Here is a 113,814-nt window from a genome sequence, read left to right as displayed (position 1 = left end):
CCCCACCGTCGCGGCCGACGACACCGGATCCGTGTCCGACGCCGTCGCCCGAGCCATCCGCGTCGTGCGCGACTCCGGTCTGCCGCACCGCACCGACGCGATGTTCACGACGATCGAAGGGGAGTGGGACGAGTGCATGGCTGTCGTCAAGCAGTGCTGCGACGTGCTGGCGGAGACCTCGCCGCGTGTCGGGCTCGTGCTCAAGGCCGACATCCGTCCCGGCTGGACGGGCGAGCTCGACGGCAAGCTCGAGCGGCTCGAGGATGCGCTCGGCCGTCAGCAGGATGAGTGAGGGCGACTGGGCCCTGCGCCCGCTCGCACCCGAGGACTGCGACGAGCTGGGCCGGGTGCACATGGCCATCTGGCGCGACGCGTACGCCGACCTCATGCCGGCCGACTACCTGGCCGGGCTGAGTGACGAGCGCTGCGCGGACCGCTGGCGTGAGCGGGTCGCCCTGCCGCCGGACGCGCCCCAGCGCACCCTCGTGGTCGTCGATTCTGACGGCCGGCTCGCGGGTTTCGGCAGCGCCGGCCCCAGTCGCGACGAGGACGCACCCTCCGAGTGGGAGCTGTATGCCGTCAACCTCGCCCCGCACGCCCGTGGCACGGGCGTCGCCGGCCGCCTCGTCGACGAGCTCCTCGGCGACCGTGACGCGACCTTGTGGGTCATCGAGGGCAACGCGAGGGCCAGGGCCTTCTACACGCGGCGCGGGTTCGTCGACGAGGGCCGGCGCGAGCTGCACCCGCCGACCGGCACCCCGGAAATGCGGATGGTCCGCCGTCTCGCCTGACACGCGCAGGACAATCTGCGCATAACGGGCATAGGTCGCCGGCGGGCGAGCGTGACCTGTCTGACATGGGCGCGTGTCGCTGCACGAACTGCGTCAGGAGTGTCCGGAAATGTCCTCGGCGAGCCGTTACCGCGGATTGGGGATGCAGCACGGTCCGTGCGTATCGTGGGTCGCGGCCGAACGCGCTCGGCCCGTCCCCCTGCGTCACCGAAAGGCTTTTCCATGCCCCGCACCGCGACTCGTCGACGTGCTCTTGCCGCCGCGCTCGCCTGCGCTGCCATGCTCTCTGCCTGCACCGGCAACTCCGACGACGGCACCGCCGGGACCGGCGGCTCGGCGACCCCCGTGGTCGCGGCCGATGCCGCCGACACGACCGCCGCTTCCGCCGTCGGTGCCGCAGCGACGTCCTCGCTCGACGCCTCGGCCGCCGGTACGGCTGCTCGCAGCAAGGCCTTCGTCGGTGCCGCGCTGCAGTCGGCGAACGCGTACGCCAAGACGCTGCCCGGGCGCACCGCCGCGGAGAAGGCCGACGCCGAGCTCGCCACGACCGGCGTCAAGGTGCTCGCGCTGTCCCGGGCTGGAGACGCCCCGGCGCAGATCCTCGCCCAGACGACGCTGAAGAAGACCGGTGCGGCCGTCCTCGTGCTGCTCGTCGGTGGCCAGTCCGGTGCGCCGTTCAAGGCGGCCGCGGTCACCCCGATGCTCCCGGACGCCAAGCTCGACGCCCTCGACCCGACGTCCGACGGCTCTGCCGCCGTCGCCGACGGCACGGGCCTGAGCGCCAAGCCCGACGACGTCGTCTCGGCTTTCGCCGCATCGGTGAAGTACCCCGACCCGACGGCGACCAAGGTGCTGGCCGACGACCCGCTCTCGGAGCAGCTGCGCCAGTCGGCCCGCGCGCAGTCGCAGGCCCTTAACAACCAGGGTGCCTTCACCCAGGAGCACGAGCCCAAGGGCGTCATCGGCGGCCTGCGCCTCAAGGACGGCAACGGCGCCATCGTCTTCGCCCACCTCGTGCGCAATGACGCCATCGCCATGCGCACCCCCGTCAAGCTCACCCCGGCCAAGGACCTGACGCTCCTGACCGGCATCAAGCAGATCACGACCGAGGCCAACCTCACCTCCAACGAGATCGTCGCCATCGTCATCCCTGCGTCCGGACAGGCGCGCATCGTCGCCGCTTCGGACCAGCTCGTCGCCGGCTCGGGTCGGTGAGGCAGGATTGATCTATGAGTCACCAGCCATTCACCGCAGCAGCACTTCGCGGTGCCGTCGACCTGTCATCGCTCAAGCGTCCGGCCCAGCCGGCTGGCCCCGCATCCGGCGCGGCCTCCACCTCCGCGGACGGTGCTGGCCTCGTCATCGAGGGCACTGACGCCTCGATCCGTGACGTCATCGCGGCGTCCGACCGGCACCCCGTCGTCATGGTGCTGTGGTCGCCGCGGCTCCAGGAGTCGGCCGACTTCGTCACGACCTTCGGTGCGGTGGCCCGCCGCTACGCGGGCCGCTTCCAGCTCGTCACCGTCGACGTCGACGCGAACCCCACGATCCTGCAGGCCTTCCAGGTCCAGGCCGTGCCGGTGAGCTTCGCCTTCGTGCAGAGCCAACCCGTGCCGCTGTTCGAGGGCGCGCAGCCTGAGGCCCAGGTCACGGCCGTCATCGACCAGGTGCTCCAGCTCGCGGCGCAGCACGGGGTCACCGGCACCGTCACGGTCGGGGACGAGGCCGAGGCACCGGCCGACGAGGCCGAGCAGGAGCAGCCGCTGCCGCCACTGCACCAGAAGGCCTTCGACGCCATCGAGGCGGGCGACCTCGACGGGGCCGCCTCGGCCTACCGCGAGGCCCTCGCGCAGAGCCCTGCCGACACGGACGCCAAGCTGGGCCTCGCCCAGGTCGGGCTCATGCAGCGCACCCAGGGGGCCGACCTCCAGGCCGCCCGTGCCGCTGCGGCCGCCGCACCGACCGACGTCGACGCGCAGATCCTCGTCGCCGACCTCGACCTGCTCGGTGGTCACGTCGAGGACGCCTTCATGCGGCTCATCGACACGGTGCGCGTCACGGCCGACGCCGACCGCAACAAGGCGCGGGAGCACCTCGTCGAGCTCTTCGAGGTCATCGGCGTGACCGACGAGCGCGTCGCGAAGGCACGCAAGTCCCTGATGAGCGCCCTCTTCTGAGGGTCCGGACACGAAGCGGGTCATCCTCCACGTCGGAGGGTGGCCCGCGGTGCTGTGTGGGTGCCGTCGCGTGCCCGGCGGTGTCAGGTGGCCGACGTGGCGACGAGCGCGTCGGCCAGCCGGGTGACGACGTCGTCGGCCGTGGCATCGACCGGGTCAGTGCCGTCGACCCACAGGCCCCAGTGCGGCGTGGTGGGGTCGGCGCCGTCACGGACGACGACCACGTGGACCGGCTCGGGCTCCACGAGGTCGAGGAAGTCCTCGAGCCGGTCACCGAGCGCGTCCTCGGCGACGACCGCGTCGAGGCCCTCGAGCTGGTAGGTCTCGGCCACGGCCAGGGCCGCTGACCAGCGCAGCAGCCGACTCCGCAGCTGTTCCGACGTCGGCGGCTCGTCCCACCCGGGGACGGCGCCGCCCGTGACGGCCGCCTCGAGTGCCGCACCGTCGACGACGACGGCCCGTTGGAGACGAGCAGCCACGGCCGACGCCAGGGCGGCCCGAGCGTCGGCGCGGACCGCCGTCACGAGCACCAGCCGGCCCCGCGGACCAGACTCGTCGAGCTCGCTCATCCGCCGAGGGCCGCCGACACGACGTCCTTCGCCTCGGCCTGCACGCGGGCGAGGTGCTCGGCGCCCTGGAAGGACTCGGCGTAGATCTTGTAGACGTCCTCGGTGCCCGACGGGCGTGCGGCGAACCACGCGCTCTCGGTCGTCACCTTGAGACCGCCGATCTTGGCGCCGTTGCCCGGGGCCTCGGTCAGCTTGCCTGTGATCGGCTCTCCCGCAAGGGTCTCCGCCGTCACGTCGCTGGGGGAGAGGGCCCCGAGCTTGGCCTTCTCCTCACGCGACGCCGCCGCGTCGATGCGGGCGTATGCCGGGTCGCCGTGTCGCGCTGTCAGCTCGGCGTAGTGCTGGCTGGGCGTCCTGCCGGTCGCGGCGAGGATCTCGGACGCCAGGAGGGCGAGCAGGATGCCGTCCTTGTCGGTGGACCAGACCGTGCCGTCCTGGCGCAGGAAGCTCGCTCCGGCGGACTCCTCCCCGCCGAACCCGACCGAGCCGTCGAGCAGCCCGGGCACGAACCACTTGAAGCCCACGGGGACCTCCAGGAGCGTACGACCGAGGTCGGAGGCGACGCGGTCGATCATCGAGGAGGACACGAGGGTCTTGCCGATGGCGGTCGTCGCGGGCCAACCCGGTCGGGCCCCGCCGTAGAGGTACTGGATGGCCACGGCGAGGTAGTGGTTGGGGTTCATCAGGCCGGCGTCGGGCGTGACGATGCCGTGCCGGTCGGCGTCGGCGTCGTTGCCCGTCGAGATGTCGTAGGCGTCCTTGGCGTGGATGAGCGAAGCCATCGCGGACGGCGAGCTGCAGTCCATCCGGATCTTGCCGTCCCAGTCGAGGGTCATGAAGGCCCACTGCGGGTCGACGCGCGGGTTGACGACGGTGAGGTCGAGCCCGTGACGCTCGCCGATCTCGCCCCAGTAGGCGACGGACGCGCCACCCAGGGGGTCGGCTCCGATGCGCACGCCGGCCTCGCGGACCCGGGCGAGGTCGACGACGTTCGGCAGGTCGTCGACGTAGGTGCCCATGAAGTCGTAGGAACCGGCCTCGCCGCGGGCCTGCTCGAAGGCCACGCGGCGGACCTCGCGCAGCCCACCGCGGATGAGGTCGTTGGCGCGCTCGGCGATGACCGACGTCGCGTCGGTGTCGGCCGGGCCGCCGTGCGGCGGGTTGTACTTGAAGCCGCCGTCGGCCGGCGGGTTGTGCGACGGCGTGACGACGATGCCGTCGGCCAGTCCGGTGGCGCCCGAGGCCTTGCCGCGGTTGGCGCGGAGGATGGCGTGCGAGACGGCCGGGGTCGGGGTGAACCCGTCGCGGTCGTCGACGAGCACCTGCACACCGTTGGCCACGAGTACCTCGAGCGCCGAGCGCCAGGCGGGCTCGGACAGCGCGTGCGTGTCGCGGCCGATGAAGAGGGGCCCGTCGAAACCCTGCGAGACGCGGTAGTCGACGATGGCCTGCGTCGTGGCGAGGATGTGGTCCTCGTTGAAGGCCGTGCGCAGGCTCGACCCGCGGTGTCCCGACGTGCCGAACGCGACCTGCTGGTCGGGGTCGTCGACGTCGGGGTGACGGTCATAGTAGGCCCCGACGAGGGCGTCGACGTCGACGAGGTCCTCGGCCTGTGCGGGCTGACCGGCGCGCGGGTGGGTCATGAGGGGTCTCCGTTCGGGGTCGGGTCGGCGTCGCTGCTCGCGAGGGTCCCGGAGACGACGGCCGGGACGGAGGGCTCGTCGACGGGGACGAGCCAGACGGTTGACAGGCGCGGGACGGTGAGGTCGGCGGCATACGGCTGCTGGTGCCAGGCCTCCTCGCGCGCCTCGACGACGGTGCCGGTGCTGCTCGGGGCGTCGGGGTGGTAGCCGGCCGTGTCGAGGACGACCGTCCACCGCCCGCCGCGCGGCAGCCCGATGCGGTAGGACTGCTGCGTCTCGCCGCTGAAGTTCATGACGCACGCCACGACCGGGGCGTCGGTCGCTCGGTCGCCCGTGCCGAAGCGCAGCCACGAGAACGTGTTGTGGGCTGCGTCGTCGGCCTCGAGCCACTCGAAGCCCGAGCGGTCGGAGTCGAGCTCCCACAGCGCCCGGTTGCCGCGGTAGATGCCGTTGAGGTCCTTGACGAGGTTGTGCACGCGGTAGTGCAGCGGCTGCTCGAGCAACCACCAGTCGAGGCTGCGGCCCTCGGACCACTCGGACTCCTGGCCGAACTCGCAGCCCATGAAGAGCAGCTGCTTGCCGGGGTGGCACCAGAGGTAGGCGAGGAAGGCGCGAAGGGTCGCGACCTGCTCCTCGCGCGGGCCCCGCGACTTGCGCAGCAGCGAGCCCTTGCCGTGGACGACCTCGTCGTGGCTGATCGGCAGCACGAAGTTCTCGTCGAAGGCGTACATCAGGGAGAACGTGAGCTTGCCGTGGTGGTAGCTGCGGTAGATCGGCTCCTCGCCGAGGTACTTCAGCGAGTCGTTCATCCAGCCCATGTTCCACTTGAAGCCGAAGCCGAGACCGCCCTCGTTGGTCGGCTTCGTGACCCCGGGCCACGTCGTCGACTCCTCGGCGATCGTGACGATCCCGCCGACCCGCTTGTAGGCGGTGCCGTTCGTCTCCTTGAGCAGCTCGACGGCCTCGAGGTTCTCGCGCCCGCCGTCCTTGTTGGGCACCCAGGCCCCGGCGTCGCGGGCGTAGTCGAGGTAGAGCATCGACGCCACGCCGTCGACGCGGAGGCCGTCGAGGTGGAACTCCTCGAGCCAGTAGATGGCGTTGGCGACGAGGAAGTTGCGCACCTCGGGCCGGCCGTAGTCGAAGATGTTGGAGCCCCACTCGGGGTGCCAGCCCTTGCGGGGGTCCGGGTGCTCGTAGAGCGGCAGGCCGTCGAAGCGGGCGAGGGCCCACTCGTCGGTGGCGAAGTGCCCGGGCACCCAGTCGAGCAGGACCCCGATGCCGGCCCGGTGCAGCTCGTCGACGAGGAAGCGGAAGTCGTCGGGGCGGCCCCAGCGCGAGCTCGGGGCGTAGTAGCCGGTCACGTGGTAGCCCCACGACGGGACGTACGGGTGCTCCATGACGGGCAGGAACTCGACGTGAGTGAAGCCGAGGTCGCGCACGTAGTTGACGAGGTGCTCGGCGAGACCGCGGTAGCCGAGCTCCTGGCGCCACGAGCCGAGGTGGACCTCGTAGATGCTCATCGGCCCCTGGTGGGCGTTGCTCGTGCGGCGGCGCTCCATCCAGTCGTCGTCGCGCCAGTCGTAGTGGGTCTCGGTGACGATGGCCGCCTGCTTGGGCGCGACCTCCGTCATCCGCGCCATCGGGTCGCTCTTGAGCCGGACGAGCTCGTCGGGCCCGCGCACCGCGAACTGGTAGTTCATCCCCTCCTGGGCGCCGGGCAGGAAGAGCTCCCAGATGCCGCTCTCGCCGAGCGCCCGCATCGGGTGCGAGCGGCGGTCCCAGTCGTTGAAGTCGCCGATGACGTGGACGGCCTTGGCACGCGGCGCCCACACCGCGAACGACACGCCCCAGACGTCGCCGAGCGGGCCGGGGTAGTGGCGCACGTGCGCGCCGAGGACGGTCCACAGCTGCTCGTGGCGGCCCTCGTTGATGAGGTGGCGGTCGATCTCGCCGAGGGTCGGGGCGAAGCGGTAGGGGTCGTCCTGCTCGTGCTCCACGCCGTCGCCGTACTCGACGAGGAGGCGGTAGTCGTGGGTCGTGCCGAAGTCGGGCGAGGTCATCGACCAGATGCCGTCGCGGACGTGCTGCAGCTCGACCCGCTCGCCCGAGTCGAGACGGGCGCCGACCCGGGTCGCGAACGGGCGGTAGGCGGTGATCGTCAGGCCGCCGGGCCCGACGTGGTGTCCGAGCAGGTCGTGCGGCTGGCCGTTGCGGCCCTGGAGGAAGGCCGTGATGGCGGCGTCGTCGAGGGAGGGACCGTGGGCGGTCTCGGTGGTCATGGCGTGCCTTCCTCGGTGGTGAGTCGCTCGACGGCGCCGAGCGGGATCGGCAGCCACGAGGGCCGGTTGCGGGCCTCGTAGACGACCTCGTAGAGCGCCTTGTCGAGCTCGAGCGCGCGGGTCAGTGCCTGCGCGTCGGCGTCGAGTGCCCCTGCGACGGCGGCGTACCCGTCGAGGAAGGCGGCTCGGCAGGCTGCCGCCCAGGCGGTCGCGTCGACCGGTGACTCGGCCAGCGCCACCGAGCCCGCGGCGTAGTCGAAGGAGCGGAGCATGCCTGCGACGTCACGCGCCGTGAGGTCGGGGAGTACGCGTTCGGCGAGCGGGCGCAGCGGCTCACCCTCGAAGTCGAGGGCCACCCACCCGCGCTCGGGCACGTCGAGGACCTGGCCGAGGTGGTAGTCGCCGTGGATCCGCTGCAGCGACGGCCAGTGCACGTCGCGCACGGACGCGACGACGCGCTCGACGGCGCCCGAGCGGGAGGCGAGGTCGGGCACGAGGGCCACGGCGGCGGCATACCGCTGGCGCATCGACGCGACGACGGCCGCGCGCGCCTCGGGCGTCACCTCGTGCGTGCCGAGAGCGTGGGCGAGCGCCATGTGGATCTGGGCGGTGACGACGCCGAGGTCTCGGGCCCGGTCGGTGAAGTCCGTGCCCGACGCGGCGGCGACGAGTGCGACCCGCCACGCGTCCTCGACCCCGGGGATGAACTCCTGCGCGAAGGCGAGGTGCCCGTGCATCGTCGGGCCACCGGCCGGGGCGTCCCAGGCACCCGACAGGTGGCCGATGGCCATCGGGACACGGTCGGAGCCCTCCTCCGTCAGGGCGGACTGCACGACGACGTCGGGGTTGTCGCCGTCCTGGAGGGTGCGGAAGACCTTGACGATGACCGGCTCGGCCGGGCCGCCGTCAGGAGCGGTCATGCGGCAGATGACCGACGTGTTGGACTGCTCGCCGCTGAGCACCGTCGACGACGACACCGAGCCGTCGGCGTGGCCGGTCGAGGAGCCGGTGGCGAGCGCGTTGCTGCCGACCGAGGCCTGCGCCTCGTCGGAGGCGCCGCCGCCGAGGATCGTCGCCATGAGCTGGCCGACGTAGACCGGGTCGTGGGGTCCGTCGTAGACCCACCGTGTGCCGAGGACGCTGTGCTCCATCGTGCCGAGCAGCGCGTGCTCGGCGCCCTCCAGCGGGGCCGAACGGTAGGTGAGGGGCACCTGGTAGACCACGGCCGGGGCCACGGCCTCGTCGGCGAGGAGCAGCGTCTCGCAGCCCACCTCGCCCTCGGGGTCCTCGAAGCGGAACCCGCCGACGCGGCGCAGCTGCGGGACGTGGCCCTTGCCGTGGTACCACCGCTGGTGCGGCATCCACTCGGTGACCATCTCGGTCTTGGTCGGCACGATCGACGCGCCCTTGTGCACGATGGCCATCAGCCGCGGTCCTCCCCGCCCCGCACGCGGAGCCAGAAGAAGTCGCGCGAGCCGAGCGTCAGGGTGACCCGTCCGTCGCTCGCCACCCACGGGAAGCCGCTGCCGCCGAAGAGGTCGATGAGCTCGCGGCCGGCGAGCTCCTCCGGCAGCTGGATCGTCGCGGCCTGGGGGCGGCTCGAGAGGTTGTTGACGCAGAGCACGGCCTCGCCGGGCTCGTTGCCGTCGGCCTCCAGGGTGCGCGTGAACGCGAGGATGGACTCGTTGTCGGCCTCGACGACGGTGAAGTCGCCGAGCCCGAAGACCGGATGCCGTCCGCGGATCTGGAGCATCCCGCGCACCCAGTGCAGGAGCGAGGCCGAAGAGGCCATCTGCGCCTCGACGTTGATGTTGTTGTAGTGGTAGACGAGGCTGCTGATGACGGGCAGGTAGAGCTTGCCCGGGTCGACGCTCGAGAAGCCGGCGTTGCGGTCGGGGGTCCACTGCATCGGCGTGCGCACCGCGTCGCGGTCGGTGAGCCAGATGTTGTCGCCCATGCCGATCTCGTCGCCGTAGTAGAGGCACGGCGACCCCGGCAGCGAGAGGATCAGCGCGTGGATGAGCTCGATCTCGGGCCGTGAGTTGTCGAGCAGGGGAGCGAGCCGCCGGCGGATGCCGACGTTCGCACGCATCCGGGGGTCGGGGGCGTACCAGCCGTACATCGCGGCGCGCTCCTCGGGCGTCACCATCTCGAGCGTCAGCTCGTCGTGGTTGCGCAGGAACGTGCCCCACTGCGTGCCTGAGGGGATGGCCGGCGTGTCTGCGAGCACGTCGATGATCGGGGCGGCGGTCTCCTCGCGCAGCGAGTAGTAGAGCCGGGGCATGACCGGGAAGTGGAAGCACATCTGGCACTCCGGCGCCTCCTCGGTGCCGAAGTAGTCGACGACCTCGGCGGGCGGTTGGTTGGCCTCCGCGAGCAGGATCCGGCCGGGGTACTCGGCGTCGACCATGGCGCGCAGCTTGGCGAGGAACTCGTGCGTCCTCGGGAGGTTCTCGCAGTTCGTGCCCTCCTCCTCGAAGAGGTAGGGGACCGCGTCGAGACGGAAGCCGTCGATCCCGAGGTCCATCCAGAAGCGCACGATGTCGAACATCGCCTCCTGCACGGCCTCGTTCTCGAAGTTGAGGTCGGGCTGGTGGCTGAAGAAGCGGTGCCAGAAGAACTGTCGCCGCACCGGGTCGAAGGTCCAGTTCGACACCTCGGTGTCGACGAAGATGATGCGGGCGTCGTCGTAGCCGTCGTCGGTGTCGGACCAGACGTAGAAGTCGCCGTAGGGCCCGTCGGGCTCGGCACGGCTCGCCTGGAACCACGGGTGCTGGTCGCTCGTGTGGTTCATGACGAAGTCGGTGACGATGCGGATGCCGCGGGCGTGGGCCTGCGAGACGAGCTCGGTGAACTCCGGCAGCGTGCCGAACTCGGGCAGGACCGCCTTGTAGTCGGCGATGTCGTAGCCGCCGTCGCGCAGCGGAGACGCGTAGAAGGGCGGCAGCCAGAGGCAGTCGACCCCGAGCCACTGGAGGTAGTCGAGCCGGTTGATGAGACCGGTGAAGTCACCGGCGCCGGAGCCCTTCGAGTCGGCGAAGGCCCGGACGAGCACCTCGTAGAAGACTGCCTTCTTGAACCACTGCGGGTCGTGCTTGAGGCCGGGCTGGGACAGGTTGAGGCCCTGCATGCGTCAGTGGCTCCTCACGTGGATGATGTGGACGGGTTCGGAGTCGGGACCGAGCCGCACGAAGTTGTCCTGCCGCCACTCCCACGTCTGGTTCGTGATGTGGTCGTGCGCGTCGAACGTCGACCACGTGGCCATACCCAGTGCCTCCATGTCGAGGTGCACCCACGTCTCACGCGTGGCGTGCGGGTCGAGGTTGGCGATCACGAGGACGGTGTCGCGCTCGCCCGTGGCCCGGTCGACGACACGGGACTTGCTGAAGACCAGGACGTTCTCGTCGTCAGCCGCGTGGAAGCGCAGGTTGCGCAGCCAGTGCAGCGCGGGGTGCCAGCCGCGGATGTCGTTGAGCCGCTTGAGGTACCAGGCGAGCGAGCGGCTCTCGAGGGGGCCGCCCGGCTCGTAGAGGTACCACTGGCGGTCCTTGTACTCGTACTTCTCGTTGTCGAGCTGCTCCTCCGCCCCGGGACGCGCCACGTGCTCCATGAGCTCGTAGCCGGCGTAGATGCCGTAGGTCGGGGCCATCGTCGCGGCGACCGCGGCGCGCAGCTTCCACGCGGTCGGGCCGCCGTACTGCATGTAGGGGGTGAGGATGTCGTGCGTCGTCGGCCAGAAGGCCGGGCGCATGTACGCCGACCCGGTGTCCTCTCCCGCGAGCTCGGTGCCGTACTCCTCGAGCTCCCACTTCGCGTTGCGCCACGCGTAGTAGGTGTAGCTCTGTTGGAAGCCGGCCTTGGCGAGGTGGTGCATCATCGCCGGCTTGGTGAAGGCCTCGGACAGCCAGATGGTGTCGGGGTGGTCCTGCGCGACATCGGCGATCAGCCACTGCCAGAAGGCGACCGGCTTGGTGTGGGGGTTGTCGACGCGGAAGATGCGGACGCCGTGGTCGAGCCACACCTGGATGACCCGGCGCACCTCGGCGTAGGACCCGGCCGGGTCGTTGTCGAAGTTGAGCGGGTAGATGTCCTGGTACTTCTTCGGCGGGTTCTCGGCGTAGGCGATGGTGCCGTCGGCCCGCGTCGTGAAGAGGTCGGGGTGCGTCTGGACCCACGGGTGGTCGGGGGAGGCCTGCAACGCGATGTCGAGGGCCACCTCCATGCCGAGCCGTCGCGTCTCGGCGACGAAGTGGTCGAAGTCCTCGAACGTGCCGAGGTCGGGGTGGATCGCGTCGTGCCCGCCGTCGGGCGAGCCGATGGCATAAGGGGATCCGGGGTCGCCGGGCTGGGCCGTGAGGGTGTTGTTGCGGCCCTTGCGGGCCGTCGTCCCGATCGGGTGGATCGGCGTCAGGTAGACGACGTCGAAGCCCATGTCGGCGATGGCGGGCAGCCGCTCGGCCGCGGACCGGAACGTGCCCGACACCCACTCGCCGGTCTTCTCGTCGCGGTGGGCGCCCTCGGACCGGGGGAAGATCTCGTACCAGGCGCCGTAGAGCGCGCGCTCGCGCTCGACGAGCAGGGAGTATGCCGGTGACGCCGACACGAACTCCCGCAGCGGCACGAGGGCGGCGAGGCCGGCGATCTCCGGCGAGGTCGCCGCGCCGAAGCGGTGCGCGGCTGGGGCCCGGTTGTCGCCCAGGGCGACGACCCCCTTGTCGATCTCGGCGGCGTCGACGCCGAGGCCGCGGACGGCCGCGGCGAAGCGCTCGAGGACGCGGACGCCCTCGGCGCACATGAGGTCCTCGTCGACGCCGGCGGCGATCTTGATGCCGGCGTCGTGCACCCAGGTCGCGTAGGGGTCGGACCAGCCCTCGACGCGGTAGGTCCACCAGCCCTCGCGGTCGGCGACGACGGTGGCGGCCCACTCGGAGAGGCCGGGGTTGACGCTGTGCATGGCGAAGTAGTGGTCGGTGCCGTCGGGGTCGGTGAGCACGGCCGTCGCGTTGACGGCGTCGTGGCCCTCGCGGAAGACCTTGGCCCGGACGGTGAACTCCTCGCCGACGACCGACTTGGCCGGGCGGGTCCCGCCGTCGACGAGCGGACGCACGTCGCTCACGGGGATGCGTCCCATCGGGAGCGCGTCACCCGGCATGCCCTCGACGGTCGGCGGGGCGCTCACGGGGTGGTCGGGGGCGAGGTGGACGGCTCCTGCCTCGGTGTCGTCGACGAACGCGGTGTCTGCGGTCGGGGTGGCATCGTCGCGTCGTGGTGCTTGGGGGGCGGCGCTGCGCACACGGTTCGGCTTGCTGGAACGGGGCTTCTTCGCTGAGCCAGTCACGTGATCGACCGTATCGAAGTTGCAGCGTTTGGCCCATGACGCGCCGAGGCCCCGTCCGATGGGTGAAACCCCGCTGCAAGGGTTGCAAGAAGCCGTCATCGCGACCCCTATGCTGTCCCCTTGTGAAGGCCATCCGTCGCTTCAGCGTCCGTACCGTCCTGCCGAGCCGCATCGAGGGACTCGGCGTCCTCGCGAGCAACCTGCGCTGGTCCTGGCACCCGCCGACCCGCGACCTGTTCGAGAGCATCAGCGCCCGCAAGTGGGCCCAGGCCGGTGAGGACCCCGTCAAGCTCCTCTCCCGCCTGTCCTCCGACGAGCTGGCCGCGCTGGCCGCCGACGACGAGTTCGTCGGCAGCGTCGTGGCCGCCAACGAGGACCTGCACCACTACCTCTCCGACGAGCGTTGGTACCAGTCGTGGAGCCGCGAGCAGGAGGCCGCCGGCAAGGCCGCCCCGGCCGCGATCGCGTACTTCAGCCCGGAGTTCGGCATCACGTCCGTGCTGCCGCAGTACTCCGGCGGCCTCGGCATCCTCGCCGGCGACCACCTCAAGACCGCGTCGGACCTCGGCGTGCCGATCGTCGGCGTCGGGCTCTTCTACAAGACCGGCTACTTCAAGCAGTCGCTCAACCGCGACGGGTGGCAGGTCGAGACCTACCCGGTCCTCGACCCCGACGGCCTCCCGCTGTCGCTGCTGCGCGAGGAGGACGGCACGCCCGCCGTCGTCACGGTGAGCCTGCCCGCGGGCCGTCAGCTGCACGCCCACGTCTGGAAGGCGCAGGTCGGCCGCGTGCCCCTGCTGCTGCTCGACTCCGACGTGCCCGGCAACGACGAGCAGACCCGCAAGGTCACCGAGTCGCTCTACGGCGGCGGCGGCGACACCCGCCTCGAGCAGGAGCTGCTCCTCGGCATCGGTGGCGTTCGCGCCCTGCGTCTGTGGTCCCGCCTGTCCGGCGACCCGACGCCGGAGGTCTACCACACCAACGAGGGTCACGCCGGCTTCCTCGGCGTCGAGCGCATCACCGAGCTGGTCCGCGACCACGGCCTGACCTTCGACGAGGCCCTCGAAGCCGTGCGCGCGGCGACGGTCTTCACGACCCACACGCCCGTGCCCGCCGGCATCGACCGCTTCGACGCCGCGAAGATCAACCTCTTCTTCGGCGGCGCCAACGCCATCCCCGGCGTGCCGGTCGAGCGCCTGCTCGCCCTCGGCGCAGAGGACTACGAGGGCGGCCAGTCGGGCATCTTCAACATGGCTGTCATGGGCCTGCGTCTGGCGCAGCGCGCCAACGGTGTTTCCCAGCTGCACGGCGTCGTGAGCCGCGAGATGTTCGACGGCCTGTGGCCGGGCTTCGACGACGTCGAGGTCCCGATCTCCAGCATCACCAACGGTGTCCACGCCCCGACGTGGGTCGACCGGGCCGTCTACGACGTGGCCCGCAAGCACCTCGGCACGACCGACATCTCCGGCGAGAACGCCTGGGAGCGCATCGACGAGGTGCCCGCCGACGCCGTGTGGTCGACCAAGCGCGTCATGCGCGAGAAGCTCGTCGCCGACGCCCGACGACGCGTCAAGGCCTCGTGGCAGAAGCGTGGCGCGAGCGACGCCGAGCTCGGCTGGGTCGAGGACATCCTCGACCCCGACGTGCTGACGATCGGCTTCGCCCGGCGCGTGCCGACCTACAAGCGTCTGACCCTGATGCTGCGCGACCCCGAGCGCCTCAAGCGCCTCCTGCTCCACCCGGAGCGGCCGGTGCAGCTCGTCATCGCCGGCAAGTCGCACCCGGCCGACGAGACCGGCAAGCGCCTCATCCAGGAGATGGTCCGCTTTGCCGACGACCCCGAGGTGCGCCACCGCATCGTCTTCCTGCCCAACTACGACATCGCGATGGCCCAGCACCTCTACCCGGGCTGCGACGTCTGGCTCAACAACCCGTTGCGACCGTTCGAGGCGTGCGGCACGTCGGGCATGAAGGCGGCCCTCAACGGCGGCCTCAACCTCTCGATCCTCGACGGCTGGTGGGACGAGTGGTTCGACGGTCGCAACGGCTGGGCGATCCCGACCGCCGACGGCGTCGAGGACGCCGACCGGCGTGACGACATCGAGGCCTCGGCGCTCTACGACCTCATCGAGAACGACGTCGCCGCGAAGTTCTACGACCGGGACGCCGCGGGCCTGCCGCAGGGCTGGATCGACATGATGACCCACACCCTCAAGACGCTGGGCCCGAAGGTCCTCGCCAGCCGCATGGTGCAGGACTACACGGAGCAGCTCTACAGCCCCGCGGCCGGAGCCGGTCGCTCCGTGTCCGGGTCGGAGTTCGCCGGTGCCATTGACCTTGCTGCCTACAAGACGAAGATCCGCAGCGCCTGGCCCAAGGTCAAGGTCGAGCACGTCGAGCCCTCGGGCCTCTCGGACTCGCCGCAGATCGGCGACGTCCTCGACCTGCGCGCCTACGTCGCCCTCGACGGGCTCACCCCCGACGACGTCGAGGTGCAGCTCGTGCACGGACACGTCAACGACGTCGACGAGCTGTGGGGCATGGAGGTCGCCCCGCTCGCCCTCGTCGAGTCCTACGCCGACGGCCGGCACCAGTTCGCCGGCTCGCAGCCGCTGCGCCGCACCGGGTCGTTCGGCTACAGCGTCCGCGTCGTCCCGAAGCACCCCGGGCTCGCCGGCCCGGCCGAGCTCGGACTCGCGCGCAACGCCTGACGCTCGTCGACCGAGAGCCCGGACCCCGCTGGGGCCCGGGCTCTCGTCGTCCGAGGACGCATGCCGTGTGCCGGGGTCCCGACCTCAGCCGGCGGTCGAGCGCCAGACGCGCATCGACGCGGCCTCCATCGCGACCGCGGTGCCCGCGTCGGCTGCTCCGGCCGGGGTGGCGGGCCGATCCTGCGCGCTGTCCCAGAGCAGCTCGTAGGCCGTGGCACCCGGCGCCTTCGGCAGCGTGACCTCGGCCTTCTGGGCCGACCCGTTGACGACGATGAGCACCGACTGCTGCTCGAGTCGCGCACCGTCGTAGAGGGCCTGGAGGACGTGGGTGGAGGGGCCGTCCCAGCGGTCTCCCATGGGGTGCCCGTCGGACGCGAACCATGCGAGGTCGGTCGAGCCGTCCGCATGGATTTGCCGGCCGGAGAAGAATGCCCGCTGCCGGAGCACGGGGTGCTCGTGCCGAAGGCGGACGAGGTGCCGCGTCGTCTCGAGGAGGTCGTCCTGCCACGGCTCGAGGTCCCACGACATCCAGCTGATCTCGTTGTCCTGGGAGTAGGGGTTGTTGTTGCCGCGCTGGCTGCGACCCACCTCGTCGCCGGCGTTGAGCATCGGCACGCCGGTCGACAGCAGGAGCGTGCCGAGCAGGTTGCGGATCGACCGGCGTCGCGCTGCGGTGATGTCGGGGTCGTCGGTGCGACCCTCCACGCCGTGGTTCCACGACCGGTTGTCGTTGGACCCGTCGGCGCCGCTGTGGCCGTTGGCGCCGTTGTGCTTGGTGTCGTAGGTCGTGAGGTCGGCGAGCGTGAAGCCGTCGTGGGCCGTGACGAAGTTGACCGAGGCGATGGCGCCGCGGTCGTGGCGGTCGAAGAGGTCCTGTGACCCCGCCAGGCGGGTCGCCAGCTCGCGGACGCCGTGGCCGACCCCTCCCGACGCGGAGGCGGCGAGGTCGCGCAGCCAGAAGGTCCGGGTCGCGTCGCGGTAGCGGTCGTTCCACTCCGAGAACGGGGGCGGGAACTGGCCCGTGCGCCAGCCGTGGATGCCGAGGTCCCACGGCTCGGCGACGAGCTTGGCGCGGGACAGGACGGGGTCGGTGCGCAGGGCGACGAGGAAGGGGTGGTCGCGGTCGTAGCCGTCGTCCCTGCCGCGGCCCAGCGCGACGGCGAGGTCGAAGCGGAAGCCGTCGACGTGGCACTCCTGCACCCAGTACCGCAGCGAGTCGAGCACCATCTTGGCCACGACCGGGTGCGTGAGGTCGAGCGTGTTGCCGCACCCGGTGACGTCGATGTCGCGGCCGCGACCGTCGACGCGGTAGTACGCCCGCTGGTCGAGACCGCGCCACGACAGCGTCATCCCCTCGCGGGCGTTCTCGGCCGTGTGGTTGTAGACGACGTCGAGGAGCACCTCGATGCCGGCGGCGTGGAGGTCCTTGACCATCGTCTTGAACTCGTCGAGGGCGCCCTGCGGGTCGGCCGTCGACGCGTACGCAGCGTGCGGCGCGAAGAACCCGAGCGTGTTGTAGCCCCAATGGTTCGTCAGGCCGCGCAGCACGAGGTCGGGCTCGTGGGTGAACGTGTGGACCGGAAGGAGCTCGACCGCGGTGACCCCCAGTCCGAGCAGGTGGTCGACGAACGCGGGGTGGGCGAGGCCGGCATACGTCCCCCGGAGCTCCTCGGGGACGCCCGGGTGCAGCTGGGTGGCGTTCTTGACGTGGACCTCGTAGATCAGCGACTCGGTGAGTGAGCGCCTCGGGAAATCGTCTGCACCCCAGTCGAACTCGTCCTCGACGATGACGCAGCGAGGCAGGTGCGGGGCCGAGTCGCGGTCGTCGCGCACCCAGAGGTCACCGCGCAGGTCCGGGCCGACGTGATGGGCGTAGACGGCGGGGTCGAGGAGCACCCCGCCCTCGATGGCCCGGGCGTAGGGGTCGAGGAGCAGCTTGGCGGGGTTGTGCAGCAGGGACCGGTCCGGGTCCCAGTCGCCGTCGACGCGGAAGCCGTAGCGCTGCCCGGCCCCGACCCCGGGCACGGTGTCGAACCACGTGCCGTGCGCGCGATGCCGGAGCGGCACCCGGCGCTCGGTCTCGGTGCCGTCGGCGGCGGTGTCGAAGAGGCAGACCTCGACGGCCCTGGCGTGGCCGGCGTAGACGGAGAACTGGGCTCCTTCGGCGGTGAGCCGGACCCCGTGCTCGGGAGGCAGGTCTGGCGTCGCGGCAGGGGGCGGGCACATGTGTCTGAGCGTAGGGGGTGGCCGGTCGCACCCCCGGGCCGGATCGACCTCGTCGCGCAGGCTCGTTACGGTTGGCGCATGACCGATCCGACTTCGCTGCCCAACTTCATGCCGAGCGCGCCCGACGCCGGCCCCAACGGAGCCCCTGTCAGTGACGCGCCCGTGCGTGACCGCATCCTCGACGTGCTCAAGGGCCTCGGCATCGAGGCGAGCATCGACGGAGACGGCGACCTCGAGTTCGCCATCGTCGACGACCAGGGCACCAGCACGACCCTCTTCGCCCGCATCGCCGAGGGCGACCTCGCCCTCGTCCGCTTCTTCGGCCAGTGGCAGCTCGCCGAGCCCGTCTCGTCCGACCGCAACGAGCGCCTCGCCCGCTGCAACGACCTGACGATGCAGCTCAACATCGTCAAGCTCTCCCTCGTCCAGGAGAGCCTCGTTGTCTCGGCCGAGCACGTCGTGACCCCGAACGCCGACCTCGACATCCTCGTGCCGCTGTCGGTCAACCACATCCTCCAGAGCGTCGGCTTCTTCTTCCAGTCCTGGCTGCCGATGGACGACGCGCCCGCTCCCGGCGACGCCTGATGGGTGAGTTCGTCCGGCTCGAGGTCGAGGACGGCGTCGGCACGATCCGTCTCGACCGGCCGAAGATGAACGCCCTCAACGTCCAGGTCCAGGAGGAGATCCGCGAGGCCGCCGCCGAGGCGACCGCGCGCACTGACGTCAAGGCGGTCATCGTCTACGGCGGTGAGCGGGTCTTCGCCGCCGGGGCGGACATCAAGGAGATGCAGACGATGTCGTACACCGACATGGTCGAGCGCTCTGGTCCGCTCATGAGCTCGATCAGCGCCGTGGCGCGCATCCCCAAGCCGGTCATCGCCGCGATCACCGGGTATGCGCTCGGTGGAGGCTGCGAGCTGGCGCTCGCGTGCGATTTCCGGGTCGTCGCCGACGACGCGAAGCTCGGCCAGCCCGAGATCCTCCTCGGCATCATCCCGGGCGCCGGCGGCACGCAGCGCCTCTCGCGTCTCGTCGGAGCCTCGCGCGCCAAGGAGATCATCTTCAGCGGCCGCTTCGTCGACGCCCAGGAGGCGCTCGCCATCGGCCTCGCCGACAAGGTCGTGCCGGCCGCCGACGTCTACACCGCCTCGCGTGAGTGGGCCTCGACCTTCGTCGGCGCCGCGTCGTATGCCGTCCGCGCCGCCAAGGAGGCCATCGACCGTGGTCTCGAGGTCGACCTCGAGACCGGGCTGGAGATCGAGCGCCTGCTCTTCGCCTCCCTCTTCGCGACGAAGGACCGGGAGATCGGCATGTCCTCGTTCGTCGAGCACGGCCCGGGCAAGGCGCAGTTCGAGGGTCGATGACCCTCACCCGTACGCCGCTCGAGGCGGACCCGCGGCGCCCGTGCCGGTGGGTCCGCCTCGGGCATCTCCGGGAGCTCGGGAGGAACTTGCCGTGACCGCTGTGCCGGGCCGCGGTCCGCTCGACGTCCTCGTCGTCTACGTCCCCGTCGGCGACACCGATGCAGTGCTCCGGGCGCTCTTCGCCGCCGGGGCCGGGGCGGTCGGCGACTATCGCGAGTGCGCCTTCGTCGCCCGCGGCACGGGACAGTTCCGGCCGGTCGAGGGCGCGACCCCGACGATCGGAGTCGTCGGGGATCTCGAGAAGGTCGCCGAGAACCGCGTCGAGCTCGTCCTCGAGCGGCGGCTGCGGGCCGACGTCGTCGCCGCGCTCCGGGCCGCGCATCCCTACGAGGAGCCGGCCTTCCACGTCCTCGAGACCGCCGACGTCGACCCGGCCTGACCAGCGCCGGCCCCCGTCGCGGTGCTGCCCCCGACGGTTTGGGGGCCGTGGCGCGGTTCTGGTCGCGGCCGGGCCGGATCGGGGTCGGAACTGCGCCGTGGCGCGATCGCCTCAGGAGGTCTTGAAGCCGCCGTTGCTGAGGAGCAGCTGGCCGTTGATCCAGCCGCCCTGCTCCGAGAGCAGGAAGCGCACGAGGTCGGCCGTGTCGCGCGGCGTGCCGAGCCGGCCGGCCGGGGTGTCGGCGGTGCCGAGCGCCCGGATCCGGTCGTCCATCCAGCCCGTGTCGATCGGACCGGGGTTGATGACGTTGGCCCGCACCCCGCGGTCCGCCAGCTCGAGGGCCGCCGCGATGACGATGCGGTCGAGGGCACCCTTGCTCGAGCCGTAGGGCAGGTTGTGGGCCGTGTGGTCGCTCGTCAGGGCCACGACGTGAGCGGCCGCGGGTCCACCCGCCGCCTGCTCGGGGAGCCGCTCGGCGAACGCCCGGATGAGGAGCCACGTGGCGCGGGCGTTGACGGCGTAGTGCCGCTCCCAGCTCTCGAGCGAGGTCGTGAGGATCCCGCTGTCGACCGACTCGCAGTGCGACATGACGAGGCCGGTCACCGGTCCGAGTCGCTCCGTCGCCGTGGCGACGAGGGCCTCGGGGACGGCCGGGTCCGAGAGGTCGCCGGGCAGGAGCTCGACGCGGCTACCCAGGGCTCGGCACTCGTCGGCGACGGCCGCCGGGTCGTCGGTGCCGCGCTCGTAGCCCAGCCGCTCGTCGTAGGGCTGCCAGTGCCCGAGGGCGAGGTCCCAGCCGTCCGCGGCGAGTCCGAGGGCGAGCTCGGAGCCGATCGAGCGACGCCTGCCGACCCCGGTGACGAGGGCGACCCGGGGGCGCGTGGACGGGACGGGGGAGGCGGACGACATGGCGCCCATCCTCCGCAGTTCGGACAACCCTCGACAACCGGTTTTGCCTCGTCCCAGCCCTGCCGGCAGGCCCGCCGCGTGCGCGCGGACGACAGGGGACGGCATACCCCAGGGGTCTGGTGGTGAGCGTCACGCCAGAGCCGTGCGGACTGAGCGGGCGCTCAGTGAGAGGATGGACGGCAGTGCCGGAGCGACCTCCGGCAGTTCCATGAGCACCACCACCAGCAACGGAAGAGGACGTTCACCCATGAACATCGTCGTCTGTGTCAAGTACGTGCCGGACGCCCAGGCCGAGCGCACGTTCAACGCATCTGACAACACGACCGACCGCGAGAACGTCGACGGCCTGCTGTCGGAGCTCGACGAGTACGCGGTCGAGGAGGCCCTCAAGATCGTCGAGGCCGGCGAGGGTGAGGTCACCGTCCTGACGGTGGGCCCCGACGCCGCCGCCGACGCCATCAAGAAGGCTCTGCAGATGGGCGCCGACAAGGGTGTGCACGTCAACGACGACGCCATCCACGGCTCCGACGCCATCGCGACCTCGCTCGTCCTCGCCGAGGCCATCAAGAAGATCGGGGACGTCGACCTCGTCGTCACCGGCATGGCCTCGACCGACGGCACCATGGGTGTCGTGCCCGCGATGCTCGCCGAGCGGCTCGGCCTGCCGGCCGTGACGTTCGCGTCCGAGCTGACCGTCGAGGGCACCACGGCGACGATCCGCCGCGACGGCGACGCCTCCACCCAGACGATCACGGCCACGCTGCCGGCCCTCGTGTCGGTCACCGACCAGATCAACGAGCCGCGCTACCCCTCGTTCAAGGGGATCATGGCCGCGAAGAAGAAGCCCGTCGAGCAGTGGAGCCTCGCCGACCTCGGCGTGGACGCCGCGCAGGTCGGCCTCGACGCCGCGTGGACGAAGGTCGAGTCCTTCGCCGCCCGCCCGCCGCGCTCCCAGGGCGAGATCGTCGCCGACGAGGGCGACGGCGGCAGCAAGCTCGCCGCGTTCCTCACCGAGCGCAAGTTCGTCTGACCTGCCCCTGACCTTCCCAGCCAGCAAAGGAGATCCGCACCATGGCTGAAGTACTCGTGCTCGTCGACCACGTCGAGGGCAAGGTCCGCAAGACCACGTCCGAGCTGCTGACGATCGCCCGCCGCCTCGGCGAGCCGTCCGCCGTCTTCGTCGGCCCCGGTTTCGATGCCGCCAAGGAGACCCTCGCCCGCTTCGGCGCCGAGAAGATCTACCGCGTCGAGTCGCCCGAGGTGCTCGAGCACCTCGTCGTCCCCCAGGCCGAGCTGCTCGCCCAGCTCGTCTCCTCGACGTCCCCGGCCGCGGTCCTCGTGCCGTCCTCGCCGGAGGGCAAGGAGATCGCCGCCCGCCTCGCCGTCAAGACCGAGTCGGGCCTCATCACCGACGCCGTCGACGTCCAGGCCACTGCTGACGGCAGCGGTGGCGTCGCGACGACGCAGTCGGTCTTCGCCGGCTCCTACACCGTGTCGGCCACCGTGACGAAGGGCACGCCCATCGTCGCCGTGAAGCCCAACTCGGCCACCCCCGAGGAGGTCGCGGGTGCGGCCGCCGACGAGGTCGTCAGCTTCAGCCCGTCCGACGCCGCCAAGGGCGCGAAGATCACCGAGTCCAAGCCGAAGCAGGCCACCGGCCGCCCCGAGCTGACCGAGGCCGCCATCGTCGTCTCCGGTGGACGTGGCACCGGCGGCGACTTCTCCAAGGTCGAGGACTTCGCCGACTCGCTCGGTGCCGCCGTCGGTGCCTCGCGTGCCGCGGTCGACGCCGGGTGGTACCCCCACACGTCGCAGGTCGGCCAGACCGGCAAGCAGGTGAGCCCGCAGCTCTACGTCGCGTGCGGCATCTCCGGTGCCATCCAGCACCGCGCCGGCATGCAGACGTCCAAGACGATCGTGGCCGTCAACAAGGACAACGAGGCCCCGATCTTCGAGCTCGTCGACTTCGGCGTGGTGGGCGACCTCTTCAACGTCCTCCCGCAGGCGACCGAGGCGATCACGGCCGCCAAGGACTGACCGCCCCGTCGGGCCGAGTGCCCGACGCCGCTCGGCGGCGGCCCCCGACCGCGAAGGTCGGGGGCCGCCGTCGTGCGAGCACGAGGCCGACCCTCAGGCCGCCTCGGAGTCGAGGTCGACCCGAGACGACAGCCGGATCCAGCTCTCGAGCCGCTGCCGGTTGAAGGCGTATGCCGAACGCCCCGTCCCGAGGGTCCACCACCCACCGCGCAGCGCCTCCGACGGCAGGCGCACCGGTCGGCCCGCCCCGTGACGCCACTCGAGCCGTCCGCTCGACGACACGCGCCGTACGTCGCGCCGGTCGATCGTCGTCGTCATGAGGGTGTTGTGCACGCGCAGGCGCTTCGTCCCGAGGTCGATGCGGGCCGACCACGCCCGCCAGGCGAGGGCGAGCGCGAGGGCCAGGCACACGGCATACGTCATCGTCGCGGGCAGCGACGGGACGAGGCGCACGAGCAGGCGCGCCACGAAGTAGCCGATGGCAGGAGAGGCCAGGGCCGCGACGGCCCGGTGGCCGGTGGGCGCGCGCAGCCGGCTGCCGCCGGTGCCCTCGTGCCTGCCACCCATGGGGCCGATCATAGGCAGACCGGCCCCACGGGTGGGGTGGACGGGTGATGCGTGTGGTGCTGGGTGCCCCCGGCGTCAGGGACGGATCGCGGTGGCCGCCGCCACGACGTCGACGAGGCCGTGACCCTTGTCGAACGACGTCGTGCCGTTGCCGGCCGGATCGCTGACGTAGGCGGCTCCGTCGGCGTACTTCGAGGCCGTCGACTTGATGGCGGCCTCGACCTGGGCCGGCGTCGCGCTCGGGTTGGCCTGGAAGAGCTGGGCGACGATGCCCGAGATGTGCGGCGTCGCCATCGAGGTGCCGCTGATCGTGTTGTAGTCGCCGTTGTTGCGCGGGTCGCCGCCCGTCGTGCAGATCGGCAGGTAGATGCGGCACGACGACGTGATGCCCTCACCCGGCGCCGAGATGTCGGGGTAGGTGGCGAACTGGCCCGAGCGGCCGCGCGAGCTGAAGTCGCTGACCGTGCCGCCCCGGGTGCCGGTGTCCTGGTCGTTGTACGACGCGACGGAGATGATGCCGCCCGTCGGGTCCTGGCCGGGAGGGTTGGAGAGGTTGGCGGACCCGTCGCCGCCGTCGTTGCCGTTGGCCCAGACCGAGACGACGCCCTCGCCGACGAGCGCGCGCTGGAGCTTGACCGTCGCCGAGTTCGGGTCGAACTCGCCGCCGCCCGTCGGTCCGTAGGAGTTGCTCGTGACCTTGATCGGCGGGCAGGTGCTGGCCGGGACGCCCGCGCCGCAGGGCGCGGCGTGATGCTCGAGGACCCAGTTGAGCGCCGAGTCGGCGCCGACGATGAGCAGCACGGCGCCGGTGCTCAGGCTGACGATGCTCGCGCCGGGGGCGGCCCCGTGCATCTTCGTGCCGTCGGACAGGGTGACGTCGCGCCCGGCGACGATGCCGGAGACGTGCATGCCGTGACCGCCTGCGGCGAGCAGGTCGGTGTTGAGGCTGGCGGCGTCGACGGGCTGGCAGGGGAGCAGCTCGAGCGGATCGCACACCATCTTGAGGTTCTTGACGACGGCAGAGGTGCCGTCGGCGTTCTGGAGGAACGGGTGCGTCGGGTCGACGCCGGAGTCGATGACGGCCACGCTGACACCGGAGCCGTCGAGGGCCGTGCCGTTCGCCCCCGTGAGGGTCGCCCGGGCCTCGGAGCCGCGGGTGGCGGTGTTGGACGTCGACAGGAACATGTCGATGGGCTGGTTGCCCTCGACGTACGTGACGCCGGGGACGGAGCGCACGGCGTCGATCTGCACGGGGAGCCCGGCCGCGACGACGACACCGATCTTGTCGTAGGTGTCGCGGACCGTGAGCCCGGACGCGGCGGCGGCCCGGCGTGCGGCCCCGATGTCCGTCGCGTGGACGAGCACCGTCGTCGGCGTGACGGCGGACAGGGTCGACCAGTGCTGCGCGAGCCACGTCGACAGCGGTGCGCGGGCCTGGCCGGTGCCCAGCAGGCCGGCAGCGACGCCGGACGGCGCGGACTGCGGACCGGACGAGGCCGGCGCCGCGGCGGCGGCGGTGGTCGAGGTCAGGGCGGTGGCTGCTGCCAGGGTGACCGCTCCGAGACGGAGGCGGCGTGAGGCGGTCAATCGCATGAGATCCCTCTCTGCTGGGCCACCCCACGTCAGTGGAGGGTGGCGACGTGACTGGCCAACGAGGGGGCGCGGTGTGAGGTTACGCACGGGTAGCCGGCGGGACGGCATACGCCATCGCCCACGGGAGTGGGTGGACGCCTCGTCCTGCGGCCGTCCGGCCGGGGTGTCCGGGCGTCCTAGAATCGGTGGGTGACTGCCTATCTCGACCATGCGGCGACCACGCCGATGCTCCCCGCCGCCCTCGCGGCGATGACGGAGCAGCTGGCGGTCGTGGGCAACGCCTCGTCCCTGCACCGCACGGGTCGCGCCGCGCGCCGGGCCGTCGAGGAGTCGCGCGAGAGGATCGCCCGCTGCCTCGGTGCGCGGCCCTCCGAGATCGTCTTCACCTCCGGTGGCACGGAGTCGGACAACCTCGCCGTCAAGGGCACGTACTGGTCCCGCCGGGATCGCGACCCGGCGCGGGTGCGCCTCCTCGTCGGCGCGACCGAGCACCACGCCGTGCTCGACTGCGTCGACTTCCTCGTCGCGCACGAGGGTGCCAAGGTGACGTGGCTCGACTGCACGCCCGAGGGTGTCGTCGAGCCCGCGACCGTGCGCGCCGCCATCGAGTCCGACCCCGACTCTGTCGCCCTCGTCTCGGTGATGTGGGCCAACAACGAGGTCGGGGCCGTCCAGGACGTCCGTGCCATCGCCGACGTCGCGCACGAGTTCGGGGTGCCGTTCCACACCGACGCCGTGCAGGCGGCCGGGCACCTGGCCGTCGACTTCGAGGCGAGCGGGGCCGACCTCATGTCGGTGACCGCACACAAGCTCGGCGGTCCCATCGGCGTCGGCGCCCTCGTGCTGCGCCGTGACGCGAAGCTCGTCCCGCTGACGCACGGCGGCGGGCAGGAGCGGCAGGTGCGGTCCGGCACCCTCGACACCCCCGCCATCGTCGGCTTCGCCACCGCGCTCACCGAGGCCACGGCCTCGATCGAGGCCGAGTCGGCGCGCCTCGTCGCGCTGCGCGACGAGCTCATCGAGCGCGCCATGGCGATCGCCCCGGACATCCGGCCGTCCGGGGTCTGGCGCCGCGGCGACGGCGTGAGCCGGCTCCCCGGCAACGTGCACCTGCTCGTGCCCGGGTGCGACGGTGACTCCCTGCTCTACCTGCTCGACGCTGCAGGGGTCTCCTGCTCGACGGGTTCGGCGTGCCAGGCCGGCGTGCCCCAGCCCAGCCACGTGCTGCTCGCGATGGGGGTCGCCGAGAGCGACGCCCGGGGCGCCCTGCGCCTGACGCTCGGGCACACCTCGACCCAGGCTGACGTCGACACGTTCGTCGACGCAATGCCCGCTGCCATCGAGCGCGCTCGCCGCGCGCGGGAGGCGACCGCGTCGTGAGGGTCGTGGCGGCGATGAGCGGCGGCGTCGACTCGGCGGTCGCCGCCGCCCGCATGCTCGACGCCGGTCACGAGGTCGTCGGCGTCCACCTCGCCCTGAGCCAGAGCGCGGCGACGCTGCGCGAGTCGGCGCGCGGCTGCTGCACCATCGAGGACGCCGGCGACGCCCGTCGAGTGGCCGACGTGCTCGGGATCCCCTTCTACGTCTGGGACATGGCGGCCCGCTTCAAGCGCGACGTCGTCGACGACTTCCGCGCCGAGTACGCTGCCGGGCGCACGCCCAACCCGTGCCTGCGCTGCAACGAGAAGATCAAGTTCGCCGCCCTGCTCGACAAGGCGCTGGCCCTCGGCTTCGATGCCGTGGCCACGGGTCACTACGCCCAGGTCGTCGAGACCGACGACGGGCACGGGGGAGTGCGGCGCGAGCTGCACCGCGCCGTCGACATGGCCAAGGACCAGAGCTACGTCCTCGGCGTGCTCGACGCCGACCAGCTGGCCCGGTCGTTCTTCCCGCTCGGTGACACGACCAAGCCGCGGATCCGCGAGGAGGCGGCCGAGCGGGGCTTCTTCATCGCCAGGAAGCCCGACAGCCACGACATCTGCTTCATCGCCGACGGCGACACCAAGGGGTGGCTGACGCGCGAGCTCGGCGAGGCCCCCGGAGACATCGTCGACACGTCCGGTGAGGTCGTGGGCCAGCACGCCGGGGCCTTCGCCTACACGGTCGGACAGCGCCGCGGGCTCGCCCTCTCGCGGCCCGCCGCCGACGGCGAGCCGCGCTACGTCGTCGAGGTCCGCACCGAGACCAACCAGGTGGTCGTCGGCGCCGCCGACCTGCTCGGCGTCAACGCGATCACCGGCGACCATGCCCGCTGGTGCGGCCCGGCGCCGCAGGGCGTCGTGCACGTCGGCGCGCAGGTGCGTGCGCACGGCGAGGAGTATGCCGCGACGGCCTGGGCCGATGGCGACCGCGTCGAGGTGCGGCTCGAGGGCCGCGTGCGTGGCGTCGCGCCGGGACAGTCCGTCGTGCTCTACGAGGGCACGCGGGTCGTCGGCTCGGCCACGATCTCCGCCTCTCGGCTGGAGCGAACCCCCGTCGGGTAGCCGGGAGGCGACCTCAGTCCAGCGAGCGGCGCCACGTGACGGTGCGGGCGCGCGGTCGGAAGCCCAGGGCGCGGTAGAGCCGCTGGGGACCCGGGTAGTCGTCGTCGCCGCGCGGGCTCACCTGTGCGACAGAGGCGCCCACCTCGGCGAGCCGGTGCAGGGCGGCGAGCGTCACGGCTCCTGCGAGTCCGCGACCGCGGTGCTCGGGCACGCACCCCACCGGCTCGACGAGACCCGCGCCGTGGGCCGGGTCGAGCCACACGAGGGCCGAGGCCACCATGGTGTCGTCGGCGTCGACGGCGACCCAGTCGAGGTCGTGGCGGTAGGGCCACGCGCCCATGAGCTGCTCGTAGGCCCGCTCGTCGACCTTCGACGGGCCCACGTCGGACCACGAGGCGGCGTGGACGGCAGCGCGGGCGCGGGCCTCGTGCGGCTCGATGTGACGGAAGGTGTAGCCCGGGACGTCCGGCACCGGCGGTAGGTCGGCGAGGTCGAGCTCGTGGTGCGTGAAGAAGGGCTCGTCCGCGTGCGGCTCGAATCCTGCTGCGGTGAGGGCCTGCTCGGCGACATCTCCCTCCATGACGAGGGCCGACTGCGTCTCTGCGTCGCTCACCTCCTCGAACCAGTCGACGACCTCCGCGGCGACGTCGGGCCGCGCGGGGTCGACCTGGAGCTCGAACCAGTCCGGTGCCTCGGCCCAGCCGAAGCCGACGACCTCGCCGCCGTCGGTCCAGAGAGCGATGGCCTCGTCGTCGTCGAGACCCATCGGGTCGACCGGCCGGTAGTAGCGGCTCCACGCGAGCTGACCGGGGTGGAAGCGGGAGGTGGGTGTCCAGAGCCGCGAGGCGAGGCCCTGCATCGCCCGCAGGTCTGCGGGTCCCGAGAAGTCATGGCGGCGCACCGGCATCACGCTACTGCCGTCGGACTCCGGTGGGGCGTCGACCACACCTCGCGGTGCGGGGCCCGTTCCGGGTGCGCCTAGGCTGGCGCGGTGACTCTCGCTTCCGGCATCGGCTCCTGGCCCGGCACCTCGGTGCGCGACGCGGTGCGGCAGGTGCGCGAGATCCTGGACGGCCACGCGCCCTACCTCCCCGAGCTGCCCGCACGGGGGCCGGGAGCCGACATGGTCGGGCGCACGGCAGGCCTGCTCGTCGAGCTGCCCGTCGACCTCCAGCCCGTCGGGTGGCGGCTCGTCGACCGCCCCGGACGCGACGCGTCACGCACGGCGGCGATGCTCCGCGAGGACCTCGACGAGCTCGCCGAGGCCTACGACGGGCACACCGGCCCACTCAAGCTCCAGGTCGTCGGACCGTGGACCCTCGCCGCCAACGTGTGGCTCTCGCGCGGCGAGCGCGTCATCGTCGACGACGGCGCCAGCCGTGATCTCGTCGAGTCCCTCGCCGAGGGCGTACGCGTCCACGTCGCCGCCGTGCGCAGCCTCGTCCCCGGGGCGCGGATCGTGCTCCAGGTGGACGAGCCCAGCCTCCCGACCGTGCTCGCCGGCCGGCTGCCGACCTCGTCGGGGTTCGGTCGCCTGCCGAGCCTCGACCCCCAGGTCGCCGCGGCCGGCCTGACGACGGTGCTCCGGGCACACGACGGCGAGACGGTCGTGCACTGCTGTGCGGCCAGCCCACCCCTGCCACTCCTGCGGGCCACCGTGCCGACCGCGTTGTCGCTCGACACCTCCCTGCTGCGCCCCCGCGAGTGGGAGGGCGTGGCCGTCGGGGTCGAGGACGGCATACGCCTCCATGCCGGCGTCGTGCCCACCGACGGGAGCCGGACGCGACCGCAGGACCTGGCCGCCGACCTCGTCGGGGCGTGGACGCGGACCGGCCTCCCGCTCCGGTCGCTCGCGGACGTCGTCGTGACGCCAGCGTGCGGCCTGGCCACTGCCTCACCGGAGGTCGCGAGGGCCGTGCAGCGGGCAGCCGTGGAGACCGCCCGCGAGCTCGAGGAGCGCAGCGCCGGCTGACCGTCCCCGGCGGCTCCCCGTCCTGAACGGCAGAGGCCGGCCACCCCGAAGGGTGGCCGGCCTCTGCTCGGTGAGCTCGGTGGTCAGCTCAGAGCGCGGAGCCCGCGGTCCACTTGGCCCAGCTGAGGTTCCAGTCCGAGTAGCCGTTGCCCATCGTCATCGGACGGCTGGTGCCGGTCGTCTCGACGACGTCGCCGATCTGCATCTGGCCGAAGAGCCACTGGCCGTTGGCGTCGCTCATGCCCGTGCAGCCGTGGCTGACGTTGCGCTTGCCCTGGTCGGCGACCGACCACGGGGCCGTGTGGAGGAACTCGCCCGAGTTCGTGACGCGCATGGCGTACTTCACCGGGGTGTCGGCGTAGTAGTTGGGGTCGTCCTTCTTCAGGCCGATGGTCTCTGCACGCATCGTGATGTTGGTCTGCTTGTCCATGATGACCTTGACCCCCGAGCGGGTGACGAAGCCGGGACGACCACCCGTGACGGGGATGCGCTTGGTCCACTTGCCGTTGATGAAGAGGTCCAGCTTGTCCGTCTTGAGGTTGACCTTGGCCACGACGGCACGCCCGATGGTGAAGTCGGAGGTCCGGCTCATCTGTCCGTAGCGGTTGCCGCCGGCGGGGACGCCGTTGAGGTTGGCCTCGACGTGCACCTTGGTGCCGGCCTTCCAGTACGTCTTGGGACGCCAGTGCGCCTCGCGCGAGCTGAGCCAGTACCAGGAGCCGGCCTGGGCGGGGGTCGAGGTCACCTTCATGTGCTTCTCGAAGCTCGCCTTGTCGACGACCGGGAGGTCGAAGCGGGCGACGACCGGCATGCCGATGCCGACGGTGCCCCCGTCACGCGGGGAGACGGCGACGTAGACCTGGTCGTCGAGCGTGAGGTTCGCGGTGCGGAACGTCTGCGTCGACTCGGTGGTCTTGCCGTCGGAGTCCTCGGCCGTGAGGTCGAGGGTGTACTTGACGCCGGGCTCGAGCAGGTCGGACGCGGTCCACGTGCCGCCGTCGAGGGTGCCGTCGACGGGGATGCGGTTGCCCTTCTTGCTCTTGTACGAGAGCGAGGCCTTCTTGAGCGTGCCCTTCTCGGCCGAGGCGGTGACCCGCGTGTCGACGGACACGTCCTCGGACTCGTCGCCCGGGGTCGTCTTGAAGACCACCGGGTCGGTGGTCGGCGTGGGTGCCGCCGACGTCGTGCCACCAGCGGTCGCCGAGGAGGTGCCCGCGGGCTTGCCGTTCTCGGCCGTGGCAGTTGCATTGCAGGCCGTGACGCCGAGCATGGCCAGGACGGCCATCCCCGAGACTGCGGCGGAACGGATGCTCAACTTCACGCGTGAATACCCTTCGCAGACGTGACGCCGGGCGTCCCAGGGCGGGACGGGGTGCGGCACGTCGATAGTGACCCTGCTCCAGTGTCACCGATCCGGCGCAATACGCCAAAACGTACGGCGAGTCCAAACTCCTGCGTGTCGCAGGGTCGGGCGGCGCGTCAGGATGTGGTCCGCGGACGCACCTCGCGACGCAGGATCTTGCCGGTGGGACCCTTCGGCAGCTCGTCGAGCGACCAGATGCGGCGGGGATACTTGTAGGCCGCCAGGCGCTCCTTGACGAACGTCTGGACGTCCTCGAGCGTCGCCGTCGAGCCGGGCCGCAGCACCACGGCGGCACCGACCTCCTCGCCCATGAGGTCGTCGGGGACACCCACGACCGCGGCCTCGAGCACGTCGGGGTGCGTGTAGAGGACCTCCTCGACCTCCCGCGGGTAGACGTTCAAGCCGCCGCGGATGATCATGTCCTTCTTGCGGTCCACGATCGTGTAGTAGCCCTCGTCGTCGACGGTGGCGAGGTCGCCCGAGCGGAACCACCCGTCGGGGATGGCCTCCTTCGTGGCCTCGGGCCGGTTCCAGTAGCCCTTCATGATGTTCTCGCCGCGGATCGCGATCTCGCCGATCTCGCCCGCCGGGGTGTCGTTGCCCTCGAGGTCGACGAGCTTCATCTCGCAGCCCGGGATGGCCCGGCCGATGGTGCCCGGCTTCGTCGGCTTGTCGGGCATGTTGAACGAGGCGACCGGGGAGGTCTCGGACAGGCCGTAGCCCTCGAGGATCTGGCAGTGGAACTTCTCCTCGAACGCCTTCATCACGGCCTCGGGCATCGCCGAGCCGCCCGAGGCGCACGTGCGCAGGCTGCTCGTGTCGGCCTCGTCTGCGTTCGGGTGGTTGAGGATCGCGGCATACATCGTCGGGACGCCCTGGAAGATCGTCACGTGGTCTCGGCCGAGGACCTCGATGGCCTTGGCCGGGTCGAACCGGGGGATGAGCGTCAGGGTGGCGCCGCGCTGGACCGACGTGTTGAGCCCGCACGTGAGGCCGAAGACGTGGAAGAGGGGCAGGCAGCCCATGATGACGTCGTCCTCGGTGATCTCCATGATGTCGGTGGCCGAGCGCTCCGCGTTGCGGTGGAGGTTGAAGTGCGTCAGCTCGGCTCCCTTGGGCTTGCCGGTGGTGCCGCTCGTGTAGAGGATCACGGCGGTGTCGTCGTCGGCGCGCTCGACCGGCTCGAGCACCGGGGCGCCCGCCGTCTCGGACGCGTCGAACTGGCCGTCGGCCGGCCCCATCGGACCGCACACGACCAGCCGGGTCCCGGTCTCGGCCGCAGCCTTCCCGGCCTCGTCGGCGAAGTCCGGCCACACGAAGCTGAAGCGGGCTCCGCTGTCCTCGTAGAAGTACTGGATCTCGCCCGACTTGAGCAGCGGGTTCATCGGCACGACGACGCCGCCCGCGAGCAGGGTGCCGTAGAAGGCGACGGGGTATGCCGGCACGTTGGGGAGGATGAGTGACACCCGGTCGCCGGGCTCGAGTCCAGCCGCACGCAGCTGGCCGGCCACGGCCGCCGCCGCGCGGTGCAGCGCCGACCACGACAGCTCGACCTGGTCGAGCTTGATGCCCACCTTGTCGGGGACGCGTGCCGCGGTGGCGGTGAGGTTGGCGGCGAGGTTGGTCATCTCTGCTCCTTCGCAGGGGGCGGGCTCGGGCCCATTGTCACTGCTGGGTCGCCCGGTGAACAGACCCGCCGCCACGTGAGGAGTGTCATCGGGCGGGTGACCGTCGGAACCGGCTGGCAGGATGAGCGCGTGAGCGAGAGCAGCGGCCCCACGCCCGTCACCGACGACGTCCCGACCGAGGTCCACCAGGAGTGGGCCGAGCTCGCCGAGCAGGCCGCGGCGGCCCAGTTCGCCTACCACGTCAAGGATGCGCCGACCATCAGCGACGGTGAGTACGACGCGCTGATCCGCCGGCTCAACGCCATCGAGGACGAGCACCCCTCGCTGCGCACGCCCGAGAGCCCGACCCAGAACGTCGGGGGTGCGTCGTTCGCGACCGGCTTCGAGACGGTCGACCACGTCGAGCGGATGCTGAGCCTCGACAACGCCTTCTCCTTCGAGGAGCTGCAGACGTGGGCCGAGCGCGTCGAGCGCGAGGTCGGCGACGGCGCCCACTTCCTGACCGAGCTGAAGATCGACGGCCTCGCCATCAACCTGCTCTACGAGAAGGGCCGCCTCGTGCGCGCCCTGACCCGCGGCGACGGCCGCACCGGCGAGGACGTCACCCACAACGTCCGCACCATCGAGGGCATCCCCGAGCGGCTCGCGGGCGACGACGTGCCCGACCTCGTCGAGATCCGCGGGGAGGTGTTCTTCCCGACGGCGGCGTTCGCCGACCTCAACGCGGGCCTCGTCGAGGCGGGCAAGGCCCCCTTCGCCAACCCGCGCAACGCCGCTGCCGGCTCGCTGCGCCAGAAGGACCCCAAGGTCACCGCCACCCGGCCGCTGCGCATGCTCGTCCACGGCATCGGAGCGCGCCGCGGCTTCGACATCGAGCGCCAGAGCGAGGGGTATGCCGCCCTCCGCGCCTGGGGTCTGCCCACCTCCGACGAGGTGCGCGTCCTGCCCGACATCGCGGCCGTGCAGGAGTTCGTGATCTTCCACGGCGAGCACCGCCACGACCGGGCCCACGACATCGACGGCATCGTCGTCAAGGTCGACGAGGTGGCCCTCCAGCGCCAGCTGGGCGCCACGTCGAGGGCGCCGCGGTGGGCCATCGCCTTCAAGTACCCGCCCGAGGAGGTCAACACCAGGCTCCTCGACATCCGGGTCAACGTCGGGCGCACGGGCCGGGTGACCCCGTACGGCGTCATGGAGCCTGTCGTCGTCGCCGGCTCAACGGTCGAGCAGGCGACGCTGCACAACGCGTACGAGGTCGAGCGCAAGGGTGTGCTCATCGGCGACACGGTCGTGCTGCGCAAGGCGGGCGACGTCATCCCCGAGATCGTCGGCCCCGTCGTCGACCTGCGCGACGGCAGCGAGCACGCCTTCGTCATGCCGACCGACTGCCCCGCCTGCGGCACGCCGCTCGCCCCCGAGAAGGAGGGCGACAAGGACATCCGCTGCCCCAACACACGTTCGTGCCCGAGCCAGCTGCGCGAGCGGGTCTTCGCTCTCGCCGCACGCGGCGGTCTCGACATCGAGGCCCTCGGCTGGGAGGGCTCGATCGCTCTGCTCGAGTCGGGCGTCATCACCGACGAGGGCGACCTCTTCGCGCCGGCCCCCGACAGCCCCCACGCGGGGGAGTACGGCCTCACCCGCGAGAAGCTCGCGCAGGTCCCGCTCTACACGAGGGCCGCCAAGAAGACCGACCCGGACGAGGCCGTCCTCGACGGGCGCGTGCTCTCTGCGGGTGGCGACAAGCTGCTCGCCGAGCTCGAGAAGGCCAAGACCCAGCCGCTGTGGCGCGTCGTCGTGGCCCTCTCCATCCGGCACGTGGGACCCACGGCGGCCCGGGCGCTGGCCACCCACTTCGGCTCGATGGAGGCGATCCGGTCGGCGTCGACCGAGGAGCTCGCCCAGGCCGAGGGTGTCGGCGGGGTCATCGCCGAGGCCGTCACCGCGTGGTTCGAGGTCGACTGGCACCAGGAGATCGTGCGCAAGTGGGGCGACGCCGGCGTCCGGATGGCCGACGAGGTCGACGAGTCCATCGAGCGGACGCTCGAGGGCAAGACCGTCGTCGTCACCGGCTCGCTCGAGGGCTTCTCCCGTGACGAGACGAAGGAAGCCATCATCAGCCGAGGCGGCAAGGCCTCCGGCTCGGTGTCGAAGAAGACCGACTTCGTCGTCATCGGCGCCAACGCGGGCTCCAAGGCGGCCAAGGCCGAGGAGCTGGGGCTGACGATCCTCGACGAGGACGGCTTCCGCCGCCTGCTCGAGACGGGCGCGGCCGACTGACCCGTCCGACCCCGTCGGACCTGATCGCACCCGTCGAGCCCAGGTGACCGCACCAGCGACCGCCCGGTCGGAGGCTGGCTCGCATGTGTCGCGAGCCCACAGAACCGCGTCAGGTGTGTGGGTCCCCACCGTCCTTTCGGCGTGCAGCCCTCCTAGGCTTTGCCGAAGTTTCCCGGATTTCCGGAGTCGTCGCCCGCCCGTCACACCGACCGGCGCGGCCCGACACCACGCTCACCCGAGCGCGACGCACGAGGAGGTGCAGGTCTTGACGGGTACCCCGTTGCTCGAGACCAGGGCCCTGACCAAGGAGTTCCGTGGCTTCCGGGCCGTCTCGGAGGTCGACCTGACGGTCGCCCGCGGCACCGTCCACGCGCTCGTCGGACCCAACGGTGCGGGCAAGACCACGCTCTTCAACCTGCTCACCGGCTTCCTGACCCCTACGTCCGGCGCCGTGCTCTTCGACGGTGAGGACATCACCGGCAAGGCCCCGGAGCAGATCGCACCGCTCGGCATCGCGCGCTCCTTCCAGATCACGAGCCTCTTCGAGGCGATGACCCTGCGCGAGCACCTCGAGCTGGCCCTCGCCAGCCCGACCGGCATGGGCAAGCAGTGGTGGCGCTCGGTCACCCGCATGGCCACGTTCAAGGACCGCGCCATGGAGCTGCTCGAGCAGGTCGGCCTCGCCGACCGGGCCGGGGCACCCGCCTCGTCGCTGGCCTACGGCCAGAAGCGCGCGCTCGAGCTCGCGATCGCCATGGCACTTGACCCCAAGCTGCTGCTCCTCGACGAGCCGACCGCGGGCATGGGCATCGAGGACGTCGACCGCACCATCGCCCTCGTCAAGCAGCTCGCCGAAGGCCGGACCGTCGTCTTCGTCGACCACAACATGCACGTCGTCGGATCGCTCGCCGACCGCGTCACCGTGCTCCAGTCGGGGCAGGTGCTCGCGGAGGGACCGTACGAGCAGGTGCGCGCCGACGAGCGGGTCATCACGGCATACCTCGGAGCAGCCCATGAGTGACGACACGACGGCCACGACGACGACGGAGCAGCCGGCGCCCGACCGCGCCGGTGCGCCGGAGGCCAGGAACCCCGGGCGTGACGCCGCACGGATGCTCGAGGTGTCCGGGCTCTCCGCCTGGTACGGCGAGGCCCGCGTCCTCACCGAGGTCAGCATCGACGTGGCCCCCGGTGAGGTCGTCACCCTCGTCGGGCGCAACGGAGCCGGCAAGACGACCCTGCTGCGCTCGGTCATGGGCCTGCACCGGCAGATCGAGGGCACGATGACCCTGGACGGCGCCGACCTCGCCAAGCGGTCGGCCGACGCCCGGGCCCGCGCGGGCATCGGCTGGGTCCCCGACGACCGCGGCATCTATGCGAGCCTCACCGTCGCCGAGAACCTCCTGCTCCCGCCGGTCGTCCACGCGGACGCGTGGCCGCTCGAGCGGGTCTACGAGTTCTTCCCCGTGCTCCACGAACGCCGCGACTTCCCCGGGACGAAGCTCTCGGGCGGCGAGCAGCAGATGCTCGCGATGGCCCGGGTGCTGCGGATGGGTTCACGGCTGCTGCTGCTCGACGAGCCGAGCGAGGGCCTGGCCCCCGTCATCGTCCAGCGCATCGGCGAGATCATCCGCGAGATCAAGGGCCAGGGGGTCGCCGTCCTCCTCGTCGAGCAGAACGTCAAGTTCGCCTCGACGGTCGCCGACCGGCACTACCTGCTCGCGCAGGGGAAGGTCGTCGAGCACCTCGACAACGAGGACTTCCGCGCCCGCGAGGGCGAGCTGCTCACCTACCTCGGGATGTAGCACCCACCCGTCGCCCGGCCGCGTCGCCCGGGCGCACCGGCTCCGTCGTCACGACGCCCTCGCGTCATCTCGTCACACCGCACACACCGCACACACCGTGGCACCCCGTCACACCCGCACCACACGTCACCACTCGTCACAACCCCAGGAGGGGACATGCGTAGCAGGACAGTCCAAGGCACCGTCGCCATCGCCGCGACCGCGTCGCTCGCGCTCGCCGCGTGCGGAGGGGCCGGCGGCCCCCAGTCCGGCGGCTCGAGCAAGCTCACCGACGACAAGGTCGTCATCGGCCTGCTCAACGACCAGTCGGGCGTCTACAAGGACCTGTCCGGTCCCAACAGCAAGGTCGCCATCGAGATGGCGATCGAGGACTACAAGGCCAAGTACGGCGACAAGGCCGTGGCCAAGGACATCGAGATCGTCACGGCCGACCACCAGAACAAGGCCGACATCGCCAACTCCAAGGCGCAGGAGATGTACGACCGCCAGAAGGCCGACATCATCCTCGACGTGCCGAACTCGGCCGCCGCGCTCGCCGTCGCCACGCAGGCCAAGAACAAGAAGAAGCTCTACATCAACATCGGCGCCGGCACGACGGCGCTGACGGGCGCGAGCTGCAACAAGTACACCTTCCACTGGGCGTACAACACGAGCGTCCTGGCGCGCGGCACGGCCGGCACGATCACCAAGGCCGGCGGCAAGAAGTGGAACATCGTCTACCCCGACTACGCCTTCGGCCAGGACATGAACAAGTCCTTCACCAAGGAGATCACCGCCGCGGGCGGCACCGTCGGCCAGTCGATCGCCTCGCCCTTCCCGAGCGACAACTTCGCCACCTTCATCACCAAGGCCGGCGAGGGCGACCCCGACGTCATCGGCTCGATGCACGCCGGTGGCGACCTCATCAACTTCGTCAAGCAGTTCAACCAGAGCTCGCTCAAGGGCAAGGTCCAGCTCGCGGTCGGCCTGATGTTCATCACCGACATCCACTCGCTCGGCGTCGACCAGTTCGCCGGTACCCAGTTCACCGACGCCTGGTACTGGAACTTCGACGCGCAGAACAAGAAGTGGGCCGACCGATTCAAGGAGAAGACGAACACCCGTCCGTCGTTCGCCCACGCCGCCAACTACTCGGCCGCGATGAACTACCTCGAGGCCGTGCAGGAGGCCGGCACCGACGACGCCGACACCATCGTCGGCAAGCTCGAGGGCAAGAAGATCAACGACGTCTTCCTGCGCAACGGCGAGATCCGCAAGGCCGACCACGCCGTCATCCACGACGTGTACCTCGCCAAGGTCAAGAGCTCCGCCCCGGAGGAGTGGGACTACGAGGACATCGAGAAGACGATCCCGGCCGCCGAGGCCTACGGCGAGGCCAACCCCGCCTGCTCGATGAGCTGACACCCGGTGCGTATGCCGTCCGGTCGCGTCCCACGCGGCCGCGCCGGACGGCATACGGCACAGCGCGACTGTCGAGGCAGCCGCACCCAGCCCGATCGACCGCGAACCGAGCGAGAGACATGAGCGAATTCATCCAGTACACCCTCCAGGGGCTCGCCGCCGGGGGCTTCTACGCGCTCTCTGCGCTGGGCCTCGCCGTCATCTTCGGCGTCCTCGGGGTCGTCAACTTCTCCCACGGCGCCTGCTACATGCTCGGCGCCGTGCTGTCCGCCGTCCTGCTCGCCGAGCTGAACGTCGGCTTCTGGGCCGCGCTCGTCATCGTCCCGATCCTCATGTTCGGGTTCGGCGTGCTCATGGAGCGCCTGCTCGTGCGCTGGTTGCTCGAGCTCGACCCGCTCTACAACTTCCTGCTGACGTTCGGCCTCACGCTGGTGATCGTCGAGGCGGTCAAGCAGCGCTACGGCGTCTCGGGCCTGCCCTACCAGGTGCCCGCCGGACTCGGCGGCCAGGTCTCCGTCGGTTCGGTCAACCTCTCGGTCTACGCGATCTTCGCCTGTGTCTTCTCGGTCGTCGTCTGCGTGGCGGTCGGGCTGCTGCTGACGAAGACGCGCATCGGCATGATCGTGCGCGCCGCGACCGAGGCGCCCGACCGGACGCGGGCCCTCGGCATCAACGTCGGGCTCTGGGTCACGCCCGTCTTCGGCTTCGGCATCGCCCTCGCCGGCCTCGCCGGAGTGCTGGCCGCCCCGACCCGCGCCATCACCGCCGAGATGGGCAGCAACTTCATCATCATCCTGTTCGCCGTCGTCGTCATCGGCGGCCTCGGATCCATCCTCGGGGCGGTGGTCGCGGGCTTCCTCGTCGGACTCGTCGAGGCCTACGGCATCGCCTACGCCCCCACGTACGCCCAGATCGTCATCTTCGTGCTGATGGCGATCGTCGTTCTCGTCCGGCCCTCGGGGCTCTTCGGACGGGAGGAGGTCGCATGAGCGAGCAGATGACCGCCAAGGTCGACGTCGACCTGGCCCAGCCCTCGATCCTGTCGCGGCGCAACCCGCTGCGCTACGTCATGCTCCTAGCCGGCCTCGCCGTGCTCGTGATGCTGCCGTACTGGATCTACCCGCCCGTCGCGATGGACATCCTCTGCTGGGGTCTCTTCGCGATCAGCGTCGACCTGCTCCTCGGCTTCACGGGGTTGCTCAGCTTCGGCCACGCCGCGTTCTGGGGCGGCTCGGCCTACTGCACGGGGCTCATCGCCACCCACTGGGGCGTGCCCTTCCCGGTCGCCGTCATCGGCGGCGCCGTCTTCGCCATGCTCATCGCCTGGCCGATCGGCTACCTCTCGGTGCGGCGGACCGGCATCTACTTCGCCATGGTCACCCTGGCCTTCGCGCAGATGCTCTACTTCATCGCCAACCAGGCGCGTGACCTCACGGGCGGCGAGAACGGCCTGCAGGGCATCCCGAGGAACTTCTTCGGCATCGAGGCGGTCGAGACCGACCCGTTCTACTTCTACTACGTCGGCGCCGCGATGATCCTCGTCGGGATCCTCGTCGCGTGGCGCGTCGTCAACTCGCCCTTCGGTCGGGTGCTGACGGCCGTGCGCGACAACCCGGCCCGGGCGCGCGCCCTCGGCTACGACGTCGAGCGCTACAAGATCACGGCGTTCATCATCTCGGCCGGGCTCGCCGGCCTCGCCGGCGGCGTCTTCGCCGTGAGCCACCAGTTCGCGTCGCTGCAGGAGCTGACGTGGACGACGTCGGGCAAGGTCGTGCTCATCACGGTCCTCGGCGGCATCGGGACGCTCTGGGGCGGCCTCGTCGGCGCCGGCGTCGTCGTGACGCTCGAGGACTATCTCGCGAGTTCGGGCTTCGAGGGCATCGGCCTCATCACCGGCACGATCTTCGTCGTCATCGTCCTGCTCTTCCGGCACGGCATCTGGGGCACGGCGCGCAACGTCCTGCGCCGCTACGTCCTCGAGAGGCGCGGCAGGCAGCGCGACTGAGAGACCTACCGGTTGGAGGTATCCGCGCGGCGGTTCCTTCGGCGCGGATACCTCCAACCGGTCAGGACCGGGGCGTCAGGACGCGGAGGGCGACGCGGCCGACGACGAGCCAGGCGACGGCGGCGAGTCCCCAGTTGGTGATGGCGTTCTTGACCGTGGCGCCGTCGCCGGTGAACTGCTTGACGCCGGCGGTGCGGCTGAAGACGCCGAGGTCGGCCCAGTCGGCAGCGCGCAGCACGGCCGCCACGAGGGCGTTGCGCGTGTTGGCGTCCAGCACGACGAGGACGGCTCCGAGCAGGAGCGCCGTGGCGGCGAGCAGGCACGCGAACCAGACGATGCCGCCGAGCAGGGTGCGCACGCGCCTGATGCCGGCCCCGGTGAGGGTCGCGGCGCGGCGGGCGCCGGCCCGCACGTCGGGGGAGCGGCGCGCCCGAGGCGCGACCTCGGCCATCTCGGCCTTGGCGGAGGCCCGGTCGGCCGGTGCGTCGGTCGACGTCTCGGTCGCCGTCCCGGTCGCCGTCTCGTTCGCCGTCGGGGTGGGTGCTGGGCCGGCCGAGGCGGTGGGGGTCGGGTCGGCAGCTTCGGCCGCGGGAGGCGCTGGCACGTTCTCCCTGGGAGCGGTCGTCGTCGTGGTCGGGCTGGCGGGGCTCGTCATCGAGGGTTCTCCTTGGGTGGTTCGTGGATCCGCCGTGGTCAACGAGCGACACCCGCGGCAGGACACGCCTCGCACCGGAGGACTTCGCGGCACGGGGCCCGCGATGCCGTGCACGGGCCCGGACGCGTGGTCCGGGCCCGAGGGGCTGCCCCATAGACTGGCCCGCATGTCATCCCTGTCCCGCGACGACGTAGCCCACCTGGCCGGCCTCGCCCGGATCGAGCTCTCGGACGCCGAGCTCGACCGCATGGTGGGTGAGCTCGGCGTCATCCTCGAGTCCGTGGCCAAGGTCCAGCAGGCCCCGACCGACGGCGTCGCCCCGATGTCGCACCCGATGCCGCTCACCAACGTGACCCGCCCCGACGTAGTGCGCCCCAGCCTCGGCGCGGACGCCGTGCTGGCCGGGGCGCCCGAGTCCGAGCAGCAGCGCTTCTCGGTGCCGCGCATCCTCGACGAGGACTGAGCAACCCTGAAGCCTGCGTATGCCGCCTCGCCGAGCACCCGGCATACGCCCCGCCCGTGACGGGCACCACGAAAACTCCTGTCGCAGCTACGAACCGAAGGCACTGACGTGACCGACCTGCCAACTGACCTGACGAGGGCCACCGCCGCCGACCTGGCCGGCGCGCTCGCGAGCGGGGCCATCAGCTCCGTCGAGGTGACTCAGGCGCACCTCGACCGGATCGCCGCCGTCGACGGCCAGGTGCACTCCTACCTCCACGTCGACGAGGCCGGGGCGCTCGCCCAGGCCCGGGCGATCGACGACCGGCGTCAGGCCGGCGAGACCCTCGGCGCTCTCGCCGGGGTGCCGATCGCCGTCAAGGACGTCATGACGACGAAGGGCCTGCCGACGACGTGCGGCAGCAAGATCCTCGAGGGGTGGGTCCCGCCCTACGACGCGACCGTCGTGTCGAAGCTGCGCGAGGCCGGCCTGCCGATCCTCGGCAAGACGAACATGGACGAGTTCGCGATGGGCTCCTCGACCGAGCACTCGGCCTACGGGCCGTCGCACAACCCGTGGGACCTCGACCGGATCCCCGGTGGCTCGGGTGGTGGCTCGAGCTCGGTGCTCGCCTCCTTCCAGGCGCCGCTCGCGACCGGCACCGACACCGGCGGCTCGATCCGCCAGCCCGCCGCCGTCACGGCCACGGTCGGCACCAAGCCGACCTACGGCGGCGTCTCGCGCTACGGCCTCGTGGCGCTCGCGAGCTCGCTCGACCAGGCCGGCCCGTGCGGTCGCTCGGTCCTCGACACCGCCCTGCTCCACGCCGTCATGGGTGGCCACGACCCGATGGACTCGACCTCCATCGACGCGCCGGTCCCGCCGGTCGTCGAGGCCGCTCGTGCCGCCAGCGTCAAGGGGATGCGCGTCGGCGTCGTCAAGGAGCTCGGCGGCGAGGGCTACCAGCCCGGTGTGCGCGCCCGGTTCGACGAGTCCGTCGCCCTGCTCGAGGAGCTCGGTGCCGAGGTCGTCGAGGTGAGCTGCCCGAACTTCGAGTACGCCCTCGCGACCTACTACCTCATCCTCCCGAGCGAGGCGTCGAGCAACCTCGCCAAGTTCGACGCCATGCGCTACGGCATGCGGGTGCTGCCGGAGGGCGTCGACGCCCCGAGCGCCGAGCAGGTCATGGCCGCGACGCGCGACGCGGGCTTCGGACCCGAGGTCAAGCGCCGCATCATCCTCGGCACGTACGCCCTCAGCTCCGGCTACTACGACGCGTACTACGGCTCGGCCCAGAAGGTCCGGGCGCTCATCGCGCAGGACTTCGACAACGCGTACGCCCAGGTCGACGTGCTCGTCAGCCCGACGGCGCCGACGACGGCGTTCAAGCTCGGCGACAAGCTCGAGGACCCGATGGCCATGTACCTCAACGACATCGCCACCATCCCGGCCAACCTCGCCGGCGTCCCCGGTATGTCGATCCCGTCGGGTCTCGCCGACGAGGACGGCCTGCCCGCGGGCATCCAGATCCTCGCGCCGGCCACCAAGGACGAGCGTCTCTACTCCGTCGGTGCCGCCCTCGAGGCAGCGCTCGTCGACCGCTGGGGCGGTCCGATCCTCGACCGCGCGCCCGTGCTGGGCGCCGCTGCTGCGAAGGGAGCCTGACATGAGCACCGTCGCGACCGATGCCGTCATGGACTACGACGAGGCCATGACGAAGTTCGACCCCGTCATGGGTCTCGAGGTCCACGTCGAGCTGCACACGGCCACGAAGATGTTCTGCGGCTGCCCGACCGAGTTCGGCGCCGAGCCCAACTCGCAGGTCTGCCCGGTGTGCCTGGGCCTCCCCGGCGCCCTGCCCGTCGTGAACGAGAAGGCCGTCGAGTCGGCCATCCGCATCGGCCTGGCGCTCAACTGCGAGATCGCCGAGTGGTGCCGCTTCGCCCGGAAGAACTACTTCTACCCAGACATGCCGAAGAACTTCCAGACGTCGCAGTACGACGAGCCGATCGCCTTCGAGGGCCACCTCGACGTCGAGCTCGAGGACGGCAGCGTCTACCGCGTCGAGATCGAGCGCGCGCACATGGAGGAGGACACCGGCAAGTCGCTGCACATCGGCGGCGCGACCGGTCGCATCCACGGCGCCGACCACTCGCTCGTCGACTACAACCGCGCCGGCATCCCGCTCATCGAGATCGTCACCAAGCCCATGGTCGGGGCGGGCGAGCGCGCGCCCGAGGTCGCCAAGGCGTACGTCTCCGCGCTGCGCGACCTGTTGCGCGCCCTCGACGTCAGCGACGTCAAGATGGAGCAGGGCTCGATGCGCTGCGACGCCAACGTGTCGCTGCGCCCGCGCGTCGGTGAGCCCCTCGACGAGGCCCAGCTCGAGGTGCCGCTCGGCACGCGCACCGAGACCAAGAACGTCAACTCGCTCCGCTCCGTCGAGCGGGCCGTGCGCTACGAGATCTCGCGGCATGCGGCGATCCTCGAGGGCGGCGGCTCGATCCTCCAGGAGACCCGGCACTGGCACGAGGACACCGGCATCACGACGTCCGGTCGCGTCAAGTCCGACGCGGAGGACTACCGCTACTTCCCCGAGCCCGACCTCGTGCCGGTCGCGCCGACGCGCGAGACCGTCGAGACGCTCCGGGGCACCCTGCCTGAGCCGCCCGGACTCCGTCGCAAGCGGCTCCAGTCCGACTGGGGCTACAGCGATCTCGAGATGCGCGACGTCGTCAACGCCGGAGCGGTCGAGCTCATCGAGGAGACCGTCGCTGCCGGCGCAAGCGCCGGCGCCGCGAAGAAGTGGTGGCTCGGTGAGCCGTCACGGCGCGCCAACGCCGAGGGCCAGGACATCGTCACGTATGCCGCCGGGCTGGGTCTGACGCCCGCGCACATCGCCGAGCTCGACGGGCTCGTCGCAGCGGGGCGCCTCAACGACTCGATGGCGCGGCAGGTGCTCGACGGCGTGCTCGCCGGCGAGGGGACCCCGACGGCCGTGGCCGACGCCCGGGGGCTCGAGCTCGTCCAGGACGACGGTGCCCTCGAGGCCGCCGTCGACAAGGTCATCGAGGCCAACCCCGACGTCGCGGCCAAGATACGCGACGGCAAGGTGGCGGCCGCGGGCGCGCTCATCGGCCAGGTCATGAAGGAGATGAAGGGCCAGGCCGACGCCGGCAAGGCCCGCGAGCTCATCCTCGCCAAGCTCCAGTAACCCCGCACCACCCGTCGAAGGGCCACGTTCCGGCCGTCCCAGAGGTCCGTGACCTCGGGGAGGACCGGAACGTGGCCCTTCGACGGTGACGAGGGCGTCGGCGGAGGGTCAGCGCTTGCCGCCGCCGAGGAGACCACCGAGCAGGCCGCCGAGGATGTCACCCGCGCCGCCGCTGCCAGCGGACGAGCCGGAGCCGCCACCGAGCACCTGGCCGAGGATGTCCTGGAGCGGGTTCGAGCCGCCGGACGCGGCACCCGTCGACGTCGCGCTGCCCGGGGCGTGGACCGGCCCGCTGTCGGCGCCCACGCCACCGGGGAAGAGCGGGCCGCCGTCGGTCGACCCGCCGCCCGACGGGGCCGACGTGCCGGTCGAGCCCGACCCGCCGCCGAGCATCCCGCCCAGGCCGCCCTGACCCATCTTGTTGGCGAGCCACGACATGACGATCGGGGCGAGGATCGGCAGCAGCTTCTGCACGAGGCTGCCGGACGACCCGCCGAGCCCGCCGAGCTGGTTGACCACCTGGTCGGTGCTGCCGCCGAAGATGTTGCCGACGATGGCCTTCCCGTCCTGCTCGTCGACGTCGTCGAGGCCGTTGATCGTGCCCTGGTGGTCCGAGAGGGCCGTGAGCAGCGAGTCGGCGCCGGCGGGGTCCGAGGCGTTGGCCTGGAGCCCGCCGAGCAGGGCTGGCAGCGCACTCTCCGCCGCCTGGCGGACCTCGTCACTCCCGACCCCGAGCTGGCCTGCCAGCTGGTCGATCGGTACCTGGTCGAGGATCTCGTCGTACGAACCCATGGGTGCCCCTCCTGCTCGTGGGTGGCGCCGGTGCCGACCCCTGCTCGTCAGGCTAGCCACGTCCGGTCGTCGGTGGCGGCCACGCGGCGCGAAGCCTGCTGCGAAGGGTCACACGGCTCCCACCGCGGAGAGGGGCAGCGAGATGAGCCGGTCGGCGCCGTCGTTGTTGCTCGTCGTGATCCAGACCCGGCTGCCGACGAAGTGGATGTCCCGGATGCGACCGTAGGTGCCCTGGAGGTGGCGGGTCGGGGTGCCGGCGGAGCCGTCGGCGTCGACCGGCACCCGCCACACCGACTGCCCGCGCAGGGCTGCCAGGTAGACGGCCCCGTCGGGCCCGACGGCGATGCCGCTCGGTGACATCTCGGAGGTCGGCCACTCGGCGACGGGGTCGACGTAGTCGGGGTTGTCGGCGCGGCCCTCGACCTCGGGCCAGCCGTAGTTCCTGCCGGGCTCGACGAGGTTGAGCTCGTCGAACGTGTTCTGTCCGAACTCGCTGGCCCACAGGCGTTTGCGACGGTCCCAGGCCAGACCCTGGACGTTTCGGTGTCCGTAGGACCAGATCGGGGAGCCGCCGAACGGGTTGCCCGGGGCCGGGTCGCCGTCCGGGGTGATGCGCAGGATCTTCCCGCCGAGGGAGTCGAGGTTCTGTGAGAGCGAGGTGTCGCCGGCCTCGCCCGTGCCGACGTAGAGGTAGCCGTCGGGCCCGAAGGCGATGCGGCCCCCGTTGTGGTTCCGACCACGCGGGATTCCGGAGAAGATGACGACGGGCTCGCCGATCGTGCCGTCCCGCCACGGCACGGCGGCGATGCGGTTGTCGCTCTCGGTCGAGTAGTACGCGTAGAAGACGGGATCGGCGTCGAAGTCCTCGGGCACGGCGAGCCCGAGGAGTCCGCCCTCGCCCTCCGTGCGGGTGATCGGCAGCCTCCCGGCGACCGTCGCCCTGCCCCCGGAGCCGGGCTTGGGCACGTGGTGGATCAGACCCGTGTTGCGCTCGCTCACGAGGGCGCTGCCGTCGGGCAGCACGGCCACCGACCAGGCGATGTCGAGCCCGCCCATCAGGGTCACGGGGCCGACCGGCTGGGCTGCGGGTGGACGCGTCGGGGTCCTGGGGGCCGACGACGCCGAGGTGCTCCCCGTCGCGGTGGTGGCGCTCGAGGTCGCCGAGGTGGTCGTGCCGGCACCCGTCGCGGGGGCAGAGGGTTCGGCCGTCGAGCACGCGGTCGTGACCAGGGCGACGACGACGCCGCCCACGAGCGCGCGGCCGATCGGTCGGGAGGTGTGCGGCATACCTCATTGTGTCCCACGTGGCGTCTGGGGCCGCGGCGTCTCAGCCCCCGCGTCGTTCGAGCGTCTCGACGAGCCCGTCGCGCACCTCGGGATGGACGACATCGGCGTCGACGACCCGTCGTGCTGCGGCGAGGTCGCCGGTGAAGGCGCGGAAGAGCACGAGCAGGTCGATGTCGTGGGAAGGCCGCTCGATCTCGATGGTGGCGCCGGTGTGCACGGTGCCGGGGGTCACGACCGAGAGGTAGGCGCCGGTGCGCCCGGCCTCGGTGAAGCGGCGCACCCAGCGGGGCTCACCCATGTGCGCGGCGAAGGTGCTGCACGGGATGCGCGGCACCTCGACCCGCAGCACGACGTCGCCGATGCGCCACCGCTCGCCGACGAGCGCGTGTGTCGTGTCCACGGCGAGCGTCGTGATGTTCTCGCCGAATCCCCCTGAGGGGATGGAGCGCCCGATCTGCTGCTCCCAGAGCTCCTGGTCCTCGCGCGGGTAGGCGTAGACCGCCTGCAGTGCGCCGCCGTGGTGCTTCGGGTTGCCGATCTCGTCGCCGACGACCCCGCTGCCGAGACCGCCGTGCTTCGGCCCCGGGTCGCGGACCGCGAACGACTCGACGGGCCGCTTGTCGATCGCGGTGGGTCGGCCGCCGCGCTCGGGGGCGGTGCGTCGGCCCGAGCCGAGGGCGAGGACGTGGGGATGGTGCGTCACCCGGCGAGCCTAGCGGCGTCGCGCCGGACCTTTCCCCGACCGGTCCACGACCGTTCCCGGTCCCCTCCGGGTCGGGCCGCCCGTCTTGGCTAGCGTGGACGCCATGGCTACCCAACCCGTCGTCGTGTCCGTCCCCGACCCCGAGTTCGCCGAGGCGCTCGCCGACCTCGACGGCGTCGACACGGTCGTGTGGGACATGGAGGGGCCGCACCCGCGCGGTCCCGAGATCCGGTACGCCGTCATGCCCTACATGACGAGCCTCGACCTCGCCGACGTCACCCGCGGGCTCGACGCCCTCGAGGTCGTGCAGCTGCAGAGCGCCGGCTACGAGCAGTTCGTGGCCCGGCTCCCCGAGGGCGTGACCCTCTGCAACGCGGCGGGCGTGCACGACGCGTCGACGGCGGAGCTCGCGCTGACCCTGACGCTGGCGTCGATCCGCGACATCCCGGAGTTCGTCGGGTCCCAGCACCAGGGGCGCTGGGAGCCGCTGCGCCTGCGCGCGTCGCTGGCCGACCGGCGGGTGCTCGTCGTCGGCTACGGACGGATCGGCCGGGCCATCGCGCGGCGCTTCGCCCCGTTCGAGGTCACCCTGACGGCGGTGGCCTCTCGAGCCCGGGAGGGCGACGAGCTCGTGCCGCGGGTGCACGGCATCGACGAGCTGCCCGACCTGCTGCCCGACCACGACGTGGTCGTCGTCATCGTGCCGCTGACGTCCGCGACACGTCGTCTGTTCGACGCGGCGCTGCTCAGCCGTGTGCCGGACGGCGCCCTCCTCGTCAACGTGGCCCGGGGGCCGGTCGTCGACACCGACGCCCTCGTGGCCGAGTGCGCCTCCGGCCGGCTGCGGGCGGCGCTCGACGTGACCGACCCCGAGCCGCTGCCGCAGGACCACCCGCTCTGGACGACGCCGGGCGTCCTCGTCACACCGCACGTCGGGGGAGCGACGGACGCGATGCGCCCGCGGGCCGTCGCCCTGGTGCGCCGACAGGTCGAGGCGCTGCTCGCCGGTGAGCCGGTCGACAACGCCGTGGCCGGACCCTTGTCTGCCCCTCGGACATAGTGGACACTGTCAACATGACCGAGACCATCGTCGCCATCGGCACGCGCAAGGGGCTCTGGATCGCCCGCAGCGCCGACCGGCAGGACTGGACCCTCGAGGGTCCGCACTTCCTCATGAGCGAGGTCGCCTCCGTCGCCGTCGACACCCGCGAGGGACGCTCGACCGTGCTGGCGGGCGTCAAGTCGTGGCACTGGGGACCCACGGTCCAGGCCTCCACCGACGGTGGCCGCACGTGGACCGAGAGCGCCGAGCGGGCCCTGGCCTTCCCGGCCGACACCGACACCGCGCTCGAGCGCGTCTGGCAGCTGACGCCCGACCCCAACGACACCGACGTCGTGTGGGCGGGGGTCGAGCCGCACGCCCTCTTCAAGAGCACCGACCGCGGCGAGCACTACGAGCTCGTCCGCGGCCTCTGGGACCACCCCCACCGCCCGACCTGGGAGCCCGGCTTCGGCGGTGGCGCCGTGCACACGATCGTCCCCGAGCCCGGACATCCGGAGTCGGTGCTCGTCGCGATGAGCGCGGGCGGCGTCTACCGCTCGGGCGACGGCGGGCAGACGTGGGCTCCGAGCAATCCCGGCATCCGGGCCGGCTTCATGCCCGACAACGAGTACCCGGAGTACGGCCAGTGCGTGCACAAGGTGGCTCGCGGCCAGGGCGAGGGGGAGCTCTTCGCCCAGAACCACAACGGTGTCTACCGCTCGCACGACAACGGCGCGACGTGGGACTCCATCGCCGAGGGGCTGCCGACCGACTTCGGCTTCACGGTCCTCGCCCACCCGCGCCGTCCCGGTGTCGTCTGGGTGGTGCCCGTGGCCGACTCCGGTGAGCGCATCCCGCCGGACGCCCAGCTGCAGGTCCAGCGGTCCGAGGACGCCGGCGCGACGTGGCGTCAGCAGGCGAACGGTCTGCCCGGCCACAGCTACACGTGCGTGCTGCGCGACGCGGCCTCCCTCGACGCGGCCGACCCGGTCGGCGTCTACCTCGGCACCCGCAACGGCGACGTCTTCGCCTCGGCTGACGAGGGTGAGACCTTCCAGCGCATCGCGACCCAGCTGCCCGACGTGCTCGTCGTGCGCGCCGCCCAGCTCGCCTGACACGCAAGGGATTCCGTATGCCGTCCGCCCCCGTCCGCGTCATCCTCCCCGGCATGCTCCGCGACCTCGTGGGTGGCGTCGCCGAGATCGAGGTCGAGTCGCCGTCCGAGTCGCAGACGGTGGCCGAGCTGCTCGACCGGGCGTTCTCCGGTCATCGCATCCTCGACGGCAAGGTGCGCGACGAGCGCGGCCAGATCCGTCGGCACGTCAAGGTCTTCGTCAACGGCGAGGACGCCACGCGCGGCGAGGGCATCGACGCACCGGTCCCGGCCGGAGCCCGCGTCCACATCATCAACGCCGTCTCAGGAGGCTGACGGCAGCCCGGACATCGGCCCGAGCACGGGGAAGTCGGCCCGCAGTACCGCCCCGCCCGGGGTCTCGCGGCTCAGTGTCAGGTCGCCACCCAGTGACCTCAGGGTGTCGCGCAGCAGCCGGAGCCCGAGGTGCCCTCGGTTCGAACCGGCCGGAGGCTCGTCAACCGTGGCCGAGGGCCCCACGCCGTCGTCGCGCACCTCGACGACGACGCGCTCGCCCCGGAGGGCGGCCGACACCGCCACGGTCGAGGCGTCCGCGTGCTTGTCGACGTTGCGCAGCCCTTCGCGGACGACCCGGAAGGTCAGCTGGGCGACGGCGAGCGAGTCGTCGAGCCGGGGGTCCACCGAGACGTCGACGTCGGTTCCACGCCGGCGCTGCCGGTCCGCCAGCTCCTCGACGGCAGCCACGAGGCCCCCGCTGCGCAGGTCCGCCGGGTAGACGTCGGTGAGCAGCTCGCGCGCCCCCGTGGCGCTGCGTGCGAGGTCGGCCGACGCCTGCTCGAGCAGGTGTCGCTCCGCGGTCGCCTCCTCCGGCAGGGCGGCCGCCACGGTCGGCAACGCGTACCCGAGCCCCACGATGTCCTGCACGAGTCCGTCGTGGAGGTCCTGCGAGAGGCGACGGCGCTCGAGGTCCGAGGCCGACAGCGCGTGGGCCATCATCTCCTCCCGCTCGGCGAGGCCGCGGTCGACGCGGCGGGCGAGGGACAGCGCGAGCGGGAGCAGGGCGAGGGCGAGCAGCAGGAGCGAGACCAGGCCCAGCGTGGTGAACTGCCAGCGGATGTCGGCGACGTCGTGCTGGATGCGCTCGGTGGGCCAGTAGGCCTCGAAGACGAGGGGATGGCCGTCGGCGGCGCGGAAGCCGACGTAGACCTCGATGAGCTCCTCATGGGACTGCTCGGCGGCGTTCTCGGGCTTGTCGAGATCTGACAGCTCCGCGGTTGCCCCGGTGCCCCCGAAGAGGGCTGCGACGTCGGGATCGAGCTCGTACGTCCTGCCGGTCATGCCCGCCTCGTCGGTCCACAGCACGAGCCCGTCGGCGGTCCAGATCTTCATGTGGGCGATGGACCCGTCGGCCATCCGTGCCCGCATGAGGCGCTCGAGGGGTGCCATGGCCTCGGGCCGGCCCGCCCGCACCCCCTCGTCGACGAGCGGTGCCACGACCGAGTTGGCGAAGGCGACGCTGCGCACGTCGGCCTCGTGGAGGGACAGGGACTCGGCCAGGGGTTGGGACAACAACAGCGTGCCCGAGGCGACGACGAGCAGCACCGCCACGCTCCAGACCACGAACCGGGTCACGGCGCTGCGCACGACGGTCGACCGGCCGGGTGCGAGCGGCCCGCGGCTCGCCCTGCCGGAGGCGCGGTCAGATCTCATCGTCGAGCCGGATCAGCTTGCGCCGCAGAGCGATCATGACCGCCTCGAGCTGGCTGTGCGCGTCGAGCTTGACGAGGATGTTCTTGATGTAGCCGCGGCAGGTGAGCACCGAGATGCCGAGGGTACGGGCGATGGCCGTGGGGTCCCGCCCCTGGGCGAGCAGGGCGAGGACCTGCTGCTCCCGAGAGGTCAGCAGCTCCGGGGTGCCCTGTCTGCCGGACCCGTTGCCGACGAGCGCCCGCAGCAGCACCGGGTGCACGGCGAAGGTCCCGCGACTGGCCTCGCGCACCGCCTGGATCAGCTCGGCGAGTGGGCCGCCCTTGGGCAGCAGCGCCGAGGCTCCGGCCTCGGAGGCGCGGGCCAGCAACGCGTGGGTCACGTGGGCGGTGAGGACGACAACGCGCACCTGCGGGTGGGCGTCCGTGACGCGGCGGGTCAGCTCGATGCCGTCACCGTCGTCGAGGTGCACGTCCATGACGATCGCGTCGGGCCGCGCACGGTCGATGATCGCGAGCGCGTCGACGACGCCGCCCGCGGTGCCGACACTCTCCATGTCCGGCTGGGCGGACACGGCGAGCGACAGGGCGTCGGCGACAGTTCGGTGGTCGTCGACGACCAGCACACGCATCATCTCGGACGACATCGAGCCCCCTCGTCGTCAGGACAGTGCGCTCCCCGGCGCACCGTTCCGCGAACCAGTATCACGGCTGGAGGCCTCGCGTGCGGAGAAACGGCCCTCGAAAAGTGGGGGTCGGGGCACCCGCCGCTGGGTGGTCCGGCGTCATCCGGAGGCGCCCACCATGGGAGGAGTTCTGCAAGGGGGGATCCGGATGAACGGAACTGCTGGGCTTCGCGTACGCCTGTGTGGGGGACTCGTCGTGGGAGACGGGGACCTGGCCCTCGGCCCGCGCGACGTCGGAGGGGCCAAGGCGCGTCAGGTGCTCATGGCGCTGCTGTTCGAGGCCGGTGCGAGTGTCTCTAAGGGACGCCTCATCGAGTTCCTCTGGGGTGGAAGACCGCCCGCCGGTGCACTCGGCACGCTGGAGGCCTACGTCAGTGTGCTCCGGAAGCGGCTCGCGACGGTGTTCCCGGGCGGGACGCCGGTCGTCACGGTCCCGGGCGGCTACCGCTGGGACGTGGACCGGGCGCCCGTCGACGTCGTCGAGTTCACCCGGCTCGTCGCCGCCGCACGCGCGGTCGACGTGTCCGGGACGGATGCGCTGGACGCGTATGCCGCTGCCCTCGCCCTCGTCGAACGTCCTCTGGCGCCGGTGGACGGCGACCTGCCCTGGCTCGAGGAGCACGTCTCCGGTCACCGCTCCCGGGTGCTCCGCGTGCTCACCGACGCCGCACGCCTCGCGCTGGACGAGGGCGACCCGTCCCGCGCCGAGACCTGGGCCCGGGACGCGATCGAGCGCGACCTGCTCGTCGAGGCGGCCTGGCAGGTGCTGCTCGAGTCGCTGGAGCGCCAGGGACGCCAGGCCGAGGCGATGCGGGAGTACGAGACCTGTCGCTCGGTCTTCGCCGAGGAGCTGGGCTGCGACCCGGGACCGGGACTGCGCACGGTCTTCACGCGTCTGCTCGCGGCGACGTCGTCCGACGACGACGGGCTGCGCGACCTCGTCGACGCCGTCGTGCGCCTGCACGTGCGGCTGCTCGCCCACGGGGGTGCGGGTCGCGGGGCGGGTCGGCTGCCCTCCGCGCACGCGGCCGGAGGTCGTGGGGCCGGGGGCATGGCACAGCCCGAGGCGCTCGCCTCCCTCGAGGAGGACTGCCGGCGGCTCCGGTCACTGCTCCGCGCCGCGAGCGGAACGGTGCCGTCGGGTCTCCCGGGTGGCCGACCGGCCGGAGACGTCAGGAGAGCGGCCACGGCGTGACGACGCGTCCGTCCAGGTCGTCGAGGAGAACAGGCCCGAGGACCCGGGAGTCCACCGAGCGGGAGCGGTCGTCGCCCATGACGAAGACGGCACCTGCGGGCACGGCGACGGGGCCGAACCACACACTGTCCATCGACTCCTCGTCGACCCACGGCTCGGTCACCGGCACGCCGTCGACGACGAGCCGCCCGTCCTCGAGGCCGACCACGTCGCCGCCGACCGCGACGACGCGCTTGACCCACGACGTCCCGGTGGGCACCTGGGCGCCGGCGTTCGTCGTGGACGCCGCCCGCTCGGCCCACCCCGGGCCGACGACGACCACGTCGCCGCGGGACACGGTCCCCGCCCACGGCGTGCGGAGCAGGATCACGTGGTCGCCCGCCGAGAGCGTCGGGCTCATCGAGTCGGAGGTGACACGGACCGGCTCGACCACCCAGTGCGACCCGACGGCGAGACCGACGGCGAGCACGGCGAGTGCCCGGCGCGCGCGGCGCGAGCCGTGGTGGAGGCCACGACCCCGACGACCCGCGACTGGCGACTGCACGTCCGGCCTCCGAGGGGAGCGCACGGTCCCGGCCGCCGACGCGCCCTCCCCGGGCGGTCGCCCCGACGCGGGCATCGGCAGGCTCACGTGAACCTGGCCACGGCCCAGACGATCCAGCCACAGACGCCCACCGCGAGCAGCAGGTTGGTGACGGAACGGCGCTGGGCGGGGGCCATCAGGCCGACGAGGAGGGCCAGCGCCGCGAACTCGGCGGTGACGCAGACGGCATCGGGCAGCCCCAGGGCCTCGACGGTCGAACCGCCCTCGGACCCCGGGATGACGGGCATCCCGTTGCCGTGGCCGCCGGGCACGAGCAGGGGACCGTGGTGCCCGCCACCGGACACGGCCGCACCCTCGCTGTGGAACGGCAGTCCTGCGGTGCGGGACACGACGTAGAGGGCGATGAGGCCGGCCGTCGAGAGCACCGCCGCGGGCAGGACCCGCCTCGCGGTGCCGCGCCACAGCGCCTGGCCCAACCACAGCTGGGCGGTGGCGACGACGGCGAAGAAGACACCGGCCGGTGCCCACTCGTCGACGTGCTCCGGCGTCACGACCACGTGGACGAGCCCGGCCACCCCGAGGAGGGTGCCGGCCGCGCGGGCCTCGGCCGACGGCGTACGCCAGCGGTGTGCCTGCTGCGGCGTGCCCTCGTCGTCGACCGCGGCACCGTGAAGGCCCTCGTGGGCCGTCGCGTTCACAGCTCGCCGTCCTCGGGCAGCGACCTGCACGGATCACTCATCGGGTCGGTCGACTCCCCGGCCACGACCTCGAACTGGCTCATCATGTCGTGGTCCTCGTGGACGAGGTTGTGGCAGTGGATCATGTACTTGCCCCGCCCCTCGAAGCGCATGACGACCCGCACCGTCTCGTTCTCGCCGACGTAGACGACGTCCTTGGGCCCGAGCTCGTGGGCCATCGGCGCCGCGCCGTTGCGGTCGAGCACGCGGAAGTCCACGAGGTGGATGTGGACCGGGTGGAACCAGCCGCCCGACGAGTTGCGGATCTCCCACACCTCGACGTCCCCCTCTGCGGGGTTTGCCTCGACGAGCGCGAACCGGCTGCGCACGACGTCGTCCCACGTGTGGCCGTTGATCGTCCACTGGCTGTTCTTGCGCACGAGGTCGAGCTTTCGGGTGCGCACGGCGTCCGCGGCGGTCAGCGCCATGACCGGGTTGGTCGGGTTGAGCTGGTCGGGAACGGCGTTGTCGGCCGGGTCGAAGTCGTCGCCGACGACGTCGAAGGCCATGACCTTGTTCGTGTTGTCGTAGTCGATGTTGTTCTTCGGGCTCGAGTTGCCGAGCACGACCCGCCGGCCCACGGGGTAGCGGCTGAAGTCGACGACGACCTCGTAGCGCTCGGCCATGCCCTGCCGGAAGCTCCTGACCCGCTGGGGTGCCGGCATCAGGCCCCCGTCCGTCGCGATGACGACGAACGGGTCGCCGGAGTCGAGCGACCACTGGTAGGACCGTGAGATCGAGGCGTTGAGCAGCCGGAAGCGGTAGCGCCGCCGCTTGACCTTCATGACCGGCCACGGCACCCCGTTGACGAGGACGACGTCGCCGAACATCCCGGACTCGTCGTGGTTGTCGAAGTAGAGCTGCCCGTCCGTCGCGAACATCGCGTCGCTGACGACCAACGGGACGTCGAACTCGCCGTGTGGAATCGGCAGCGACTGCTCCAGCGGGTCCGTGAGGTGGTACTGCGCTGCCAGGCCCATGAGGACGTTCTCCGCCGTGTGGTGCAGGCCGTGGTCGTGGTACCAGAGCGTCCGGGCCGTCGGGGTGTTCGGGTAGACGTAGTCCTTGTACTGACCCGGGTTCGTGATGTCGCTGGCGTACCCGTCGTACTCCGGGGCCGACGGTGACCCGTGCAGGTGCACCGAGGTCCATGGCGTGTAGCGCAGGAGCGGGTGGGTCGCCGGCAGGTTGTTGACCTGGCGCATGACGGTGCGGCGGCCCTGCGCGACCTTGACCGTCGGCCCGGGCACGCTGCCGTTGTAGCCCCACAGTGGCGTCTTGAGGCCCGGGACGACGTCGGCCATGACCGGCTTCATGTAGACCTTGTAGTAGTCGGTCGTGCTGTCGACCCGGCTGGGCTGGAGCACGGGCGGCACCCGGAAGGGCAGCGTGAACGGCCTCGGCAGCCTGCTGCTCGCGAGCCGGCTCTGCGTGCTCGAGCCCGCCCTGACGGTGCGCTCCAGCGGCAGGGCCAGGGCGGCGCCACCCACGACGCCCAGCTTCATCAGGTCACGACGCGACAGTGACATGGTTCCTCCTCGATCGACTCCAACTTCCTCTAGGACAGCGGGGCGACCTTGGGATCTCCTTGTGGGTCAGGGGAGCCCGTGCCCAAGGTTTCCGCAAGGCCGCGCGCGGAGCCTGACGGGAACGCCCGTACCGGGCGCCCGTCACCGGACCTACGCGTGAGAAGGCAAGTCATGAGACGTCCAACCGCAGCGGCGCTCGCCGCAGTCATCGGCCTCCCGGTCGTCATCGGTGTCAGCGCATCCGCCGCCGTCGTCGGCGGTACGCCCGGACCGGGCCTGGCGGCCGTCGGTCCCGTGAGCGCGACCAACGGCTACCCCACCTGGTACAAGGACAAGAACGGGCTGCGGCTCGAGCTGTGCGTCGCCGCCGCCGACCCCCTCTGCCCCGCTCGAGGCGACCTGCCCGACGAGACGGCGCCCGTCGCCTTCCCTGACAACTACCCGGACGAGGCGTTCTACTCGCTGACCGGCGCCCAGGTCGACACGGCGAGCGCCGGCGTCGCGCGCCTCGACATGGCCCTCGAAGGAGCGTTCTCCGCCGGGCCGGTCGTCGACGGCGAGCAGGTCGTCTTCGCGCGGATGCGGATCAAGATGACCAACGTCCGCAACGCCACCGACTACACGTTCACGACACCCGTGGGGACGAAGACCCTCAAGGCCAACCGCGACGGGCTGATCTTCGACACCGAGGACATCGGCATCGGTGCGCCGGGCGACTTCTCCGGCGCCCTCGGCGGCCGCCTCGGGCCGTTCCTGACGTGGGACACGTTCGGCACGCGGACGGACCCCGCTCTCAGGGGCGACACCTACGTCGGCGACGGCATCACCGACCACCGGATCAAGGGCAGCCCCTACGGCACGAACGTCTTCCGGATCCAGGGGCCGGGCGTCAACCCGTCCGCGACGACCGACGCGTGCCCGACCGTGACCGGGCCCGTCACCGACTGCATCGAGACGGACCTCTTCACCGTCCAGGGGAAGGTCGCGACGACCTCCGGCGTGTCGGCCGACGCCGCGACCTACGCCCGCTCGTCCGGCGGTACCTCGCTCGTCGACGTCTTCGCCTCGTCGGAGCCGGGGGAGCTGCAGGCCATCGAGGTGGGCGACGCCTCGAGCGTCGTCGGCTTCGCCACCACGGCCCTGACCGGGGGCGACGGGAGGTACTTCGCCCGGGTCGCCGCCGACGGGCTGCCGAGCCGAGTCCAGGTCTCGAACGTCGGCGACCTGCCGCCGTCACGCAAGACCATCGCCGTCGTCGACCGGGTGTCGGGCACCGCCGTCTTCGATGCGGGCCGGCGCGTGCTGTCGGTCGGGGCCAGCTCGAGCGACACGTTCGCCGACCCGACGCTCACCGCCGTCGGTCTCGGTGTCCTCGTCGGCGGCACGCTGGTCGTCGACCCCCTCGTGGCGCCGCCCGTCACGGTCACGGTCACCTCCGCCGCCGGTGGCGCCGTCACGCTCCCGGTGACGGTGACCGGCCCCGCCACGGACCCGATCCCGGTCAGGGCCCAGGCCGGACCCGACCAGACGGTCCAGCCGGGACAGGTCGTCACGCTCGACGGGTCCACGTCCCGGGGCACGATCCTCTCGTACGCGTGGGAGAGCCCCGAAGGAATCTCCCTGACCTCGCCGAACAGCGCCGTTGCGTCCTTCACCGCCCCTGACGCTCCCGGCGACTACGAGCTTGCCCTCGTCGTGACGGGACCCGGGGGCACGAGCGACCGGGCCACGGCCACCGTCACGGTCACGCCGCCGGTGACGGTCGTCGTCGCGAGCGCCGGGTCCGACCAGACGGTGCGGCGCGGGACCGTCGTGACCCTCGACGGTGGGGCGTCACAGGGAGCCGCGACCTATGCCTGGGCGCAGGTGGCCGGCCCGACGAGGCCGACGGTGACCCTCTCCGGCGCCACGTCCGCCCGACCGACGTTCACGTTCCCGCTCTTCCACGCCTCGGACGGCAACGCGGGCCCGCTGACGTTCCGGCTCACGGTGCGCGATGCCACCGGGGCCCTCACGTCCACGGACGACGTGGTGGTGACGCCCACCTCCGACACCGTCGTCGTGACGACGGCGCGCTTCAAGGGCCAGTGGCGCATCGACGGCACGAGCAGCGTCGTGGCGGGACAGCGGGTCACGGCGCACCTGGGTGGACTCGCCGGGACGGTCATCGGATCAGCGGTCGTCGACGCGGCCGGCGGGTTCTCGATCCGGCCCGCCACCGGACCCGTCGCGACCCAGGGCGCCACGGTCGTCGTCGAGTCGGAGCTGGGCGGTGTCTCCACCCCGTTCACCGTGCGGCTGAACTGACCCTCCCCGGGTGGACGCAGCTACCCCCGGCCGTCCACCCCCGAGGTGGCCTCCTCCTCGCGGAGGGGGCCACCGTCGTGAGTGCTGGCTCGGGTCGTCCGCCTCGGTCGCGCCGTCGTCAGCGACCGACGCCGAGGAGGATGGGCAGGGCGGTGCGCTCGAGCTCTCCGACCGCGAGAGAGCGCGGTTCGACGAGCCGCTGGGTCATCGAACCCTGGGCGAGCGCGATCGCGACGCGGACGAAGAGGTCGGTGGGGATCGGGAGGGTGAGTCCCTGGCGCGACACCGCCTCGTCGACGACGGACACCAGCTCGTCACGGACCCGACGCTGCTGGGCAGCCCAGGTGCGTCGCGCGTCGGCATCGCGGATGGCGTGCAGGGTGAACTCGGTCGTGAGCACGAGCCAGCGCTCTCTGCTGTCGTCGGCCAGCGCCGCGAAGACGTCGCGGAGCACCTCGTCGGCGCTCGCGTGCTCGCGTTTGCTCGCACGGCGGATCCGGTCGACGAGCGCCTCCGAGTGGCGTCGGGAGAGCTCGACGACGAGGTCGTCCTTGGAGCTGAAGTTCGAGTAGAAGGCGCCTCGCGTGAAGCCGGCGCGTTCGCAGATGTCCTCGACGGTGGCGCCGTGGAACCCGCGCTCGGCGAAGACCTCGCTCGCGGCCTCGAGGACGCGGTCGCGGGTGGCCTGGCGACGCGCGCTGATGCGTGGAGCGGTGGACGGGTGTGTGGCGGACGGCATACGCAAAGGATACAACCTCGAATTGAATACGACCTCGTATCGGAGCATACTCGTCAGGTGACCACTCCCAGCTCAGGCCGACCCACGGACCCCGACCAGCGCACCGTCGTCGTCGACGACGTCAGCGTCGCCGGCACGCACGAGCCCTTCGTCGAGCACGTGAGCTTCACGGCCCCGGGGGGCGTCGTCACGTTCGTCCCGACCGACCCGGGCATCCCCCAGGTCGCACTCGCCCTCGCCATCGGAGGCCGGGTCGCCCTGCTGCGCGGGCGGGTCAGCATCGGCGGGGTCCCGGAGCGAGCCGAGCTGCAGCTGCGCACGCGGCTCGTCGACGTCGCCGACGTGACGGCCCCCGAGGACTCCCTGGCGGTGCAGGCCGTCGTGCAGGAGGAGCTCGCCCTCGCCGAGCGTCCTGCCTCCCGCTCCGCCGTCGCCACCTTCCTGTCCGAGCACGACCTCGCCGACCGCTCCGGGGTGCCCTGGGAACAGCTGCCCGCAGGGGTGCGCACGAGCCTGCTGCTCGAGCTCGGCGCCCTCCATCCCCACGTACGCGTCCTCGTCCTCGCCGGTGCCGAACGGCACGGCGGGGACCACGGGGTCTGGCTCGAGACCTGCCATTGGCTGGCCCGCGAGGGCTTCGCCGTCATCGTCCTGACGACGGCTGCCCTGGCATCCACGCTGCCTCCCGACGAGGTCGAGGCTGAGCCCGCGCCGCAGCCGGCGCTCGCGTTCACATCGCAGCCCGACCCGGAGACGGAGCCGGAGACCGTGCCGGAGCCCGAGCCGGAGCCCGAGCCGGAGCCCGAGTCCGAGACCGAGCCGGAGAGCGAGCCGGAGACCGAGCCGGGGCCGGAGACCGCTCCCGACCCGCAGGACACCACCGCAACCACCCCGAAGGAGCCCTCGGCATGAACCCCGTCCGCCTCGCGGTCGCCGAGCTGCGCCGCCTCACGAGCTCGCGCCTGGCCCGGCTCGCCCTGGCTGCGCTCGTCCTCATCCCCACGCTCTACGGCGGTCTCTACCTCTACGCCAACCACGACCCCTACGGGGGCTTCCCGCAGGTGCCGGCGGCCGTCGTGAGCGACGACACCGGCACCACCCTCAGCACGGGGGAGAAGCTGCAGGTCGGCGGGCGGGTCGCCGACCAGCTCGTCGACTCGAGGTCCTTCGACTGGCACCGGGTCTCGCACGACGAGGCGATGCGCGGTGTCGACGACGGGACCTACGCCTTCGCCGTCATCCTGCCCCGGACGTTCTCGGCCGACCTGGCGTCGACCGCCGAGTTCCGGCCGCGACAGGCCACGGTCGTGCTCGAGACGAACGACGCCAACAACTACATGACCTCGACCATCGGCAACCAGGTCATCAAGCAGGTGACGGCATCGGTCGCGAGCGAGGTGAGCCGGACCGCGGCCAGCAAGCTGCTCCTCGGCTTCAGCGACGTCCACGACCAGCTCGTCAAGGCCGCCGACGGCTCCGAGCAGCTGCGGGCCGGGGCGGTCAAGGCCGACGACGGCGCGAAGAAGCTGGCGAGCGGGGCCCGCACCCTCGCGACCGGCCTCGACGACCTCGCCTCGGGGGCCCGGCGCCTCGACACCGGTGTCGGCCAGGCGGCCTCCGGCGCCGACAGCCTCGAGGCGGGCGCCGGCCAGCTCGCCTCCGGCCTGTCCACGCTGCAGTCCCGCACCGCCAACCTGCCGGCCCAGACCGCGCGGCTCGCCGACGGCGCCGAGCAGGTCGCCGCCGGCAACCGGACCATCGCCTCCTACGGCACCCAGGCCGCGACCGCGTCGACCCAGCTCAAGAGCCGGATCGCCGCCGACCGGTCGAGCTTCCTGGCGGCCCTGCGCGCCCAGGGGCTCACCGACGCCCAGCTCGCCGTCGTCGAGTCGCGGCTCGACGTCGTCGACGGCTACGTCGACACGGCCGACAGCACGATCCAGTCGGCCTCCGGCAGCCTGACCCGCCTCTCCAAGGGCGCCGACCAGGTCGCGACCGGCGCCCGGACGCTCGCCTCGGCGACGCCGGCCCTGACGAGTGGCATCGCCCAGGCCCGCTCCGGCGCCGTCCAGGTCCGCGACGGCGCCAGCGCGCTCGCCACCGGTCTCGACCAGCTCAAGACCGGCTCGAGCGCGCTCGCGTCCGGCGCGACGAAGGCCTCCACCGGCGCCGACCAGCTCTCGTCGGGCGCGACCTCCCTCGCCTCCGGCCTCGACTCGCTCGTCAAGGGTGCCACCGACCTGCACGCCGGTCTCGTCAAGGGCCGTGACGCCGTGCCCGACCCTTCCGACGCCCAGCGCAAGGCGATGGCCCAGACGATCGGCTACCCCGTCGGGGTCTCGTCCGACTCCCTCTCATCGGCCGGCTCCTACGGTGCCGGGCTCGCGCCGTTCTTCATGAGCCTCGCGCTCTGGATCGGCGCCTACGTCCTCTTCCTCTTCGTCCGGCCCCTGTCGACGCGTGCCCTCGCGACGAGCCAGCGCTCGGTCCGCACGGCCGTCGGCGGCTGGCTCGCGCCGGCGCTCGTCGGCGTCCTCCAGGCCGCGGCGCTCGTGCTCGTCGTCGGGAGGGGCGTCGACATCCGGATCGCGCACCCGGTGCTCGCCTTCCTCTTCCTCGTCTTCGTGTCCATGACGTTCGTCGCGATCCTGCACGCCCTCGCCGCACGGCTCGGGGCCGTCGGGAAGTTCCTCGGCCTCGTCTTCATGGTCGTCCAGCTCGTCAGCGCGGGCGGCACGTTCCCCTGGCAGACGTTGCCCGCGCCGCTCCAGGCCATCCACCACGTCGTCCCGATGACGTACGCCATCGACGGGCTCCGCCGGCTCATGTACGGCGCCGACCTCGGTCCCGTGCCGGGCAGCATCGCGGTGCTCGCGGCATACCTCGTCGGTGCCCTCGCCGTGTCGACGGTCGCCGCCCGGCGCTCGCGGATGTGGACGCCGTCGCGGATCAAGCCCGAGCTGAGCCTCTGACCGGTCTGGGCTGACAACGCGGCCGGTCCGGAGCATGCTCGGAGTCATGAGCAGCGCCTCGAGAGAGAAGACCCTCATCCTCATGCGTCACGCCAAGGCCGAGGAGGGGCCGGGCAAGGTCGACCACGACCGCGAGCTCGCGGCCCGTGGTCGACGGGACGCCAAGGCTGCCGGGAAGTGGCTCCATGCCGAAGGCCTCGTGCCCGACCTCGTGATCTGCTCGACCGCGCAGCGCACGCGGCAGACGTGGGAGGAGGCGTGCCGCGGTGGCGCGCACACGGAGTTCGTCGAGTTCCGGCGCAGCGTCTACCTCGGGGGCTCCGAGCAGACGCTCGAGACGGTGCGCGAGGACGCCGGTGACACCTCGACCGTCCTCGTCGTCGGCCACAACCCGACGATGGCGCAGCTGACGAGCCTGCTCACCGACGGCGAGGGCTCGCGCGAGGCGCACGAGGCCCTCGGGGAGGGCTTCGTCACGAGCGGGCTCGCGGTCCTGCGCTACGCGGGGGACTGGGCCGACCTCGACCTCGGCACGTGCGAGCTGGCGCGCTTCCACGTCAGCCGCGGTCACGACGACTGACCGGCCGACGCCCGTTCGGCACGGGCTCAGGCTGTGAGATGCGGTGTCCACCCAGCGGACACGGTTCTATGCTGCTGGCATGACGCAGACGCCTGACATCAAGCCCCGCAGCCGCGACGTCACCGACGGTCTCGAGAAGACCGCCGCGCGGGGGATGCTCCGGGCCGTGGGCCTCGGCGACGACGACTGGGTCAAGCCGCAGATCGGCGTCGCGAGCTCGTGGAACGAGATCACGCCGTGCAACCTGTCGCTCGACCGGCTCGCCAAGGCGGTCAAGGACGGCGTGCACGCCGGGGGTGGCTACCCGCTCGAGTTCGGCACGATCTCCGTCTCCGACGGCATCTCGATGGGCCACGAGGGCATGCACTTCAGCCTCGTCTCCCGCGAGATCATCGCCGACTCCGTCGAGACGGTCATGAACGCCGAGCGCCTCGACGGGTCAGTGCTGCTCGCGGGTTGCGACAAGTCGCTCCCGGGCATGCTCATGGCTGCCGCCCGCCTCGACCTCGCGTCGGTCTTCCTCTACGCCGGCACGATCCTGCCGGGCATCGCCAAGCTCTCCGACGGCAGCGAGAAGGAGGTCACGATCATCGACGCCTTCGAGGCCGTCGGTGCGTGCAACGCCGGGAAGATGTCGCTCGAGGACGTCGACGCGATCGAGCGCGCCATCTGCCCGGGGGAGGGCGCCTGCGGCGGCTTCTACACCGCCAACACGATGGCCGCCGTGGCCGAGGCCATCGGCATGTCGATCCCCGGCTCGGCCGCGCCGCCCGCCACCGACCGGCGCCGCGACATGTACGCCCGCAAGTCGGGCCAGGCCGTCGTCGAGCTGCTCCGCAAGGGCATCACCGCGCGCGACATCATGACGAAGCCGGCCTTCGAGAACGCCATCGCCGTCGTCATGGCCTTCGGCGGCTCGACCAACGCCGTGCTCCACCTGCTCGCCATCGCGCACGAGGCCGAGGTGGACCTGACGATCGAGGACTTCCGGCGCATCGGTGCGAAGGTGCCGCACCTGGCCGACGTCAAGCCGTTCGGCAGCTTCGTCATGAAGGACATCGACCACATCGGCGGCATCCCCGTCGTCATGAAGACGCTGCTCGAGGCCGGGCTGCTCGACGGCGACTGCCTCACGGTGACGGGCAAGACGATGGCCGAGAACCTCGACGACATCAACCCGCCGCACATCGACGGCCGTGTCATCCGCGAGATGGCGACGCCGATCCACAAGACCGGTGGCCTGACGATCCTCACCGGCTCGCTGGCGCCCGAGGGTGCCGTCGTGAAGTCGGCCGGCTTCGACGAGTCCGTCTTCGAGGGCACCGCCCGCGTCTTCGACGGCGAGCGCGCCGCGATGGACGCCGTCGAGCAGGGCTCACTGCAGAAGAACGACGTCGTCGTCATCCGCTACGAGGGCCCCAAGGGTGGTCCCGGGATGCGCGAGATGCTCGCCGTCACGGGCGCCATCAAGGGCGCGGGCCTGGGCAAGGACGTCCTCCTGCTCACCGACGGTCGCTTCTCCGGCGGCACGACCGGGCTCTGCGTCGGCCACGTCGCCCCCGAGGCCGTCGACGACGGGCCCATCGCCTTCGTGCACGACGGCGACACGATCCGCCTCGACGTCGCCAACGGCACGCTCGACGTGCTCGTCGACGAGGACGAGATGGACCGTCGCCGAGCTGAAGGCGTCACGCACCCTGAGCCGAAGTACACCCGCGGAGTGCTCGCGAAGTACCGCAAGCTCGTCGGCAGCGCCAGCCGCGGCGCCGTCTGCGGCTGACCCTCGCTCGGGTTCGAGGTGATGGCGACGCGCGGCTGGGTGTCGCCATCACCTCGACCCAGGCTGGGCGGTCGATGGCGTATGCCGTGTGGCCGGGTCAGCGTTCCGCGTCGCGGAAGGCACGGGGCGTCATCCCGGTGTGCTCGCGGAACCGGCGGATGAGGTGCCGCTCGTCGCTGAATCCGGTTGCCGCAGCGATGTCCCGGACGCCGAGCCCGGTGTGCACGAGCAGGTCGGTCGCAGCCTCGAGCCGTCGTGAGGCGCGGTGGGCGTAGGGGCTCGTGCCGGTCTCGGACCGGAACCGTCGGCGCCACGTCTCATAGGTCATGCCGACCTCCGCGGCCACGGACGGCAGGTCCAGCGACTCGGCGAGGTCGCGGTCGAGCAGCTCGAGGGACCGATCGAGCCAGCCGAGCCTCGCGGCTCCGCGAGGATCCGTGCCCGCACCTGCGGTCGCGATCGCCTCGAGCAGGGCCGTGAGGAGGTCGAGCACCTCGGCGTCCCGGCCCGCGACGGTCGTCGGGCGGGTCCGCTCGCCGAAGGCCGCGAACCGGTGGCGCCACCTGGCGACCGGCAGACCGTGCACGAGGGGGTGGTCGGGCGTGAGCGCACCACGTCGCCGGGCCAGCTCGAACGCGACCCCGTCGAAGACGACGAAGACCTCGTCCCAGCCGTCGCGGTCGGCGCCGTACCAGTGCGGATGGCCGGGGTGCACGACGACGAGGGAGCCCGCGCCGAGGGACTCGTCGCGCCCCGCGTCGCGGTAGCGGCCCGTGCCCGCGGTGACGAAGGTCAGGCCCCACGTCGGGTGTCGCCGGGTCGTCCCCACCGGTAGGCCGCTGCCGCCGATGATGTGTCCGGCCACGAGCACCTCGCCGAGCCGGCCCGACGGCACGCGTCGAGCGCTCCCGCCGTGCGCCGCCCGCTCGTCCATGAGGTCATCGAACCAGATCGTTCCCCTGTGACCACGACGTTCCGGGTCGGGTCCGAGCACGACTGCTGTGCTGGGAGCTACGACGACTGCTCGGGTCGTTCATGATCCACGGAGGACGAGTCACCACATGCCCACCGACCTGCTGCCCGCGCTCACCACGGCATACCCCGTCTCTGACGGCGACGTCGCGGCCTACCGCTCGAACGGCCACGTGCGCCTGGCCCAGGTGGCCACGCAGGAGGAGGTGGCGGCGTACCGCGTGCCCGTCGCGGCGGCGGTCGAGCGCCTCAGCACCGAGACCCGGCCCCTCGCCGAGCGCGACAGCTACGGCATGGCGTTCCTCCAGGTGATGAACCTCTGGCGGCACGACGAGGACGTCGCGCGCTTCGTCATGGCCTCCCGCTTCGCCGACGTGGCGGCCCGCCTGCTCGGCGTCCCGCGGGTGCGGCTCTACCACGACCAGGCGCTCTTCAAGGAGCCCGGCGGGGGCTACACGCCGTGGCACCAGGACGCGATGTACTGGCCGCTGGACGGCTCCCGGTGCCTGACCATGTGGATGCCGCTCGTCGACATCACCCCCGCCCACGGCGGGCTCGCCTTCGCCTCCGGGAGCCACGTCGACGGGCCGCTCAGCGACATCGGCATCTCCGACGCGTCGGAGGAGTACTTCGACCGGCTGCTCACGGAGCGGGGCCTCGTCGTCGACGAACCGGTCGCGATGCGTGCCGGCGACGCGTCCTTCCACTCGGGCTGGACGGTGCACAAGGCCCTCGGCAACTCCTCGGACCGGATGCGCGAGGTCATGACCGTCATCTGGTTCGTCGACGGACTGACGGTGCTCGAACCGGCCAACTCGGCGCAGGCCAACGACCTCCGCTCGTGGTTGCCCGGGCTCGCACCGGGTGACGTCGCGGCCTCGGACTCGAACCCTGCGCTGCCCCGCTGACCCGGGACGCGTCGCCGCGAGGCTAGGAGCTCTCACCGGGTGTCGGCGACTCCATCAGCTCCGTCGACTCGGCGCGCGCCTTGAGACCCGCCGCCTCCATCGCGAGGTAGCGATCGGTGAGCGAACGGTAGCCACGCCCGACGACCGAGCCGAGCAGGCCCGACTGGGTGATCGAGAGCGTCGCCCGGCACGTGCCGCGGCCCGTCGCCTCGACGCCGTGGCGACCCGTCGTCAACGTGCCGGGCCCGCTCGCCTCCCACGTGAAGTCGTGCCCCTCGGTGAGGCCGGTGACGGTCCAGACCGTCGTCGGGATCCGCGGCTGGTCGATGCGGGCCCGCGCCCCGACCCGCAGCCCGTCGTCGAGCAGCGTCACCGACCGCACCGACGCGGTCCACTCGGGCCAGCGCTCGACGTCGCGCATCACGGCCCAGACGCGGGCGACCGGCGCGTCGATGTCGATGCTCGTGTGCTGCTCCACGGCGTCTCCTCAGGCTGGTGCGGCCCCCGGGTCCGGCGCCACGTCGGCCGCCCAGTGGCGCCACACCGACGTGACCTGCATGCCGACCTTCTCATAGAGACCCAGGGCGCCGGTGCGGGAATCGGTCGACAGCTCGGACCGCTCGCCTCCGTGCGCGCGGGCGACCTCGAAGGCGTCGACGAGCAGCGCCCTGGCCAGACCCCTGCCGCGCTCGTCGCGGCGCACCGCGAGCTTGTCGACGTAGGCGCAGCCGCTCGACACGACGACGAAGGCCATGCCGACGACGGTGTCGGAAGCGTCGACCATGAGCCGCAGCTGCCACGGTTCGTAGCCCGGTCGTCGCGAGACGGTGGCAGTCCACTCCTCGAAGGTCGATCGCTCGCGTTCGGACCACTCGAGGAAGGCGTCCTCGTTGACCGTCCACGTCGCGCGGAGGTCGTCCTCGTCGCGCGGCTCGCGGACGGCATACCCCTCCGGGACGGGCTGTGGCTCGATCGCCTGCCCGGCCGGCAGCTCGAGCACCCACGACGTCCACAGGGTGCGGTAGCCGAGAGCCGAGAGGAGGCGCTCGCCGGCCGAGTCGCCGGGCACCGGCTGGCCGACGACGGTGCCGCCGTCACGCGCGCCGACGGCTCGGGTCCAGCGAGACAGGGCCGTCCCGAGGCCCAGACCGCGGTGGGTCGGTGCGACGGCCGCGTCGGCCCAGCGACCCTTGTAGACCTCCGCGTACGCGACGAGCCGGTCTCCGTCGAGCACGCCCACGGACTGCGTGGCGAGGTCGAAGGCGGGACGCTGCCAGTCGCCGACGATGTCGGCCTCCTCGATGAGCACCTCTCCGACGTCGTGCAGCTCGCAGGCCGCCATGAGGGCGGTGACGGCAGCCGCGTCGTCCCGCGACAGCGGTCGGTCGGCGAGGTGGGCCGCAGCAGGCGGCAGCTGGAGGGGCACGGCGCTCGTCATGCCGGTCAGTGTCCCGAGCCGGTCGCGCCGCCGACAACCGACTTTCGCGGACCCGGGGACAGCGCCGGCGCCCCGACCGCCGGCGTGACAGTGGGTGAGATCACGAGGTCACATGTTGAGACGCCCCAGATGGTCGATTGACACCGCTGGGGCTTGGTAGGACGGTTGTCACGTGGCCCGACTCCTCGTACTTCCCTAGCGCGCCGACCAGCTCGAACGGTCAGCGCGCCCCCTTCCGTCCCACCGCGGGACCGAAGGGTTTTTTTGTGGCTGGAGTCAGCCCGAACCGGCATCACCACGCAGTGCTCGAGACAAGGAAGAGATCGTGAGCGACACGACGAAGCAGGCGCCCTCGCCCGCCGACGTGGCCTCCCTGGCCCGTCCCCGACCCGCGGCGGAGGCCAAGCCCGTCGAGCCCGTCGGGCCCGTCACGCCGGCCCGTGAGGTCACCGGGGCGCAGGCGCTCGTACTCTCGCTCGAGGCCATCGGCTGCGACACCGTCTTCGGCATCCCCGGCGGCGCGATCCTGCCCGCCTACGACCCGATGCTCGACTCCAAGAAGGTCCGTCACATCCTCGTGCGCCACGAGCAGGGTGCCGGTCACGCGGCCGAGGGGTATGCGTCGGCGACCGGCAAGGTCGGCGTCTGCATGGCGACGTCGGGCCCCGGCGCGACGAACCTCGTGACGCCGCTCGCCGACGCGCACATGGACTCCGTGCCCGTCGTCGCGATCACCGGTCAGGTCGCGAGCGCCGCCATCGGCACGGACGCCTTCCAGGAGGCCGACATCCGCGGCATCACGATGCCGATCACGAAGCACAACTACCTCGTGACCGACCCGGCGAAGATCCCGCAGGCCATCGCCGAGGCGTTCCACGTCGCGAGCACCGGCCGGCCGGGTCCCGTCCTCGTCGACATCAGCAAGGACGCGCTCCAGGCGATGACCACCTTCAGCTGGCCGCCGCAGATCGATCTGCCCGGCTACCGCCCGGTGCTCCGCCCGCACGGCAAGCAGATCCGCGAGGCGTCGCGCCTCATGGCCGCGGCCAGGCGGCCCGTCCTCTACGTCGGGGGCGGTGTCGTGAGAGCCCGCGCGAGCGAGGCGCTGCGCCGGCTCGTCGAGCTGACCGGCATCCCCGTCGTCACGACCCTCATGGCGCGTGGCACGGTGCCCGACAGCGAGCCGCTCAACCTCGGCATGCCCGGCATGCACGGCACGGTCGCCGCGGTGACGGGCCTGCAGAAGTCCGACCTGCTCATCACGCTCGGCGCGCGTTTCGACGACCGGGTCACCGGCCAGCTCTCGACGTTCGCCCCGCACGCGAAGGTGATCCACGCCGACATCGACCCCGCCGAGATCTCCAAGAACCGCATCGCCGACGTGCCGATCGTCGGTGACGTGGGCGAGGTCATCAAGGACCTCATCGAGCAGATCACGCTCGACCAGGCGACGGCGGACGACGACACCGACGCCTGGGACTTCGCCGAGTGGCGCGAGCGGGTCGCGGACTGGAAGCGGACCTTCCCCCTCGGCTGGACCGACAGCGAGGACGGCACGCTCTCGCCGCAGTACGTCATCGAGCGCATCGGGGCCCTCACCGGACCGGAGGCGACCTACGTCGCGGGTGTCGGCCAGCACCAGATGTGGGCCGCGCAGTTCGTCAAGTACGAACGCCCCAACGCGTGGATCAACTCCGGTGGCCTCGGCACGATGGGCTTCTCGGTCCCGGCAGCCATGGGCGCCAAGGTCGCCGAGCCCGAGCGCACCGTCTGGGCCATCGACGGTGACGGCTGTTTCCAGATGACGAACCAGGAGCTCGCCACCTGCGTCATCAACAACATCCCGATCAAGGTCGCGATCATCAACAACAGCTCGCTCGGCATGGTCCGCCAGTGGCAGACGCTCTTCTACAACGAGCGCTACTCCAACACCGACCTGCAGCCGACGACCCAGAGGGTGCCCGACTTCGTCAAGCTCGCCGACGCGTACGGCTGCCTCGGCCTGCGGGCCGAGACGCCCGAGGAGGTCGACGCCGTCATCAAGTTGGCGCTCGAGACCAACGACCGCCCGGTCGTCATCGACTTCATCGTGCACCGCGACGCCATGGTGTGGCCGATGGTGCCGGCCGGCGTCAGCAACGACATGATCCAGGCCGCACGCCACGAGGCGCCGGTCTGGGAGCGGGAGGACTGAGCATGAGCAAGCACACCCTGTCGGTCCTCGTCGAGGACAAGCCCGGCGTCCTGACCCGCGTGGCAGCGCTCTTCTCCCGACGCGGCTTCAACATCAACTCCCTCGCCGTCGGCCCGACCGAGCTGCCCGACATCTCCCGCATCACGGTCGTCGTCGAGGTCGAGGGCGCGGCGCTCGAGCAGGTGACGAAGCAGCTCAACAAGCTCATCGAGGTGCTCAAGGTCGTCGAGCTCGACCCGCACGCCTCGGTGCAGCGCGAGATCCTGCTCGTCAAGGTCCGTGCCGACCCGGCGACCCGCAGCCAGGTCATCGACACGATCCAGCTCTTCAAGGCCAAGGTCGTCGACGTGACGACCGACGCGATCGTCATCGAGGCCACCGGCACCTCCGACAAGCTCCGAGCCCTGCTCGACGTCCTCGAGCCGTTCGGCATCAAGGAGCTCGTCCAGTCCGGCATGGTCGCCGTCGGTCGCGGCTCCCGATCCATCACCGACCGCAGCCTGCGCAGCGCCTGACCCCGGCTCCACCCGGGCGGGGCTCCACCCGCCGCACCACCAGACCCACTGCACACCGCAACCGAAGGAGAAGGCCACCATGGCCGAGATGTTCTACGACGACGACGCCGACCTGTCGATCATCCAGGGCAAGAAGGTCGCCGTCATCGGCTACGGCAGCCAGGGCCACGCCCACGCCCTCAACCTTCGCGACTCCGGCGTCGACGTGCGCGTCGGCCTCGCCGAGGGCAGCAAGAGCAAGGCCAAGGCCGAGGCCGAGGGCCTGACGGTCACGTCGGTCGCCGACGCGGTCAAGGAGGCCGACCTCGTCGTCATCCTCACGCCCGACCAGGTGCAGCGGACGGTCTACGCCAACGACATCCAGCCCAACCTCAAGGACGGCGCCGCGCTCCTCTTCGGCCACGGCTTCAACATCCGCTTTGGCTACATCAAGCCCGAGGCCGACGCCGACGTGCTCATGGTCGCCCCCAAGGGACCGGGCCACATCGTGCGCCGCGAGTTCGCCGACGGCCGTGGAGTGCCCGTGCTCCTCGCCGTCGAGCAGGATGCGTCGGGCACCGCCTGGGACCTCGCCAAGGCCTACGGCAAGGCGATCGGCGGCCTGCGTGCCGGCGGCATCAAGACGACGTTCACCGAGGAGACCGAGACCGACCTCTTCGGCGAGCAGGCCGTCCTGTGCGGTGGCGCGAGCCAGCTCGTCATGTACGGCTTCGAGACCCTCGTCGAGGCGGGCTACCAGCCCGAGGTCGCCTACTTCGAGTGCCTCCACGAGCTCAAGCTCATCGTCGACCTCATGATCGAGGGTGGCATCGCCAAGCAGCGCTGGTCGGTCTCCGACACCGCTGAGTACGGCGACTACGTGTCGGGTCCGCGCGTCATCGACCCGAGCGTCAAGGAGAACATGAAGGCGGTGCTCGGCGACATCCAGAACGGCACCTTCGCCAAGCGCTTCATCGACGACCAGGACGCTGGCGCGCCGGAGTTCAAGGCGCTGCGAGAGAAGGGTGCCCAGCACCCGATCGAGGGCACGGGTCGCGAGCTGCGCAAGCTCATGGCGTGGGTCAAGCAGACCGACTCCGACTACGTCGAGGGCAGCGCCGCCCGCTGACCAGCCCGCACGGCTCGACGGCCGGCGTCCCGAATGCGCGGACGTCGGCCGTTCGCGCGCCTCGACGGGTCAGCGACCGGTGAGCCGCTGCGGCTGGAGGGCGAGCCAGGCGGCGAATGCCTGGCCGCCGGTGTCCGCGTCACCGGGGAAGGGGACGTTACGTCGCTCGGCGAACGCCTTGAGGAGCCCGCCGACGGGCGGCAGGCGCACGACCTTCGCGGCGGAGGCGCCCCGGTGCGCACGCAGCAGGGTCGCGACCTCGCCGACCGTGAGCACATCGGGACCTGCGACGTCCGTCGCCCTGGCGTATGCGGTGGGGCGCGCTCCCAGCGCAAGGTCGGCCAGGCGCGTGGCCACGAAGTCCGTGTCGACGGGCTGGAGGGCCATGTCGCCGATGGTGACGGCGATCGGCCCTGCACTCAGCTTGCGGGCGAAGAACGCTGCGAGGGAATGGAACTGGGTGGCGCGCAAGACCGAGGCGGCACCACCCGCATCCTCGATGCCCTGCTCGGCGCGCAGCTTGCGGCGGTAGTAGGCCAAGGGGTGCTCGTCGATGCCGACGATCGAGATGTGCACGAGGTGTACGCCGTGCTCGGCAGCCGCATCGGCCAGCCGGCGCGTCCCGTAGACCGTGACGGTGTCGCCGCGTGACGTGTCGTCGGCGCAGTGGACGACGGCATCGGCGCCCGCCAGGACGGCCTCGAGACCCTCACCGGTCGTCAGGTCCACGCCGGTCCTCCGGCTCGCCGGCACCGCCTGGTGTCCGCGGGCCACGACCTCGCGGACGACCCGCGAGCCGAGGTCCCCGGCGCCACCTGTCACAACAATGCGCATGACCACACCCTGACGTGCCCGCCCGTGCCGGCGCAATGCCTCGCGCGGGGTTCGTGGTGACGAAGCGTCCGGCATACGGGATCGGTGTTCCAGGAACTGATACCCCGACCACCCCTCGGACCCGTGTTCACATTGTGGTTACATCCCGTGATTCTGCGCGAACGACGGCCTAGACTCGCCGACGGCACATCGCGGTGCCGCCGACGGCCCGCGCCCCCTGTCGTGCGTAGGGCCCCGCCCGTTCGGAAGGGTTCCTCTGTGACCAAACCCGTTGTCCTCATCGCCGAAGAGCTGTCGCCCGCCACGATCGAGGCACTGGGACCGGACTTCGAGGTGCGTTCGGTCGACGGGGCCGACCGCGAGGCACTCCTCCCGGCGCTCGCCGACGTCGACGCGATCCTCATCCGCTCGGCCACGAGGATGGACGCCGAGGCCATCGCTGCCGCGAAGCAGCTCAAGGTCATCGCCCGCGCCGGTGTCGGCCTCGACAACGTCGACGTCCAGTCGGCGACGCAGGCCGGGGTCATGGTCGTCAACGCGCCGACGTCCAACATCACGTCCGCCGCCGAGCTCGCCGTGGCCCTGCTCCTTGCGACGGCCCGCAACATCGCGCCGGCCAACCAGGCCCTCAAGGCGGGGGCGTGGAAGCGCAGCAAGTACTCCGGTGTGGAGCTGCTCGACAAGACCGTCGGGGTCGTCGGCCTCGGCCGCATCGGCGCCCTCGTCGCCGAGCGCCTCAAGGGCTTCGGCATGAGGATCCTCGCCTACGACCCCTATGCGTCGCCGGCCAAGGCCGGACAGCTCGGTGCCCAGCTCGTGGGCCTCGACGAGCTGCTCGCCCAGTCCGACTTCATCACCATCCACCTGCCCAAGACGCCCGAGACGCTCGGCCTCATCGGGGAAGAGGCCCTTGCGAAGGTCAAGCCCTCGGTCCGCATCGTCAACGCTGCCCGTGGCGGCATCGTCGACGAGGCCGCCCTGGCACGCGCCATCGCGGAGGGCCGGGTCGCCGGCGCCGGCATCGACGTCTTCGCCACCGAGCCGACCACCGAGTCACCGCTCTTCGAGCACGAGTCCGTCGTCGTCACGCCGCACCTCGGCGCCTCGACCGAGGAGGCCCAGGAGAAGGCCGGCATCGCCGTCGCCCGGTCGGTGCGTCTCGCGCTCGGGGGAGAGCTCGTCCCGGACGCCGTCAACGTCAGCAGCGGCTTCATCGCCGAGGAGGTCCGCCCGGGCATCCCGCTCGTCGAGAAGCTCGGCCGCATCTTCACCGCGGTGTCCGGCAGCGTGCCGGCCCAGCTCGACGTGGACGTCCGCGGCGAGATCACCGCCCACGACGTCAGCGTGTGGAAGCTCGTCGCCCTCAAGGGACTGTTCACCGACGTCGTCGAGGACGCCGTCACCTACGTCAACGCCCCTGTCCTCGCCGAGCAGCGCGGCTGCGTCGTGCGGCTCGTCACCGACCCCGACTCCGGTGACTTCCGCAACGTCACGACGCTGCGCGGGACCCTCGCCGACGGGTCGGTCGTCTCGGTCTCGGGCACGCTGACCGGCCCGAAGATGGTCGAGAAGCTCGTCGGCGTCAACGGCTACGACCTCGAGGTCCCGCTCTCGGACCACATGCTCGTCTTCGAGTACTCCGACCGTCCGGGCGTCATCGGCGCGGTCGGCCGGATCCTCGGCGACGCGGGCATCAACATCGGCGGCATGCAGGTCTCGCGCCAGGACGACCGGGCCATCGGGGTGCTCAACGTCGACAGCGCCGTGCCCGCAGCCATGGCCGCCGAGCTCTCCGAGGTCATCGAGGCCAAGACCTTCTCGGTCATCGGCCTGCAGGACTGAGCGGAGGCCGGTCAGGTCCGCCGGTCAGGTCGCCCGGTCAGCTCCGCTGGCCGGCGTCCGTCTCGACGCGCTGGGGACTCCCGGCGTCCCGCTCGTCCTCGCTGTCCTCGTCGTCCTCGTCGTCCTTGTCGTCGGCCGGCTCGAGGCCGGCGAGCTCGGGGACGAGCTCGTGCCGCTTGCTGAACGTGTCGACGATCGCGAGGGCGACCGCCGCGATGGGAATGCCGATGAGGGCGCCGATCGGGCCGAAGAGTGCGGCGCCGGCGATGACCGAACCGAGGGCGACGGCCGGGTGCACGTCCATGGTGCGCCGGCTGATGCGCGGCGTGAAGACGTAGTTCTCGAGCTGCTGGTAGACGGTCGCGAACACCGCGATCCACAGGGCGTTGATCGGCTTGTCGAGGAGGGCGAAGAGGGCTGGCAGGGCCACGCCGATGTACGTGCCGATCGTCGGGATGAACTGGCCGACGATGCCGGCGAAGATGCCGAGGGGCAGCCAGAACGGCACGTTGATGAACCAGAAGAAGGCGACGTGGAAGACGGCCGAGAGCGAGGCCAGGACGAGCTTGGACACGACGTAGCCGCCGGTCTTCTCGACCGAGATCGTCCACACCGTGATGAAGACGCGCTGGTAGCGCTGGGGGAGCCACGAGCCGATCGTCTGGCGCAGCCGCGGGCTGTCTGCCGAGAAGTAGTAGGCGAAGACGAGGATCGTCAGGGCGTCGAAGAGGAAGGTGATGACGGAGCCGAAGACCCCGATGATGCCGCCGCCGTACTTGCCCGCGAGCTCACCGAGCTTGTCGGGCGTCAGGCTCAGGGCCGTCTGGATCTGCTCGATGTCGAACTGGGTGCCGAAGGTGGAGTTGACCCAGTCGATCGCCGAGGTGATCGCGCCGGGCAGCTGCGAGCCGAGCTGTGAGAGCTGCGACACGAAGACCTGTCCGAAGAGCTCGGCGAGCCCGGCGAAGAGCAGGAGCATCCCGAGCATCGTCATCCCCGTGGCGAGACCCCGCTTCATGCCGCGCTGGCTCAGCCACAGCACGACCGGCTCCATCGCGATCGACAGCAGCCACGCGAGCAGCAGCAGGAAGAGGAAGCTGCCCATCGCGTGGAAGGCCCACGTCGCCACGGAGAGCAGGACGACGGCGACGAATACCGTGACGATGATGCGACGGGCGTTGCCGGGCGTGATGGCGATCCATCGCGCCTCGTCGTCGAACGGCACCCCCGGGACGGCGTGGCTGGTGTGCCGGGCGCGAGTGGCAGCGGCCCGGTGGTCCGGGTGGTCGGCGTGGTGGCGAGCGGTGCCGGTGGAGGGGTCGGCAGGCGCGTCGGGGTGGTCGGCGCTCACGCGGCGAGCCTACGACTCCGGGCAGGGGGAGCGGGGGATGCGCGGCACCGCGCCGCGGCCCCAGCCCTGACGAATGGCGGACACCGCGTCTCATCCAGTGGAAACCCCCTTTACCCATGGGTAGCCCGGCGTACCGTGAAATGCATGACGCGGCAGGTCGTACTTATTCCCCGCCGCGGCGAGTCCAGGTAGTCAGCACCTCGCCGCGGAGATCCCGCGCACCCCTCTGCTGACCGGTTCGCCCACCCGGGCTGGAGCCACCTGAGACCACCACACCGCACGCAACTCGGAAGACGTGATCATCATGAGCGAAGACGCCAAGGCTGCCCGTCAGGCCCTGCAGGAGTCGATGGACCTGCGCGACCAGGGTCACACCGAAGACTGAGCCAGACCCGACGACGTCCGCGGCCGAGCCGCGACACCGTGACGACGGCCCTGCCCTCCCGGGTGGGGCCGTCGTCGGTTCAATGACTGAGACGCAGATTCCACATCACAAGACGGGTTCTAGGCTGACGACATGGCACAGACGCAGGTCAAGGACGCCTACTCCATCGCTGTGATCGGCGGTGACGGCATCGGTCCCGAGGTGGTCGCGGAGGGACTCAAGGTCCTCGACGCGGTCACCGGCGAGAGCGGTCCGAAGTTCGCGACGACCGAGTACGACCTCGGCGCCCGCCGCTGGCACGACACCGGCGAGACGCTGCCCGACTCCGTCCTCGAGGAGCTGCGCGGCCACGACGCGATCCTCCTCGGTGCGATCGGCGACCCGAGCGTCCCGAGCGGCGTCCTCGAGCGCGGCGTGCTGCTGCCGCTGCGCTTCGCCCTCGACCACTACGTCAACCTGCGCCCCGCCAAGCTCTTTCCCGGAGTGGCGAGCCCGCTCGACGTCGCGCGCGTCGCCCCCGACGGCATCGACTTCATCGTCGTCCGCGAGGGCACCGAAGGGCCCTACACCGGCAACGGCGGCGCGCTGCGCGTCGGGACCCCGGCCGAGATCGCGACCGAGGTCAGCGTCAACACCCGTTTCGGGGTCGAGCGCGTCGTCCGCGACGCCTTCTCCCGCGCCCAGGCGCGCCCGCGTCGCCACCTGACCCTCGTGCACAAGCACAACGTCCTCACGTATGCCGGCCACCTCTGGCGCCGCACCGTCGAGGAGGTCGGAGCCCAGTTCCCCGACGTCGAGACCGCCTACCAGCACGTCGACGCCGCGACGATCTTCATGGCGACCGACCCCGGCCGCTTCGACGTCATCGTCACCGACAACCTCTTCGGCGACATCCTCACCGACATCGCCGCGGCGATCGCCGGCGGCATCGGGCTCGCCGCGTCGGGCAACATCAACCCCGCGCGCACCACCCCGAGCATGTTCGAGCCCGTCCACGGCTCGGCCCCCGACATCGCCGGTCAGTCCAAGGCTGACCCCACCGCCGCCATCCTCTCGGTCGGCATGCTCCTCGCGCACCTCGGTCTCGATGCCGAGGCGGGGCGGGTGGACGCGGCCGTCGCCGCTGACCTGGCTGAGCGTGGTGACGCCGTACGCAGCACGACGGTCGTCGGCGACGCCGTCGTCGCGCGCCTCTGACAGCGACGCCACACGGCATACGCCCGACGCGGCCTCGCACGCGAGTGGCGGTGTCGGGCGCGTGGTGCGCCCCGCGGTCCGGACCAGAGCCCGTGGGCGGTGCCCGACTTCGCCGTCTCACGATGTGGGCGATAGCCTGACAATCGGATCACCGTTGATTTTGCTCCTGGAGGTTTGTCATGTCCCAGCTGTCCTTCGAGGTCACGCGCCGCGACGACGTCACGTCGCCCGAGCGCATCGCCGAGGTCCTCGAGAACCCCGGCTTCGGCAAGACCTTCACCGACCACATGGTCGTCGCGACGTGGACCGCCGAGGGTGGCTGGGGCGACGCCCGGGTCAAGCCGTACGGTCCCTTCCAGCTCGACCCGGCGGCGGCGGTGCTGCACTACGCCCAGGAGATCTTCGAGGGCATGAAGGCCTACCGTCACGCCGACGGGTCGATCTGGACGTTCCGCCCCGAGGCCAACGCCGCCCGCTTCGCTCGGTCGGCCCGCCGCCTCGCGCTGCCGGAGCTGCCCGAGGCCGACTTCATCGAGTCGCTCCGCCAGCTCGTCGGCGTCGACCAGGCGTGGGTCCCCGCCGGAGACGCCGGGGAGAAGAGCCTCTACCTGCGCCCGTTCATGTTCGCCTCCGAGGCCTTCCTCGGCGTGCGTCCGGCCCAGCAGGTCACCTACTCCGTCATCGCCTCCCCGGCCGGCGCCTACTTCTCCGGCGGTCTCAAGCCCGTCACGCTGTGGATCTCCACCGACTACGCCCGTGCGGGCGAGGGCGGCACCGGCGCGGCGAAGTGCGGCGGCAACTACGCCAGCTCGCTCGCCGGCCAGCTCGAGGGCATCGAGCACGGCTGCGACCAGGCCGTCTTCCTCGACTCCTCGACGCACACGTACATCGAGGAGCTCGGGGGCATGAACCTCTTCCTCGTGACCAAGGACGGCCGCATCATCACGCCGGAGCTGACCGGCACGATCCTCGAGGGTGTGACCCGCAGCTCGATCCTCGAGATCGCCAAGGAGCTCGACCTCGAGCCCGAGGAGCGGCGCATCCCGATCGAGGAGTGGAAGTCGGGCGCGGCCAGCGGCGACATCGTCGAGATCTTCGCGTGCGGCACCGCGGCCGTCGTCACCCCCGTGGGCGAGCTGCGCTGGGACGGCGGCTCCGTCGACCACCGTCGTGAGGGCCACGAGGACCGCTACGCCGAGGCCATCCGCGCCAAGCTCCTCGACATCCAGTACGGCCGCGCGGAGGACTCGCACGGCTGGCTGACCCGGCTCGTCTGAGTCGGGGGAGTGGCGTCCGTGGGTGACGCGCCGTTGCGGCGGCCGCGCCTCGTCGCCACCGACCTCGACGGGACGCTGCTGCGCTCCGACGGGGTGATCTCCGCGCGCACGAGCGCTGCGCTGCGCGCGGCCGAGTCCGCCGGCATCGGCGTCGTCTTCGTGACAGCGCGTCCGCCCCGGTGGCTCGACCCGCTCGCCGACGCCGTCGGCGGGGACGGCACGGTCATCAGCGCCAACGGCGCCTTCGACTATGACGTGCGCACGCGGACCGTCGTCGCGTCCTACCCGCTCGACCGTGCCCTGCTGCTCGAGATCGTCGCGGACCTGCGGGCCGAGGTGCCGGGCATCGGCTTCAGCGCCGAGCTGAGCGGCGGTGTGCACACCGAGCCGAACTACCCCGAGCTGCACCCCCGCTGGGTGCCGGGTGACCTCGTGCCGGCCCCCATCGAGGATCTCCCGCCCGGCGCCGTCGTGGGCAAGCTGCTCGCCCGCACCGAGCACCTGCCCGAGGACGAGGTCATCCCGCGCGTGGCCGAGGTGCTCGGCGACCGCGCCCTCGTGCAGCACTCGGGCACCGGGGGGCTCGCCGAGATCTCGGCTCCGGGCGTGACGAAGGCAGCGGGCCTCGTGCGGTGGTGCGCCCGCGCCGGCATCCACCCCGCTGACGTGTGGGCCTTCGGTGACATGCCCAACGACATTCCGATGCTCGAGTGGGCCGGAGTCGGGTGGGCCGTCGCGAACGCCCACCCCGACGCCCGCGCCGCAGCGACCCGCACGTGCGCGTCCAACGACGAGGACGGCGTCGCGCGCACCCTGGAGTGGGCGCTAGGGCTCTGACCCCGGCGGCACGCCGGCGTCGAATGCCCGGCGGTGCTGTCCGAATGGTCTGTTGTGGCTCCATTGGCCCGGTCAGCGCGCCGAAAGGCGTCGGAAATCGGCCTGTCCCAGCACAGAACGGGTCGTTCCGAGGTCTGTTCGGCTGCGATGTGCGGGCGCTAGCATCGGTCCAACTTCATACCGAAGATGGGAGTGCAGGGCATGGCTCAGGCAACTGGTCTCTCCGATGACGAACGCCGTCTGGCGGAACTCGGCTACAAGCAGGAGCTCGACCGCTCGTGGTCGGGTTTCTCGAACTTCGCGATCTCCTTCTCCATCATCTCGATCCTCGCCGGCTGCTTCACGACGTTCGGCCAGGGCTTCAACAACGGCGGCCCGATCGCGATCTCATGGGGCTGGCCGATCGTGGCCGCCTTCATCCTCGTCATCGGTCTGACGATGTCCGAGCTCGTCTCGGCCTACCCCACGTCCGGCGGGATCTACTGGTGGGCCAACAAGATGGGCGGCGCCCGTGCCGGCTTCTTCACCGGCTGGCTCAACCTCATCGGCCTCGTCGCCGTCACCGCGTCCGTCGCCTACGGCTGCGCGACCTTCATCGACCTGGCCCTCAGCACGTGGTCCACGGGCTACGCCGACGGATACTCGCTGACGCGCGTCTTCTGGATCTTCCTCGTCGTGCTCATCGCGGCCGCAGTGCTCAACATCTTCAGCGGCCACCTCATGGCCGTCATGAACAACGTCTCCGTGTGGTGGCACGTCGTCGGAGCCTCCGTCATCATCCTCATCCTCATCGTCGTGCCCGACAACCACCAGAGCTTCTCCTACGTCTTCACGGAGAGGTTCAACAACTCCGGCTACGCCGACGGCTCGACGAGCTCGCCCACGTACTGGCTTCTCATCGTCCCGTTCGGCCTGCTGCTGACGCAGTACACGATCACCGGCTTCGACGCCTCCGCGCATCTGTCGGAGGAGACCTCGGCCGCGTCCAAGGCTGCGGCACAAGGGATCTGGCGCTCGATCTTCTACTCCGCCATCGGCGGCTGGATCCTGCTCCTCTGCTTCCTCTTCGCGATCCCCAACGGCGCCGACGGCAAGCCGGACAACGCCGGCGTCGGCGGCGGCGGCGTGGCCTACATCTTCACGCACGCCATGGACTCGAAGTGGGCGGCCGCGATCCTCACGATCTCGGCGGTCGGGCAGTTCTTCTGCACGACCTCGTGCATGACGAGCGCCTCGCGCATGACGTTCGCCTTCAGCCGCGACGGCGCCGTGCCCGGCTCGCGCCTGTGGTCGACGCTGACCGGGGCGAAGGTGCCGGCCAACGCCGTCATGCTCGTCGGCGTCGTCAGCGCGATCATCACGCTGCCCGCCCTCGTCGAGGTCAACATCGGCACCGAGGAGGCGCCGCTCATCGTGCCGACCGCCTTCTACGCGGTCGTCTCGGTCGCCGTCATCGGCCTCTACCTGGCCTTCCTCATCCCGATCTGGCTCCGCTGGAAGATGGGCGACGCGTTCGTGCCCGGCTCGTGGACCAACGGGCCGAAGTACAAGTGGATGAACCTCGTGGCCGTCATCGAGATCGCGATCATCTCGATCTACTTCATCCTGCCGTTCGTGCCCGGCGGCGTGCCCTTCACCGACGGCTTCGAGTGGAAGTTCGTCAACTACGCCCCGATCCTCACGCTCGGTTCCCTGCTCGTGCTCGCCATCTGGTGGCGGGTCTCGGCACGTCACTGGTTCAAGGGTCCGAAGACCAACATCGACCCCGAGGTCGTCGACGCGTTCAGCGAGTGACCACGGAGCCGCGGGCCCGGCCGGGCCCTGCTCCCGGTCCGGCCGACCAGCTCGCCACCGCCCTCGCTCGGCTGTCCCACGCCGGACAGCCGAGCGAGGCCACGGAGCTCCCGGGCGGGTTGGCCATCGACGACCACCGCGTCCCCACGGTCGCGCGCGACGTCGTCGTGTGCGTCTCGTCGCCCACACAATGGTCCTTTCTCAGACCATTGACGAGGTGGAGGTGACGGTATTGGATCGATATGTGAGTGCAGCCGAACGACAGCCGTCCCTGCCGGATGTCGTGCTGCGCCCGGCCGCCGGCAACGTCTTCGAGGGCACGGTCGAGCAGCTCGCGACGGCCATCCGGCTCGGCGTCTTCGCGCGCGGCGAGCAGCTCCCACCGGAGCGCGAGCTCGCCGAACGGCTCGGCGTCAGCCGCAACACGCTGCGCGAGGCGATCGCCGCCCTGCGCGACTCGTGCCTCGTGACGACCCGACGCGGACGTGGCGGGGGCACCTGGGTCACCGAGTCGGCCGAGCTGCCCTCGAGCACCTCCGGCGCTTTCGTGCGCAGCGGCGCGGCCATGCGCGACGCCCTGACCTTCCGCCGCGTCGTCGAGCCCGGCGCCGCCTGGCTCGCAGCCACCCAGTCCCTCGCCGGCGACCAACGGGCGTGGCTCGCCGACAGCCTCGCCGAGGTCGACGGGGCCCCCGACCCCGCCGCGCACCGCGTCGCCGACTCGCGGCTGCACCTGGCCGTCGCGACCCTCTCCGGGTCGCCGATGCTCATCGACGCCGTGACGCGGTCGCAGGCGGCCCTGCACGACATGCTCATGGCGATCCCCGTGCTGCGGCGCAACATCGAGCACTCGAACGCCCAGCACCACCAGATCGTCGGGGCCATCCTCGGCGGGAACGCGGAACGAGCCCGGGCGGTCATGGAGGAGCACTGCGACGCCACCTCCGCGCTGCTCCGTGGCCTCATCGGCTGAGACGACAGGAAGGCACGACATGGCGCCCACACCCACGCTCACGCTCGACCGGCTCCGCGAGGAGATCGAGTCCGGCGACATCGACACCGTCGTCGTCGCCTTCACCGACATGCAGGGGCGGCTGCAGGGCAAGCGTCTGCACGGCCACTACTTCCTCGACCACGTGCTCGAGGACGGCACCGAGGGCTGCAACTACCTCCTGGCCGTCGACGTCGACATGAACACCGTCGACGGCTACGCCATCTCCTCGTGGGAGCGCGGCTACGGCGACATGTTCTTCGACCTCGACCTCGACACCCTGCGGCGCACGCCCGGCAGCCGTCACTCGGCAACCGTGCAGTGCGACCTGACGTGGCTCGACGGCAGCGGCGCCGTGGCGCAGTCGCCCCGGTCGGTGCTCAAGGCCCAGGTCGACCGGGCCGCCGGGCTCGGGATGGCCGCGCACTGCGGCACCGAGCTCGAGTTCATCGTCTTCCAGGACTCCTACGAGCAGGCCTGGGACGCGAACTACACGGGCCTGACCCCGGCGAACCGCTACAACGTCGACTACTCGATCCTCGGCGGTGATCGCGTCGAGCCGCTGCTGCGCGAGATCCGCAACGAGATGTATGCCGCCGGCGCCGTCGTCGAGAGCGCCAAGGGCGAGTGCAACTACGGCCAGCACGAGATCGGCTTCCTCTTCGACGAAGCCGTGCGCACGTGCGACAACCACGTCGTCTACCGCAACGCCGCCAAGGAGATCGCGGCCCACCACGGCCAGTCGCTGACGTTCATGGCCAAGTTCGACCAGCGCGAGGGCAGCTCGTGCCACATCCACCTGTCGCTGCGCGGCCTCGACGGAGAGACCGTCTTCGTCGACGAGGAGCGCGAGCACGGGCACAGCGCGATGTTCGAGCACTTCCTCGCCGGCATCCTCGCGACCCAGCGGGAGCTGACCTACTTCTACGCGCCGAACATCAACTCCTACAAGCGATTCGCGTCGGCAAGCTTCGCCCCGACCACGGTGGCGTGGGGCCGCGACAACCGCACGTGCGCGCTGCGCGTCGTCGGCCACGGCGCCGGCCTCCGCGTCGAGAACCGCATCGGTGGCGGCGACCTCAACCCCTACCTCGCCGTCGCGGCCATGCTCGCCGGTGGCCTCCACGGCATCGAGCACGAGCTCGAGCTCGAGCCGGCGCTCGAGGGCAACGCCTACACGTCGGACAAGCCACGCGTGCCCTCGACGCTCCAGGAGGCCCGTGACCTGCTCGCCGGGTCGACCATGGCCCGAGCGGCCTTCGGGGACGAGGTCGTCGACCACTACGTCAACGCCGCCGACGTCGAGATCACGGCCTTCAACGCCGCCGTCACCGACTGGGAGCGCAGGAGAGGATTCGAGCGACTGTGACCACCACGCACGACGTCATCAACCCGGCCACCGAGGAGGTGGTCCGCACCGTCGAGCTCGCCTCGCTCGAGCAGACCGACGCCGCGATCGCCCGGGCCTCGGCCGAGAGCCCCGCGTGGCGCGCGCTGAGCCCCGCCGACCGGTCGCTGCTCCTGCGCCGCTTCTCGGACCTCGTCGGCGAGCACCAGGAGGAGCTCGCCCTGCTCGAGGTCGAGAACGCCGGCCACACCATCGGCAACGCACGCTGGGAGGCGGGCAACGTCCGCGACGTCCTCGCGTACTACTCGGGGGCGCCTGAGCGGCACTTCGGTCGGCAGATCCCCGTCGCCGGCGGCATCGACATCACGTTCCGCGAGCCGCTCGGCGTCGTCGGCATCATCGTCCCGTGGAACTTCCCCATGCCGATCGCCGGCTGGGGCTTCGCACCGGCTCTCGCCGCCGGCAACACGGTCGTGCTCAAGCCCGCCGAGCTGACCCCGCTGACCGCCGTCCGCCTCGGTGAGCTGGCGCTCGAGGCCGGGATCCCCGAGGGGGTCTTCACCGTCGTCCCCGGCAAGGGCACGGTCGTGGGGGAGCGCTTCGTCACACACCCCGACGTGCGCAAGGTCTGCTTCACCGGCTCCACGGCCGTCGGCCAGCGGATCATGCGCGGGGCCGCCGACCAGGTCAAGCGCGTGACCCTCGAGCTCGGCGGCAAGAGCGCCAACATCGTCTTCGCCGACGCCGACCTCGAGCTCGCCGCGGCGCGAGCCCCCTACGGCGTCTTCGACAACGCCGGACAGGACTGCTGCGCGCGCAGCCGCATCCTCGTCGAGCGCAGCGCCTTCGACACCTTCATGGAGCACTTCGAGACGGCGGTGCGCGGCGTCGTCGTCACCGACCCTCGCGACGAGGCCGCCGAGATGGGCCCGCTCATCAGCTCCGGGCAGCGCGACACGGTGCGCTCCTACGTCGAGGACGCCACCGAGGACGTCGACGTCGCCTTCCGCGGGGAGGCCCCCGAGGGCAGCGGCTACTGGTACCCCGCGACGGTTGTCCTCCCGCGCTCGACCACCGACCGGGTCTGGCAGGAGGAGGTCTTCGGGCCCGTCGTCGCGGTCATGCCGTTCGACGACGAGGCCGACGCGGTCGCCAAGGCCAACGACACGGCATACGGCCTCTCGGGGTCCATCTGGACCCGCGACATAGGTCGTGGCCTGCGGGTCGCGCGTGGCGTCGAGGCCGGCAACCTCTCCGTCAACTCGCACAGCAGCGTCCGCTACTCGACGCCGTTCGGCGGCTTCAAGCAGAGCGGGATCGGGCGCGAGCTCGGCCCCGACGCGCTCGACGCGTTCTCCGAGGTCAAGAACGTCTTCATCTCGACCGACTGACGGTCGACATACCAACACGCAGATCTACTGGTCTGGAAGGGAATCCACATGGCAGGCAGGCTCGACGGCAAGGTCGCGGTCATCACGGGCGGGTGCTCGGGCATCGGTCTCGCGACCGTGCGGCGGTTCGCCGAGGAGGGCGCGAAGGTCGTCATCGGCGACCTCGACGAGGCGAACGGCACCCGCATCGCCGAGGAGGTCGGCGGTACGTTCGTGCGGGTCGACGTCGTGAGCAAGGAGGACGTCGACGCGCTCTTCCGCACGGCCAAGGAGACGTACGGCTCGGTCGACATCGCGTTCAACAACGCCGGCATCAGCCCTCCCGAGGACGACTCCATCCTCGACACCGACCTCGACGCCTGGCGCAAGGTGCAGGAGGTCAACCTCACGTCGGTCTACCTCTGCTGCAAGGCCGCCCTGCCCTACATGCTCGAACAGGGCAAGGGCTCGATCATCAACACGGCCTCGTTCGTCGCCGTCATGGGCGCGGCCACGTCGCAGATCTCCTACAGCGCGAGCAAGGGCGGGGTGCTCTCGATGTCCCGTGAGCTCGGCGTGCAGTTCGCCCGGGAGGGGGTCCGCGTCAACGCGCTGTGCCCCGGTCCGGTCAACACCCCGCTCCTCCAAGAGCTTTTCGCCAAGGACGAGGAGCGTGCCGCGCGGCGCCTCGTCCACGTGCCGATGGGCCGTTTCGGCGAGCCGGGGGAGATGGCCAACGCCGTGCTCTTCCTCGCCTCCGACGAGTCCAGCTTCATCACGGCGTCGACCTTCCTCGTCGACGGCGGCATCTCGGGCGCATACGTCACGCCGCTCTGAGGCGAGTGGGAGGCTGGAGCAGGAGGTCGTCATGGGTCGTCCGGTCATCGGGATCACCGCCTACGTCGAACGCGCGTCGTGGGGTCGCTGGGTCGACGTGCCCGGAGCCCTCGTGCCGCACCGCTACGTCCGACAGGTCGAGGAGGCGGGCGGGATCGCGATCGTCATCCCGCCGCGCCCGGACTTCGACGACGGGACGGCGCTCGAGATCGTCGCGCGCCTCGACGGCGTCATCCTCGCCGGAGGGGTCGACGTGGCGCCCGAGCTCTACGCGGACGAACGGCACGCCTCCGTCCAGGCCTCGCGTCCCGACCGTGACTCGACGGAGCTCGCCATCGCCCGGGCGACGGCGGGAACCGACGTGCCGCTCCTCGGCATCTGCCGGGGGATGCAGGTCATGGCGGTCGCGGCCGGTGGGCTGCTCGAGCAGCACGTGCCCGACCGCGTCGGCCACGACGAGCACTCACCGGCGCCGGCGACGTACGGCAACCACGCGGTGCGCACCGTCGCGGGGACCAGGCTGGCCGAGATCCTCGGCGAGGAGGCCGACGTGCCGAGCTACCACCACCAGTCCGTCCTGACCCATCCGGGCTACGAGGCCTCGGCGTGGGCCGACGACGGCACGCTGGAGGCGATGGAGGACCCGGACGCCTTCTTCCGGCTCGCGGTCCAGTGGCACCCGGAGGTCGGCACGGACCCGCGCCTCTTCCGGGCACTCGTCGAGGCCGCAGCCACGAGCCGATGACGGACGCCGTCCCGCCCGGTCGAGGTGATGTCGGACCCCGGGTGGGTGGCGGCATCACCTCGAACCGCGGAGTGGGACGGCGGTCCCACGATCCGGACGCGGTGTTTCGCGGATGTTTCGCGAGCCCTACCGTGAGCGTGTGATGAAGCGACCCGTGCCCACCGGCACCCTCATTATCGAATAGCGCGACGAGCACCCCTCGTCGCGCAGACCTCCCAACCCTGGGGGGTCTTTTTGTTTCCCGAACCACCCCGAGGGAGACACCGCGTAGGCCACCACCCCGGCCGCCGCAACCATGAGAAGAGACCGGGACGCCTCCCACACCCGCGTCGCCCGCCCCTGGACAGGCGGTCGGCCGAACCCCCGAGATCGAGGACAATGAAGGCCATGGAAGCGCTGCACGTCTACGACACCACCCTGCGCGACGGCGCCCAGCAGGAGGGGCTCAACCTCTCGGTGTCGGACAAGCTGGCCATCGCCGGGCTGCTCGACGATCTCGGGGTCGACTTCATCGAGGGCGGCTGGCCCGGAGCCAACCCGAAGGACACGGAGTTCTTCGAGCGGGCCCGCACCGAGCTCGACCTGCGTCACGCGACCCTCGCCGCCTTCGGGGCAACCCGTCGCGCCGGCGGGGTCGCGGCGGAGGACCCCCTCGTGCGTGCCCTCGTCGACTCCGAGGCGTCGGTCGTGTGCCTCGTCGCGAAGTCCCACACCGGCCACGTCGAGCGGGCCCTGCGCACGACGCTCGAGGAGAACCTCGAGATGGTTCGCGACACGGTCGGCCACCTCGTCGGCCGGGGTCGCCGCGTGTTCCTCGACTGCGAGCACTTCTTCGACGGCTGGCACCTCGACCGCGACTACGCCCTCTCGGTCGTGCGCACCGCGCACGAGGCCGGCGCCGAGGTCGTCGTGCTCTGCGACACCAACGGGGGCATGCTCCCGCACCAGGTCGAGGAGGTCGTCGCCGACGTCATCGCCTCGACCGGCGCCCGCGTCGGCGCCCACTGCCACAACGACACGGGCTGCGCGGCCGCCAACTCCGTCGCGGCCGTCCGGGCCGGGGCGACCCACGTCCAGGGCACCGTCAACGGCTACGGCGAGCGCACCGGCAACGCCGACCTGCTCACGGTCGCCGCCAACCTCCAGTTCAAGCTGGGGCTCGACGCCATGGAGCCCGACGCGTTCCGCCGGGCCATGCACATCGCGCACGCCATCAGCGAGGTGACCAACGTCCCCGCCTACAGCCGCCAGCCCTACGTCGGCGCCAGCGCCTTCGCGCACAAGGCCGGTCTCCACGCGAGCGCGCTCAAGGTCGACCCCGACCTCTACCAGCACATGGACCCGTCGCTCGTCGGCAACGGCATGCGCACCCTCGTCTCCGACATGGCCGGGCGGGCGAGCATCGAGCTCAAGGCCCGTGAGGCCGGCCTCGACCTGTCCGACCGCCCCGACGTCGTCGCCGCCGTGCTCGCCGAGGTCAAGGACCTCGAGCTGCGCGGCTGGACCTTCGACGCCGCCGACGCGACGGTCGAGCTGATGCTCCGCGAGGCGCTCGAGCCGGGCTGCACCGACTACTTCGAGGTCGAGTCGTGGCGGGTCATCACCGACTCCTCGGGCGAGGGGGACGCGACGTCGGAGGCGACCGTCAAGCTGCGCGCCGACGGTGCCCGCCTCATCGCGACGGGCGAGGGCAACGGTCCCGTCAACGCGCTCGACCACGCCCTGCGTGAGGCCCTGGCTCGCGCCTACCCGGAGATCGAGAAGATCGAGCTCATCGACTTCAAGGTGCGCATCCTCGACGCCTCGCACGGCACCGACGCCGTGACGCGCGTGCTCATCGAGACCTCCGACGGCGAGACGTCGTGGGACACCATCGGTGTCGCCGGCTCGATCCTCGCCGCGTCGTGGCGTGCCCTCACCGACGGCATCGTGCGCGGTCTGCTGCGTCAGGGTGTCCCGAGGCGCTGAGCCAGTCCCGGCAGCCAGTCGGGAGCGTCGGCGGCGAAGGTCGCCGCGTCGTGGCGCGGGGCACCGAGCGGCACGGCGCCGACCAGGCCCTCGGGGAGCGCGCCGAGGTAGTCGCGGTTCGTCGTCTCGATGACGTCGGGGTGCTCTGGCCACGCGCCGATGACGATGCCGAGCGGCCGGACTCCTCTGTGGAACAGAGCTTCTCGCGTCAACATGGTGTGGTTGAGGGTGCCCAGAGCACTGCGGGTCACGACGAGCACGCCGCTGTCGGGCAGGACGGTCGCGAGGTCGGCCAGCGTCTCGCCGGCGTCGGTGAGCTCGACGAGCAGACCGCCCGCGCCCTCGACGACGACGAGGTCGTGGCCTACGCCCAAGTCCGCGACGCGGGCCACGTGGTCGCCCAGGGTGGGCAGGTCGGCGCCCTCGAGCGCGGCTGCGGGTCTCGGCGCCATGGGCGCCCGAAGGCGTACGCCCTCGACGGCCGCCACGCCGGTCAGGCGCTGCACCTCGGCCATGTCTCCCGGCTCGCCGGGTGCCACCCCGGTCTGCGTGGGCTTGTATGCCGTGACGCTGAGCCCCGCGGCTCGTGCCGTGGCGACGAGGGCCGCCGTGACGACGGTCTTGCCCACGTCGGTGTCGGTGCCCGTGACGAGGACGACGCGGGGAAGGTGCGCCTCAGTCATCGTCGCCGTGCGGTGGGATGGACCCGAGTGGCGAGTGCGGTGCCGGTGGTTGCACACCCTCGGCGGCCGCGACCGACGGGAGGCCACGGACGGGGGAGGGAGCGTCCCCTGCCCGTGGCCCCTCGACGGTAGCGGGGTCGGGAGCCCCGCCGTGAATCGCGGCTGCCCGGGCCACGAGCCGGGCGGCCTCGTAGAGGTCGTCGCCGGACAGGTCGGCACGGGCCGTGACACGGAGGCGGGACACGCCGTCGGGCACGCTCGGTGGCCGGAAGCAGCCGACGAGGACACCCTGGGCGCGCAGGTCCAGGGCCGCGGCGACGGCGCTCTCGGGCGACGGCATCGGCAGCGACTGGACGGCTCCGGCCGCCTGGTCGATGCCACAGATCGCCGCGATGGTGCCGGCGTTGGCGCGGACCGCGGCCGCCAGGCTCGGGTCGTCCGCGACCAGGCCCGCGGCGGCGCAGGCTGCGGCGGCCGACGCGGGGGCGAGCCCGGTGTCGAAGATGAAGCTGCGCGCGGTGTTGACGAGGTGGTGGCGCACCGTGGTCGGGCCGAGCACGGCACCGCCCTGGGATCCCAGCGCCTTCGACAGGGTCAGGGTCACGACGACGTCGCCGGCCCCGACGAGGCCGAGCTCGTGGACGAGGCCGCGCCCGTGACCGGCCACCCCGATGCCGTGCGCCTCGTCGACGACGAGCAGGGCGCCGTGACGGTGGCAGACCTCCGCGAGGGCGCGCAGGGGCGCGGCATCGCCGAGCACGGAGTAGATCGACTCGACGGCGACGAGGACCCGCCGATCGGGCCGCGCTGCGAGCTCGCGGTCGAGGGCTGCGGCGTCGTTGTGGGCGAACGTGGCGTAGGGGACCCGGGACATCCGGGCGGCGTCGTGGAGGGAGGCGTGCGCGTGGGCGTCGAGAAGGATCTCGGTACCCCGCCCACTGAGCGCGGTCAGCACCCCGAGGTTGGCGGCATACCCCGTCGAGAAGGCGAGCGCGCTCGCCTGGCCCGTGAGGCGGCACAGGGCGGCCTCGAGGTCGCGGTGGACCGGAAGGGTGCCGGTGACGAGCCGGCTCGCCGTCGCCGAGGCGCCGTAGCGCTCCAGCGCCTCGTGGGCGGCCGTCACGACGCGGTCGTCGCGGGACAGGCCGAGGTAGTCGTTGGAGGCGAGGTCGAGTGGGTCACGCGACCCGCGCCGCGGACCGCCCAGACGCAGGACGGGGTCGAAGCGCTCCGTGCTGCGCTCGGCCCGGAGGTCGGAACGCTCCGCCAGCCACGCGTCCCAGCTGCTCATCCGTGGACCTCTGCAACGGCGCCGACGACCCCTTCGGCGATGACACGGACATCGTCATCCGTGCAGACGTACGGCGGCATCGTGTAGACGAGGTCCCGGAAGGGGCGCACCCAGACACCACGCCGCAGCGCGGCGCGGGTGACGCGGGCGACGTCGACGGGCGACGTCAGCTGCACGACGCCGACGGCTCCGAGGGTGCGCACGTCGGCGACGTGGGGGAGTGACGCCGCGGGAGAGAGGTGCTCGACGAGAAGCCGGCCGACGCGGGGGACGTGGTCCTTCCACGTCGCCTCGACGAGGTCGACGGAGGCATTGGCCACGGCGCAGGCGAGCGGGTTGGCCATGAAGGTCGGGCCGTGCAGGAGGGCTCGGAACGCCGATCGGGTGATCGCGTCCCCGACCTCGCGGGTCATGAGCACCGCTGCGAGAGAGAGGTATCCACCGGTCAGAGCCTTGCCGACGCAGATCACGTCGGGTGCGACGTCGGCCCACTCCGAGGCGAAGAGGCGACCAGTGCGACCGAAGCCGGTCGCGATCTCGTCGACGACGAGGAGCAGGCCGTGGTCGTCGGCGACCTCGCGCAGCACCCGGAGGCAGTCGGGGTGGTAGACGTGCATGCCGCCGGCGCCCTGGAGGACGGGTTCGACGACGACGGCGGCGAGCTCGTCGGAGTGGGTCTGCGCCAGGACGCGCACCTCGGCCGCCCAGAGGTCGAGAGCGGAGCGGTCCGTCTCCCAGTGGTCCCCACCGGTGGGCGTGGTCACGAGGCGTGCGGCCGGTGGCCTCGGGGCGAAGACCTGCCGGGCCAGGGCGCCCGGGAAGGCTGAGTGCATGCCGTCGACGGGGTCGCACACGCTCATCGCGGCGAAGGTGTCACCGTGGTAGCCACCGCGCACGGTGAGGAAGCGCTGGCGGTCGGGGCGTCCGCGCGCGGCCTGGTACTGCAGGGCCAGCTTGAGGGCGACCTCGACCGAGACCGAGCCGGAGTCGGCGAAGAAGACGTGGGCCATCGGGCCGGGGGCCATCGTCGTGAGGCGCTCGGCGAGCCGGACGGCGGGCTCGTGCGTCAGTCCGCCGAACATGACGTGGCTGAAACGGTCGACCTGCTCGTGGGTCGCGGCGTCCAGGACCGGGTTGCGGTACCCGTGGACGGCGCACCACCAGGAGGCCATCGCGTCGACGGCCTCGAACTGCTCGCCGTCGGGGGCCGTGAGGGACAGCCGCACGCCCGAGGCGCCCTCGACGGCATACGGCTCGGGTCCGTCGAGCGGGGCATAGGGGTGCCAGACGAGCCCGCGGTCACGGGCGGCGAGCGGCGATCCCGGGGCTTCAGGCATTGGCGGGAAGGTCCGTGCCGGCCCCCCGACGCCGCTTCGCCGGGTCGTGCGTGGCGACCGGGACGCCGCTCGGGACGGACGTGGGCCCGTCGGCGCCGAGGACGACGAAGCCGTGGTCGCGGATCAGCTCGAGGTCGGCCTCGGCGGCCTGGCCCTCGGACGTCAGGTAGTCGCCGAGGAAGATCGAGTTGGCGACGTGAAGAGCCAGTCCCTGGAGTGAGCGGAGATGCATCTCACGACCTCCGGCGATGCGGATCTCCTTGTCCGGGTTCACGATCCGCGCCATCGCGAGGATGCGCAGGCAGCGTCCGGGGGTGAGCTCCCACGTGCCCTCGAGCGGCGTGCCGTCGAAGGGCATGAGGAAGTTGACGGGGATCGAGTCCGACCCGAGGTCGCGGAGGGCGAAGAGGGCCTCGACGAGCTGCTCGTCGGTCTCGCCGAGGCCGGCTATGAGGCCCGAGCACGGCGACAGGCCGGCGTCCTTGGCCTTGGTCACGGTGTCGACGCGGTCCGCGTACGTGTGGCTCGTGACGATGTCGTCGTGGTGCGACTCGGCGGTGTTGATGTTGTGGTTGTAGGCGTCGACGCCGGCCTCTCGCAGCCGCTCGGCCTGCCCGTCCTTGAGCAGCCCGAGGCAGGCGCAGACCTCGACGTCAGGGTGCTCCTGCTTGAGCGCGCCGACCATCCCGGCCACGCGCTCGACGTCGCGGTCGGTGGGGCCGCGTCCACTGGAGACCATGCAGATCCGGGTCGCGCCGCCGCGCAGTCCGGCGGACGCCTGCTCGATGGCCTCGTCGGGCTTCAGCCACGTGTACTTGAGGATGTCCGCCTGCGAGCCGAGCCGCTGGGAGCAGTAGTGGCAGTCCTCGGGGCAGAGGCCCGACTTGAGGTTGACGAGGTAGTTGACCTTGACGGTGTTGCCGAAGTGCTTGCGGCGCAGGCGTGCCGCGGCCGCGACGACGGCCAGCAGCTCCTCGTCGGTGGCGCGCAGGACGTCCAGGGCGTCGTCGGTGCTCGCGGGGGTGCCGGCGAGGACGGCATCGGCGAGATCGTCGAATCGGCGGGTCATGCGGGCTCCTTGCGCGCGGCGTTGAACGGTGTTCAACTTGAACGGTGTTCAGTATGCCGAGTCGCTAGGCTCGGCTGTCAACGCGGGTCCGCCGGACCCGCATGCCGAGGGCAGGGGAGCGCGTGGCACTGAGTCGGGAGCAGGTCGTCGCGACCGCCGTCGACCTGCTGCGGCGCTACGGGCTCGGTGACCTCTCGATGCGTCGTCTCGCCCGCGAGCTCGGCGTCGCGCCCGGCGCCCTCTACTGGCACGTGGCGAACAAGCAGGAGCTGCTCGTCGAGGTGGCTGACGTGCTCCTCGCCGAGATCCCACTGCCGACGGGCGACCGCCCGCCGGCCGAGGCGCTCGTGGGGCTGGCCGTCGCCGTCCGCGACGCGCTCGTGCAGGTGCCGGATGCTGCCGACGTCGTCGGGCTCGCGTATGCCGTCCAGCCGGGTGCCGCGCCGGCGCTCCGCGAGCTCGCCCGGCTCGTCCACGAAGCCGGCGCACCGGCGTCCGAGCGCGACGAGGTGGCGGCACTCGTCGTGCACCACATCCTGGGTTCCGTTGCGGGGCAGCAGGATCGAGCACTCGCGGTATCGGTCGATCCCGACCTGCCGGCGCCGGACGCGACGACCGAGGCCAAGGCCTTCGAGGTCGGACTCGCCGTCGTCGTCCGGGGGCTCTCGGGCTCACGCCAGGCGCTCCGGACGTCGTAAGTGCTGGGCGGTCCAGGCCCCGCCCAGCACCACCCCCTGAAAGGGTGGAGATCGTCGACGCGCGTGCCTGGACCTTCGCCGACACCCTTCAGAGCACGTGCGGTCGCGCCTGATACGCCTCGCATGACTATTTCTCCACGCCCCTGCCCGGCACCCGGTCTTGGCATGCTGGTGCGATGCCGCTACGAACGACGAAGCACTGGTTCGGCGTCGTGCTCGACGCTCCCGACGCGTCCGCCCTGGGGCACTTCTACGAGCGCCTGCTCGGCTGGACGCTCTACAAGGACAGCCCGGGCTGGGCGACGCTCGCACCCTCGCGGACCCACGGCTACAACCTCTCGTTCCAGACCGAGCCGAACTACGTGCGACCGGTCTGGCCCAGTGAGCAGGGGAAGCCGATCATGATGCTCCACCTCGACCTCGAGGTGGACGATCTCGACGCTGCCGTGGCTTACGCCGTCGAGGTCGGGGCAGAGCTCGCTGAGTTCCAGCCCCAGCAGGACGTGCGGGTGCTGCTCGACCCTGCCGGCCACCCATTCTGCCTCTACGTCGACGACTCCGACTGACGCGGATTTCGCTCTGCGCGAACCGAATCGGCTGTGGACAGGTCTAGTCGGGAACGTCCGACTCGCGTAGAATCGAACGCATGTTCGATGGCGCGGCGATGGTGACGGCGGAGAGTCTGGAGGCGCTCGTGTCGGCGCTGTCGCGGGTCGGGTCAGACGGGGACTCGGACCAGGAGCGGGTCGACCAGCTCGCCGTCCTCGAGCGTGTGAAGTCCGCGGCGGCGGCGGCCCAGGTGCGGGTGACGGCGGCCTTCGTCGAGTCCCAGGCGCAGGTCGCACAGGCTTGGCTCGACCGGGCGCGGGAGTGCTCCGACGCCAGGGACTTCGACGGGTGGCGCGCCGCGCGGGGGCAGGCCCGCGCCGCGTCGTTCGACGACGAGGGTGCGGCGATCGGGCAGCCATCGACCCGGTCGCGCAGGCGAGGTTCGTCGGGTCTGACGGGGGTCGCGGCGCAGGTCGCCCTGGCCCGGCACGAGTCACCCGTCCGCGGCGCGCAGCACGTGCGGCTGGCGCTCGCCCTGACCACGGAGATGCGCACACGCTGGCCGCGCTCGAGGCAGGTGAGGTCAGTGAGTGGCGCGCGCAGGTCATCGTCACCGAGACCGCGACCCTGACGAGCGAGTAGCGCACCCTCGTGGACGCCGAGGTCGTCGGGCCAGTAGGTGACGCCGGCGACGCCCGGGACGTCGGCGAGCAGATCGGTGCCCTGGGCGACCGTGAGCTCGCCCGTCGGGTCCGCGCCGCCGCGTACCGCGTCGACGCTGCCTCGGTCATGGCCCGGGCGGCGAGGGCGGAGGCCGAGCGGCGGGTCACGATCCGCCCCGCCCTTGACACGATGGCCTACGTCACTGCTCTGCTCCCCGTCGCGCAGGCCGTTGCCGCGCACGCCGCCCTCACCGCGGCCGCCGATGCCGCCCGCGCCGGCGGCGACGAGCGGGCCAAGGGCCAGGTCATGGCCGACACGTTCGTCACCCGGCTCACCGGGCAGACGGCCGCCGACGCGGTCCCCGTCGAGGTCCAGGTCGTCATGACCGACCGGGCCCTGTTCGCCGGCGACACCACGCGCGCGCAGATCCCCGGCTACGGCACCGTCCCTGCCGTCTGGGCCCGCACGCTGCTCACCCGATCCAGTGACCCGGTGAACGAACGCTCGGTCCCCGCGACGGTGTGGCTACGGCGGCTCTACACCCACCCGGCCACCGGCACTCTCGTCGCGATGGACTCCACCCGCCGCACCTTCGAGGCAGGACTGCGGCGCTACCTCCTGACCCGCGACACCGGCATCTGCCGCACCCCCTGGTGCGACGCCCCCGCCCGACACCTCGACCACATCCACGACCACGCCCAGGGCGGACCCACCACCGACACCAACGGCCAAGGGTTGTGCGTGCGGTGCAACCACACCAAACAGCTCCCGGCTTCACCGCCGCGACCATCCTCACCCGACAACCCGGCGCACCCCACACGGTGCGCATCACCACCCCGACCGGGCACACCTACACCTCGCAGGCCCCGCCCCTGCTCCCCGGCCAGGGCCGGCGCGCGGTCTCGGCCGAGGTGACGACGTCGATGGCGTCGACGAGCCGGGCGCGCAGCGCCTGACCGCGGACCGAGAAGGCGCGCTGCGCGGCGGCATACTCTGCCTTTCCCTCGGCGGTCTCGATCCGCACCGGCTCGTAGCCGAGCTCACGCAGGTCGTACGGCGCCGCCCGCATGTCGAGGGAGCGGATGTCGCGGGCCAGCTCGAAGCAGTCCATGACGAGGTCGCTCGACACGGCCGGAATGAGCTTGTGGCCCACTTGTCGACGTCCATCTACGCGCGAGGATCGGATCACCAGCTGTGGGTTGGTCCCGTCCGCATGCCGAAGAGCGGACGTCCTAGCCGTGGACTCGCGGGTGCTCCGACATCTCTCGTGATTGCCAAGGGAGAGGCTAGAGCGTTCGCGGCTAGCCGTTCGGCGAGGCCGCCTACAGCTCTTGCGTGCGGAGCCGGAGGGCGTTGCTGATGACGCTGACGGAGGACAGGGCCATCGCCGCTGCGGCGATCATCGGGGAGAGAAGGAGCCCGAAGCTCGGGTAGAGGACACCGGCGGCGAGGGGGATGCCGGCGGCGTTGTAGATGAAGGCGAACACGAGGTTCTGGCGGATGTTCGACATGGTGGCCCTGGACAGCGCCCGGGAGCGGACGATGCCGGTGAGGTCGCCCTTGAGCAGGGTCACTCCGGCGCTCTCGATGGCGACGTCGGTGCCGGTGCTCATGGCGATGCCGACATCGGCCGCGGTCAGGGCGGGTGCGTCGTTGACGCCGTCACCAGCCATCGCGACGACGCGCCCTTCGGCGCGCAGCGCCTGGACGACGTCGCTCTTGTGGTCGGGCAGGACCTCGGCCTCGACGCGGTCGATGCCGAGGCTGCGGGCGACGGCGTTCGCGGTGACCTTGTTGTCGCCGGTGAGCATGACGACGTCAATGCCGTCCGCGCGTAGGTCCTTCAACGCGGCGGCGGTGGTGTCCTTGACCGGGTCGGCGATGGCGAGCACGCCAGCCACGCGACTGTCGATCGCGACGTAGACGGCGCTGGCGCCGTCGGCGCGCAGCCGGTCCGCGTCGGCGTCCTTGCTGGCTGTGTCGACGTCATGCCCGGTGAGGAACCGTTGGCTGCCCACGAGGACGCGTCGTCCGTCGACGGTGCCGGTGACGCCCTTGCCGACGGGCGCGTCGAAGTCGGCCACGTCAGGAATGCTCAGGCCGGCGTCGGTGGCGGCGCGGACGATGGCCATCCCGAGGGGGTGCTCGCTGGCGCGTTCGACGCCGGCGGCGAGCCGGAGGAGATCGTCCTGGTCCGTGCCGTCGGCGGCGGCGACGTGGGTGACCGAGGGGCGGCCCCGGGTCAGGGTGCCGGTCTTGTCAACGACCAGGGTGTCGACCTTCTCCATCCGCTCTAGTGCTTCGGCGTTCTTGATGAGGACGCCGAGGGAGGCGCCGCGGCCGACACCGACCATGATCGAGACCGGCGTCGCGAGCCCCAGGGCGCAGGGGCAGGCGATGATGAGCACGCTGACGGCGATGACGAGGGCGTGCGCCAGGCGGGGCTCAGGCCCGACGGTCGCCCACACGATGAACGCGACCAGCGCCGTGGCGATGACGACGGGCACGAACACGGCCGACACCGTGTCGGCGAGCCGCTGGATGGGGGCGCGGGAGCGTTGCGCGTCGGCGACCATCTGGACGATGCGGGCGAGCATCGTGTCCCGGCCGACGTTGTCGGCGCGCATGACGATGGACCCGGTCTGGTTGACCGTTCCGCCGATGACGGAGTCGCCTGCCTGCTTGGTGACGGGCATGGACTCGCCGGTGACCATGGACTCGTCGAGGCTCGAGCGGCCCTCCTGGACGGCGCCGTCGACGGGGACGGACTCGCCGGGCCGGACGCGCAGCAGGTCGCCGACCTGGACCTGTTCGAGGCTGACGTCGGCCTCGTTCCCGTCGGGGTCGATCCGGTGTGCGGTCTTTGGGGTGAGGTCGAGCAGGGCGCGGATGGCGCCGGAGGTGCTCTCTCGGGCGCGTAGCTCGAGGACCTGCCCGAGCAGGACGAGTGTGGTGATGACGGCGGCGGCCTCGAAGTAGACGGCGACCGTCCCGTCCATCCGGAAGGACTCTGGGAACAGCTGGGGCGCGACCGTAGCGACCACGCTGAACAGCCACGCGACGCCGGTGCCCATCGCGATGAGGGTGAACATGTTCAGCTTCATCGTCCGGACGGAGGTCCAGCCGCGCTCGAAGAAAGGCCACCCGGCCCAGAGCACGACGGGGGTCGCCAGGACGAGCTGCCCCCAGGTGGCCACCGAGGCAGGGATGGCGTCGTTCAAGGCGGGGATGAGGTCGCGCCCCATCGAGAGGACGAGCACCGGGATGGTGAGGGCGACGGCGACCTTGAACCGGCGGGTCATGTCAGCGAGCTCGGGGTTGGGGCCGCTGTCCGCGGTCACGGAGACCGGCTCGAGGGCCATGCCGCAGATCGGGCAGGTGCCCGGGCCGGGCTGGCGGATCTCGGGGTGCATCGGGCAGGTCCACTCGGTGACGTCGCGAGGGGCCGCTGCGGTGCCGGCGGGGTCCTCGCGGTCGTGATGGTCGCGCTCTCGATGGTCGTGACCCGAGCCTCCATGTCCTGCCGGGCCGGTCAGGTAGGCGTCCGGGTGCGCCTCGAACTTCACGCGGCAGCCGGGGGAGCAGAAGTAGTAGTCGTGGCCGTCCCGCTCGAGGTGGTGCTCGCTGGTAGCGGGGTCGACGTCCATGCCGCAGACGGGGTCCTGCACCAACGAGCCCGTCGGGGAGATCGAGTGCTCGCTGTGCGTGTCCATGTTCTCATGATACCCCCATGGGGTATATGCGCAAGAGTGTGATGAGCCGTGGGGCGCCCAGCGGTCCTCTCGCCGGAGTTGAGACGGGCCGGGCCCGACACCGGAGCGGGCGACGGCCATACGAGCCACCGCCCCGATGGAGCGAACTGTTCTGGCCCCGACGAGGCGCCGAGTCCGTTGTGACGCCCTGTTCGCCGATGGGCACGTACAACAAGACGTCGATGTGGACGCAGCACTCGACGGACGGCGCTACCCAGCCGACGCGTGGGCCACCCGCCAAGCGGCCGAAGCTACATGTCCCGAAGTCGGCCGCGGCGAAGGGGTGGAGTACGCCACGGGTCGAGTTCTCGAAGGCCGCCCGCGGACTGAATGAAACGTCCTGTCTTGCCGCGCTTTCGGTCAGCTCGAGGTTCGGGAGATCTGAAGCGTGAGCTCGATGGCGTCGACGAGCCGGGCGCGCAGCGCCTGACCGCGGACCGAGAAGGCGCGCTGCGCGGCGGCATACTCCGCCTTTCCCTCGGCGGTCTCGATCCGCACCGGCTCGTAGCCGAGCTCCCGCAGGTCGTACGGCGCCGCCCGCATGTCGAGGGTGCGGATGTCGCGGGCCAGCTCGAAGCAGTCCATGACGAGGTCGCTCGACACGGCCGGCACGAGCTTGTGGGCCCACTTGTAGAGGTCCATCCCGGCGTGGAGGCACCCCGGCTGCTCGAGGGCCGTCTGGCTCTCACGGGTCGGCGTCAACACGTTGAGTGGAGCGGCCTCGGGGGTGAAGAAGCGGTACGCGTCGAAGTGCGAGCAGGCGACCTGGTGGCTCTCCACCACGGCGTCGGTCCCGGCGCCGCCGAGCCGCAGGGGCCATCCCGTGTGCCGCACGTCGGTCGGGTCGAGCCGGTAGACCATGGCCCACTCGTGCAGCCCGAAGCAGCCGAACCGCGCCGGTCGACCTGCCGTGCGCACGAGCAGCTCGCGGACGAAGCGCAGCGTGTCGCCGCGGGCGGCCGTGAAGGCCTCGACGTCCACCCCGACGACGTCGCGGTCGACCTCGTAGAAGCGCCAGTCGACCTGCGGCGCGCGCGCTGCCCCCACGAGGGACGTGCCGGCCCCGGGGTGCCAGCGGCGCAGCTGTGCCGGCTTGAACGAGTAGTAGGTGAAGAGGAAGTCCTCGACCGGGTGCGTGCGGTGGTCGCGTCGTCGAGCCAGGTGCGCGGAGGTCGCGGCGTCGACACGCTCCTCGTGCGCCGCCGTCCGCTCGCGCCACTCCGGCTCGCTCATCACCTGCACCCCACGAGGGTAGGCGAGTCGCGGCCCCGAACCCCACCGCGCACCCGCGACCCGAGGGCAGGATGGCCTCATGGCACCGGACGAGGAGCGACCCACCCACCTGCTGCACCGGCTGACCTCCTACACCCCGGAGCGGGAGTGGACCGAGGTCCCCGACGACGACCGGCTCGTGCAGGACCTCGTGCCCAACGACGTGACGCGGCGGCCCCGGTCCTACAAGCGCTACGACGACGACCTGCGACGAGTCCTCCTGCCGCCCGACCTCCCCGCGTCGTCGTCGGCGGCCACCGCTGTGCTCGCCGGCACGGCGACGGTCGCGCCGAGCCCTCTCGACCTCCCCGCCCTGGCCCGTCTGCTCTTCCTGTCGTCCGGCGTCACCCGGCGCACGACGCGCCCCGACGGCGGGGTCGTGCTCTTCCGCGCGGCCGGCTCGGCCGGGGCGCGCTTCCCGCTCGAGCTCTACGTCGCCGTGCCGCGCGGGGCGGGCGTCGAGGGGCTCGAGCCGGGCCTGCACTGGTACGACCCCGAGGCCCACGCCCTCGTCGTCCTCGGCCCCGCGCCGTCGGGCGACGCCGTGACCGTCGTCGTGACGGGGGTGCCGTGGCGCACCGGCTGGCGCTACCGCGAGCGCGGCTTCCGCCACATCTACTGGGACGCCGGCACCATGCTGGCCCAGACGCTCGCCCTCGCCGACGCGGCAGGCCTGACAGCACGGCTCTTCACGACCTTCCCCGATGCCGAGGTGGCCGCCCTCGTCGGCGCCGACCGCGTGCACGAGTTCCCGGTCGCCCTCGTGGCCCTCGGTCCCGGCGACCCGGCCGTGCACCTGACGGGCGACCCGATGTCGGGCCACCACGACGCCGACGGTCTCGAGTTCCCGCTCGTGACGGCCGCCCAACGTGCGGGGGAGCAGCGCGGGCTCGGCGCCGAGCTCGAGCGCGGGGCTCCGGTCGCGCTCACCGCCGAGGGCGGACCCAGCACCGATGCCGTCGTCGTCAGCAAGGGGTCGATCCGCCGGCTCCACCCCGACCGGTCGCTCCCGCGCCACGTGCTCGTCGACGCCATGAGCGCCTCGCTGCGCGGCATCGACGTCCCGCACTGGCTCGGCGTCAGCGGCGTCGACGACGTGCCCACCGGCATCCACCGGTGGCCCGACCTCTCGTCGCCGGTGCGCCCCCTCGACGAGCGGTCCGTCCGCGACGAGCTCTTCGCGGCCGCCCTCGAGCAGGGCCTCGCCGGCGACGCCGCCTTCGTCGCCATGAGCGGCGCGCCACTGGACGACCTCGACGACCACGCCTATCGCGAGGCGCAGCTGCTTGCCGGCGTCGCGGAGGGCCGCCTGCACCTCATGGCGTACGCGTTGGGCGCGGCCGCGTCGGGCATGACCTTCCGCGACTCCGACCTCGCACACCTCCTCGGGACGGACGTGGCCGGTCTGCTGTGGACGTGCGTCGGCGTCCCGGAGTACCGCACCCGGCCCAGCGGGCAGCCCGGGTCGCCGGCGGACGTCACGATCGTCTGGCCGCGCTGACCGCCCTCCGCGGGGGAGTGCCACCCGTCGTAGGGTGGGCGCGTGCGCATCGCGAGGTTCACGACCGGGGACGACCCGGCATACGGCATCGTCCAGGGCGACCCCGGCAGCGAGGTGATCACGCCGCTGTCCGGCGACCCGCTCTACATCGGCCTCCAGCCGACCGGACAGCCGCCCGTCATGCTCGACGACGTGCGCCTGCTCGCACCCGTCATCCCGCGCTCCAAGATCGTCGCGATCGGCAAGAACTACGCCGACCACGCCAAGGAGATGGGCGGCGAGGCGCCGGCCGAACCGATGATGTTCTTCAAGCCCAACACCGCCGTCGTCGGTCCGTTCGACCCCGTCGTGCTCCCGACCGGCAGCAGCGAGATCTCCTACGAGGGGGAGCTCGCGGTCGTCATCAAGACCATCACCAAGGGCGTCAAGGCCAAGGATGCGGCCGAGTGCATCTACGGCTACACCATCGCCAACGACGTCACGGCCCGGGACTGGCAGCGCAGCGACGGCCAGTGGGCCCGCGCCAAGGGCTTCGACACGAGCTGCCCGCTCGGCCCGTGGGTCGAGACCGAGCTCGACCCCGCCGACCTCTCGATCGTCACGACGCTCGACGGCGACGTGAAGCAGGACGGCACGACCGCCGACATGATCCACGGCATCGCGACGATCATCGAGTACGCCTCGGCGGCCTTCACGCTGCTGCCCGGTGACGTCATCCTCACCGGCACGCCGGCCGGCGTCGGGCTCGTCGAGGCGGGTCAGCAGGTCACCGTCGAGATCGCCGGCATCGGGGCGTTGACCAACACCTTCGTGCGTCGCTGACCCTTTCGGGCTCCCACTAGGCTGGGCCGCACCATGAGCGAGAACACGACCAGCACAGGTATGCCGTCTTCCCCCGCCAGCGACGCCGGCGGGCACGTCGAGATCCGCACCGAGGAGCGCGTCCGCGTCTCGACCTCGGACGGCTCCGGTCCGGTGCGCACTCGCGTCGCCCCGAGCCCGACCGGTGACCCGCACGTCGGCACGGCCTACATGTCGCTCTTCAACCTCGCCTTCACACGGCAGCAGGGCGGCCAGTTCGTCCTGCGCGTCGAGGACACCGACCGCGCGCGCTTCCGTGAGGACTCCGAGGCCCAGCTCTACGACACCCTCGCGTGGCTCGGGCTGCACTGGGACGAGGGCCCGGACATCGGTGGGCCCTTCGCGCCGTACCGCCAGTCCGAGCGTCTCGAGACGTACCGGCCCTACGTCGAGCGCCTCCTCGAAGACGGCCACGCGTACTACTGCTGGTGCTCCAAGGAGCGTCTCGACCAGATGCGCGAGATCCAGCAGAAGACGAAGCAGCCGACCGGCTACGACCGCCTCTGCGTCGGCAAGACGCGTGAGGAGCGCGCCGCGCTGCCCGGCTTCAGCGAGACGCCGGTCGTGCGCATGCTCGTCCCCGACGACGTGCCGCTCGTCTTCGACGACGTCATCCGCGGCAAGGTGTCGGCGCCGCGCCCCGACGACCAGGTGATCCTCAAGGCCGACGGGTTCCCGACCTACCACCTCGCTGTCGTCGTCGACGACCACCTCATGGGCATCACCCACGTGGTGCGCGGCGAGGAATGGATCAGCTCGACGCCGAAGCACGTCCTGCTCTACCGCTGGCTCGGGCTCGAGCCGCCGGCGTTCGCGCACATGCCGTTGCTGCGCAACACCGACAAGTCCAAGATCTCCAAGCGCAAGAACCCCGCCGCCCGTCTCACGTGGTTCCGAGAGCAGGGCTACCTGCCCGAGGCGCTCGTGAACTTCCTTGCGCTGCTGGCCTACCCGCCCCAGCAGGACGCCGAAGGTGCCGACGTCGAGGTCTTCACCTTCGACGCGTTCAGCCGCACGTTCGACTGGGCCAAGGTCAACCCGATCGGCCCGATCTTCGACCTCAAGAAGCTCGACTGGCTCAACGGCGTCTACATCCGGTCGCTCGAGGTGGGCGAGTTCGCAAGCCGGCTGCTGCCCTACCTCGTCGCCGACGGCGTGCTCGGCGAGACGCAGTCGCTCGGTGAGCTGGCGCGCCTCAAGTCCGTGGCGGAGCTCATCCAGACCCGCATGGCCCTGCTCACCGAGGCGCCGGCACTCGTGCGTCCGTTCTTCGTCGGTGACGACCAGCTCGTCATCGACGAGGACGCGCGTGCCCAGCTCAAGGACGACGCGCCGGCCGTGCTCGACGCGGCGCTCAACGTGCTCGGCGACATCGACGACCACGGCACCGGCGTCCTCGGCACGGGCAGCCCGTGGAACGCCGCGGGCATCGAGGAGGCGCTGCGCGCCGCGATCGTCGACGGGCTCGGCATCAAGCCGCGCCTCGCCTTCGGCCCGCTGCGCACGGCCGTCTCGGGCGCCCGCATCTCGCCGCCGCTCTTCGAGTCGATGGAGATCCTCGGCAAGACCTCGACCCTGAGCCGCCTCCGGTCGCTGCGCGACTCGCTCTGAGGACACCGGGGTGAAGGGCGTGGGGGGCTGGTCCTGGCCGCTGCACGGCATCCGGCTGCACACGGCCGACCTCGACCTGACGGTCATGACCGAGGCGGACCTGCCGACGTTGTGGGCCCTGCTGCCCGACGACCTCGAGCTCAACCCGCACGCGACGACGTATGCCGGCCTCGACGTCCCGGCGAACCGTCGGGCCGTCCTCGCGCAGGGCTACTGGCGCGCCCTCGGGATGTGGTCGCCCGACGACTGGGCGCTGCCCTTCGTCGTCCGTTCGGCGGGCGCCGTCGTGGGCGCCCAGTGGCTCGAGGGGCCCGACTGGCGCTCCGACCGCACCGTCGACTCCTCGTCCTGGCTCGTCGCCGGGGCGCGGGGGAGGGGGCTCGGAAGGCAGATGCGGGCCGCGGTGCTCGCCCTCGCCTTCGGCCCGTTGGGGGCCGAGTCGGCGATCAGCTCGGCCGTGGTCGACAACGCGCCGTCGCTCGGCGTCTCACGCTCCCTCGGCTACCGCGACACCCACCGTTCGGTGCTCGAGCACTCGGGGCAGACGCTGCAGCACGTGCGTCTCGACCGGGCGACGTGGGACGCCTCGGGCCGGTCGCGGCACGTCGTCGTCGAGGGTGTCGACCCGGCCCTGCCCCTCTTCGGCCTCGTCCCGTGACAGGAGTCCACTCGTGAACCCGCCCACCCTCGCCGCCGTCCTCGACGGCGTGCGCGCCGTGCTGCTCGACGTCGACGACACCATCGTCGACACGCAGGAGGCGATGGTCGCCGCCGGGACCGAGGCGGCCGCCGCGATCTGGCCGTACCGCTCGGGCGTCGACCACCGTGCCATGGCGCAGCGCTACTACGACGACCCGGAGCGCTGGTTCCCGCGCTACGCCTCCGGCGACGTCCCGTTCGACACGATGAGGTCGGGTCGGCTCGCCGAGGTCGCCGTGGCCTTCGGCCTCGAGGTTCCCGACGGCGCCCGCCGGTCCTTCGAGGACGCGTACGCCCCGGCCTTCCGCAGCGCCCAGCGACTCTTCCCCGACGTGCCGGGACTGCTGTCCGCCGCCGGGCAGGAGGGACTCCCCGTCGCGCTGCTGACGAACTCCGCGCACGCGCCGACCCGCGTCAAGCTCGAGGCCCTCGACCTCGCCGAGCGCTTCGAGGTCGTGGTGACGACCGACACCCTCGGCTTCGGCAAGCCCGACCCGCGCGTCTACCTCGAGGCGTGCCGGCTCGTCGGTGCCGAGCCCCACCGGGTGGTCTGCATCGGCGACAGCATCGAGTGGGACGTGCTCGGGGCCCAGGCTGCCGGCCTGCGTGCCGTCTGGCTCGATCGAGCGGGTCTCGGGACGAGCGAGCCGGTCGCCACCGTGCGCGGTCTGGACGAGGTCGCGGCCGCGCTCGACCGCCGATTTGGGCCACCGCTCACGGACCGGTAGTATTCCCATTCGGTTCACCCCGTACCGGCCGCGAGGCAGGCTCGGAGTGAAACCCCTTGGGGTATGGTGTAATTGGCAACACTACGGTTTCTGGTTCCGTCATTCTAGGTTCGAGTCCTGGTACCCCAGCTCTGGTTCACGGCAACGTGAGCCGATTCGGAGAAATCCAGCCTTCACGGTAAGGTTTCTTCTCGTGCCGAGTCCGCTCGGCACCGCTCACGGCCCCGTTGTGTAGCGGCCTAGCACGCCGCCCTCTCAAGGCGGTAGCGCGGGTTCGAATCCCGTCGGGGCTACGTGATGCTCGGGAGAGAGCACAAGAAGACCCCGGTCCACACGGACCGGGGTCTTCTTGCATGTCAGGGTGGCCCTACAAGGACACCTGAGCCTCGTCCCTGCGTGACTGGAGCCCGGCGCGGGCGAGGTCACGCAGGGAGGCGCCGGGGAGGTACGCCGAGGTCAGGGCGAGTCCGATGCGCGGCAGGGCGGCCTCGTCGGCGAAGACGAGGTAGACCGGCTCGTGCCGGGGCCGGAACTTCTGCTTGAAGCTGTCGAGCGACCGGAAGCCGTACAGGGGTTCCATGGCCTCTCCGAGCTGGTCGAGCAGTCGCTCGAGCGCGGCCCGCTCGGCCGTCCCGTCGCCGGATTGCGCGAGTGGCGCTCCTGAGAGCGACACGAACGACGCACCCTGCTCACGGAAGGACAGGCAGGCGCTCGCGATGAGGAACTCGGTCACCGGCCGGAAGCCGTCCGGGAGGCGCCGCATGACGTCGAGCGTCCACCCGCGGACCTCGCCGCCGGCGGAGTGGACGGGCAGCCACGAGGTCACGCCGTGGACCGTCATGTCGGCGTCGACGGCCAGCCCGACCCTCGTGTCGGGGTCGAGTGCCTCGTCGACGCCCCCGAGCGTGAAGCCCATCTCGGGCAGTCCCTTGTCCGAGACCCAGAGCTCGGAGATGGCGCGCACCTGGGTCAGCAGGCCGCGGGGCATCTCGGCGAGCTGCCCCTCGCGGTAGGTGATCCCGTCCTTCGTCGCGCGGTTGAGGGCCGTGCGGACGCTCTGCCAGGACTTGCCCTTGAACTCGAGGTCGGGCAGGTCGATGATCGCCTCCTCGGCCACGAGCACGTCGCGCCGGCCGTGGGCACGCCCCCAGTCGGCGACCTCCTGCGTGACGGAGAAGAAGCACACCATGAGCCCGTGCGTCTCCTGCTCGTCGACGAAACCCTGGAGCACGTCAGCGCGCGTCGCGGCGTCCGCACCGACGGGGTCGCCGAGGGCGATGGCCGTGCCCCGGTGCACCTGGAAGGCGACGTAGCCGACCGGTGCACCCGACGGGTCGCGGTGGACGTACCAGTGGTTGTCGGGCCAGGTGCCCATCCACGCCATCGTCGACCCTCCGTGCTCCTTGAGCAGGGCCACTGCGGTGTCCCGGTCGCTCGCCCCGGTCGCGAGCTCCCTGCGCCGCTTCCGTCGTGACCGCGCCTGGAAGGCCGACCGCCCGAGCACGAGGACGGCGAGCTGGAGCAGCGTGATGACCACGGTGACGACGAGCTCGGGGATGGAGGTCGCGACCTGTCCGTCGCCGTTGAGCTGGTCGGGTGCCACGACCTCGACGACGATGAGCAGGGACTGGGCCAGCAGGGAGAGGGTCGCGAGCCCGCCGGCGAGGAACCACACCCGACGCGAGCCGCGCCGCAGGCCGTCGGCGAGCAGGAGCGAGATGGCTGCGCTGATGAGGACGCTGAAGGCGTCCGTGTCGTCGGAGGTCGCCCCGAGCGGCCCGTCCGACGGCGTGAAGTAGAGCAGGATCTGGACCAGCGCGCTGACGAGGTAGAAGGCTGACGACACGACCCGCCACTCGTGCCGGCTGAAGCGAGGCAGCGCGAGCGACGGTCGGCGGCCGAGCAGGACCGGCCCGAGCGCGAGCCCGACCGAGATGCCGATGGCGTGCTCGAGGTCCCAGAGACGTCCGACGTAGAGGAGTGCGACGACGGCGTAGAGGGACAGGACCGCTCTGAGGCGACCGCGCCACGGCGGGGTCAAGGTCGCGCTCGCCGCGGCGACCGCTCCGAGGGCACCGGCGCTGAACCCTGCGTCCAGCTCTGCCGCGAGCCGGGCGGCCCACTCCCAGCCGGTGCCGTCGACGACGAGCAGGAACAGCGAGGCCAGCAGGACGCCGGCCAGGTGGGTCGATGTCGCGGCGACGGCGACCCGACGGGTGCCCAGACGCCACTCCGACCAGCCGACCATGAGCAGGGCTCCGCCGGCCACGGGAAGGTACTGCGACGGGGTGAGGGCGAAGAAGGCGCCGGTGACCGGTGTCCACCAACGGCCGTCCTGGAGAGCCGGGAGACCGTACGCCACGTGGTTGACGAGGTCCCGGTCCTCGAGCGCGTTCCACAGCGTGCCGGTTGCCAGTGCCAGCACGAGCATGGTGCCGACGACCACGATCGTGAAGGGCAGGCGGCGGGCGAGGGCGGTCGCCCGGGCCGTCGGACCGGGGTCCGGTGCGTCGTCGGGGTCGTTCGAAGCTGTCGTCACGCGCGCGGCCCCTTCCCGGGTCTCCGGTCCGCGGTGGACCTGTTGCGATGCTAGTGCGCGGTGCTGGCGGAGGGGGCGGCCGTCGTGCCGGTGCCGCCGAGTCGTCGGGCACTGACCGACTCCTGCCCCACACGTCTCAGGGCGAGCAGCACCGGGGCGGTCAGGACGGTGCCGACGATCGCGTGGCGCACGGCCTCCTCGGGCGGGGCGGTGGGCCAGAGCAGGCGCGACGTCGGTCTCGGCGACCGAGAGCATGGCCCGGTGCCACGTGTCGAGCGTCGCGTCGTCGACGCTCCACCCTCCGGCGGCAGCGGCGGGTGAGCGCCTGGGCGAGCTTGAGACCGGCGGCGAGTGCTCACACCCCGGCGGCCCGAGGGCGCGCACCCGCTCGGGCGACTCCGGCGTGACGTCCCCTGTGGCCCCCGGGTGACGTGGGGGCGCAGGGCCCCGTGCGCGGCCCCGAGGGGCTCGTGCCGGCTTGCGGGTGGCTCGTCGAGGGCATGGACGACCTCGCGTACCCGGTCGATCGAGGGCCGGCCCCCGTCGACGAGGGTGCGCACGAGGCGGACCCGCTCGACGTGGCTCTCGTCGTAGGAGGCGCGGGTGGCCCCTGGGCGCGTGTCGTGAGCGGTTTCGTCCCCACGAGCCACACCCACGACGGCGAGCTCGCCGTCGTCCTCATCGGCATGCGGGTCAACCACCCGTGGCGCCCCGACCTCTGGGGTCCGGTGTTCGCCGCGATGCCGGGCATGATCAGCGAGCTGTAGGCCGCCGAGGCCGCCGCCGCACGCGGGGACGGGCCCGACCTCGGTTTCCTCGACGGCCTTCTACCGTGGGAGCCGAAGGGCGACCGGCGCCGTCGGCATCTGGCACGAGACGTATGCCGTCCCGGCCGGTGGGCACGAGAGCCTCCACGTCGGGATGCCGCCGACCGGGCTCGGCAAGGCCTTCGGCCTGCCCGAGGACCGCAGCCGTCGACGGCACGCCCGGATCGGCCGGAGCGAGGTCGCCGCCGGCAGCGCCGTGCCGGAGGGCGCCGTCAGCTGAGCTCGCGCAGGCCGGGCAGCACGTCGGCCGAGAACTGCTCGAGGAACCGGCCCTGGTCGTGGCCGGGCGCGTGGAAGACGACGTGGTTGAAACCCCAGTCGACGTACTGGCGCACCGCGTCGACGGCCTCGGCCGGGTCGCTCGTGACGATCCAGCGCTTGGCGATCTCCTCGTCGGACAGCTCGTCGGCCAATCGTTCCATCTCGACCGGGTCCTCGACGCCGTGCTTCTGCTCGGCGCTGAGCGACAGGGGCGCCCAGAAGCGCACGTTGTGCAGCGCCTGGTCGGGGTCACGGTCGTAGGAGAGCTTGATCTCGATCATCCGGTCGATGTCGTCACGCGTGCGCCCCGACGTGGCCAGACCCTCGTCGACGGCGGGCAGCAGCTTGTCCTCGTAGAGCTCGCGGCCCTTCCCGGAGGTGCAGATGAACCCGTCACCCGACCGGCCGGCATACCTCGCGACGAGCGGACCGCCGGCCGCGACGTAGACGGGGATGGGCTGCTCGGGGCGGTCGTAGACCGTCGCCGCGTGCGTCCGGTAGTAGTCGCCCTCGAAGTCGACACGCTCCTCGGTCCACAGCTTCCGCATGAGCGTCACGGCCTCGCGCAGCCGCGCGAAGCGCTCCTTGAACTCCGGCCACGGCGAGCCCGCGGCACCGACGGCCACCTCGTTGAGGGCTTCGCCCGTGCCGATGCCGAGGACGATGCGTCCGGGGTTGAGGGCTCCCAGCGTGCCGAAGGCCTGCGCCACGACGGCCGGGTTGTAGCGGAACGTCGGGGTCATGACCGACGTGCCGAGCTGGATCCGCTCGGTGCGCTCGCCCGCGGCCGCGAGCCAGCTCATCGCGAAGGGGGCGTGACCCTGCTGGTGCCGCCAGGGCTGGAAGTGGTCGGAGATGAAGGCCGAGTCGAGCCCGACCTGCTCGGCCTGCGTGGCCAACGTGACGAGGTCGCGCGGACCGAACTGCTCCGCGGACGCCTTCCAACCAACCTTGAGCACACCGACTCCTTCGGGCCGTGGGGGAGTGACCTCCGTCAGCCTACGTCGGGGTGCAGAGGGGCCGTGGGGCCGTCACCAGTGGACGACGACCTGGTCGCCGATCCGCACCTCTCCGTAGAGCTGGATGAGCAGCGGCTTGTTGCGGACGTTGACGCAGCCGTGCGAGGCGCCGGCGTAGCCGAGGCGGGCGAAGTTCGAGGAGTAGTGCACGGCCTGGCCGCCGGAGAAGAACATCGAGTACGGCATGGGCGTGTGGTAGAGGTTCGAGATGACGTCGACCTTCTTCTTGTAGACGGAGAAGACGCCCTCGCGGGTGGGCAGCTCGTCGCTGCCGAACCGCACGTCGAAGCCGTACTGCGGCACGCCGTCGACGACCCAGGTGAGGTGCTTCGTCGACTTGCTGACGCACATGACACGACCGGTCATGCAACGCTCGTCGACGTCCCACGAGACGGACGCGGGGCTGGGCTCGACGGGCTTCGGCTTGACGTTGGCGAGCTCGTCGGTCGTCGGTCGGTGCGTCATCGACACGAGGCGGTCCCACGTGCGCTCGTCGAGCGTGCCGGTCGCGTCGAAGCCGCGCTTGGCCTGGAAGCCGCGGACTGCGGCGGTCGTCTTGCTGCCGTAGCGGTCGCTGACGTCGCCGTCGAACCAGCTCAGCTGTCGCAGTCGGGCCTGCAGGGAGCGCACCTTCGGGCCGGTGTCGCCGGCTCGGAGCATGATGACCGGTGCCGGCTCGGGCTCAGCCGTCGCGGAGGGAGTGGGTTTGGGGGGCTGCGTCGGCCGCGCTGGCGTCTGCTGCGTGGGCGTCGGCGGAGCGCTGGTCGGCCGCGTGACCGTGGACGGGGCGACCGGCGGCGTCTCGACCGCGGCGCCAGTGGGGGTCTCGGTCGTGGGTGCCGGAGTGCCGGACGATCCGGACGTCGCGGTCTGGCCGACGTGCGTGGCGGCAGCCCCGACCGTCTGTTCCGGGCTGCAGGCCGTCGTCGCGGCGACGAGGGCCGCGAGGCCGCCGAGCACGAGGGCGCGGCGCAGGTCGCCGGTGGCCCGGAGCGGTGAGGTGGCTGTCTGCATCGTGACCCCTTGTCTGAACGCGACGTGCCGTGCGTCGGTGCACTGCACTGAGGGTGACGCGACGACGCCCGGAATGGTTGTCCGAGTCGGGGTGTCGATCCGGATCGTGACCGATCTGTTGTGCACGGCCTGCCATCCCCGACGCCGTTGTCGGGAGGCGGCCGGGAGCCGACGGGGTCAGGCGTTGTGCTGCTGCTGCTGCTGCTGCTGCATGGCGTGGTGGCGCCGCAGCACCTCGGTCAGCTTGTTGGCCCCGGCGACGACCGTGGCGGCGTGCAGCCGACCGGGCTGGCGCGAAAGGCGCTCGATGGGCCCGGAGATGGACACCGCGGCGACGACGCGACCCGACGGGCCGCGTACCGGCGCCGACACCGACGCGACGCCCGCCTCGCGCTCGGCGACGCTTTGGGCCCAGCCGCGACGGCGCACTCCGGACAGCGCAGTGGCCGTGAAGGCCGCACCCTGCAGGCCGCGGTGGAGCCGGTCGGGCTCCTCCCAGGCGAGCAGGACCTGCGCGGCGGAGCCGGCGAGCATCGAGAGCGTCGCGCCGACCGGGATCGAGTCGCGCAGACCGACGGGCCGCTCGGCCGCGGCGACGCAGATGCGCTGGTCGCCCTGGCGGCGGAAGAGCTGCGCGCTCTCGTTCGTGTGGTCGCGCAGGGCGCCGAGCACCGGACCGGCTGCCGCGAGCAGACGGTCCTCGCCCGCGGCCGAGGCGAGCTCGCCGAGCCGCGGACCGAGCACGAAGCGTCCCTGCATGTCCCGCGACACGAGACGGTGGTGCTCGAGCGCGACGGCCAGACGGTGGGCCGTCGGACGCGCGAGCCCGGTGGCTCCGACGAGTTGGGCGAGGGTGGCCGGACCGGCCTCGAGAGCGCCGAGCACCGTGGCGGCCTTGTCGAGAACACCGACCCCTGAAGAGTTGTCCATGCACTGATACTGACGTCTCAGGCACTGAGACGTCAATCCACCGGGCCCACAAAAGGTTCAGGCTTGCCGAAGAGCGATGTCGCGACCAGGTCCTCGATGGCGCACGCGCTCGACCACCGGAACGCCGCCGCGGAGGGAAGTCAGAGGGAAGTCATGGCAGGGACACTGGCCGAGAAGGTCTGGGACGCACACGTCGTACGTCGCGCCGACGGGGAGCCCGACCTCCTCTACATCGACCTCCACCTCCTCCACGAGGTGACCAGCCCCCAGGCCTTCGACGGGCTGCGGCTCGCCGGTCGGCCCGTGCGCCGCCCCGACCTGACGCTCGCGACCGAGGACCACAACGTCCCCACGACGCCCGGCCCGATCACCGACCCCGTGTCGAAGATCCAGGTCGAGACCCTCCGCCGCAACTGCGAGGAGTTCGGCGTGCGCCTCTATCCGATGGGTGACGCCGACCAGGGCATCGTCCACGTCGTCGGCCCGCAGCTCGGCCTCACGCAGCCGGGCATGACCGTCGTCTGCGGCGACAGTCACACCTCGACGCACGGTGCCTTCGGTGCGCTCGCCTTCGGCATCGGCACCTCGGAGGTCGAGCACGTGCTCGCCACGCAGACGCTGCCCCTCAAGCCCTTCCGCACCCTTGCCGTGAACGTGCGCGGCGAGCTGCCCGATGGCGTCACCGCCAAGGACATCGTCCTGGCCGTCATCGCCAAGATCGGCACCGGCGGTGGCCAGGGCTACGTCATCGAGTACCGCGGCGAGGCCATCGAGGCCCTGTCGATGGAGGCCCGGATGACGGTCTGCAACATGTCCATCGAGGCCGGCGCGCGCGCCGGCATGATCGCGCCCGACCAGACGACGTTCGACTACCTCGAGGGTCGCCCGCACGCCCCGACCGGCGCGGACTGGGACGCTGCGGTGGCCGAGTGGACCTCGCTGCGCACCGACGACGATGCCGTCTTCGACGCCGAGGTCGACCTCGACGCCGCCGAGCTGACCCCCTTCGTCACGTGGGGCACCAACCCCGGCCAGGGTCTGCCGCTCTCGGCGTCGGTGCCCGACCCCGAGGAGTTCGCCGACGAGAGCGACCGCCTCGCCGCCGCCAACGCTCTCGCCTACATGGGCCTCGAGCCCGGCACCCCGCTGCGCGACATCAAGGTCGACACGGTCTTCGTCGGCTCGTGCACCAACGGTCGCATCGAGGACCTGCGCGCGGCGGCCGCCGTCGTCCAGGGTCACCGGGTCGCCGACGGCGTCCGCATGCTCGTCGTCCCCGGGTCGGCCAAGGTGCGCCTCCAGGCCGAGTCCGAGGGGCTCGACAAGGTCTTCACCGAGGCCGGTGCCGAGTGGCGCCTGCCCGGCTGCTCGATGTGCCTCGGCATGAACCCCGACACCCTCGCCCCCGGCGAGCGCAGCGCGTCGACGTCCAACCGCAACTTCGAGGGCCGGCAGGGCAAGGGTGGCCGCACCCACCTCGTCAGCCCGCTCGTGGCGGCAGCGACCGCCGTCCGGGGCACGCTGTCGAGCCCCTCCGACCTCGACAGTGCCAGCTGGGTGCACGGCCAGCTGGCGTCCGCGACGACCGGGGAGGCCTGAGCCATGGATGCGTTCACGACCCACACGGGTATCGGCGTCCCGCTGCGCCGCAGCAACGTCGACACCGACCAGATCATCCCGGCCGAGTACCTCAAGCGCGTGACGCGCACCGGCTTCGAGGACGGCCTCTTCGCCGCCTGGCGCAAGGACGACTCGTTCGTCCTCAACAACCCGGTGTATGCCGACGGCTCGGTCCTCGTGGCCGGGCCCGACTTCGGCACGGGCTCGAGTCGCGAGCATGCCGTCTGGGCGCTGATGAACTGGGGTTTCCGGGTCGTCATCAGCTCCCGCTTCGCCGACATCTTCCGCGGGAACAGCGGCAAGCAGGGCCTGCTCACGGCGATCGTGTCCCAGGACGACGTCGAGCTGATCTGGAAGTACCTCGAGAACAACCCCGGTGCCGAGATCTCGGTCGACCTCGTGGGTCGCACGGTCCACGCCGGAGAGATCGTCGCACCCTTCGAGATCGACGACTACACGCGCTGGCGCCTCCTCGAGGGCCTCGACGACATCGGGCTGACCCTGCGACACGAGGATCTCGTCGCAGATTTCGAGTCGCACCGGGCGAGCCACAAGCCGGTGACGACTCCCGCCTGACGGCACGCTCCTGCGGCGCCCAGATGGTGCCTGAGAGTGAACGGATCCCCTTGTCTGACAAGGGGATCCGTTCCCGTAAGGGGGCGAATTGGACATGGCTGAGACGTCCCCGAGCGGTCCCAGAACCCGCTCAGAACCCGTCAAACTCCTTGCGACACAACGAAAAACCCACCGACCGGTGATGGACGTGCCTGCCGTGGCGGCCTAACGTCAGGAGGTAGCCGGACCGGTTCCGGACGCACATCGTCGGGTCGCCTGACACCGACAGTCCTCTGGAGGGGAAGACGTGAACAAGGCAGAACTGATCGACGCGCTCGAGGTCAAGCTCGGCAGCAAGAAGGTCGCATCCGACGCGCTGGAGGCGTTCCTCGACGTCGTCATCCGCGAGGTCGCCAAGGGTGGCAAGGTCGGTATCACCGGCTTCGGCACCTTCGAGCGGGCCGACCGGGCCGCACGCACCGGCCGCAACCCCAAGACGGGGGCGACCGTGAGGATCAAGAAGACCCGCGTCCCCAAGTTCCGTTCGGGCACGAACTTCAAGGAGGTCGTGTCGGGCGCCAAGAAGCTCTCCAAGACCGAGTCGGCCGCCTCGCGCGCCTCCGCCGGCACCTCGGTGGCCGCGGCTCCGGCCACGCGGACGACGGCGAAGAAGACCGCCACCAAGGCCGCCCCGGCCAAGGCCGCGGCGAAGAGGACGACGACGAAGGCCGCTGCGACGAAGGCTGCTCCGGCCAAGCGCGCCACGGCGACGAAGGCCGCCCCGGCCAAGGCGGCGGCGAAGAGGACGACGACGAAGGCCGCTGCGACGAAGGCTGCTCCGGCC

The 113,814-nt window shown here is 71.5% G+C and carries 100 protein-coding genes, 2 tRNA genes and 1 pseudogene (1 of these 103 only partly in view); 63 read left to right on the top strand and 40 right to left on the bottom strand.

What is annotated here, in order from left to right; translation table 11 throughout:
• The 4 genes from AB4Z14_RS09325 to AB4Z14_RS09310 all read left to right on the top strand — a co-directional run.
• Positions 1-292, top strand: the 3' portion of a protein-coding gene (locus AB4Z14_RS09325; protein WP_442274965.1) for a thiamine-binding protein. It extends 23 nt beyond the left edge of the window; only the last 292 of its 315 coding nucleotides appear in the window; the start codon falls outside the window, past its left edge; its stop codon occupies positions 290-292.
• A complete protein-coding gene (locus AB4Z14_RS09320; protein WP_442274964.1) occupies positions 285-791 on the top strand; it encodes a GNAT family N-acetyltransferase in 507 nt (168 codons plus the stop codon). The genes AB4Z14_RS09325 and AB4Z14_RS09320 overlap by 8 nt, the downstream gene beginning before the upstream one ends.
• Positions 792-1,013: 222 nt before the next feature.
• Complete coding sequence (locus tag AB4Z14_RS09315; RefSeq protein ID WP_442274963.1) at positions 1,014-2,006, top strand: hypothetical protein; 993 nt, start codon at positions 1,014-1,016, stop codon at positions 2,004-2,006.
• A gap of 14 nt (positions 2,007-2,020) precedes the next feature.
• Positions 2,021-2,968 (top strand): co-chaperone YbbN, encoded by a 948-nt coding sequence (locus tag AB4Z14_RS09310; protein ID WP_442274962.1) that lies wholly within the window; start codon positions 2,021-2,023, stop codon positions 2,966-2,968.
• Positions 2,969-3,051: 83 nt separating this feature from the next.
• Here AB4Z14_RS09310 and AB4Z14_RS09305 read toward each other — a convergent pair whose 3' ends face one another.
• Genes AB4Z14_RS09305 through AB4Z14_RS09280 form a run of 6 tightly spaced genes read right to left on the bottom strand, consistent with a single transcriptional unit; the run spans position 3,052 to position 12,611 of the window.
• Positions 3,052-3,537, bottom strand: coding sequence for a hypothetical protein (locus tag AB4Z14_RS09305; RefSeq protein ID WP_442274961.1), 486 nt, complete (start codon positions 3,535-3,537; stop codon positions 3,052-3,054).
• Positions 3,534-5,180 carry a phosphoglucomutase (alpha-D-glucose-1,6-bisphosphate-dependent) gene (pgm, locus tag AB4Z14_RS09300; RefSeq protein ID WP_442274960.1) on the bottom strand — a complete coding sequence of 549 codons (1,647 nt, stop codon included), beginning with the start codon at positions 5,178-5,180 and terminating at the stop codon, positions 3,534-3,536. The genes AB4Z14_RS09305 and pgm overlap by 4 nt, the downstream gene beginning before the upstream one ends.
• Positions 5,177-7,459, bottom strand: a complete 2,283-nt coding sequence (gene glgB / locus AB4Z14_RS09295) for a 1,4-alpha-glucan branching protein GlgB (protein ID WP_056770381.1) — start codon at positions 7,457-7,459, stop codon at positions 5,177-5,179. Before glgB ends, pgm begins: the two co-directional genes overlap by 4 nt.
• Complete coding sequence (locus AB4Z14_RS09290; RefSeq protein WP_442274959.1) at positions 7,456-8,883, bottom strand: maltokinase N-terminal cap-like domain-containing protein; 1,428 nt, start codon at positions 8,881-8,883, stop codon at positions 7,456-7,458. Before AB4Z14_RS09290 ends, glgB begins: the two co-directional genes overlap by 4 nt.
• Complete coding sequence (treS, locus tag AB4Z14_RS09285; RefSeq protein ID WP_056770373.1) at positions 8,883-10,589, bottom strand: maltose alpha-D-glucosyltransferase; 1,707 nt, start codon at positions 10,587-10,589, stop codon at positions 8,883-8,885. The genes AB4Z14_RS09290 and treS overlap by 1 nt, the downstream gene beginning before the upstream one ends.
• Before the next feature lie 3 nt (positions 10,590-10,592).
• Positions 10,593-12,611: an alpha-1,4-glucan--maltose-1-phosphate maltosyltransferase gene (locus AB4Z14_RS09280; protein ID WP_442275373.1), complete on the bottom strand. Its 2,019-nt coding sequence runs from the start codon at positions 12,609-12,611 to the stop codon at positions 10,593-10,595.
• Positions 12,612-12,919: 308 nt separating this feature from the next.
• Here AB4Z14_RS09280 and glgP point away from each other — a divergent pair, with 308 nt between their 5' ends.
• Positions 12,920-15,508, top strand: coding sequence for an alpha-glucan family phosphorylase (gene glgP / locus AB4Z14_RS09275; RefSeq protein ID WP_442274958.1), 2,589 nt, complete (start codon positions 12,920-12,922; stop codon positions 15,506-15,508).
• An 84-nt stretch (positions 15,509-15,592) separates the two neighbouring features.
• Here glgP and glgX read toward each other — a convergent pair whose 3' ends face one another.
• On the bottom strand, positions 15,593-17,734 hold the full coding sequence (gene glgX / locus AB4Z14_RS09270) for a glycogen debranching protein GlgX (protein ID WP_442274957.1): 2,142 nt from the start codon (positions 17,732-17,734) through the stop codon (positions 15,593-15,595).
• Positions 17,735-17,812: 78 nt separating this feature from the next.
• Between glgX and AB4Z14_RS09265 the strand changes: the two genes are divergently transcribed.
• From AB4Z14_RS09265 to AB4Z14_RS09255, 3 genes are all read left to right on the top strand, one after another.
• Positions 17,813-18,319, top strand: coding sequence for a YbjN domain-containing protein (locus tag AB4Z14_RS09265; protein WP_020142900.1), 507 nt, complete (start codon positions 17,813-17,815; stop codon positions 18,317-18,319).
• A complete protein-coding gene (locus AB4Z14_RS09260; RefSeq protein WP_020142899.1) occupies positions 18,319-19,098 on the top strand; it encodes an enoyl-CoA hydratase/isomerase family protein in 780 nt (259 codons plus the stop codon). The genes AB4Z14_RS09265 and AB4Z14_RS09260 overlap by 1 nt, the downstream gene beginning before the upstream one ends.
• Positions 19,099-19,189: 91 nt before the next feature.
• Complete coding sequence (locus tag AB4Z14_RS09255) at positions 19,190-19,537, top strand: hypothetical protein (RefSeq protein ID WP_442274956.1); 348 nt, start codon at positions 19,190-19,192, stop codon at positions 19,535-19,537.
• A 111-nt stretch (positions 19,538-19,648) separates the two neighbouring features.
• Here AB4Z14_RS09255 and AB4Z14_RS09250 read toward each other — a convergent pair whose 3' ends face one another.
• Positions 19,649-20,446: an SDR family oxidoreductase gene (locus tag AB4Z14_RS09250; protein WP_442274955.1), complete on the bottom strand. Its 798-nt coding sequence runs from the start codon at positions 20,444-20,446 to the stop codon at positions 19,649-19,651.
• A 247-nt stretch (positions 20,447-20,693) separates the two neighbouring features.
• Between AB4Z14_RS09250 and AB4Z14_RS09245 the strand changes: the two genes are divergently transcribed.
• Positions 20,694-21,476 carry an electron transfer flavoprotein subunit beta/FixA family protein gene (locus AB4Z14_RS09245; protein ID WP_056770359.1) on the top strand — a complete coding sequence of 261 codons (783 nt, stop codon included), beginning with the start codon at positions 20,694-20,696 and terminating at the stop codon, positions 21,474-21,476.
• A gap of 41 nt (positions 21,477-21,517) precedes the next feature.
• Positions 21,518-22,483 carry an electron transfer flavoprotein subunit alpha/FixB family protein gene (locus AB4Z14_RS09240; protein ID WP_442274954.1) on the top strand — a complete coding sequence of 322 codons (966 nt, stop codon included), beginning with the start codon at positions 21,518-21,520 and terminating at the stop codon, positions 22,481-22,483.
• A 93-nt stretch (positions 22,484-22,576) separates the two neighbouring features.
• Here AB4Z14_RS09240 and AB4Z14_RS09235 read toward each other — a convergent pair whose 3' ends face one another.
• Together AB4Z14_RS09235 and AB4Z14_RS09230 are read right to left on the bottom strand one after the other, a co-directional pair.
• Complete coding sequence (locus AB4Z14_RS09235) at positions 22,577-23,050, bottom strand: hypothetical protein (protein ID WP_442274953.1); 474 nt, start codon at positions 23,048-23,050, stop codon at positions 22,577-22,579.
• Positions 23,051-23,125: 75 nt separating this feature from the next.
• Positions 23,126-24,643, bottom strand: a complete 1,518-nt coding sequence (locus tag AB4Z14_RS09230; protein ID WP_442274952.1) for a S8 family peptidase — start codon at positions 24,641-24,643, stop codon at positions 23,126-23,128.
• A 189-nt stretch (positions 24,644-24,832) separates the two neighbouring features.
• Here AB4Z14_RS09230 and AB4Z14_RS09225 point away from each other — a divergent pair, with 189 nt between their 5' ends.
• Together AB4Z14_RS09225 and mnmA are read left to right on the top strand one after the other, a co-directional pair.
• Complete coding sequence (locus tag AB4Z14_RS09225) at positions 24,833-26,023, top strand: cysteine desulfurase family protein (RefSeq protein ID WP_442274951.1); 1,191 nt, start codon at positions 24,833-24,835, stop codon at positions 26,021-26,023.
• Positions 26,020-27,126, top strand: coding sequence for a tRNA 2-thiouridine(34) synthase MnmA (gene mnmA / locus AB4Z14_RS09220; RefSeq protein ID WP_442274950.1), 1,107 nt, complete (start codon positions 26,020-26,022; stop codon positions 27,124-27,126). The genes AB4Z14_RS09225 and mnmA overlap by 4 nt, the downstream gene beginning before the upstream one ends.
• A 13-nt stretch (positions 27,127-27,139) precedes the next feature.
• Here mnmA and AB4Z14_RS09215 read toward each other — a convergent pair whose 3' ends face one another.
• Positions 27,140-28,033 carry a GNAT family N-acetyltransferase gene (locus tag AB4Z14_RS09215; RefSeq protein WP_442275372.1) on the bottom strand — a complete coding sequence of 298 codons (894 nt, stop codon included), beginning with the start codon at positions 28,031-28,033 and terminating at the stop codon, positions 27,140-27,142.
• Positions 28,034-28,117: 84 nt separating this feature from the next.
• On the opposite strand from AB4Z14_RS09215, the gene AB4Z14_RS09210 reads away from it, so the two are divergent.
• The gene (locus tag AB4Z14_RS09210) at positions 28,118-29,098 is read left to right on the top strand and encodes a methionine synthase (protein ID WP_442274949.1); all 981 of its coding nucleotides are present in this window, start codon (positions 28,118-28,120) and stop codon (positions 29,096-29,098) included.
• Positions 29,099-29,186: 88 nt separating this feature from the next.
• On the opposite strand, the gene AB4Z14_RS09205 is transcribed toward AB4Z14_RS09210, so the two are convergent.
• Both AB4Z14_RS09205 and AB4Z14_RS09200 read right to left on the bottom strand, forming a co-directional pair.
• Positions 29,187-30,419, bottom strand: coding sequence for an Ig-like domain-containing protein (locus AB4Z14_RS09205; protein WP_442274948.1), 1,233 nt, complete (start codon positions 30,417-30,419; stop codon positions 29,187-29,189).
• A gap of 158 nt (positions 30,420-30,577) precedes the next feature.
• Positions 30,578-32,089 carry a long-chain-fatty-acid--CoA ligase gene (locus tag AB4Z14_RS09200; protein ID WP_442274947.1) on the bottom strand — a complete coding sequence of 504 codons (1,512 nt, stop codon included), beginning with the start codon at positions 32,087-32,089 and terminating at the stop codon, positions 30,578-30,580.
• A 129-nt stretch (positions 32,090-32,218) separates the two neighbouring features.
• Between AB4Z14_RS09200 and ligA the strand changes: the two genes are divergently transcribed.
• The 6 genes from ligA to AB4Z14_RS09170 all read left to right on the top strand — a co-directional run bounded on the left by ligA (position 32,219) and on the right by AB4Z14_RS09170 (position 39,577).
• Positions 32,219-34,366 (top strand): NAD-dependent DNA ligase LigA, encoded by a 2,148-nt coding sequence (gene ligA / locus AB4Z14_RS09195; RefSeq protein WP_442274946.1) that lies wholly within the window; start codon positions 32,219-32,221, stop codon positions 34,364-34,366.
• A 256-nt stretch (positions 34,367-34,622) separates the two neighbouring features.
• On the top strand, positions 34,623-35,387 hold the full coding sequence (locus AB4Z14_RS09190) for an ABC transporter ATP-binding protein (protein WP_235508594.1): 765 nt from the start codon (positions 34,623-34,625) through the stop codon (positions 35,385-35,387).
• Entirely contained in the window at positions 35,380-36,171 is a 792-nt protein-coding gene (locus tag AB4Z14_RS09185; RefSeq protein ID WP_442274945.1) for an ABC transporter ATP-binding protein, read from the top strand. Before AB4Z14_RS09190 ends, AB4Z14_RS09185 begins: the two co-directional genes overlap by 8 nt.
• Before the next feature lie 156 nt (positions 36,172-36,327).
• A complete protein-coding gene (locus AB4Z14_RS09180; RefSeq protein WP_442274944.1) occupies positions 36,328-37,572 on the top strand; it encodes an ABC transporter substrate-binding protein in 1,245 nt (414 codons plus the stop codon).
• A gap of 119 nt (positions 37,573-37,691) precedes the next feature.
• Positions 37,692-38,561, top strand: coding sequence for a branched-chain amino acid ABC transporter permease (locus AB4Z14_RS09175; protein WP_442274943.1), 870 nt, complete (start codon positions 37,692-37,694; stop codon positions 38,559-38,561).
• Complete coding sequence (locus tag AB4Z14_RS09170) at positions 38,558-39,577, top strand: branched-chain amino acid ABC transporter permease (protein ID WP_442274942.1); 1,020 nt, start codon at positions 38,558-38,560, stop codon at positions 39,575-39,577. Before AB4Z14_RS09175 ends, AB4Z14_RS09170 begins: the two co-directional genes overlap by 4 nt.
• A gap of 61 nt (positions 39,578-39,638) precedes the next feature.
• On the opposite strand, the gene AB4Z14_RS09165 is transcribed toward AB4Z14_RS09170, so the two are convergent.
• Complete coding sequence (locus tag AB4Z14_RS09165; RefSeq protein WP_442274941.1) at positions 39,639-40,232, bottom strand: hypothetical protein; 594 nt, start codon at positions 40,230-40,232, stop codon at positions 39,639-39,641.
• Positions 40,233-40,398: 166 nt separating this feature from the next.
• Here AB4Z14_RS09165 and gatC point away from each other — a divergent pair, with 166 nt between their 5' ends.
• The 3 genes from gatC (at position 40,399) to gatB (ending at position 43,888) form a co-directional block, all read left to right on the top strand.
• A complete protein-coding gene (gene gatC / locus AB4Z14_RS09160; RefSeq protein WP_442274940.1) occupies positions 40,399-40,695 on the top strand; it encodes an Asp-tRNA(Asn)/Glu-tRNA(Gln) amidotransferase subunit GatC in 297 nt (98 codons plus the stop codon).
• 117 nt (positions 40,696-40,812) lie between these two features.
• On the top strand, positions 40,813-42,339 hold the full coding sequence (gene gatA, locus AB4Z14_RS09155) for an Asp-tRNA(Asn)/Glu-tRNA(Gln) amidotransferase subunit GatA (protein WP_442275371.1): 1,527 nt from the start codon (positions 40,813-40,815) through the stop codon (positions 42,337-42,339).
• Between the two features lies 1 nt (position 42,340).
• Positions 42,341-43,888, top strand: a complete 1,548-nt coding sequence (gene gatB, locus AB4Z14_RS09150; protein ID WP_442274939.1) for an Asp-tRNA(Asn)/Glu-tRNA(Gln) amidotransferase subunit GatB — start codon at positions 42,341-42,343, stop codon at positions 43,886-43,888.
• Positions 43,889-43,996: 108 nt separating this feature from the next.
• Here the strand turns inward: gatB and AB4Z14_RS09145 are convergent, their stop codons facing one another.
• The 3 genes from AB4Z14_RS09145 to AB4Z14_RS09135 all read right to left on the bottom strand — a co-directional run bounded on the left by AB4Z14_RS09145 (position 43,997) and on the right by AB4Z14_RS09135 (position 46,670).
• Positions 43,997-44,680, bottom strand: a complete 684-nt coding sequence (locus AB4Z14_RS09145) for a DUF937 domain-containing protein (protein ID WP_442274938.1) — start codon at positions 44,678-44,680, stop codon at positions 43,997-43,999.
• Positions 44,681-44,788: 108 nt separating this feature from the next.
• A complete protein-coding gene (locus tag AB4Z14_RS09140) occupies positions 44,789-45,967 on the bottom strand; it encodes a PQQ-dependent sugar dehydrogenase (RefSeq protein ID WP_442274937.1) in 1,179 nt (392 codons plus the stop codon).
• A gap of 40 nt (positions 45,968-46,007) precedes the next feature.
• Entirely contained in the window at positions 46,008-46,670 is a 663-nt protein-coding gene (locus tag AB4Z14_RS09135; protein ID WP_442274936.1) for an MOSC domain-containing protein, read from the bottom strand.
• A 103-nt stretch (positions 46,671-46,773) separates the two neighbouring features.
• On the opposite strand from AB4Z14_RS09135, the gene AB4Z14_RS09130 reads away from it, so the two are divergent.
• The 3 genes from AB4Z14_RS09130 to AB4Z14_RS09120 are packed head-to-tail and all read left to right on the top strand — an operon-like array spanning position 46,774 to position 49,141.
• A complete protein-coding gene (locus AB4Z14_RS09130; protein WP_442274935.1) occupies positions 46,774-47,730 on the top strand; it encodes a 2-hydroxyacid dehydrogenase in 957 nt (318 codons plus the stop codon).
• Between the two features lie 14 nt (positions 47,731-47,744).
• Complete coding sequence (locus tag AB4Z14_RS09125; RefSeq protein WP_442274934.1) at positions 47,745-48,827, top strand: WD40/YVTN/BNR-like repeat-containing protein; 1,083 nt, start codon at positions 47,745-47,747, stop codon at positions 48,825-48,827.
• A 17-nt stretch (positions 48,828-48,844) separates the two neighbouring features.
• Positions 48,845-49,141 carry a MoaD/ThiS family protein gene (locus tag AB4Z14_RS09120; protein ID WP_442274933.1) on the top strand — a complete coding sequence of 99 codons (297 nt, stop codon included), beginning with the start codon at positions 48,845-48,847 and terminating at the stop codon, positions 49,139-49,141.
• Here the strand turns inward: AB4Z14_RS09120 and AB4Z14_RS09115 are convergent.
• On the bottom strand, positions 49,130-50,515 hold the full coding sequence (locus AB4Z14_RS09115) for a sensor histidine kinase (protein WP_442274932.1): 1,386 nt from the start codon (positions 50,513-50,515) through the stop codon (positions 49,130-49,132). The two genes, AB4Z14_RS09120 and AB4Z14_RS09115, sit on opposite strands and share 12 nt — an antisense overlap.
• Positions 50,505-51,158 carry a response regulator transcription factor gene (locus tag AB4Z14_RS09110; RefSeq protein WP_442274931.1) on the bottom strand — a complete coding sequence of 218 codons (654 nt, stop codon included), beginning with the start codon at positions 51,156-51,158 and terminating at the stop codon, positions 50,505-50,507. The genes AB4Z14_RS09115 and AB4Z14_RS09110 overlap by 11 nt, the downstream gene beginning before the upstream one ends.
• A 187-nt stretch (positions 51,159-51,345) precedes the next feature.
• Here AB4Z14_RS09110 and AB4Z14_RS09105 point away from each other — a divergent pair, with 187 nt between their 5' ends.
• Positions 51,346-52,392 carry an AfsR/SARP family transcriptional regulator gene (locus AB4Z14_RS09105; RefSeq protein WP_442274930.1) on the top strand — a complete coding sequence of 349 codons (1,047 nt, stop codon included), beginning with the start codon at positions 51,346-51,348 and terminating at the stop codon, positions 52,390-52,392.
• Here AB4Z14_RS09105 and lepB read toward each other — a convergent pair.
• The 3 genes from lepB to AB4Z14_RS09090 form a co-directional block, all read right to left on the bottom strand.
• Complete coding sequence (gene lepB / locus AB4Z14_RS09100) at positions 52,370-52,936, bottom strand: signal peptidase I (RefSeq protein WP_442274929.1); 567 nt, start codon at positions 52,934-52,936, stop codon at positions 52,370-52,372. The two genes, AB4Z14_RS09105 and lepB, sit on opposite strands and share 23 nt — an antisense overlap.
• 83 nt (positions 52,937-53,019) lie before the next feature.
• Positions 53,020-53,634 carry a hypothetical protein gene (locus AB4Z14_RS09095; protein ID WP_442274928.1) on the bottom strand — a complete coding sequence of 205 codons (615 nt, stop codon included), beginning with the start codon at positions 53,632-53,634 and terminating at the stop codon, positions 53,020-53,022.
• Positions 53,631-55,202, bottom strand: coding sequence for a multicopper oxidase family protein (locus AB4Z14_RS09090; protein ID WP_442274927.1), 1,572 nt, complete (start codon positions 55,200-55,202; stop codon positions 53,631-53,633). Before AB4Z14_RS09090 ends, AB4Z14_RS09095 begins: the two co-directional genes overlap by 4 nt.
• A gap of 171 nt (positions 55,203-55,373) precedes the next feature.
• On the opposite strand from AB4Z14_RS09090, the gene AB4Z14_RS09085 reads away from it, so the two are divergent.
• On the top strand, positions 55,374-57,509 hold the full coding sequence (locus tag AB4Z14_RS09085) for a PKD domain-containing protein (protein ID WP_442274926.1): 2,136 nt from the start codon (positions 55,374-55,376) through the stop codon (positions 57,507-57,509).
• Between the two features lie 118 nt (positions 57,510-57,627).
• Here AB4Z14_RS09085 and AB4Z14_RS09080 read toward each other — a convergent pair whose 3' ends face one another.
• Positions 57,628-58,248: a TetR/AcrR family transcriptional regulator gene (locus AB4Z14_RS09080; RefSeq protein WP_442274925.1), complete on the bottom strand. Its 621-nt coding sequence runs from the start codon at positions 58,246-58,248 to the stop codon at positions 57,628-57,630.
• A 57-nt stretch (positions 58,249-58,305) separates the two neighbouring features.
• Between AB4Z14_RS09080 and AB4Z14_RS09075 the strand changes: the two genes are divergently transcribed.
• From AB4Z14_RS09075 to ilvD, 4 genes are all read left to right on the top strand, one after another.
• Complete coding sequence (locus AB4Z14_RS09075; protein WP_442274924.1) at positions 58,306-59,160, top strand: hypothetical protein; 855 nt, start codon at positions 58,306-58,308, stop codon at positions 59,158-59,160.
• Positions 59,157-61,220: a YhgE/Pip family protein gene (locus tag AB4Z14_RS09070; RefSeq protein ID WP_442274923.1), complete on the top strand. Its 2,064-nt coding sequence runs from the start codon at positions 59,157-59,159 to the stop codon at positions 61,218-61,220. The genes AB4Z14_RS09075 and AB4Z14_RS09070 overlap by 4 nt, the downstream gene beginning before the upstream one ends.
• 46 nt (positions 61,221-61,266) lie before the next feature.
• Positions 61,267-61,800: a SixA phosphatase family protein gene (locus AB4Z14_RS09065; protein WP_235508595.1), complete on the top strand. Its 534-nt coding sequence runs from the start codon at positions 61,267-61,269 to the stop codon at positions 61,798-61,800.
• Positions 61,801-61,879: 79 nt separating this feature from the next.
• Positions 61,880-63,580: a dihydroxy-acid dehydratase gene (ilvD, locus tag AB4Z14_RS09060; protein WP_442274922.1), complete on the top strand. Its 1,701-nt coding sequence runs from the start codon at positions 61,880-61,882 to the stop codon at positions 63,578-63,580.
• 97 nt (positions 63,581-63,677) lie between these two features.
• Here the strand turns inward: ilvD and AB4Z14_RS09055 are convergent, their stop codons facing one another.
• Positions 63,678-64,514 carry an AraC family transcriptional regulator gene (locus tag AB4Z14_RS09055; RefSeq protein ID WP_442274921.1) on the bottom strand — a complete coding sequence of 279 codons (837 nt, stop codon included), beginning with the start codon at positions 64,512-64,514 and terminating at the stop codon, positions 63,678-63,680.
• 127 nt (positions 64,515-64,641) lie between these two features.
• Here AB4Z14_RS09055 and AB4Z14_RS09050 point away from each other — a divergent pair, with 127 nt between their 5' ends.
• Entirely contained in the window at positions 64,642-65,460 is an 819-nt protein-coding gene (locus AB4Z14_RS09050; protein ID WP_442274920.1) for a phytanoyl-CoA dioxygenase family protein, read from the top strand.
• Positions 65,461-65,482: 22 nt separating this feature from the next.
• On the opposite strand, the gene AB4Z14_RS09045 is transcribed toward AB4Z14_RS09050, so the two are convergent.
• The gene (locus AB4Z14_RS09045; protein WP_442274919.1) at positions 65,483-65,938 is read right to left on the bottom strand and encodes an SRPBCC family protein; all 456 of its coding nucleotides are present in this window, start codon (positions 65,936-65,938) and stop codon (positions 65,483-65,485) included.
• Positions 65,939-65,947: 9 nt separating this feature from the next.
• A complete protein-coding gene (locus tag AB4Z14_RS09040) occupies positions 65,948-66,898 on the bottom strand; it encodes a GNAT family N-acetyltransferase (protein ID WP_442274918.1) in 951 nt (316 codons plus the stop codon).
• Positions 66,899-67,223: 325 nt separating this feature from the next.
• Here AB4Z14_RS09040 and AB4Z14_RS09035 point away from each other — a divergent pair, with 325 nt between their 5' ends.
• The 3 genes from AB4Z14_RS09035 to ilvC all read left to right on the top strand — a co-directional run bounded on the left by AB4Z14_RS09035 (position 67,224) and on the right by ilvC (position 70,715).
• A complete protein-coding gene (locus tag AB4Z14_RS09035; protein ID WP_442274917.1) occupies positions 67,224-69,092 on the top strand; it encodes an acetolactate synthase large subunit in 1,869 nt (622 codons plus the stop codon).
• Between the two features lie 2 nt (positions 69,093-69,094).
• Complete coding sequence (ilvN, locus tag AB4Z14_RS09030) at positions 69,095-69,607, top strand: acetolactate synthase small subunit (protein WP_056753659.1); 513 nt, start codon at positions 69,095-69,097, stop codon at positions 69,605-69,607.
• A gap of 79 nt (positions 69,608-69,686) precedes the next feature.
• A complete protein-coding gene (gene ilvC, locus AB4Z14_RS09025; protein WP_056770258.1) occupies positions 69,687-70,715 on the top strand; it encodes a ketol-acid reductoisomerase in 1,029 nt (342 codons plus the stop codon).
• Positions 70,716-70,784: 69 nt separating this feature from the next.
• Here ilvC and AB4Z14_RS09020 read toward each other — a convergent pair whose 3' ends face one another.
• Positions 70,785-71,549: an SDR family oxidoreductase gene (locus tag AB4Z14_RS09020; RefSeq protein ID WP_442274916.1), complete on the bottom strand. Its 765-nt coding sequence runs from the start codon at positions 71,547-71,549 to the stop codon at positions 70,785-70,787.
• A gap of 258 nt (positions 71,550-71,807) precedes the next feature.
• On the opposite strand from AB4Z14_RS09020, the gene serA reads away from it, so the two are divergent.
• Positions 71,808-73,391, top strand: coding sequence for a phosphoglycerate dehydrogenase (serA, locus tag AB4Z14_RS09015; protein WP_056824469.1), 1,584 nt, complete (start codon positions 71,808-71,810; stop codon positions 73,389-73,391).
• 37 nt (positions 73,392-73,428) lie between these two features.
• Here serA and AB4Z14_RS09010 read toward each other — a convergent pair whose 3' ends face one another.
• Positions 73,429-74,742: an AI-2E family transporter gene (locus AB4Z14_RS09010; protein ID WP_442274915.1), complete on the bottom strand. Its 1,314-nt coding sequence runs from the start codon at positions 74,740-74,742 to the stop codon at positions 73,429-73,431.
• Positions 74,743-75,046: 304 nt separating this feature from the next.
• Here AB4Z14_RS09010 and AB4Z14_RS09005 point away from each other — a divergent pair, with 304 nt between their 5' ends.
• From AB4Z14_RS09005 to cimA, 11 genes are all read left to right on the top strand, one after another.
• Complete coding sequence (locus AB4Z14_RS09005; protein ID WP_081633825.1) at positions 75,047-75,127, top strand: 3-isopropylmalate dehydrogenase; 81 nt, start codon at positions 75,047-75,049, stop codon at positions 75,125-75,127.
• Positions 75,128-75,259: 132 nt separating this feature from the next.
• Positions 75,260-76,324: a 3-isopropylmalate dehydrogenase gene (locus AB4Z14_RS09000; RefSeq protein WP_442274914.1), complete on the top strand. Its 1,065-nt coding sequence runs from the start codon at positions 75,260-75,262 to the stop codon at positions 76,322-76,324.
• A 179-nt stretch (positions 76,325-76,503) separates the two neighbouring features.
• On the top strand, positions 76,504-77,601 hold the full coding sequence (locus AB4Z14_RS08995) for a branched-chain amino acid aminotransferase (protein WP_442274913.1): 1,098 nt from the start codon (positions 76,504-76,506) through the stop codon (positions 77,599-77,601).
• 18 nt (positions 77,602-77,619) lie between these two features.
• On the top strand, positions 77,620-78,438 hold the full coding sequence (locus AB4Z14_RS08990; RefSeq protein WP_442274912.1) for an HAD family hydrolase: 819 nt from the start codon (positions 77,620-77,622) through the stop codon (positions 78,436-78,438).
• Between the two features lie 201 nt (positions 78,439-78,639).
• Positions 78,640-80,232 carry an amino acid permease gene (locus AB4Z14_RS08985; protein ID WP_442274911.1) on the top strand — a complete coding sequence of 531 codons (1,593 nt, stop codon included), beginning with the start codon at positions 78,640-78,642 and terminating at the stop codon, positions 80,230-80,232.
• A 244-nt stretch (positions 80,233-80,476) separates the two neighbouring features.
• Entirely contained in the window at positions 80,477-81,205 is a 729-nt protein-coding gene (locus tag AB4Z14_RS08980; RefSeq protein ID WP_442274910.1) for a FadR/GntR family transcriptional regulator, read from the top strand.
• 19 nt (positions 81,206-81,224) lie between these two features.
• Positions 81,225-82,592 (top strand): glutamine synthetase family protein, encoded by a 1,368-nt coding sequence (locus tag AB4Z14_RS08975; protein ID WP_442274909.1) that lies wholly within the window; start codon positions 81,225-81,227, stop codon positions 82,590-82,592.
• Positions 82,589-83,962: an aldehyde dehydrogenase family protein gene (locus AB4Z14_RS08970; RefSeq protein WP_442274908.1), complete on the top strand. Its 1,374-nt coding sequence runs from the start codon at positions 82,589-82,591 to the stop codon at positions 83,960-83,962. Before AB4Z14_RS08975 ends, AB4Z14_RS08970 begins: the two co-directional genes overlap by 4 nt.
• 48 nt (positions 83,963-84,010) lie before the next feature.
• On the top strand, positions 84,011-84,778 hold the full coding sequence (locus tag AB4Z14_RS08965) for a 3-oxoacyl-ACP reductase (protein WP_442274907.1): 768 nt from the start codon (positions 84,011-84,013) through the stop codon (positions 84,776-84,778).
• Between the two features lie 31 nt (positions 84,779-84,809).
• Positions 84,810-85,523, top strand: coding sequence for a gamma-glutamyl-gamma-aminobutyrate hydrolase family protein (locus AB4Z14_RS08960; RefSeq protein ID WP_056824487.1), 714 nt, complete (start codon positions 84,810-84,812; stop codon positions 85,521-85,523).
• A gap of 387 nt (positions 85,524-85,910) precedes the next feature.
• The gene (gene cimA, locus AB4Z14_RS08955; RefSeq protein WP_442274906.1) at positions 85,911-87,491 is read left to right on the top strand and encodes a citramalate synthase; all 1,581 of its coding nucleotides are present in this window, start codon (positions 85,911-85,913) and stop codon (positions 87,489-87,491) included.
• On the opposite strand, the gene bioD is transcribed toward cimA, so the two are convergent.
• From bioD to bioB, 4 genes are read right to left on the bottom strand one after another with little or no spacing between them, the layout of a single operon-like run.
• On the bottom strand, positions 87,470-88,174 hold the full coding sequence (bioD, locus tag AB4Z14_RS08950; protein WP_442274905.1) for a dethiobiotin synthase: 705 nt from the start codon (positions 88,172-88,174) through the stop codon (positions 87,470-87,472). The genes cimA and bioD overlap by 22 nt on opposite strands.
• Positions 88,167-89,465, bottom strand: a complete 1,299-nt coding sequence (locus AB4Z14_RS08945) for an 8-amino-7-oxononanoate synthase (protein ID WP_442274904.1) — start codon at positions 89,463-89,465, stop codon at positions 88,167-88,169. Before AB4Z14_RS08945 ends, bioD begins: the two co-directional genes overlap by 8 nt.
• Positions 89,462-90,802 carry an adenosylmethionine--8-amino-7-oxononanoate transaminase gene (gene bioA, locus AB4Z14_RS08940; protein WP_442274903.1) on the bottom strand — a complete coding sequence of 447 codons (1,341 nt, stop codon included), beginning with the start codon at positions 90,800-90,802 and terminating at the stop codon, positions 89,462-89,464. Before bioA ends, AB4Z14_RS08945 begins: the two co-directional genes overlap by 4 nt.
• Entirely contained in the window at positions 90,795-91,871 is a 1,077-nt protein-coding gene (gene bioB, locus AB4Z14_RS08935) for a biotin synthase BioB (RefSeq protein WP_442274902.1), read from the bottom strand. The genes bioA and bioB overlap by 8 nt, the downstream gene beginning before the upstream one ends.
• A 122-nt stretch (positions 91,872-91,993) precedes the next feature.
• On the opposite strand from bioB, the gene AB4Z14_RS08930 reads away from it, so the two are divergent.
• From AB4Z14_RS08930 to AB4Z14_RS08915, 4 genes are all read left to right on the top strand, one after another.
• Positions 91,994-92,569, top strand: a complete 576-nt coding sequence (locus AB4Z14_RS08930) for a TetR/AcrR family transcriptional regulator (RefSeq protein ID WP_442274901.1) — start codon at positions 91,994-91,996, stop codon at positions 92,567-92,569.
• A 176-nt stretch (positions 92,570-92,745) separates the two neighbouring features.
• Entirely contained in the window at positions 92,746-93,135 is a 390-nt protein-coding gene (locus tag AB4Z14_RS08925; RefSeq protein ID WP_442274900.1) for a VOC family protein, read from the top strand.
• A gap of 80 nt (positions 93,136-93,215) precedes the next feature.
• Positions 93,216-93,749 (top strand): hypothetical protein, encoded by a 534-nt coding sequence (locus AB4Z14_RS08920; RefSeq protein ID WP_442274899.1) that lies wholly within the window; start codon positions 93,216-93,218, stop codon positions 93,747-93,749.
• Between the two features lie 20 nt (positions 93,750-93,769).
• Positions 93,770-94,696 carry an HNH endonuclease gene (locus tag AB4Z14_RS08915; protein WP_442274898.1) on the top strand — a complete coding sequence of 309 codons (927 nt, stop codon included), beginning with the start codon at positions 93,770-93,772 and terminating at the stop codon, positions 94,694-94,696.
• On the opposite strand, the pseudogene AB4Z14_RS08910 reads toward AB4Z14_RS08915, so the two are convergent.
• From AB4Z14_RS08910 to AB4Z14_RS08900, 3 genes and pseudogenes are all read right to left on the bottom strand, one after another.
• Positions 94,632-94,948, bottom strand: a pseudogene (locus AB4Z14_RS08910) (hypothetical protein); the annotation flags it as partial. The gene AB4Z14_RS08915 and the pseudogene AB4Z14_RS08910 sit on opposite strands and share 65 nt — an antisense overlap.
• A gap of 155 nt (positions 94,949-95,103) precedes the next feature.
• Positions 95,104-97,494: a heavy metal translocating P-type ATPase gene (locus AB4Z14_RS08905; protein WP_442274897.1), complete on the bottom strand. Its 2,391-nt coding sequence runs from the start codon at positions 97,492-97,494 to the stop codon at positions 95,104-95,106.
• Between the two features lie 399 nt (positions 97,495-97,893).
• Positions 97,894-98,766 (bottom strand): 3-methyladenine DNA glycosylase, encoded by an 873-nt coding sequence (locus tag AB4Z14_RS08900; RefSeq protein ID WP_442275370.1) that lies wholly within the window; start codon positions 98,764-98,766, stop codon positions 97,894-97,896.
• A gap of 79 nt (positions 98,767-98,845) precedes the next feature.
• Between AB4Z14_RS08900 and AB4Z14_RS08895 the strand changes: the two genes are divergently transcribed.
• From AB4Z14_RS08895 to AB4Z14_RS08865, 7 genes are all read left to right on the top strand, one after another.
• Positions 98,846-100,306, top strand: coding sequence for a hypothetical protein (locus AB4Z14_RS08895; RefSeq protein WP_442274896.1), 1,461 nt, complete (start codon positions 98,846-98,848; stop codon positions 100,304-100,306).
• A gap of 42 nt (positions 100,307-100,348) precedes the next feature.
• Complete coding sequence (locus AB4Z14_RS08890; protein ID WP_442274895.1) at positions 100,349-101,128, top strand: fumarylacetoacetate hydrolase family protein; 780 nt, start codon at positions 100,349-100,351, stop codon at positions 101,126-101,128.
• Positions 101,129-101,338: 210 nt separating this feature from the next.
• Positions 101,339-102,778 carry a glutamate--tRNA ligase gene (gene gltX / locus AB4Z14_RS08885; RefSeq protein ID WP_442275369.1) on the top strand — a complete coding sequence of 480 codons (1,440 nt, stop codon included), beginning with the start codon at positions 101,339-101,341 and terminating at the stop codon, positions 102,776-102,778.
• Positions 102,779-102,788: 10 nt separating this feature from the next.
• Positions 102,789-103,436, top strand: a complete 648-nt coding sequence (locus tag AB4Z14_RS08880) for a GNAT family N-acetyltransferase (protein ID WP_442274894.1) — start codon at positions 102,789-102,791, stop codon at positions 103,434-103,436.
• A gap of 13 nt (positions 103,437-103,449) precedes the next feature.
• The gene (locus tag AB4Z14_RS08875) at positions 103,450-104,205 is read left to right on the top strand and encodes an HAD family hydrolase (protein ID WP_442274893.1); all 756 of its coding nucleotides are present in this window, start codon (positions 103,450-103,452) and stop codon (positions 104,203-104,205) included.
• A 57-nt stretch (positions 104,206-104,262) separates the two neighbouring features.
• Positions 104,263-104,334: transfer RNA gene (locus AB4Z14_RS08870), tRNA-Gln, on the top strand.
• Positions 104,335-104,425: 91 nt separating this feature from the next.
• Positions 104,426-104,498: transfer RNA gene (locus AB4Z14_RS08865), tRNA-Glu, on the top strand.
• A gap of 74 nt (positions 104,499-104,572) precedes the next feature.
• Here the strand turns inward: AB4Z14_RS08865 and AB4Z14_RS08860 are convergent.
• Entirely contained in the window at positions 104,573-106,744 is a 2,172-nt protein-coding gene (locus tag AB4Z14_RS08860) for a bifunctional lysylphosphatidylglycerol flippase/synthetase MprF (RefSeq protein WP_442274892.1), read from the bottom strand.
• Between the two features lie 50 nt (positions 106,745-106,794).
• Positions 106,795-106,935: a hypothetical protein gene (locus AB4Z14_RS08855; RefSeq protein ID WP_442274891.1), complete on the bottom strand. Its 141-nt coding sequence runs from the start codon at positions 106,933-106,935 to the stop codon at positions 106,795-106,797.
• A gap of 258 nt (positions 106,936-107,193) precedes the next feature.
• On the opposite strand from AB4Z14_RS08855, the gene AB4Z14_RS08850 reads away from it, so the two are divergent.
• Positions 107,194-107,511, top strand: coding sequence for a monooxygenase family protein (locus tag AB4Z14_RS08850; protein ID WP_442274890.1), 318 nt, complete (start codon positions 107,194-107,196; stop codon positions 107,509-107,511).
• A gap of 154 nt (positions 107,512-107,665) precedes the next feature.
• Positions 107,666-107,791 carry a hypothetical protein gene (locus AB4Z14_RS08845; protein WP_442274889.1) on the top strand — a complete coding sequence of 42 codons (126 nt, stop codon included), beginning with the start codon at positions 107,666-107,668 and terminating at the stop codon, positions 107,789-107,791.
• On the opposite strand, the gene fgd is transcribed toward AB4Z14_RS08845, so the two are convergent.
• From fgd to AB4Z14_RS08830, 3 genes are all read right to left on the bottom strand, one after another.
• Positions 107,784-108,791 carry a glucose-6-phosphate dehydrogenase (coenzyme-F420) gene (fgd, locus tag AB4Z14_RS08840; protein ID WP_442274888.1) on the bottom strand — a complete coding sequence of 336 codons (1,008 nt, stop codon included), beginning with the start codon at positions 108,789-108,791 and terminating at the stop codon, positions 107,784-107,786. The two genes, AB4Z14_RS08845 and fgd, sit on opposite strands and share 8 nt — an antisense overlap.
• 72 nt (positions 108,792-108,863) lie before the next feature.
• The gene (locus tag AB4Z14_RS08835; RefSeq protein WP_442274887.1) at positions 108,864-109,865 is read right to left on the bottom strand and encodes a peptidoglycan-binding protein; all 1,002 of its coding nucleotides are present in this window, start codon (positions 109,863-109,865) and stop codon (positions 108,864-108,866) included.
• A gap of 177 nt (positions 109,866-110,042) precedes the next feature.
• Positions 110,043-110,795, bottom strand: coding sequence for an IclR family transcriptional regulator (locus AB4Z14_RS08830; protein WP_020142814.1), 753 nt, complete (start codon positions 110,793-110,795; stop codon positions 110,043-110,045).
• A gap of 153 nt (positions 110,796-110,948) precedes the next feature.
• Here AB4Z14_RS08830 and leuC point away from each other — a divergent pair, with 153 nt between their 5' ends.
• The 3 genes from leuC to AB4Z14_RS08815 all read left to right on the top strand — a co-directional run.
• Positions 110,949-112,394: a 3-isopropylmalate dehydratase large subunit gene (gene leuC, locus AB4Z14_RS08825; protein ID WP_442274886.1), complete on the top strand. Its 1,446-nt coding sequence runs from the start codon at positions 110,949-110,951 to the stop codon at positions 112,392-112,394.
• Between the two features lie 3 nt (positions 112,395-112,397).
• Positions 112,398-112,991 carry a 3-isopropylmalate dehydratase small subunit gene (leuD, locus tag AB4Z14_RS08820; RefSeq protein ID WP_442274885.1) on the top strand — a complete coding sequence of 198 codons (594 nt, stop codon included), beginning with the start codon at positions 112,398-112,400 and terminating at the stop codon, positions 112,989-112,991.
• A 286-nt stretch (positions 112,992-113,277) separates the two neighbouring features.
• Positions 113,278-113,814 (top strand): HU family DNA-binding protein (locus AB4Z14_RS08815; protein WP_442274884.1); only part of this gene is annotated, 537 nt, incomplete at its 3' end.

Source organism: Terrabacter sp. 2TAF16 (genome assembly GCF_052115065.1).
Classification (GTDB): domain Bacteria; phylum Actinomycetota; class Actinomycetes; order Actinomycetales; family Dermatophilaceae; genus Terrabacter.
This window is presented reverse-complemented; position numbering and strand designations above follow the sequence as displayed.

Bases quoted from the DNA above. Each gene is read 5' to 3' on its own strand.
- AB4Z14_RS09320 (WP_442274964.1), top strand. From the start codon at position 285: ATGAGTGAGGGCGACTGGGCCCTGCGCCCGCTCGCACCCGAGGACTGC.
- AB4Z14_RS09315 (WP_442274963.1), top strand. From the start codon at position 1,014: ATGCCCCGCACCGCGACTCGTCGACGTGCTCTTGCCGCCGCGCTCGCC.
- AB4Z14_RS09310 (WP_442274962.1), top strand. From the start codon at position 2,021: ATGAGTCACCAGCCATTCACCGCAGCAGCACTTCGCGGTGCCGTCGAC.
- AB4Z14_RS09305 (WP_442274961.1), bottom strand. From the start codon at position 3,537: ATGAGCGAGCTCGACGAGTCTGGTCCGCGGGGCCGGCTGGTGCTCGTG.
- pgm (WP_442274960.1), bottom strand. From the start codon at position 5,180: ATGACCCACCCGCGCGCCGGTCAGCCCGCACAGGCCGAGGACCTCGTC.
- glgB (WP_056770381.1), bottom strand. From the start codon at position 7,459: ATGACCACCGAGACCGCCCACGGTCCCTCCCTCGACGACGCCGCCATC.
- AB4Z14_RS09290 (WP_442274959.1), bottom strand. From the start codon at position 8,883: ATGGCCATCGTGCACAAGGGCGCGTCGATCGTGCCGACCAAGACCGAG.
- treS (WP_056770373.1), bottom strand. From the start codon at position 10,589: ATGCAGGGCCTCAACCTGTCCCAGCCCGGCCTCAAGCACGACCCGCAG.
- AB4Z14_RS09280 (WP_442275373.1), bottom strand. From the start codon at position 12,611: ATGCCGGGTGACGCGCTCCCGATGGGACGCATCCCCGTGAGCGACGTG.
- glgX (WP_442274957.1), bottom strand. From the start codon at position 17,734: ATGTGCCCGCCCCCTGCCGCGACGCCAGACCTGCCTCCCGAGCACGGG.
- AB4Z14_RS09265 (WP_020142900.1), top strand. From the start codon at position 17,813: ATGACCGATCCGACTTCGCTGCCCAACTTCATGCCGAGCGCGCCCGAC.
- AB4Z14_RS09260 (WP_020142899.1), top strand. From the start codon at position 18,319: ATGGGTGAGTTCGTCCGGCTCGAGGTCGAGGACGGCGTCGGCACGATC.
- AB4Z14_RS09250 (WP_442274955.1), bottom strand. From the start codon at position 20,446: ATGTCGTCCGCCTCCCCCGTCCCGTCCACGCGCCCCCGGGTCGCCCTC.
- AB4Z14_RS09245 (WP_056770359.1), top strand. From the start codon at position 20,694: ATGAACATCGTCGTCTGTGTCAAGTACGTGCCGGACGCCCAGGCCGAG.
- AB4Z14_RS09240 (WP_442274954.1), top strand. From the start codon at position 21,518: ATGGCTGAAGTACTCGTGCTCGTCGACCACGTCGAGGGCAAGGTCCGC.
- AB4Z14_RS09235 (WP_442274953.1), bottom strand. From the start codon at position 23,050: ATGGGTGGCAGGCACGAGGGCACCGGCGGCAGCCGGCTGCGCGCGCCC.
- AB4Z14_RS09230 (WP_442274952.1), bottom strand. From the start codon at position 24,643: ATGCGATTGACCGCCTCACGCCGCCTCCGTCTCGGAGCGGTCACCCTG.
- AB4Z14_RS09215 (WP_442275372.1), bottom strand. From the start codon at position 28,033: ATGCCGGTGCGCCGCCATGACTTCTCGGGACCCGCAGACCTGCGGGCG.
- AB4Z14_RS09200 (WP_442274947.1), bottom strand. From the start codon at position 32,089: ATGACCAACCTCGCCGCCAACCTCACCGCCACCGCGGCACGCGTCCCC.
- AB4Z14_RS09185 (WP_442274945.1), top strand. From the start codon at position 35,380: ATGAGTGACGACACGACGGCCACGACGACGACGGAGCAGCCGGCGCCC.
- AB4Z14_RS09180 (WP_442274944.1), top strand. From the start codon at position 36,328: ATGCGTAGCAGGACAGTCCAAGGCACCGTCGCCATCGCCGCGACCGCG.
- AB4Z14_RS09175 (WP_442274943.1), top strand. From the start codon at position 37,692: ATGAGCGAATTCATCCAGTACACCCTCCAGGGGCTCGCCGCCGGGGGC.
- AB4Z14_RS09170 (WP_442274942.1), top strand. From the start codon at position 38,558: ATGAGCGAGCAGATGACCGCCAAGGTCGACGTCGACCTGGCCCAGCCC.
- AB4Z14_RS09165 (WP_442274941.1), bottom strand. From the start codon at position 40,232: ATGACGAGCCCCGCCAGCCCGACCACGACGACGACCGCTCCCAGGGAG.
- gatC (WP_442274940.1), top strand. From the start codon at position 40,399: ATGTCATCCCTGTCCCGCGACGACGTAGCCCACCTGGCCGGCCTCGCC.
- gatB (WP_442274939.1), top strand. From the start codon at position 42,341: ATGAGCACCGTCGCGACCGATGCCGTCATGGACTACGACGAGGCCATG.
- AB4Z14_RS09145 (WP_442274938.1), bottom strand. From the start codon at position 44,680: ATGGGTTCGTACGACGAGATCCTCGACCAGGTACCGATCGACCAGCTG.
- AB4Z14_RS09140 (WP_442274937.1), bottom strand. From the start codon at position 45,967: ATGCCGCACACCTCCCGACCGATCGGCCGCGCGCTCGTGGGCGGCGTC.
- AB4Z14_RS09130 (WP_442274935.1), top strand. From the start codon at position 46,774: ATGGCTACCCAACCCGTCGTCGTGTCCGTCCCCGACCCCGAGTTCGCC.
- AB4Z14_RS09125 (WP_442274934.1), top strand. From the start codon at position 47,745: ATGACCGAGACCATCGTCGCCATCGGCACGCGCAAGGGGCTCTGGATC.
- AB4Z14_RS09120 (WP_442274933.1), top strand. From the start codon at position 48,845: ATGCCGTCCGCCCCCGTCCGCGTCATCCTCCCCGGCATGCTCCGCGAC.
- AB4Z14_RS09115 (WP_442274932.1), bottom strand. From the start codon at position 50,515: ATGAGATCTGACCGCGCCTCCGGCAGGGCGAGCCGCGGGCCGCTCGCA.
- AB4Z14_RS09110 (WP_442274931.1), bottom strand. From the start codon at position 51,158: ATGTCGTCCGAGATGATGCGTGTGCTGGTCGTCGACGACCACCGAACT.
- AB4Z14_RS09105 (WP_442274930.1), top strand. From the start codon at position 51,346: ATGAACGGAACTGCTGGGCTTCGCGTACGCCTGTGTGGGGGACTCGTC.
- AB4Z14_RS09090 (WP_442274927.1), bottom strand. From the start codon at position 55,202: ATGTCACTGTCGCGTCGTGACCTGATGAAGCTGGGCGTCGTGGGTGGC.
- AB4Z14_RS09085 (WP_442274926.1), top strand. From the start codon at position 55,374: ATGAGACGTCCAACCGCAGCGGCGCTCGCCGCAGTCATCGGCCTCCCG.
- AB4Z14_RS09080 (WP_442274925.1), bottom strand. From the start codon at position 58,248: ATGCCGTCCGCCACACACCCGTCCACCGCTCCACGCATCAGCGCGCGT.
- AB4Z14_RS09070 (WP_442274923.1), top strand. From the start codon at position 59,157: ATGAACCCCGTCCGCCTCGCGGTCGCCGAGCTGCGCCGCCTCACGAGC.
- AB4Z14_RS09065 (WP_235508595.1), top strand. From the start codon at position 61,267: ATGAGCAGCGCCTCGAGAGAGAAGACCCTCATCCTCATGCGTCACGCC.
- ilvD (WP_442274922.1), top strand. From the start codon at position 61,880: ATGACGCAGACGCCTGACATCAAGCCCCGCAGCCGCGACGTCACCGAC.
- AB4Z14_RS09055 (WP_442274921.1), bottom strand. From the start codon at position 64,514: ATGGACGAGCGGGCGGCGCACGGCGGGAGCGCTCGACGCGTGCCGTCG.
- AB4Z14_RS09050 (WP_442274920.1), top strand. From the start codon at position 64,642: ATGCCCACCGACCTGCTGCCCGCGCTCACCACGGCATACCCCGTCTCT.
- AB4Z14_RS09040 (WP_442274918.1), bottom strand. From the start codon at position 66,898: ATGACGAGCGCCGTGCCCCTCCAGCTGCCGCCTGCTGCGGCCCACCTC.
- ilvN (WP_056753659.1), top strand. From the start codon at position 69,095: ATGAGCAAGCACACCCTGTCGGTCCTCGTCGAGGACAAGCCCGGCGTC.
- ilvC (WP_056770258.1), top strand. From the start codon at position 69,687: ATGGCCGAGATGTTCTACGACGACGACGCCGACCTGTCGATCATCCAG.
- AB4Z14_RS09020 (WP_442274916.1), bottom strand. From the start codon at position 71,549: ATGCGCATTGTTGTGACAGGTGGCGCCGGGGACCTCGGCTCGCGGGTC.
- AB4Z14_RS09005 (WP_081633825.1), top strand. From the start codon at position 75,047: ATGAGCGAAGACGCCAAGGCTGCCCGTCAGGCCCTGCAGGAGTCGATG.
- AB4Z14_RS09000 (WP_442274914.1), top strand. From the start codon at position 75,260: ATGGCACAGACGCAGGTCAAGGACGCCTACTCCATCGCTGTGATCGGC.
- AB4Z14_RS08995 (WP_442274913.1), top strand. From the start codon at position 76,504: ATGTCCCAGCTGTCCTTCGAGGTCACGCGCCGCGACGACGTCACGTCG.
- AB4Z14_RS08985 (WP_442274911.1), top strand. From the start codon at position 78,640: ATGGCTCAGGCAACTGGTCTCTCCGATGACGAACGCCGTCTGGCGGAA.
- AB4Z14_RS08975 (WP_442274909.1), top strand. From the start codon at position 81,225: ATGGCGCCCACACCCACGCTCACGCTCGACCGGCTCCGCGAGGAGATC.
- AB4Z14_RS08965 (WP_442274907.1), top strand. From the start codon at position 84,011: ATGGCAGGCAGGCTCGACGGCAAGGTCGCGGTCATCACGGGCGGGTGC.
- AB4Z14_RS08960 (WP_056824487.1), top strand. From the start codon at position 84,810: ATGGGTCGTCCGGTCATCGGGATCACCGCCTACGTCGAACGCGCGTCG.
- cimA (WP_442274906.1), top strand. From the start codon at position 85,911: ATGGAAGCGCTGCACGTCTACGACACCACCCTGCGCGACGGCGCCCAG.
- bioD (WP_442274905.1), bottom strand. From the start codon at position 88,174: ATGACTGAGGCGCACCTTCCCCGCGTCGTCCTCGTCACGGGCACCGAC.
- AB4Z14_RS08945 (WP_442274904.1), bottom strand. From the start codon at position 89,465: ATGAGCAGCTGGGACGCGTGGCTGGCGGAGCGTTCCGACCTCCGGGCC.
- bioA (WP_442274903.1), bottom strand. From the start codon at position 90,802: ATGCCTGAAGCCCCGGGATCGCCGCTCGCCGCCCGTGACCGCGGGCTC.
- bioB (WP_442274902.1), bottom strand. From the start codon at position 91,871: ATGACCCGCCGATTCGACGATCTCGCCGATGCCGTCCTCGCCGGCACC.
- AB4Z14_RS08925 (WP_442274900.1), top strand. From the start codon at position 92,746: ATGCCGCTACGAACGACGAAGCACTGGTTCGGCGTCGTGCTCGACGCT.
- AB4Z14_RS08920 (WP_442274899.1), top strand. From the start codon at position 93,216: ATGTTCGATGGCGCGGCGATGGTGACGGCGGAGAGTCTGGAGGCGCTC.
- AB4Z14_RS08905 (WP_442274897.1), bottom strand. From the start codon at position 97,494: ATGGACACGCACAGCGAGCACTCGATCTCCCCGACGGGCTCGTTGGTG.
- AB4Z14_RS08900 (WP_442275370.1), bottom strand. From the start codon at position 98,766: ATGAGCGAGCCGGAGTGGCGCGAGCGGACGGCGGCGCACGAGGAGCGT.
- AB4Z14_RS08895 (WP_442274896.1), top strand. From the start codon at position 98,846: ATGGCACCGGACGAGGAGCGACCCACCCACCTGCTGCACCGGCTGACC.
- gltX (WP_442275369.1), top strand. From the start codon at position 101,339: ATGTCGCTCTTCAACCTCGCCTTCACACGGCAGCAGGGCGGCCAGTTC.
- AB4Z14_RS08845 (WP_442274889.1), top strand. From the start codon at position 107,666: ATGCCGCCGACCGGGCTCGGCAAGGCCTTCGGCCTGCCCGAGGACCGC.
- AB4Z14_RS08835 (WP_442274887.1), bottom strand. From the start codon at position 109,865: ATGCAGACAGCCACCTCACCGCTCCGGGCCACCGGCGACCTGCGCCGC.
- AB4Z14_RS08830 (WP_020142814.1), bottom strand. From the start codon at position 110,795: ATGGACAACTCTTCAGGGGTCGGTGTTCTCGACAAGGCCGCCACGGTG.
- leuC (WP_442274886.1), top strand. From the start codon at position 110,949: ATGGCAGGGACACTGGCCGAGAAGGTCTGGGACGCACACGTCGTACGT.
- leuD (WP_442274885.1), top strand. From the start codon at position 112,398: ATGGATGCGTTCACGACCCACACGGGTATCGGCGTCCCGCTGCGCCGC.